The organism is Streptomyces sp. NPDC048560, assembly GCF_040650955.1.
Classification (GTDB): Bacteria; Actinomycetota; Actinomycetes; order Streptomycetales; family Streptomycetaceae; genus Streptomyces.
This window is the reverse complement of sequence record NZ_JBEZIJ010000013.1, coordinates 145,777-259,722: the sequence shown is the minus strand read 5'-3', so window position 1 is coordinate 259,722 and position 113,946 is coordinate 145,777. Positions and strand designations below refer to the sequence as shown.

The window sequence follows — 113,946 nt, the reverse complement described above, 5'->3', positions numbered from 1 at the left end:
CGACCGTGGGGTGAGGAGCCGACGCAGTGCCGTCGGTGTGTGGCCGACGTATTGGCGCACGGTCCGGCAGAGGTGGGCCTGGTCGGCGAAGCCCAGGTCGGCGGCCAGGACGGCGAGGCTGTTCTCGCCCGCCTCCAGACGGTCGAGGGCCCGGCCGACACGGACCCGGTTGCGGTAGCGGGTGAGCGAGATTCCCAGCTCGCGGGTGAAGGAACGGCTCAGGCGGTAAGGCGAGACACCGAGGAGCTCCGCGAGCGGCAGAAGTCCCTTTGACGCGGGGTGGGCCTCGCCGATCGCGTGCCGGGCCGCTGCGAGGAGCACCGCGTCCTCCCGGCCGGGTCCGACGCCGGCCGGTACGGATCCGTCGACGGCCTGGCCGACGGTGGCGGAGAGAAGTCTCAGCAGGTCCTCGGTCACCGCGTGGTCCACGTCGCCGGTACGGGCGGAGGCGAGGACGCGGCGGTGGGCCAGGTCGAGGCGGGCGTCCACGTAGACGCTCTGCCGGGCCGGGCGCGCGTCCTCACCCGCCACGGCCCTCCACAGGGCGGGCGTCAGACTGATCGACGTGCACTCGTCGCCCCCGGCGGCAGGGTGAGCGAAACGCTCCTCCTCGCCCGGGATGCCGAGATAGGCCATCGTCGGGTCGACCTCGGCCAGGGTGCCGGCGGCCCGCCTGCGGAACCGGCCGCGGCGCACCAGCACCACTCGGTAGTCCTCGCGCACCTCCTCCTGTGACCAGCGGGAGTGGTCGTCCCGGCAGCTCACGGCGGTGACGCGGAAGTCCGGCCGGGTGGCGAGGACGGTCGAGGTCAGCACTCTTGAAACGCTACGCCGGGGGTCTGACATCGGCCCGCCGCAAGAATGTTCAAGACCGGGACCGGGCGCGCGGCGCAAGCTGAGCGAAGTCGGATGTCATCCCGTACCGACATCGAGGAGCCGCCCCCGCCATGCCCGCTGCCGCGCAGATCGACACCGTCGTCTTTCCTGATCTCGGGGGGCTTCCGTTCCGCCTCGGCCACTGTGGCACCGGCGGCTGACCGATCACCTGACAGGAGAAGATCACATGGCTTACATCCGCAAGGAATTCATGATCGACAACTCTCCGGAGAACGTCTGGAATGCCCTGCGCGAGGTCGGAGACGTGCACCGGCGTCTGGTGCCGGGCTTCGTCACGGACACCCGCATGGAGGGCGACACCAGGATCGTGACCTTCGCCAACGGTGTCGTCGTGCACGAGCTGATCGTCGACATCGACGAGGCGGCCCGCAGAGTGGCGTACGCGGTGGTCGGCGGCTCGATGGCGCCGAGGCACCACCATGCCTCGATGGAGGTCCTCGCCGGGTCCGGAGGGCGCAGCCGGTTCGTCTGGACGATCGACGTGACGCCCGACGAACTCGCCGGCCCCATCGACGAGATGGCCGAGCAGGGCGCGGGCGTCATGCGGGAGACGCTGAAGGCCACCCCGGTCCCGACGGGCAGGTAGGGATCCGGACCGGCCGCCTCCGCGGCGGGGGCTCTTCGGTGCGGGATCTGGTGGCGGACCCCTTGAACTGGTCCGGAGAGCGAGGAACCCCCAGGTCGTTGACCTGGGGGTTCATCCAACGAACGGCATTCGGCCGCGATGTTCGGCGCGATGCGGTTCGCTCAGTCTTCTCGCCGCGCCGCCGCCTCCTGCAAGTACGCGGAGATCATGGCGAGGTCGTTGGCGATGTCCAGCACGCCGCTGACATCGGTCGTCGGGGTGGAGGCGCCGTTGACGCCCGCGAAGAAGACGTCGAAGCGGCCGTCGCCCTTGTCCAGGTAGCCGGCGATCGTGATGGCGCCGACGGCCAGGCGGTCGTTGAGCGCGTCCAGCCCGACGGCGGCCCCCGTCTTGGCGAACACCTTCCCGCGCGCCGGGCAGTCGGTGCAGTTGTCGGTCAGCAGCCCGTCGACGCCGAGGATGGGCAGCGCGTTGCGGAAGACCTCCGCCTCGGGAGTGTGATGCCAGTACGTCAGCATCTGGACCACGGCCTCGGGCGTGGTCCGGTCGACGGGGTTGCCGCCGCGACCGTCCAGGAGCTGGACCTGCTTGCGGTCGACGCCCGCGTGGTCCAGGAAGTCCGCCAGCACCGGGAAGCCGTCCATGCAGTCCTGGCTGCCCTTCGCGACGGCCATCAGGCAGATCGCGAGGTTGGCGCCCAGGTTGTGGCTGACCTTGAAGATGAGCTTGGCGTACTGGGTGTACGGCGGCGAGGTGTACTGGGCGACGCGCTGCCGGCCCTCGTACGACTCCGGGAGCCGGCCGACCGGGTTGGCACCGGTCGGCTTCGCCGTCACCTCCACCCCGGCCCGCCCCAGCGCCTCGATCAGAGCGGTGCGTCCGAAGGCCGCCGGATCGGCGATGGGTGACACCTTCAGAGCCGGTGCGGAGTCGGCGGCGATGGTGCCGGACAGCTTGATCCGGGTGCCGTCGGCGGAGGTCGTCACCTCGATGTCGGTCGGCCCGCCCGCCGCCACGGTCCGCACGGCCGACGTGACGCGGTACGGGGCCACCTTCGGTCGCCAGTCCAGTCGCGCGGGTGCGCCGGGGCGGGCGCCGGGGGTGGTCAGCAGGTCGATGAGATTGTCGTTGATGATCAGTGGGGTCGGTACGGGGACGAACACCGGCTCGGGCTCGAAGAGCCGGTCGTCGACGACCACGTTCCCCTCGACGCGGGTGATGCCGGAGTTCCGTACCTGCCGCGCGATCCGGTTGATCCCGGCGAGCGGGTTCTGCGGTGTGAGCGTGGCGCCGGGGAAGTCGTTGGCGTACGTGTGGTCGAGGTCCGTGTAGTCGACCGTGCCGTCGGCGCGGGTCCTGCCGCCCATGGTCAGGTCGCCCTGCGCGACGAGGTCGAGATCGCCGGCCAGCGTGCTTCCGCGGCGCTCACCGACCGCGTAGACCGGCGTCCTGAAGCGGTGGTCGCCGCCCAGGGTCTTCCACGCCCCGGACGTGCCGAACAGCTTGGCGACCGACCCGGGGATGAAGAGCTTCTCTGCGAACCGGCTGTGGACGACCCGTCCGCTGTCCGGGTCCTGCTGGAGCAGGCCCCACTGGGCGTTGGGGTAGTCCGGCTTCCGCATGATCTCCGTGATCCGCGGATCGAGCCGGTCGGAACCGCCGTCGTCGGGCGGCGAAGCCGCCTCGGCCGCCACACCCGACGTCAGGGCCGTGAGCAGCAGGGCGCAGCAACCGGCGACAACGCGGCGCCGAAAAGATCCAGAACTCTCTCCTCGCACCGCGGCACGCACCGTTCGTCTCGGTCGTCTCGGCAGTTTCCTGTCCATGGGGTCAGGTATGGACCCCGACGTGCGCCGGACTCGGGCGGCACGAACGGTAGTCACCCGAACGGCACGGCACATTCGTCGCAATGCGCAGCGAACGCCCGGTCAGGCCGGCCTGGGGCAGCGGCCGCAACCGAACTCGGCCCGCGATGCTGCCCGCCACCCTTCTCGCGCCCCCCGCTCCCTCAGGCCGGTCAGCGAGCCGGGCGGCGGCCCTGTGCCCCTCGTCTGTCTCGGAATCCCGCTGTTTGTCGCCGGCACCCTGTGGGTTCGTCCTTGATCGGTAACAGGGGGAGCCTGCGCGGGCGTTCGTATGTCTTCATGAGGGCAGGGCATCGGGGTGACGGCAACAAGGGGCGGGCGGACATGGCGAAGCACAAGGGGAGCAGACGGCACGGCCGGCTTCTCGCGGCAGGACTCGGGGTCACGGCGCTGGCCGCTGCCGCCTCCGTGTGGACCGCGCAGGCCGACACGGCCGGAGTGCGGCAGCCGAAGGCGCGCGTCTCGGCACCCGACGTCCGGCCGGTCGCGGCGGACATCGCGCACGCCTCGGACCGGGGCCCCCGGGGCGTCAACATCACCATCGACGACGGCCCGGACCCGGCCTGGACGCCGCAGGTGCTGCAACTGCTGAAGGACAGCGGTGTGAAGGCCACGTTCTGCATGGTGGGCACGCAGGCCCAGGCGTACCCGGACCTGGTCAAGGCGGTCGTGGCGGACGGGCACCGGCTGTGCAACCACACCGTCTCTCACGACACCACCATGGACACCAAGTCCGAGGCCTACCAGTCCCAGCAGATCCTCGATGCCGAACGCATGATCATCAAGGCGTCCGGCGGCGTCCGGTCGCAGTACTACCGCGCTCCGGGCGGTGCCTTCACCCCGTACAGCCGACAGCTCGCCGCTTCCCGGGGCATGCGACCGCTGGGCTGGAACGTCGACACCAAGGACTTCGAACACCCCGGCGTGGACGCCATGGTCGCCACCGTCAAGAGGGAGATCACCAACGGGCCGACCGTCCTCTTCCACGACGCGGGAGGAGACCGCTCCGAGACGGTGACCGCCCTGCGCGAGATCCTGCCCTGGCTGAAGCAGCAGGGCTACTCCTTCGGCTTCCCCGTACGGTGAGCAGGGCTCCCGCGCCGGCGTGACGTACCCCCGGCCTGCGAACCGTCAGGCCGATGCCCCGCTGTCGACGACCAGGTCGGTACCGACCACCGCGCCGGCCATGGGCGAGGCGAGGTAGAGCACCGCGGCCGCCACCTCTTCGGCCTCCGCGACCCGGCCGAGTGGGTTCTCCGACTTCACCCGCTCGGCACGGTCGGCCTCGGTCTCGCCGGGCCGCAGCGACATGGGCGCGGCGGAGGCTCCGGGGCTGACGGCGTTGATGCGAATGCCCTGGTGGATGTGGTCGAGAGCGGCGGCGCGGGTGAGCGCGGAGACCGCTGCCTTCGAGGTGATGTACGCGGCCGCGTTCGGGATGCGCATGTGTGCGCCGAGGTTGGAGGAGATGTTGACGATGACCCCGCCGCCGTTCTCCTTCATGTGTGCGATCTCGTGCTTCATGGCCAGCCAGACGCCGGTGACATTGGTCCGCAGCACCGCGTCCCAGTCCTCCTCGCTCACCTCTCCGACGGGGACGGTGCCGCGGAGTATCCCGGCGTTGTTGACCGCGATGTCGAGCCCGCCGAAGCGGGTGGCCCCCTCGCGAACGAGGTCCCGGAGCCGGCCGGAGTCCGTGACGTCGACGGTGATGGCGGCAGCCGTGCCACCGGCCGCCTCGATGAGGCCGACCGTCTCCTCCAGGGTGGCCGCGGTGCGACCCGCTGCGATCACGGACGCGTCCTCGGCGGCGAAGGCGAGCGCGATCGCGCGGCCGAGACCGGAGCCCGCACCCGTGACGAGCACGGTCTTGCCAGTGAAGCGGTTCATCGTTCGGTAACTCCTCTGAGTGGTGGATCAGTCGGTGCGATGGTTCAGGAAGGCTGCGACGGCAAGTGCGGCCCCGGTCGCGGCCAGGGACAGTGCGTCGCCGCCGAGCGTGAGCAGGAGGGCGAACAGGACGGTCGGGCCGAGCTCCATCGCGCTGTTCAGCACACCGCCCGCGAGCCCGGTCTCCTGCGGCGGTACGCCTTCGGTGGCGAGCACGGCGGCTCCGCCGAAGGAGGCCGCGGCGCCGGCCGACAGCAGCACGAGGCCCGGCAGCACCCCGTACGCGTACGGAGTGTGTGCGTGGAGTCCGGTGGAGGCGAGGAGGGCGAGCCCGGCCGCGCCGGTGCCGAGCCCGGCGGTCGTGACGGCGCCGGCCCCGTACCGGAAGACGAGGGGCCCGGCCGCCCGGCCCGAGGCGATCAGCGCGATGGCGAACGGCACGAATGCGGCCGAGGTCTGCAGCGGTGACCAGTCGCGGGTCTGCTGGAGGTGGAGTGAGAGGACCACGGAGGTCATCGCCGTCCCGCAGGCGCTCAGCGCGATGGCCGTGAGGGCGAGGGCTCGCCGCCGGTCGAGCAGGAAGCGGGGCGGCAGCAGCGGGTCGCGGGCGTGGTGCTCGGCGTACAGGAACGCGGCAAGCAGTACGGTCCCGCCGAGCAGTGGCACGAGCACACCGGCCGACGACCAGGGCCGGACGTCGGTCACGACGAGCCCGTAACTGGCCAAGGTGATCCCGGTGGTGGCGAGCAGCGCACCGGGCAGGTCGAGAGTCCGGCCCCGGTCAGGAACGGTGCGCGGCAGCAGCCGGGGCGCGAGGGCCAGGGCGGTGACCGCGACGACGAGGGGTACGACGAAGGTCCAACGCCACGACAGCCACGACAGGATGACACCGGAGAGCAGATTGCCGGCGGTCGCGCCGAGTACGGAGAGCCCGCCCCAGGTGGCCATCGCCCTGCCGTACGCGCTGGGGGAGCGGAAGACGATGCGCAGCACCGCCATGGCAGCGGGCGCCACCAGGGCTGCGCCCGCGCCCTGTGCGAGGCGTGCCGCGAGCAGTGCCCCGATGCCGGGAGCGAACGGGGCGGCGGCCGATGCGGCGGCGAGGAGAATGAGGCCGGCGGCGAGAGTACGCCGCCCGCCGTAGCGGTCGGCGAGCCGGCCACCGAAGAGCAGCAGACCGGCGAAGGTCAGTCCGTACGAGGCGCTGAGCAGGATCAAGTCGGGCCGCTGCAAGTCGAATTCACGGCCGATGAGAGGCAGCGGTACGGCGATCGCGGACAGCGTGAAGATCAGCGTGGTCTGGACGCTTCCGAGAAGGACGAAGGCGTATCGGTGCTGCACGTCGAGGACGTGGGTGGCTCTCCCGGCGGTCATACCCCTCCTCATATTTGATCGATCGGTCCAGTATTTGGCCATGCGCGGGAGGCTCGGTGAGCTCGGTGGGTTCAGTGGGTTCAGTGGGTTCGGCGTGGTGACTCAGTCCAGCAGGGTCAGCGCCTGCTCGGCCGCATCCCGTACCCGGGCGGGATCGCTTGACGCCTTGCCGACGATCCGTATGCCCTGCAGCAGGACGAGCAGCAAGTGGGCCAGCGCACGCGGATCGCGATCCTCGGGCAGCTCGCCCTGGGCCCGGGCCCGTACGAGCGCGGACCGCAGCAGCGTCTCGAAGTGCTCCCAACTGACCTCGACCCGACGGGCCGCAGCGGGGTCGTGCGGGGCCAGTTCAGCCGCCGTGTTGGTGATGAGGCAGCCATTCAGCCTGCCGTCGGGGGAGGCCGCTTCCGAGGCGAAGCGGCGTACCGTCGCCCGCACGGCGGGCAGCGCGGGTCCCGGTTGGGACAGCTCGGTGAGGAGCAGCGGATCGCGCTCCTCCGAGTACCGGTCCACGGCCTTCAGGTACAGCTCGTGCTTGTTGCCGAAGGTGGCGTAGATGCTGGCGCGACCGATGCCGAGGTGCTCGACGAGGTCGGCGATCGACGTCGCTTCGTAGCCCCGCCGCCAGAACAGCTCAAGGGCCGACTGCAGCGCGGCGTCCGGATCGAATTCCTTGGTCCTGGCCACATCGGCGACCATAGGCCAATGTGGAACGATCGGTCAATAAACTCTCGGCGAAGAGGAGTTGTGGTGCTCACCGCGGTACGTGGTGCACGTTCCTACGAGAAGCAGGCGCCTCTGGCACAGGCGACTCGGGTCAGCCCCTCAAGAGAGCGGCGGCTTCACGTCGTACTCCGGCGGCGGGGTGTTTCGGCTTCGACGGGAGGCTGTTCGGCAAGGGTGGTCCTACGCGTCAGCACCTTGCCCTGGGTGGCGGCGAGGGCCGCTCCGACGAGCAGGACCACTGCGCCCGTCCCCTGCAGCAGACCGAAGGACTCGCCGAGGAGCAGGGTGGGGCACAGGGTGTTGACCACGGGGACGGTGAACATCATCAGAGAGGCGTCGGCCGGTCCCACCGTGCCGACCCCGCGGTAATAGAGGAGGTTCGCGATGGCTGCGGCACCGACGGCGAGGTACACGGTGTTCAGCCACACCAGCGTGCGCAGCACGCGCAGCGCTGGATCCGTACTGGTCGAGTCGGCGGGTTCGAGGACGGTGGTGTCCACCGGGACCAGGGGCATGCCCATCACGGTTGCGTCCGTGTGGGGGAGAGGGCCGGATGCGAGCATGCGTGTCCAGCCGAGCACCAGGGGGGCGGTCGCTGGCTCCTCGTCCTCGTCCGACAACGGGACTTCATAGGCGACTAGTTCGTGTGGCGCCACGGTGTCTGCGGCCCCGGTCACGACCCGGACCGCATCTCGCACCGGCAGCACACCGCGCAGGAAGGTCCCCCCGGCAAGAGGCACCGCTGTGTAGTCGAGGAGGAAACGCGTGATGTACGCCTGTTGCTCGACCGTTTCCCCGCCGGGGTCGTTCACTCGTTGATCCAGTCCGGGCACCTGTTCATGCCCTTGCAGTAGGCCGTGATGACACCGATGTTCTTGCCCCTGCCCGCGTCGTACTCACCATCGGCCGTACGGCGGGCGTACTGCACGATGACCACGATTTCGACCAGCTTGGTCTGGTTGCGAGCGACCCGGTAGTACTCGAGTCTGCCTCCGTTCTTCTTGTCGACCCTCCCGGCCAGGGCTGCGTCGACCACCCGGCACTTCTTGATGTTGTGCTTGCCGGAGAAGTGCTTCCAGCCGAGATCGGCGTTGCCATAACGCGTAGGGATCACCCGTCCCTCAGGGTCGGTCTCCTCACACTTCACGCTCTTGTTCCAGTGCGGCGCCGCTGACACCTCGCCCACGAGGGCGGCTGCGAGGCATCTGACCTGCGTGAACGTGCGGCGATGACCTCGTCCTGGCTGCTTCGTCCGGCCCTGTGGTGACCGCTGTTTACCGCCGCTACTGGCACGTTGTGCCACGGTCCTCCACGGGAGGGAAGGCGCTGCTGCTGCTTCTGGACACCACGACCGGAGACCTGGCGGGCAGGGTGTCGAATTCCGAGAGCATGGACGCGGTTCGCGTTCTCGCGGCGAGCCTTGCGCTGTCCCGGGATCGCTGAAGGAGCGTTGAGCGGCTGGCAGTGCACGAGGAACCGCTGAGGGACGGCTGGTGCGGTGGTGACGCGCAGGGTGCAGCCCTGGCCGCGCCGTACGGTCACGCCCTGGTCGAGCGCGGTCCGCCAGGCATCGTCCAGCTCTGCGACGCAGAGGAAGTCGGCGACCTTGCCCGGCATGTCGAGGACGACCGGCAGCTCCGGGGCCGGAGTGGCCGGGTCGGCGGCCGACCAGTCCGATGCCGCGGGTGCGGCCCGCGATGCGGGGCCGGCGATCAAGGTGGAGGGGATGTCGGCGTGCGTGGCGAAGCAGGTCTCAAGACCAGTCAGGAATCGAGAAGCCCCGGCCGCGGCACAGCCCCTAGCGTGATGGTCATGGCAACCACCGCTTCCACCGCAGCCGTTACGTCCCTCGCGTCCGTCACCCTTGAGGTGGCCGACCTCGAGGCCGCTCGCCGCTTCTACAGCGCCTTCGGCGTAGACACGTACGTAAACCTGCGGGCGTCCGAGGCGCACTCCACCGGATTCCGCGGCTTCACCCTGGCGCTCACGGTGTCCCGTCCGGCCACCGTCGACGGCTTCTTCGGCGCCGCCGTAGACGCCGGCGCCACCGTCCTGAAGCCCGCCGCGAAGTCCCTGTGGGGCTACAGCGGCGTCGTCCAGGCCCCGGACGGGACGATCTGGAAGATCGCGACCTCGGAGAAGAAGGACACCGGCCCCGACACCCGCGAGATCGACGAGGTCGTCCTGCTGATTGGCGTCGAGGCCGTGAAGGCCACCAAGCAGTTCTACGTCGGCCGGGGCCTGACCGTGGCCAAGAGCTTCGGCGGCAAGTACGCCGAGTTCGCCGCCGGTCAGGCCGGCCCCGTCAAGCTGGCGCTGTACAAGCGCCGAGCCCTGGCCAAGGACCTCGGCGTTCCCGTCGACGGCACCGGCTCGCACCGCATCGTCCTCGGCAGCACCGCCGACGCTTTCACCGACCTGGACGGGTTCGCCTGGGAGGCCGCCGCGTAGCGCGTCCCCACGTCGCCCTGACCCCCGGTCTGTCATACCGGTTGACCGGCGAACACGCCGATGAGCCAGCCGGGCCCTGGCCCGGATGTCCGGTACGTATGCATCTACAGCGCAAGGAGTAAGACATGAAAGCGCACGTCAGCTCGATCCTTCTTGGTGTCCGGGACATGGACCGGGCCAAGCGGTTCTATACAGAGGGGCTCGGCTGGAAGATCCAGAGCGACTTCGGCGTCTCGGTGTTCTTCGCATCGGACGGCGCATCGCCGTCGGTTTCTACAGCCGCGAGGGCCTGGCCGACCAGGTGGGCACGGACCAGGAAGGCAGCGGCTTCAGCGGACTGGTTCTGACCTACGTCGTCCGCAGTGAGACGCGGGTCGACGAGATCATGGCGGAGGCCCGGCAGGCCGGGGCTACGGTCCTCAAGCCGGCCGGCGCTCTGCCGTGGGGTGGGTACGGCGGCACCTTCGCCGACCCGGATGGCTACATCTGGAGCCTCGGCTACAGCGACCAAGGAACCGACCAGCCCTACGCCGAGTAGCCGGGATCTCTTGCCTTACCGCCGTCCAGGGCGGCGTGGCGCGTGCCGCAGCCCTCCAGGACATGGCAATGGTCCCGGTGTGGGGAAGTGGAGGCGGGTACCCGGAGCCGGTGGGTCGGATCCGTGGTGAGCCGGCAGAACAACAGGAGAAACGTCATGAAGTTTCGGGCACATGTCGAGCCACCTGAGCCCATGCGGGGCCTGGAAGTTCCGCCCGAGGTGGTAGCGGCGCTCGGCGGGGGCGCGCGGCCGCCAGTGACGATCACGGTCAACGGGCATTGCTGGAAGAGCCGGGTCGCCCTCCTGCGTGGCCGCCACCTGCTCGGCCTCAGCAACGCCAACCGGCAGGCCGCCGGTGTCGAGATCGGCGAAGAGGTCGAGGTCGAGCTGGAGCTCGACACCGAGCCGCGCGTCGTCGTCGAGCCTGCGGACTTCGCTCATGCTCTGGATGACGACCCGGCCATCCGCGCCGCGTACGACAACCTTGCCTACAGCCGCAAGCGCGAGCATGTGCGCGCCATCGAGAGTGCGAAGAAGCCCGAGACCCGCCAACGGCGCATCGAGAAGGCCATCGCCACCCTGCGGGGCTGACCCCCGAAAGTAAGGACTCCGGCCGCACCGCAATCGCCGTGCGGAGGCCGGACCCTGCCCAATCCCCCTGAAGGGACAAGCATGTCGAAGCGACTCATGACCGGTCTGTACTGGTTCCTGGCCTTTGAGTTCGCGCTGGGCGCCGTGACCAAGTACTGGCCGGGCGACACGGTATTCAGCTCGGCGTACTCCGTGAAGTTCACTGAGTGGGGATACCCGTCCTGGATGCGCTTCGTGGTCGGGGCCCTAGAAGGTGCGGCCGCCGTCCTGCTGGTGATCCCCGATAGGCGAACACGCTTCCTGGGCGCCAAGACGCTGATGTTCGTGCTCACCGGCGCGGTCACCACCCACATCGTCAACCATGACCCGGCGGTGGAGAGCTGGGCCGCGCCGACCCACCTCGTCATCATGGGCATCCTCGCGCTGGCCAACTGGCCCGCCGACTGGCGAGACCTCCTGCGGGTTCCTGCCGCGCCGACAGCCCGAACACCACGGCCATCCAACGAACGGCCATCCAACGAAATGACAAGGGTGCAGCACCTTGGAGGGAATCCCTGACCTACACCGACCCGCGGCGGCCGCGCCGCTCTGCTGGACCCGGGCGCCGATTGGTCCGGAGGTGGAGCAAGACGCTGAGGGAGGGCCACAACGACGAAGGCCCAGGTCTCTGACCTGGGCTTCTCTCAAGAGCGGGTGACGAGAATCGAACTCGCGCTCTGAGCTTGGGAATCACCCTGCACTGCGGCATCAACATGCCACCTGACCTGCGGGAACAGGCTGATGCTGCCAGAGTCCGAGTGCCGTCTCGGTACCTGTGCTGACCGCTCTTTACCGCTGCTACTGGCACGTTATGGCACGGTCACGTCGGTGCGGCCCGCGGGGTTGTCGCCTGACGGGTTACGTAGGAATCAGGCTCCGTACCGGCTACGTAGATCCCCGGTGATCTGCGACATGAGCGCAGTCGAGTCCTGTGGTGCCATGTCCGAGACCGGAAGCTCCATCGGGGGGTCACAAGCGGCCAGTCCGGTCTCCTTGTCCACTATCGCCGAGAGAGCGAAGACCTTGCCGGCGACGGCGCCGGACAGTCGGAGCTACACAAGGGCGACGAAGTTCGCTGCTGTGCCGATGAGTACGCCGACGAGCAGCGTGATGGGCCCCCGGTACATTCCCCAAAAGGACTGCTTGGAACCCGCGAGGTACCCCCGCAGGCCATCCAGCTGATCCCACAGGGATCGCCGCGTAGACGTGAGATCTTCCTGGAATTCCGTCTTCAGGCGAGTGCGGAGCCTTTCGTCCCGTTGATCGAGTTTCGTGGGCAGGGACTGCCTCCACGCCTCAAGTTCCTGCACTCGGAGTTCAAGAGATCTTGCTTCGCTTGTATGGACGTGTGAATCGAAGGCTTCGACTGCAGCGCCAGTGTCCGAACTGTAGACCCTGAGTGGCCGGGAGAGAAACTCATCGAGACGTCGTTGAACTCGCCTGATATCGAAAATCGTCAGCGCGATGCCACCCGCTTCGAGGGCCGCTGACACAGCGTAGAGAATCCTGACAGTACAAGACATGTCGGGATGGTACTGCAGGTGTGCCGAGTGGAGTTCTTTGTGGGGGTGTCAGTTTGCCCTCTGAGAGGAGCGCGCTTTGCCCCTCGACCTCCGCTGACCATGCGCACCTCCTGATCCTGGCCTCTAGCTGGTTCGGGACACGCTCCCCCGATAGCTACGTGCGTCGCCTATCAGAGGTCTGGCCAGTCAAAACCTGGCTAGCCATTTTGGTGAAAATTTCTCTTCCGATGAATACGTCATTCATCTTCTCTCCGGCCAGGTCAACGTCGCGCTGCGACGGAGTTTCTAGCCGTAGTCTCCTAACTATGCTCTCGGTAGCGTCAGCGTAGCCCCAGAGTTTCCACTTCACCTTTTCGGCCTGTTCAGCTACAGAGTGTGGGCCGAGCATGATGATGCGATTAAGAGGGTGCTGCACAGCGTCGACCAGGTTATGGGCCTGGTCGATTTCGATGCTCGACGCCGCCTCTGATCTATTTCCCGCGAAGTCGGGAGAGGATATCTGGGCTAGAACCTCATCGAATTTGATGGAGCACTTGTAGATTGCATCATTGGCGACTTCGCACGTGGTCAGGTACTCGACGTAAGCTTGTTCCCTTTGGGTGCGTAGCCACTGAGAATGCGCGATCTCGCCTTGATCTCTTACTTGCCGCCGTCCCGCCCGGTATGCGATTACAGCACCCGCAAGCGTGACGCTCGCAGCGATCCCGGCTGCGAGGATCGTAGCCAACTGTCCGTCCATGGATGGATGTTCCCCTACCAGGCGACGTCACCGCAGCCCCCAACTCCCATCCTGTCTGCCGTCGACCTACACGTATGTGGGGCGGGCGCGGTGCCGGGCGTTCAGGGCAGTGCTGCCTCGATGCTCATCCTGGGGAAAGCGTCGTCCACCATCGAGGGGACGAGCGGGAGGCGATGGCTGCGGTAGAGGGGGCTCGTGTAGACCCGCCGGATGTATGCAACGTAGCGATGGGCCGCGAACTGGCATTGGCCCGCCGTCAAACTCTCTGCCCGTCGCTTCGCTGGTGCATGGGGGATCGCCAGGCTCAGACGGATGACCTCGACCTACCGTCTTCGGGTCGCCGGCGGCCCCTCGGTGAATCGGCGATGTCGGAAGGCTACCCAGCGTCTCCTGTCGGAGCATTAATGTGGACAAACACGCGCGGCGGAAGGACGAGGCATGCCGGAAGTGCCCGCAAGGAATGAAGAGTCGGCGTTGGCGGAGGCTCTAAAGCAGGCCGAGGTCGGCGATGCGGTCGCATCCGAGCTTGAAAAGTGGCAGCAAGCGAACGACACGCGGATCGTCTTCGATCGATGGCTCACGCCTGGCAAGAGCAGCGCGGTACTGGCGGCAGTGGCACTGACCGGCCCGTTTTTTAACGGCAAGGTCGTCATGAAGGTGTGCCCTCAGGGCACAGCCACCGGACGGGAGCCCGGTCGGCATGCCCGTGCGATCGAGGACGCCCCCGAGGGGTTCGCCGATCGCCATCTGGTGAAGCAGCCCGTTGGGCCCGTCAGCGTCCCGGGTGGTGTCAAGGTGATGTTCCAAGAGATCGCCGGCGGTAACATCCGTGACGTCCGACCGCTATCGGCCACCTTGCGCGGTCGTGATCTGCCGGAACTCGTCGGTGTCGTGGCGCGCTCGGTGCTCAGCGACTGGAACCCCAGGCCCTCAGGCATCCGGCGCATGACCCCGCGGGATTTCATCCTGGAGCATGTGGGCACCCGGATGGACAAGGACGGCCCGGTCGCGAAGCTGGCCGCGCAGCTGGCCTACGAGCCCGTGGACAAGGACGTGCCGCTCTGGGTCACCTTCGCAAACGGCGGGGTTGTACCGAACATGGTCGCCTGGCTGGACCGCGTCGTCTGGGACGGGCTGGACAGCGACCACGTGCTCGCGATCCTCGGCAGGGCCCATGGTGACCTTCACGCTGACAATATTCTGCTGCCGATGTCGCCAGTCGTGGACGCCACTGCGTACCGACTGATCGATCTCTCCGGATACCAGGCAGACGCACCGCTCTCCCGAGACCTCACCCATCTGACGCTGGCTCTCATTCTCCGGGAGTTGCCAGAGCTGACTGAGCGCCAACGCAGAGTCCTGGCTGAATTTCTGGTTGATCCCGAGGCGGACAGCGATGCCGTGCTCCACGTCGTGGGGCTGGGCAACCTCTCAAACGACATCGCCGAGGCCGGTGAGGCGTATGCGAAACAACTGTCGATGCCGGATGACTGGCAGGACCAGTACCTCCTGTCGCTGGCAGGGAACGCGCTGCTCTTTGCGACCCGAGAGGCGACGGTCGGGTCTCAGGAGCGGGCGTGGTGCTACCAATTGGCCTGCAGCGCCCTGGGCCGGTTCTTTTTCCTGCGTGGTCTTCATGCGCCCACGGCGTCGGCTCCTCGCTGCGGCCTCCTGCGAGCCATTGAGGCTGTTCCGGAGGTCTCGGGCGCGGTCGACCGCCTTGTCGAGGGCTGCGATCGCTGGAGTGCCCGCCGTACGACTGTGGCCATCATCGACTCGGCCGCCTTCGGGGAGGAAGACCTCCAGAAGTTCGCGGGGCTCGGCTGGAATCTAGTCGTAGAGCTCAACCTGGACACTGATGTCGACGGCGGCTGGAAGGCGGCTGCCTCTGCGGGCGGGGGCCGGATCCACCGGCTCCAACTGCGTGACCAAGAAATGATGTTCGGCCGCAACAGCACGAACTGGATCGCGGCTGCGGGGATCCGCGGGGCAGATCCGGTCTCCCCGACCACGGCCCTGCGCCGCTGGCGCTCGATGTATCTGCCGTTCGTACGGGAGTCAATCGAAGCAGTCAACCGTCACTCAGGGCGGCCGGCCACGGTCGTCTGCTTCGGCCAAGGCGGCAGCGCTGAAAGGGCACTGGTCGAGTCCTGCATCGACGTCTTCGAAGACCGGGCGAGGATTCTCTCGATCTCGGCCACCGGCGAGGGAAGCCTTGCCGAGTACGATGCCGAACTGCTCGCGTGCGAACCCGCCGACCTACTACGCGCGTTGCCTAAGCTCTCGTCGGTTGAGGTGCAGAACCGCAGACCTAGGGTGCCCGCCGAGAAGGGCTTCATGGAGGTCCCCGGCGGGTTGCTGTCGCGCTTCGAGGACACGGCGGTACTGCTGCACTCTGAGGTCGGGGTGGAGTCGGAGGCAGGCGAGTATGAGGTAGGCGCCTTCTACCGGGGCCGTCCCATCTCGTGGTTTGAGCTTGACCTTCACATGGACCTGCCACGGGCGATCACCGAGGACTTCACCGGCCAGGTGCGCACCGCTCTGGAGCAGCGCGACACCCTGCGGGTGATGCTCGCCCACAGCCCTGGCGCCGGGGGCACGACCATAGCCCGCCGGGTGTCCTGGACTCTCAAAGACGAGTTCCCCACGGTCGTGGCCCATGGCAGCCAGGACGAGGCAGTCCTCTCTCAGCTGGTATCCGACCTGTCGTCTGAGACTGGCAGCCCTGTCCTTCTCCTGCTTGAGCTCGTATCCGAGTCCTCCCAGCAGAGGCTGTACGAGCTACTGCGGGCGAGCAGCGTGCCGGCCGTAATGCTGATCACCACGCGTCGGAGTTCCGCCGGCGTCGGTACCGTCCAGACCTCGCCCCAGCGCAGCCTGCGGGTTGGGGCGATGAAGAGAAACGACCGGTTCGAGATGGCCCGGCACTTCACCGATCTAGTGCCGGACCGGGAGGAATCTCTGTTCGAGCTGGTTGCCGAGGAGTCAGATCACAGCGTTCCGTTCTTCTTCGCTTTGACCGCATTCAACAAGGAGTTCGAGGGGCTGCCCGGGTACGTCGCGCCGTTCCTCGACCAGGTGTCGGATGTCGACCGGGAGATCTGCACGTTGTTGGCCCTGGCCCACCGCTTCAGTGGTGTGGCAGTGCCCTCCGACCTGTTCACGGATCTGCTCGGGTTGGCACCGGCCGACGATGTGGATCTGCGTCTGCACGTCGACGATCGCGTGCTGCCACTCCTAATCGAGGAGAGTGACGGCATGTGGCGGCTATCGCACAGTCTGATCGCCGAGGAGGTGCTGCGGCAGCTGGTGGCCTCGCCCGGAGCGGCCACGGGGCCGGAGGACTGGAAGGCAGCGCTGCCAGGCTGGTGTGAAACGCTCATCGCCCAAGCTGGCCGGGTGTTCCAGAACCGTCTCCCGGATGATTTGAAGATCCTGCTTGACCGCCTCTTCATTATGAGGGATGCCCGGGAACCGGTGGAGTTCCAGCGGACTGGCGCCTACACGGAGCTGCTCCAGCAGATGACCGTGCCCGGGCGCAAGCAGGTAATTCACGCCCTGGTGCAGGCATTCCCGAAGGAATCGCACTACTGGGGCCATTACGGACGCCTGTTGTCCTATGACTCCAGGGACTTCCAAGGGGCCTTGAACGCGGTTGACAAGGCTATCTCGCTGGCCCCAAGCGACCCACTGCTGCATCACATGCGGGGCATGGTCTTTCGGAACGAGATCAGGTCCGTGATTGAGAACCGGACCCATTCCCAAGATGACATCAGAATCCGGGAGGGTCGGATCCTCGAGCTCGTGGAGTCCGCTCGAGTCTCCTTCGGCAAGGCCACGGAGTTGGACGACTCCAGCGAGTACGGCCACATCGCCTTGGCCCAAATGTGTATCAGGGTAATCGAGTTTGGGTTCTCACAGTCCGGCGTATCCACCTACTCGGAGTTCCTTGTCCGGCAGAGCGCCGGCGCTTACCGGGGGCTGCTGGAGGAAGCCGAGAACGCACTCGACGCGGTGCTTGAGATCCGCGGCTCGGACCGTCTGTCTTACCGGGCGGAGGAAACGGAAGCCGAACTGCAGAAACTTTATGACAACTACCAGGCGTTGCTGCAGGGTTGGCGGAATCTTCTCTCCCGCGCCGACGCGTTTAAGGCGCCGGTGCGGCGCCGACTGGCCCGTGCATACCGGCAGCGCAACGGGTCGTGGAGCAAGGCACCGGCGCCCGACGTGAGTCAGGCGGTCGAGCTACTTAATGCGAATCTCATGGACAACCCGCGCGACTTCACGAGTCTGCGCGAGTGGCTGCAGGCAGCGCGGTTCTTGCCGGCGTCCCTGGACCGCGCGGCTGATTACGTGACTACGTGGGCACGGACGGAGTCCACCCGTGACGCCCTGTTCTACGACTATGTGCTCGCATGCCTACGCGTTCTGGAAGGACAAGACTCGGCTATCGAGGAGTATCGCGCGAAGTTGAACCGGTGCCGGGATCGGGCCACTGGCTTTGCAAACCGTCACTCGACGGCTTACGAGTGGCTAGGGGACGGACGGGAACTGGGCCGCTTGGTCTCCCACCAAGACCTCAAGCAGTGGAACCGCCGAGAGGGAGAACTACCGCCCGCCCATCTGACTCGCCTCCGAGGTCGTGTTTCCCAGATCAGGAGCCGAGCCTCAGGGACCATCGACTTTGGTCGAAGCATCCAGGCATTCACGGTTCCAAGTCGGGCCGGATTGGTCCGTGGTGTGCATGAAAACTGGCCAGTTACCGCACTGATTGCCTTCCGCTACGACGGCCCCGAGGCGTGGGCGGTCGAACTCGGTACGCCCTGACCTGGACGGCACCGCCGGGTCGGCATGGCTCGCCCAAGGTCGATGCGTTTTCGAGCCCAGTGAGAGTGCCGCTGCCAGCGCCAGGCTCAGTTGATCGCCATTTCCCGGGGGGTGCTACGGGCAGGGCCGTTGAGGAGTTGGCTGGCTTCACTGAGCGCCTTAAAGGCGTGTGGAGGCGCTCGGTCTGACGCACCGACGCGAAGGAACTCCTCGAGCGCTGCAGCTGGTGGACTGCTGGTGTCACAGCAGTGTGCCCACTAAGTTCTGGGGTCGCTAGCTACTGAGCGCTGCGGAGTCCTCCCCCGGTCCGTACAGCGGCGCGTTGCTGGAAGGCGATCACCTTGCCTTGAGGCCTTGGCTTTGTGGGGTCGCTTCCGCGAGCCTGCGTAGGTGGTTTCGGTGCGATTGAACGCAGCACGGTCGCTTGAATTGCTAGTTGTTCAGATGCGGGAAGGTAGGGCTTGTCGCCGTACAGGCGTTCTAGCAAACTCCATAGAAGCAGGGGAGCTTCCTGGCCAACCGACACGGGCTCCTCCTTGCGCCAGCCGCGCTGAGTTAGCTGCACGTACAGTGATCGTTTGCGGCTTTCCCCGATGTTGCCTACGGAAGCGCCGCGAAGAATCAACGCCTGGATCGACACGCCCCACACTTGCTTTCGCCGGGCAAACCCCTCCAGGGTCAGACGGTCGGTGATCTCCTCTCGCGCCCTTTCGTACGGAACGAGGAAGGCCCCCGCGAAGCGGTTCGCTTCGCCTTCGGGATCTTCCGCGCGTGGCCGGAACGTGTGCAAGACGAGGTGTCCCAGCTCGTGAGCCAGTGTGAAGCGGTCCCGATCTCCTTGCATGCCAGGGAAGTAGGCGATCAGTGCTGTCTCGCCGATTCCTGCCCAGTAGGAGACGCCGAAGTGCTTGTTGGTGGGGCTGACCGAGTCTCCCGTGGGATCTGGGAGCACGATGGGGGCAACGGCCACACCAGCTCGCTCAAGTGCGCGCGTCATATGGGGGATCGGCTTGTCCGGAGCTAGCCGAAGAGCCACCCGAGTCTGTGCTGCCAGATCCTCGATGTCATCCGCGGTCAACTCAGCCGTGGTGGCAAATGGAAGTGGTGGCGCGGGGTAGCTGGCTTGGCTGGTGATCTCTTCTGTTACGCGGAAGCTTTCACCGTAAAACGCGCTGATTCGGCGAGTGACTGTCCGGCTGGCAGTCGCCATCTTGCGAAAGCGCAGCGAGTCCAAGGGGACGGACGAAGGCTGGGCGTGGAAGAAGCTCATTGGGGTATCCGTGGCCTCCGCGATCACCCGTAGCCGGTCCTCGGCCGGCTCCCGCGCACCCGTCTCCACCTGGGAGATCCAGCTTTGGCTGATGTTAGTCAGTCGGTGGAGATCAGCTCCCGTTAGCCCGAGGAGGGCGCGGAGTGTTCGCAGCCGCTCACCCGGAGAAGCCTCCAGTGCCGTCGGCATCGTTCGTCTCCTCTTCCGGAAGTTCGAGTTCTAGACCTTCATCTTGCGGCTCGAAGTGAAGGTCGTGCAGGTCGGACGCGCTAGCGAGGAGGGGGAAGTCAAGATCGACTCGCTGCTCCTTACCGAACCGCCACGTGCCGATCGTCCGCACCACTCGGAACAACGGTGCATCCTCAGCATCGACACGCCAGAGGATAAGCAGGTCGTTGTCTTCCGGTCCCACCAGGGTCGGCTGTCCGAATCTCTGCAGGGGGCGGTTCTGGTAGAAGGCTCGCCGCTGACGGTTAGGTCCAGGCGCCGGAACGTGATCGTCGCGGAAGCCGTGGAGTAGCCGCGTCCTGTACTCGTTGTTGGTGAGCCATAGCTCGCCGTTCCTGCGGTGATTGCCGCTGAGCCTCCAATCGCCGAGCGTGTCTGACTGCGACCCGAGACGCTGGTGGACGTGGGCGCGGGCCATGTGGGTTCGCATCCAGCCATAGGCGGGACCGCTCATCTCGGGGACTTGACTGCGCTGACGTTGGACGGCCCAGGCGAAGGCGTCGTGCAGCGGTTCACAGAGCTGCGCGGTGGCAGCGCGGATGTGCTCTACCTCATCCTTAATCACAGCCGTGAAAATATCACGGGAAAAGTTAAGGGTGTAGGGGTTCGTGCTTGCCGAGTCGCGCAGGAGGAGGAGAGTGCCGTATTTATCCTTTTGAAGACCTTTTTGTGCTGTCCTATGAGGCGAGGGCTGCAGGGTCAGTTCGTGACTCGGTTTGCTCGCTCGCGGAGTTCTTGGGCCTCAGGTAGCCCGCTGTATCGCCGTAGGCGAACGTGCATGTCCTGGAGGGCGGCCTGGACCTTGATCGAGCGGATGCCGTCGGCGCAGTCGAGGAACTCGCGCCAGGTTGCCATGGCGCCGTCGACGTCGCCTTGGCGTAGGCGTACGCCGCCGAGGTCGGCGAGGACGATGGCGCGGGTGCGGCGGCGGTCGAGGCCGTGGATGTCGAGGGCGAGGTGGAGGTGCTCTTCGGCGGCGTCGAGGTCGCCGAGGCGGGAGAGGATCATGCCGGATTCGTGGGCCCAGCGGCCTGGGGAGTAGTGGGCGGCCCAGGAATCGCTGCCTGCGGTGGGTGGTCTGCTGATGGCGGTCTCGGACATGGCGAGGTGTTTGGTCGCCATGCGGCGGTCGTCGTCCTGGGCGGCGGCGTTGGCCAGGGTGGCTTCGTAGTACGCGACGGCTCGCGGGTTGTCCAGGTGGCGGCCGTACTCCACGCAGGCTTCGCCGAGCTGGACGGCCTCGGCTCGGTATCCCAGGTCGACGCACTGGACGGCGAGCCCTCGCAGGGCGGTGGCGGACAGTTCCGCGTCGCCGGCCTCGGCGGCCAGGCGGAAGGAGTGGGCGTAGTAGCCCTGGGCGAGTCCGCGTAGTTCGGGGGTGTCGCCTTCGTCCTGGGCCATCCAGCCGGCGAGGTGGACGAGCTGGGAGGTCGCGGCGAACAGCTCGCGCCCGGTGGCTTCGGTGAAGCGGCCTTCCAACCAGGGAGCGACGTCCTGGGTCAGGTAGCGGACTGCCAGATGGCGCGCGTGGCCGCCGCCGAGTTCGGACGCGGAGTCGCCGAGGGCCTTCACCATGTGGCGCACCGCTGCGACTTCGCCCTTGCCGACGCGGGCGGTCCCGGGAGATGCGGTCGTGGTGCGGCGGGTGATGCTGTCCATGTCGGGCAGGCCGAGGGCGGACAGGGCGTATCCGCTGGAGGCGAGAATGAAATTCCGGCGGTCCACGTCGTTCCTTCCCAGCTGTAGGACTGAAGCCACGGTATCGGCGTGGAGTGCCACCGGCGCGATCTCCGGAAGGTTGATCGCTTCCGGGTCCAGTCCCAACACCTGGGCGATGTAGGGCCACCAGTGGTCCGGGGTCCGCTCCCCCTCGATCCAGCGCCGGGCGTGCTGGCGCTGCAGACGGCGAGGGTCGCCGCTCTCTGCCAGACCGAGCGCGCGTGCCAACTCCGAAGGTCCCCAGCCCCGTTCATGGCACGCGTGCTTGATCAGCTCGGCGACAGCCGGGTTCTTCGGCACCCCGTCACCCTCCCCACCTGGATTACGCGGGATTACGCAGGACTACATCCTGGGCCCTGCCCCGGGAGCTCGGATCGTCGTTGACTGAACATCACCCCTTGGATCTCCGATTGGCTCGAACAGGCCCTGCTCAGGGCCTGTTGGTGCCTGCCCGGACGCGCGAAAGGCATACCGGTGACGACGACCGACCACGACCTCCGTACCCACACGACCCCGCCCTCGGCGGTGGTCGAGACGACGCAGTATCCGGCGGCCGAAAGGGTGGCCGGGCCTGACCGCCGGCAGACGACCCCGATCGTCCGCGGCCTCGCCCTCCTGGACAAGGACCCCCGCTACGACCGCCGGACCGGGCACGCGGCCCTGCCGATCGAGGTGTCGTTCCTCGACGGCACGAAGACCACCGCGATGCTCGAACTGGCCCCGGGCAGAGTCCTCCTGTTGAGCGCCCAGCTTGAGCGGGCTGTCGCCCTGCGCGCGAAGGCCCAGGAAGCAGCGGCCACGTGAGCCGGCCCGCGTTATCCGATCCGCTCGGAACCGCCCTGACCTGGGTGTGGGCGTTCGGCACGGCCGCAGGACTCGCCATGGTGGGCCTGCTCGCGCAGGGCGAGTCCTCGGCTGATCGGGACTTTCTGACACATCCCTCGCTCAATGTCGACGACCCCGGCCCGGACGACCCCGCCGGATAGACCACTGCGGCCCCGCCATGCCCTCCCTGCTCTGCACCACCTGCGAAGGGAAGCCGATGATCAGCCAGCTCAGCAGTGAAACGCAGCCCCTGCCCGTGTCGGTCGCGTTCAGCGGTCCGGACAATACCGGGAAGACCAAACAGATCGGAATCCTCGCCCGCCGCATGGGCTCCGCCGCCACCTCCGCGGGCCCTCTCGACCACTACGACCCGCGCTGGGCTGCGATCAAAGCTGAGGGCATGGGCCGCTGGTGGTTCGAGACCGGCCCGGTTGAGGAGGTCGCCGATGTCCTCGCCCACTCCTACCTGGAGCGCTCCCGGCAACGGTTCAATGCGCCGGTGCGGTTCCTGGACCGGGGAATCCCGATGCTGGAGGCATCCCTCGCGGCCACCGTCGCCGTACGGGAGAACCTGAATACCCGGCAGGCCACCGACCGCGCTCGCTCCCTCGTGGCGTCGTACGAGTCCGATCTCCGGGCGGCGGAAGACGGTGAACGCGCACTTCTGCTTCTCCACTGCGACGACGTCGAGGAAGGTACCCGCCGGAGCCTGTCCCACGAGGCCACCGTCACGGACATCTACGCGGATTACCAACGGCGTCTCCACGAGCAGATCAACCGACTCGTCGCGGACGACCGGTTCGCCGCGGTTATCCGGATCGGCGACCGGCCGACCATCACTATCCAGGACGAGGTCCGCCGGCTCCTGGCCCCACTGCACCCCGCCATTCCGAGCAGGGCGATGGGGGGCGTGCACGTCGTCGCACTGGGAGGGATGTCGGAGAGCGGCAAGAGCATGGCCGGTGAGTACTTACGGACCCATCACGGGCACGCCCGCCTCAAGATCGGCTATCTGATCGAGGACGCCGCGGACCGGGCGGGCATCGCAGACCCGTACCGGCTGGCCCCGGTCGTCCAGACCGAGCTGATCGTGGACGGCCTGGACCGGTACTGCGAGGCTCACCACTTCCTCGACTCCGTCAGCGTCGAGTCGCTGCACGACTTCGACTCGGCGGTTGAGCTCGCCAGGATGCTCGGCCCTCAGCTCACCATCACCTACCTGGACACCTCCTCGGCAATCCGCGCGCAGCGCGGCACCGCCGGTGCCCAGGACGTCGCCGACCGCGACCTCGTCAAGAGCGCCCGTGGTGCCGACAAAATCGCCTCCATCGCCCAGGAGGTCATCCGCAACGATGGACCGCGTCTGCAACTGGAGCGCCGACTGGATCACCTGGCGCTGACCCACCGGTGGCCCTCGCACCAACCGAGCACCATGCCGGTCAACGCCCTGGGCCTGCCGGTGCACCTGGAGTCCTACCTTTCTGAACTCCTCGATCGCTTGACCACCGCACCGCAGCCGCTGATCGATCTGCTGGCCGTCACGGGCAGTGGCGCCCGGGGCAAGTACCAGCACGGCTGGAGCGACCTCGATGTGTTCGTTGTCGCCGAGGCCGAGTCCCTGGACGGGATGCGCCGTGTCCTGGCCAACCTGGAAGCCGAACTCGGAGGCGTCAAACTCGGACTGACCGTACTGACCCGTGCCGAGTGCCGGACCGGCGCCGTCACCTCCAGACTCCTGCACGTCCTCGCGCTCATCGGCAGCGGCGGCCTCGTCCCCCTGTGGTGCGCTCCCGGCCTCGCCCTGCCCGCCCCGGACGCAGCCACCGACATCGACGTGAGCCTGCGCGACGGGATCCAGGCCGCCGTCGAGATCCGCCGCCAGCTCCTCAAGGGCGCGCCCGACCTCCGTGACCTCTACAAGGTCACCGCGCTCCTGGCGAAGATCCAGCTGCGGTTCGGCGGGATCGAGTGCCCCTCCGACGGCGACGCCCTTCGAGTACTCGTCGAAGCGAGGCACCACGACACGAGCATGGTCTCGGCGGCCCGCACCGAGCACGCTGCCGCAACGGAACTGGCCCTGGTCATTTTGCGGAGCTGGCTGGCCACCCTCCCGGGGAAGGCGACGTGAGCGTGAGGGGCAGGTCGAGAGAGGCGGCGGGGACGATCACCTTCCACAAGGAAGTCACGACCCGGGAGGCGGCCGAACGTGAAGCCAGGGGCTGGGCGCAGCTTGTCTCCCGGATACAGGTTCCGGCCCTGCGGGGACGTCCGGCGTTGCCGGGTCGCCATCTGCTCGCGTACGAGGACGTCTTCGCCAGCGGACGATGCGAGCTGCTGCTCGGCGACGTGATCGCCCTGGCCGACCGCGACCCAGGCATGCTGCCGCGCCTGGTCTGCCTCGTGGATGGTGTTTGCCACGACCTGCGGATGGCGGCCGAGGAGACCGGGAAGGTGGTCCCGATGGCCGAGTGCGTGCCGGACCTCTACCTCGACCGGATCCGGCCTGGCGGACGGCTCGACCGCTGGTTCCTGCGACGGGGCCTGCCGATCACCCTGCCTTACGCCGATGTGACCCTGACTGTCCAGGAGCTGGCCAGCTACTCGGTCACCGCCAACGGCCGACCGCTCACTCTGAACGTCGCCGCTGTCATCGATAGTGCGCGCCACGCTCTGAGCCCTGACCGGCGGCGGCTATCCGGGCTGACGCAGGGGGACCCCACCGAGCCCAACATCGCCGACCCGCTGTGCTGGCTCGACTTCGAGTTCGCCGGCCGCAACACCACCGCGGGCGAAGCCGCGAACCTGCTCTGGTACCTCATGGCCCTGGGCGGTTGGCTCGTCCCCCGCTATCAGCCCGACGTGTACGCCCGCACCCTGCGCCTGGCCCTGCCCTCTCACGCCGGCCCTCGCGTCGACCATCTGGAACTGCGCGCCGCCACCCGGCACATCGACATCAGGTACTCCTGGAACACCGGCGCCGGCCGTCACGCTGCCCTCGCGGGAGCGCTTCACAGCCTCTGCGGCCAGGCCGGCGGCATCGGCATGGAGGAGCTCCGTGCCTTCCTTGCCCTGCGCATCCTCGGCGTCATTCCGGCCGCCCGGCTGACCGGCGAGGACCTGCTGCTCGTCCTGATCAAGCTTGCCGAGAGCCAGGACCCCGGAACCGACCTCGACGCCTTCTTCTTCACCGCACCGGCCCTTCATTCCGACCCCGGCGAACGGAGCCTCGATGTCCCTGCCCCTGCTTGAGACCCACCTCCAGGCCCGGCCGCTGCAAGGCCGGACCGCCCTTGTCACCGGGGGCGCCACCGGCATCGGCGCCGAGATCGGCCGCGCCCTCGCCATCTCAGGAGCCACTGTCGCCATCAACCACCTCGGTCAGGAGCGGGAGGCCCGGGCACTCCTCGCCACCTTCGACCGCGGCGGCAGTCCTGGCGTGGCCATCGACGCCGACCTGACCGACCCTGACGCCGTGCAGACGATGATCGACCAGGTCCGTGCCGAGGCCGGCCCGATCGACATCCTGGTGAACAATGCCGGGGCCTACCCCCGTGTTCCGTGGCGGGACACCGACGAGGTTGCCTGGGCGTACTCCCTCGACGTGAACCTCACCGCCCACTACCGCGCCTGCCACGCGGTGACTCCCGGCATGGTCGAACGGCGCTGGGGCCGCATCGTGAACATCGGCAGCGTCAACGCCCGCGTCGGCCGGACCAACCTCGTCGCCTACAGCACCGCGAAGGCAGGGCTGCTCGGCCTCACCCGTTCCCTCGCACGCGAGCTTGGCCCGTACGGGGTCTGCGTCAACACGGTCTTGCCCGGCGCCATCCAGGTCGAGGCCGAGACCGCGATCCCCGCCCGTCATCGCGCCCGCCCGGAGGACCAGATCAACCGCCAGTGCGTACCCCGCCGCGGAAGGCCCGAAGACGTCGCGGCGCTCGTGGCGTTCCTCGTAGGGCCCTCCGCGTCGTTCATCACTGGGCAATCCGTCCACGTCGATGGCGGCTGGCTGCTGCACTGAGACCGTCCACAAGCAAGGAGACAAAGCCGAATGATCGAACGAGTCCGCGCCGTTCTCGTCACCGAGAACGACACGATGCTGGTCATCCGCCGCACCAAGCCCGGCCTTCCCGCGTACTGGGTGCTTCCCGGCGGCGGCGTCGAAGCCGACGACGAGTCCAGGGAGGCCGCCCTCCACCGGGAGATCCACGAGGAGATCGCAGGTAAGGCCGACATCGTCCGCCTCCTGCACACGATGGAGTCCGACGACGAGCGTCAGCTCTTCTACCTGACCCGCATCGCGACCTGGTCCTTCGAAGACCGCACCGGGCCCGAGTTCAGCGCCGAAGGCCGGGGCGAATACGTGTTGGAGGAGGTCCCACTGACCGTCGAAGGGATCGGCGCCATCGATCTCAAGCCCGAAGAGATCGCCCACGTCCTCCGAGGCGCCATCGGTGACGGAACCCTCTCAGGCACTACTACGGCCTGACCTGCGGAACGTGGGCATGCCGCTGGGACCAGCGCTGAAGTGCGCTGATCCCAGCGGCTTTTGCCGTGTCAGACCCGCGTGGTCAGACGGCCAGTGAGGGCGCGTGCATGCGGGCTGAGCCCGTCGAGGATTTCCTGGGCGTAGGGAGTGTTCGGGTGGGCTCCGAGTTTCTGGACCCCAGTCCAGTTCTTCGCGAGCTGTTCAAGGGCCTGCTGGGTGCGGTTGATGATCTCTTGCCGCTGAGCGAGGAACTGCTCGGCGCTCTGGTGGGCCTGGTGCCAGGTGATGCTTCCCCGCTCGGCACGCTGGCCCAGGGGTGGCGTGGTGTCGCCATCGGCGAGACAGATGGCGTCGGCATCCCGCACACGCTGGCGAAGCTGTTCTTCCTCGCGTCGCGCGTCGAGTGCCGTGGTGGCCTCGTCGAGGGTGAGGAGTCCCTCGACTACCTGGTCAGCGAGATCAGGGGCGTGCTGGCTCAGGTAGTTGTGCTTGGCCTGCATGGCGGCGGCGTGGGCTTTGATTTCGCGGACGGTGCGGTATGCGGCGTCGAGATGGAGCTTGCCGGTGCGGACCAGTTCTGCGAGGTCGGGGGCGTGCTTGAGGACCGTGGCGGCATTGGAGAGGCGGGTGAGACTGACGGCGTGGAGCTTGGCGTGGTCCCGCAGGGAGTGTTCCGAAATTGAACGGGCCATTTCGGTGATCATGGCCTTCTGGCCTTTGCTCATGTGTCGGCGTCGCAGGTTGCTGGCGAGGATCAGCTGCACTGGGTCGGTGCCGGTGTAGGTGGTGAAGAGGGGCTCGACGCCGGCGATCTCGCAGGCGGCGAGACGGTTACGGCCATCGAGGAGGACGCCGTCGGCGTCACGGACGATTGGCGTGTGCTGGCCTTCGGTCTTGATGGACTCGGCGAGATCGTGCAGTTCGTCCTCGCGGAGCATGGGGAAGATGTCGGCGGCGGGGTGGGGCTTCAGAGCGGGCTCCAGGTCGGGTGGACGGGGTGGGGGTCAGCGGGTGCGGCGCTGGTGGGTGGGGCGGATGGTTCGGGCCGGGGCCGATAGGTCGGTTGGGGCGGTAGCGGTGTACTGAGGGAGGTCGGCGAGGCGGTTCAGGCGCCAGGTGAGGACCTCGCCGATGTTGGTGGCCGTGTCCAGTTCCCTGTGCCGAGCCGCCTGAGAGAGCAAGGTGACGGTGTCGTGGCCTGCTGATTTCGTGGCGGCGAGTGTGGCGGCGAGGGCGGGCCATGCGGGATCGGTAAGGATCTGCTCGGCCAGGTCCGGGAGGGCTTGGCGGACGACTGCGGCCTGCCGTTCCTGCAGGGGCAGGGCGAGATGGCAGCCACGCCGGTGGATCACGGCGATCGGCTGGAATGCGGCTGCCTGATAGGCGGTGCGGAGGTGTTCGGCTGCCCGACGGGCGGCCTCGGCCTGTTGGTTGTGGTGGTGGGTGTGGTGCCAGTGGCGGGCGGCGATGACGGCCAGGAGAAGGGCGTCGAGAAGGATCGCGAGGGCAGCTCCGTCCTTGGGGGCGGGTTCGCGCAGGATCGCCTTGATGGCGCTTCTGGTGGTACGGGCTTGCTGGTGGTGGGCGCGGATGCTGGATCGGCCGGCGCGTTCGAACGCGCCGGCTGCCTGCATGAGCTGTGGGCGCAGAGCGGCGGGTGCGATCAGGGGGAGTGCGTCGAGGGTTTCGGCGAGGGCCGCGATGTGCGCCTGTCCGGTCTCGACCTCGCTGTGCGTGAGGAGATCGGGTACGCGGTCGGTGGCCTGGGCGAGCCTTCGCCAGGCGTCGGGTTCGGAGGGGACAGTGGACGCGGCTTCTGCCGATGCCAGACGTTCGCTGATCTTGGGGTAGGAGAGGTCGGGGGCGAGGGTGGAGCCGGAGAACCAGACGGGATGACCGTCCTTGTTGGTGTCGCCTTCGAGGGCGATCTTGTACCCGCGGATGTCGCCCGAGGGGAAGCGCTGGATTTCGACGAGCACTCCGGAGTTGTCGAGGAGGGCGAAGAACTCCTGCGGTGTGGTGGCTGCGGAGAGGGCGGTGCGGGCGGTGATCCGCAGGCGCTCGCGGGCGGTCCGGGGCCGGCCGGTGCGCTGGGCTTTCTCCTGCTCGGCGCGGGTGGGGCGCTTCGCGGCCGTGCGGTCGCCACGGACGACCTGATGGAGGCCGTATTCCTTCTCCAGAGCTGTGAGTTCGCGATCTGCGGTGAGGTAGTCGTTCCAGTGGCGTGCGGTGCGCAGGTCGCCTCGGACCTTGGTGGCGGCGATGTGGATGTGGTCGGGGGCATGGCGGACGGCGACCCATCGGCAGCCGTCCGGGTCGTCTGTTGGCGCTATGCCGGTGGCGGCGGCGACACGGCGGGCGATGTCTCCCCATGCGGCGTCGTCGAGAATGCGGTCGCCGGGCGCTGTACGGATGGAGCAGTGCCACACGTGTTGCTTCGGGGCTCGGCCAAGTCGCTTGGCCTGTTGGACGCGTAGGTCGAGGTCGGCAACGAGAAGGTTCCTGGTAGCTGAGATGTCGTCGGTGCGGCCGGGGTCGGGGGCGAAGCCGTCCCAGGAGGCGACCAGGTGAGGGTCGGTGTGTTCGTTGGCCCGTCCGGGGCCGTAGAGGTAGCGGATGAGGCCGGCGGTGCTCTTGCCGCTGCTGATCTTCGCGATCACCGCGACCCCTTTGTGGCGGCGGCCTGGTTGGTGGCCGTCGCGATGTGGCGGACGGTGGTGCCGACTGTGCCGAGGAAGCGTTCCGTACGGTCGAGGAGCGCGGTGTCGCCATGGTGCGGGAGGCCGCCGGAGTTGAGCTTCTTGGCGATCTGGTTGACGTTGTAGCCGATCTTGGCGACCTCACCTCGGAGCGCGGCGAGTTCGTCGATGTAGTCGTCGAGCTGGGTTCGTTGACCGGGCAGTGTGAGGTCTCCGTGGACATGGGCCATGACGACGGCGCCGACGTAGTGGGCGGCTGCGATGTTCAGAGACCGGGCCTCGGCGAGGATGTCTGCCTTCTCCTCTGTGCTGTAGCGGACGTCGACGCGCTCTTTGCGCTGGGTCTCTTTGCGCTGACGGCGACGCGCGACTCGGTGCAGGGCGGCGGCTTCGGCGGCACGCCGCGGTGCGGCGATGCGAGTGGTAGTGCCGACGGGGTTGTTCTCGTCGGGCACCCCCTGGTGCCCGACGTCCTCCGCCCCCCCGGGGCGGAGGCACCTGCGTTGGACCGGCCCTTGGACGGTCCAACGCCATACCTTGCTCCGCCTGGTGCTGGGGTGGTGGGTATGGGCTTGGAGGGCAGGCGGAGTTCGTTCTGCTGATCAGAGATGGGGGTGCTCCTGTCGGCTCTGGTGGGAGGTGGTGGGGCCACCGTGAGGTGGGCCGTGGGATGTGGCCGTCCCCGCATGGGGACTGTGCGGGGACGGCCAGCGAGGAAGGAGGGATCGTTCAGGCGGTGTGGCCGTCGGCGATGGTCGACTCGGCGTGGACGATGGCCATGGCCTGGACCAGCCGGTCCTTACCGACCGGGTGGCCCGCGTCCCGGACCGCGTCTTCGAACTTCTTGCGCTGGATCCGGCCGCCACGCCCTCGCGGAACGTTGCGTCCGATGGCTACGAGTTGGTCGACGCTGGCGCCTGGACGCCGACCTCTTGGTTTGGTCGCTGCCGTGGGCACATCTCGTGTCGCGCCTGGGCCTTCCGCCCTGTCGAGGCCGTTGGCCTGTGACGTGGTCGGTTGGGGCGCTGGCTCTTCCGGCCGGTGAATCGGCGGTTCGTGCTGCGCCTGGTGGTGGCGGGTGACGACGTAGAAGTGCACGGCGCCGGCGAGGGCAAGGGGGGAAATGGCGGAAAGGACTCCGACGGTCACGTCGTCCAGGTGAAGTCCGGTGGGGCGGATCTGCTGGTTGAGGCGAATGGCGTGCAGGGCGTTGGCCCAGATGCTCGTGCCGGTGGCGAGGCCGACCAGCGCCCACACGTACATACGGGCCCTCCATGGCGCGGTGCGCAGAAGGAGGAGGGCGCCGATGCCGATGGCGATGAAGCCGTCGATCACGAGGGGGAAGGCGTACGTGAGCGGGCCGGGGATGTGGGTAGCGACGGCCATCTGGCGCAGGGCGGCGTACGAGAGGGCGAAGGCGGTGACGCCGAGGAGGGCGATGCCCAGACGGATGGCGCTGACCCCGATGGAGTTGGGGGACGCTATGGCGGGTGCGGACAATCGGGTGTGCTCCAAGTGATGGTGGGGGCAGCCGCGGCGGGCAGGGCGTGACGGCTGCGGAGGTGGGGACTCGTTGCGACTCGTCGCGTGCCTGGTCAGGGCAGGTACGGGTGCGGCGGTGATGTCGAGTCGACTCGTTGCGGGCCGGTGACTCGTAACCGCGCTGACCTGCGCCGCGACGAGTCGCGACGGGTTGTGCCGGGTCAGGCGCTGGTGTCGGGGCCCGGCTGTGGCTCGGGGCAGTAGCGGGCCCAGGAGTCTGCGAACTGCAGGCGGGTGAAACCCTTCGCCTGGGCATCGCCGTGGAAGCGGTGGTTGGCAGAGCTGATGCCGTAGCCCTTGAGCAGGATCTGCAGGCCGCGAGAGGTGAGGCCCTTGGCGGTGTACTCCGGCCAGGGTGTCTCGTCGTCCTTGTTCAGGAAGTCGAGGATGCGGCTGGTGCGGATCACCGGCGGATTTCCCTCGGTGGCGAAGGCCCGGCGGATGTCGGCCAGGAGCCGGATGCTCAGGCCGCTGCTGTCCTGGTCCTGCTCGGCCTCGCGACGTGTCATCGCCAGGCAGGCGGCGCGGGCGAGTGCGGGCCATTGGCCGCCCGCGAGGTCGGCGATGGCGACCAGCGGTTCCCAGGTATCCGCGGCCCGGTCCTCGACCGGCATGGGTGGCGTCAATTCCATCGCCTCGGCGTGGAGGGGCGTCAGCCAGGCTGCGAGGCGGTCGCGCAGGGCATTCAGTACGGGGATGTCGCGGGCGCTGCGGAATTCCGCCACGTTCTCGCCGGGCCTGCGGCGGCGCATCCGGATCACGATCGAACGGTCCATGATCGTGTCGGGCAGGTCGCCGATGCCGGCGAGGGCCGCCATGGCAAAGGTGGGGAACTTCGAGACCTCGTGGTTGGGGCCGGAGACCCGCAGGGTGGGCCGATTGCGCTGGTGGCCCGCGTTCAGGAGACCGCGCATCTCCTCGTTCTTTTCCGCCACCTTCGCGGAGCCGAAGAGAGTATCCGCCTCGTCGACGAGGAGGGTGGGCGGAGTGTCGGTGATCGACCGGAAGATCGCAGCGGCGGAGGCGTTGACCGTCACCAGCGGGTCGTGGACCGTCTCGGTGATCACGTCCAGCAGCCTCGACTTGCCGCACCGCTTCGCCGGGCCGACCACGGCCAGGCGCGGAGCGTGCTGCCACGCAGTCTGCAGATGGGTGGCGGCTACCCACAGGGTCACCGCCGTGAGGGCCTCTTCATCGGGGAGGACGACGTACCGCCGGAGCTGCGCTCGCAGGCTGGCCAGCACCTCCTCGCCTTCGGAGGTGGGAGTGGGGTCGGGAGCGGCAGCCGGGCGTTCCGCCGGTGCTTGTCCCGAGTCGGGACAGCCGGGTATGGCGACGCGCGGCCATACGGCGGACGGGGCGGGGAGGGATGGCGAGTTCGGGGTGGCTTCGTCCATACTGGGTGGAGAGCTCCTCAATCTGCAGGCCATATGGGACGGCAATCCCGGCCTAGCAGCTAGTCGTTCAGGGATGGGCGGCGTGGAGGTTTGCGCCTGAGCCCCTCGGTGTTTGGTCACCGGGGGGCTTTTTGCATGTCATGCCAAGGCGATGCCTGGCACATGCGATCGCAGGGATCGGGCATGATCACTACTATGCACTACGCATAGCGATTATGCAAGACGCAGAAGATGGTGTATCGTTTTCACTGTCGCTGCGGCTTGCAGCTACATGCTGCGAACGGAAGGAGGGGATGGTGAACGAAGACCATGACGGCGAGGAGCTCGAAGGCGTGCTGCTCAAGGGCGAGGACAACGCCGCCAAGCGGATCAAGGTCGAGCGAGACAAACGCGGCTGGAGCACTACCACGCTCTCCGAGCGCCTCAACGAAGCCGGCTACGAGATGAACCCGTCCGCTGTCTGGCGCATCGAGAACGGCAAGCGCCGCATCAACCTCGACGAGGCCATCGGTTTCGCCGACGCTTTCGGTGTCTCGCTGGCCAACTTCGTCGGCCCACCGGCCCTCGCCGCCGCAGGTCAGGCGATGGAGATGATCGACACCGTGGTGGCCGCCAACCTGGCGGCCCAGCGCGCCCAGCACGCATACGTGAAGGCGACAGACGCGCTCACCGCCTACCTCGCGGAGCACCCGGACATCCGCGACGAGGCCGACGTCGTGGTCAGTAACGCCATCGCCGAGAACGCCATGAAGATCAACCAGGAAGAGTTCGGGCTGCCCACCGGCCCGTAACTGCCTTCCGCCGCTGGCCTGGGCCCGCAAACCCCCAGACCGCGCCAGCACCACACCACGCCGCACCCATCCCAGAACGAACCGGCCCGGCCGGGGTTGCCGCCCCACATGCCTGGCCAGACGAGGACTCTGCTTGCGCCACACCGCGATACCCCACGCCTCCGCACAGCCTCGCGAAGCGAAGGAGGTGAACCAGAGCGACCGACTTCTCACAGTCGAAGAAGCCGCCGAACGACTCGGTACCGGCGTGCGCTTCATCCGGCGTCTCATCTCCGAGCGCCGCATTCGTTACGTCAAGCTCGGCAAACACGTCCGCATCGCCGACACCGTCCTGTCCGCCTACGTAGCGGAACGGACCGTCGAGCCCATGCGCACCGGTCGGTCGGGCTACGGGACGGCCGCCTGATGCCTCCTGCTCGTAAGCGAGTTCCCCGCCGCAGCTTCGGCGCGATCCGGAAGCTGCCCTCTGGGCGCTACCAAGCCCGCTATCCCGGAACCGACGGGCTGCTGCGCGCAGCCCCGCAGACGTACGAGACCAAGCGTGACGCCGAAGTGTTCCTTGCGCAGATCCAGGCCGATCAGTCACGCGGCGACTGGATCGACCCGACGGCCGGGGAGGTGCAATTCGCCGAGTACGCCAGGCGCTGGATCGACGAGCGCGGCATCGCGCCCACCACCGAGGAGTTGTACCGGAGGCTGCTCCGCCTCCACTTGGAGCCGACGTTCGGCAGCCAGTCCGTCAACATCATCAGCCCTGCCAAGGTCAGGACTTGGCGTGCGGAACGGCGCAGGGCGACGGGCGCCACCACGGCCGCAAAGTCGTACCGGCTACTCAAAGCCATCATGCAGACAGCGGTCGAGGACGAGCTGATCCGGCGCAACCCCTGCTCCATCCGCGGGGCGGGTCGCGAGAACGCGGACGAGCGGCCCGTGGCGACTATCGATGAGGTCTTCGCGCTCGCCGAGGCCATCGGCATCCGCTGGCGGCTCATGGTGCTCCTGGGAGCCTTCGCCTCCATGCGCCCGGAGGAACTGGCCGAACTGCGCCGCACCGACATCGACCTCGACACCGGCGCCGTTCGAGTGCGGCGGGCGGCCCCGGAGCTGAACACCGGCCGCCGGGTGATCGGCGACCCCAAATCACGAGCGGGCAAACGGGAGATCATGCTGCCGGGCTTCGTACTCCTCGACGTCCGCCGGCACCTGGAGTGGTTCGCCCAACCTGGACCCGACGGCCTCGTGTTCATAGGGGAGAAGGGTGCTGCCCTGCGCGGCACCACCTTCGGCCGCAAATGGCGCAAGGCGCGAGACGCGGTCGGCATGTCGACGGATTTCCGCTTCTACGACCTGCGCCACACCGGCAATACCCTCGCCGCCGACACCGGAGCCAAACTCAAGGACCTCATGGTTCGCGCAGGCCAGTCGTCCGAGCGGGCGCAGCTGATCTACCAGCACTCCACCAAGGCGCACCAGCGCAAGCTTGCCGACGCCATCGACGCCGACGTCCGCAAGCAGCGTGCGGTGGTTCGGGGCCTGGGCGCCGCTTCTGCCCAAAGGCTTCCGGCTCCGCCCGCAGGTTCTGGTGGAGCTGCGCGAGCGAGGTAACAGGGCCAGGTGGAGGTCCAGAACAGACCTCCACCTGCTGCCCCCTGAGCTTGCTAAAAGGGAGGCTCAGAAGCGGTGTCGGCCTGCGAGGGTTCCGCTGCCTCGATCAGCTTGTTGGTGAGCTCGATGGTGGCGAGGTACCACCAGAAGATCCAGTCGAGGAAGGCGTCGTCGTACTTGGCGAGCTGGTCTGCGCGTCGGTGGCGCAGGTCGAATCTGTTGGCGATCTCGAACAAGGCCCCATCGTCTGGTTTCCCGAGGTCCTCGCGGATCAGAGCGCGGCGTTCCTCCAGGATGCCGACGGCGGCAACGATGGCCGACCGCTTGCTCTCCAGAGATGCGTCGCGGGCGCGGAAGAGTGCGATGGCGTGCCGGACGCGGGCGCTGACGGCAGGAGGGCTGTCGTTGAGGACGCGGTGCACCAGCTGGCGGCGCGCGTCGTCGGTCACGGCGACCAGCCGGCCCAGGTCTTCCCCTTCAGCGGCGAGCTCGTACTCGGCTCCGGCTTCGCGCAGCAGTTCGTTGATCTTCGCGCGGTAGAGGATTCGCGCAGGTCCGTTGTGGAATTCCGAGTGGTGCCAGCCGCACCCGCCGTAGGAGTGGAAGCTCCGTAGCCGGGGACGGCTGACAAGATCGTGGAAGACCTCAATCAGACCGTAGAAGGTGTCCGTGTCCCAGGTCGTCGGGGCCAAGGGCCACAAGTTCGGGAAGCCCAAGCGTCGTTCGATCAGCGCAGAGGCGTCGGGCAGGTCGTCCGGCCCGTCGACGCACTCCTCGCCGAACTGCTCGACCAGGTAGCCGTTGCCCGCGAAATCGGCAACGATCCGTGCGAAGTCACGGCGGGCGTCTCGTGCGGTGCTCCCGTCAGCAGACAGGCCGCGTCCCTGTCGCTGAGGCCAGTATGGCCGGGGCGCGAGCGCGGGCCGGATCTCCGAAGCGCGACTGATGAGCTCCGAGAACCAGTCCTCTCGGGTTCCCGTCCTGGACCGGCTTTCCTGCGTGGTCCCCCAGGGGTCACGGAAAGTCTGGACCTCTCGGAAGTCCGTCACGGCTGTTGATCCGACCAGCGCCTCGGTCATGAGCCACTCCGCGCGGTCCTCCCACGGAGAGGTCGGTGTCCTCAGGACGCGTTCCCCTTCCGACACGAACAGCGATGTCGGCCACACCAGCTCGTAGTTTCTCAGGTCCACGATCACGGCGCCATCATCACCCATTCGCACGCATAGTGGAGCGCGCTTCAGAGCATGCTTCGTGCCTGTCGGCCTCTGCCGGGCTCGTGTCGACTTCGCGGCCTGGGGCGTGATCCTTAAGTTCGCGAAGCCGAGCTAGATCAATCTCACCCCAGGTCCGCCATTCCCGATGAAGCGCGGTCTGGATCGGCCTCTGCCCTGACGTCGCATGAGGTCTCTTATGGCACGTGAATGGCACGCCAGCCCGCAGAGGTCTAGACAACGACGAAGCCCCAGGTCTCTGACCTGGGGCTTCGTGGAAGAGCGGGTGACGAGAATCGAACTCGCGCTCTGAGCTTGGGAAGCTCATGTTCTACCATTAAACTACACCCGCGAAGCGCGCCGATGATCGGCAGTGCATCGCCGCACACTCTACCTCATGGCAGGCCCCCGGCGTATGCGCCGCGGGGTCTTCGTGGTGTTGGGGCGGGGGGTGTGGTGGTGTGGACGCGGGTGTGGTGATGGGGAGTTGAAGGCGTAGCGTGGTGGTCGGAGTGCCGCCTGGAGTGGCGTCCTGTTCATCCCCTAATGTGGCTTTCTCGTCGAAGGCTTGGTTGGGGAAGGGGCTTGATGGAGTCGATGGAGCGCACCGTCGTCCGTTGTGCCGAAGGGCACGTTTTTGCTACCTCGTCGTTCCCGATGCAGCAGCTCGGGTCCGGCCGGATCGGTCCCGGGCGGCTCATCCGCTGTCCGCGCTGTGCCCGGTTGAGGCAGGCGGTTCCTGTGGTGTTCCAGCAGCGGTGAGGCGGGCGTAGGGCAGCGGTGGCGGCGCTCGGGGGTGTCCGGGCGTGGTCGCGGGGCCCGTGGTGACGTGGCAGGCAGGCGCGCGAGGGCGGTCCGGTTGGGGCGGGCTCGCGCGTTCTGCGTATCCTCGGGACGTGCTTCTCTCAGATAAGGACATCCGGGCCGAGATCGACGCCGGACGGGTGCGTATTGACCCGTTCGACACGTCGATGGTGCAGCCCTCGAGCATCGATGTGCGGCTCGACCGCTACTTCCGGGTGTTCGAGAACCACCGCTATCCGCATATCGACCCTGCCGTGGAGCAGGCAGACCTGACCCGCATGGTCGAGCCGGAGGGGGACGAGGCGTTCATCCTCCACCCCGGTGAGTTCGTGCTCGCCTCCACGTACGAGGTCATCTCGCTGCCCGACGATCTCGCGTCGCGGCTGGAGGGAAAGAGTTCGCTGGGCCGGCTCGGACTGGTCACGCACTCGACGGCCGGGTTCATCGATCCCGGGTTCTCCGGTCACGTGACGCTGGAGCTGTCCAACGTCGCGACCCTGCCGATCAAGCTCTGGCCGGGGATGAAGATCGGGCAGCTGTGCATGTTCAAGCTCAGCTCGCCGTCCGAGTTCCCCTACGGTTCCGAGCGGTACGGATCCCGGTACCAGGGGCAGCGCGGGCCGACGGCCTCGCGTTCGTTCATGAACTTCCATCGGACGCAGGTGTGATGCCGGATGAGCGGTGACGTGCGGGAGAACCTGACGTACGAGGGTTTCGGGCTGGCCGTGCGCGAGCTCGCCCAGGCCGTGGCCGACGACGGGTACGAGCCCGACGTGGTGCTCAGCATCGCGCGCGGCGGCGTCTTCGTCGCGGGCGGACTGGCGTACGCGCTGGACTGCAAGAACATCCACCTGGTGAACGTGGAGTTCTACACCGGGGTGGGCACCACCCTGGAGATGCCGGTCATGCTGGCACCCGTCCCCAACGCGATCGACTTCTCGCGCAAGAAGGTCCTCATCGCGGACGACGTCGCGGACACCGGCAAGACGCTGAAGCTGGTGCGGGACTTCTGCATCGATCACGTCGCCGAGGTGCGCAGCGCGGTCATCTACGAGAAGTCGCACTCGCTCGTGAAGTGCGAGTACGTGTGGAAGAAGACCGATCAGTGGATCAACTTCCCGTGGAGCGTGGAGAAGCCCGTCGTGCGCCGCGAGGGACAGGTCCTCGACTCGTAGGTCGCCCGTCCGGCCGTTGGTCGTCCGTCCGGCCCGACGAGGACGGTGGCGGACATCGAGGAAGGGCCCCCGGCTTGTGCCGGGGGCCCTTCCGTTGTCCGTCGTTCTGTCTGTCCGCTGTTCCGGCGTCCGCTGTTAGGTCCGGCGTCCGTGCGGAGGCGGTCAGATCGTCCCGAGCTTGATGATCGACAGCAGGGCGATCAGCTGGATCGCGGACGCGCCCAGCGCCTTCGGCCACGGCAGGTCGTGCGACTTGCTCACCATCGACGTGAACAGCGCGCCGGCGGCCAGCCAGGTGATCCAGCCCAGTACCTGGACGAGGGAGTTCTCGCCGCCCAGGAAGACCGCGAAGAGCAGGCGCGGGGCGTCCGTGATCGACATGATCAGCATCGAGAAGCCCACGGTCGGCTGCCAGGAGCCGGTGCCGCCGAGCTGGCGGGCCAGGGTGTGGGTGACCGCGCCGAGGACCAGGCCGCCGATGACGAAACCGATGCCGGTGACGACGACGTACGGCACCGCGGTGGAGATCGTCGCGTTGATCGCCTCGTCGCGGGCCTGGTCGAAGCCGAAGAGCGCGAGCAGCCCGTAGAGGAACGTGATGACGAGCGCGGGGCCCCAGACCGGGTAGTCGCGCATCTGCCAGAACGTCGGGCCCGGGCGCATCACGATGCCCTTCAGCAGCTCCTTCCAGCGCAGGCGCGGGCCCGCGGGCTGGGCGGGTGCCTGGCCGGAGTGGTACGTGCCGCCGTCGTTGTACGGGTCCTCACCGACGCTGAACATCTGCGTGTGACCCGGGGTGTTGGCGTACGGGTCCTGGGGCGGGGCCTGGTGATACGGGTCGCCGAAGTACTCCGGCTCCTCGTGTCTGCCCGCGCTCCGGCCGCCCTGATGCCCGCCCTGGTGCCCGGTTGTGCGAGGCCCGCCCTGATGCCCGCCGCCGTTGTACGGCGGTGCGCCGGTGCCTCCTGCCGGGGGCCACGACTGCTGGCCGTACGGCGGAGGCGGTGCCTGCGTGCCGTACGGCTGCTGCTGCGGGTGTTGTTGCGGGGTGCGGTTGTTGTCCCGGCCGCGTCCGATCCTGAATCCAGCCACGAATCGAACGTACCTGGTCCGCGTGTGTGTGGTGGGGGAGCGGGGGGAACCGGCCCGCCTTTGCGGCCGAGCTGTGACATCCACTAGGGGACACCCTCAGGGACGGGCCAGGGGCGGCTCAGGGCAGGAACAGTGCCGTGCTGAAGGTGAGGCGCGGCCGGTCGGGGGTCGTGGACGGGTACAGGGCGACCAGGTCCGTCTCCTCGCCGCGGTACGTGCGGACGACGGTGTCGGGCTTCTTGTCGCCGTCGAAGTCGGCGTACCGGAGCAGCGACGTCTCCGTGGAGCCCGAACCGTCGCGGACCGGGGCCGTCGGGATGCCGTGTGCCGGGGCCTTGACGCGGTACGCGCCCCCGGGGCGGGCCGGGCCGTTGGCCGAGCCGAGCAGCAGGGTCGCCCTGGCGGGCACGCCCGGCAGGAGCGGCTTGGCGGAGTGGACGAGGTCGTCGTAACCGTCGCCGTTCGTGTCGGCGCGGGTCTCGGGAGCGGCGAGGTACGCGCCGCCGCCCGGGAGGGACGCTGCGGCACGAGGGGCCCCCGCGCGGGTGAACGGGCCGCGGAGATAGCTGATCCGGCCCTCGCTCGCCGTGACGGCGAGGTCGGTGCGGCCGTCGCCGTCGAAGTCGCCGCAGACCGGGTGGTCGGGCCACTCGTTGCCGAACCGCGCCTTGTCGGGGATGCGGAGGGTGACGGCCTTGCCTTCGAGACCGCCGGGGGAGCCGAAGAGGACCTGAAGCGGTACGGGCGGGCGGCCGATGCCGTTGTACGGGGGGTCCGTGCCCACCACCAGGTCGGTGAAGCCGTCGGCGTCGAGGTCGCAGGCCGCCTCGGCGTCGAACGCGATGGGGAGCGTGTCGCCGACCTTGGCCGCGTGGGTCCGCGCGCTCAGCAGCTGACGCGCCGCCGGGTCGAGGCCGCCGACGGCGGATCCGTAGACGATCCCGATGCCCGCGTCGTCGCCGTGGCTGTCCTCCGGGGCCTTCACCAGGTCGTCGATGACGAGGTCGCGGTGCCCGTCGCCGTTGAAGTCGTCGGCTGTGCGGCTGCCCTTGCCGCGCGGGACCGGGACGCGGGGGACGTCGCCGCCGCCGGCGAGTGCCCTGGGCGGGGCGTCGCCGTTCTTGGCCGAGTTGGCCGTGGGTGCGGGGGAGGGGGCGTTGGCGGACGAGGGGCCGCCGCAGGCGGTGAGGAGGAGCAGACAGGCCGTGCCGGCGGCGAGTGCGGCGGTGGCGGTGGACCTGCCCGTGGACCTCGCGGTGGGCCTGCTGGTGGCCTCTGCCGTGGGTCTCGACAGGGCCGGTGTGATGCGTGTCCGCACGGGAGGTCCCTCATCCGTCGTGGTGCGAGGCGGTGCGTCGTGATGCGTGGAGGCGGGGCGGTCCGACGCGTTCGAAAGGTGATCGGCCCACATGATGCTCCAGATGTTCCGTCGCGTACATGTCCGGGATCACAGTCCGGGCCGCCGCACGGGAACGCGCCTCGTCACGCGCGGAGAGCGGAGGTCGCCCTCGGAGCCCGCGCCGGCAGCCTCCGGCCGGACGGGGCCGATCGCACTGCGCGTGGCGCCGTCGGTCCGCGCTGCGCGCAGGGCCGGCCCCGCACTGAGCGCGGCGCCGTCGGATCTCACCGGCCGCATACAGAAGCGGCCGGTCCTGCCCCCGAGGCAGGTCCGGCCGCTTCCGTTCGTACGACAGACAGTGGGTACGACGCCTGAGTTACTTCACCGGTTCCGGCTCCGGGGAGTCGGCCGTCTCGGGCTCGCCCGCCGGGTCCGCCGGGGTCTTCACGGACTCCAGCAGCAGCTGCGAGACGTCGACCACCTGGATCGACTCCTTGGCCTGGCCGTCGTTCTTCTTGCCGTTGACCGAGTCGGTCAGCATGACGAGGCAGAACGGGCAGGCGGTGGAGACGATGTCCGGGTTGAGGGAGAGGGCTTCGTCGACGCGCTCGTTGTTGATGCGCTTGCCGATCCGCTCCTCCATCCACATCCGGGCACCACCGGCGCCGCAGCAGAAGCCGCGCTCCTTGTGGCGGTGCATCTCCTCGTTCCGCAGACCCGGGACGCTCGCGATGATCTCGCGCGGCGGCGTGTAGACCTTGTTGTGACGGCCCAGGTAGCACGGGTCGTGGTACGTGATCAGGCCCTCGACCGGAGTCACGGGGATCAGCTTGCCCTCGTCCACCAGGTGCTGGAGCAGCTGCGTGTGGTGGATGACCTCGTACTCGCCGCCGAGCTGCGGGTACTCGTTGGCGATGGTGTTGAAGCAGTGCGGACAGGTGGCGACGATCTTCTTGGACGCCTTCGGCTTCTTCGTCGACTCGTCTTCGTCGTCCTCGCCGAACGCCATGTTCAGCATCGCCACGTTCTCCTGGCCGAGCTGCTGGAACAGCGGCTCGTTGCCCAGGCGGCGGGGGGAGTCACCCGTGCACTTCTCGTCGCCGCCCATGATCGCGAACTTGACGCCCGCGATGTGGAGCAGCTCGGCGAAGGCCTTCGTGGTCTTCTTCGCGCGGTCCTCGAGGGCGCCGGCGCAGCCGACCCAGTACAGGTAGTCGACCTCGGAGAGGTCCTCGACGTCCTTGCCGACGATCGGGACCTCGAAGTCGACCTCCTTGGTCCACTCGACGCGCTGCTTCTTGGCGAGCCCCCAGGGGTTGCCCTTCTTCTCCAGGTTCTTGAGCATCGTGCCCGCCTCGGACGGGAACGCGGACTCGATCATCACCTGGTAGCGGCGCATGTCGACGATGTGGTCGATGTGCTCGATGTCGACCGGGCACTGCTCGACGCAGGCGCCGCAGCTGGTGCAGGACCACAGGACGTCCGGGTCGATGACGCCGTTCTCCTCGGCGGTGCCGATGAGGGGGCGCTCGGCCTCGGCGAGCGCCGAGGCGGGGACGTCCTTGAGCTGCTCGGGGGTGGCCTTCTCGTTGCCCTCCATGTCCTTGCCGCCGCCTGCGAGCAGGTACGGGGCCTTGGCGTGCGCGTGGTCGCGCAGCGACATGATGAGGAGCTTCGGGGAGAGCGGCTTGCCGGTGTTCCAGGCGGGGCACTGCGACTGGCAGCGGCCGCACTCGGTGCACGTGGAGAAGTCGAGGATGCCCTTCCAGGAGAACTGCTCGACCTGGGAGACACCGAAGACGTCGTCCTCGCCCGGGTCCTCGAAGTCGATCACCTTGCCGCCCGAGGTCATCGGCTGCAGCGGGCCCAGTGCGACGGAACCGTCGGCGTTCCGCTTGAACCAGATGTTCGGGAAGCCGAGGAAGCGGTGCCAGGCCACACCCATGTTGGTGTTGAGCGAGACCGTGATCATCCAGGTGAAGGACGTGACGATCTTGAGCGCCGCGACGAAGTAGGTGATCTGCTGCAGCGTGCCGAGGCTGAGACCGTCGAACGCGGCGACCAGCGGGTACGAGGCGAAGAAGCCGGGCTCCCAGCTGGTCACGTGGTGCTGGGCGCCCTCCAGGCCGCGCAGCGTCATGATGCAGAGGCCGACGATGAGGATGACGGCCTCGACGAAGTACGCCTGGCCCGTCTTGGAGCCCGCGAAGCGGGACTTGCGGCCCGCCTTGCCGGGCCGGTTCAGCTGACGGATCGCGATCAGGGTCACGATGCCCAGGACCGTCATCAGACCGAGGAACTCGGTGAAGATCTCGTACGGCAGCCAGTCGCCGATGTACGGGATCAGCCAGTCGGCCTGGAAGAGCTGGCCGAAGGCGTTGACGATGGTGAGCAGCAGCGAGAAGAAGCCCACCGCCACGAACCAGTGCGCGAAGCCGACGATGCCCCAGCGGTTCATACGGGTGTGGCCGAGGAACTCCTTGACCAGCGTGATGGTGCGCTGTGTGGGGTCACCCGTGCGGGTGCCCGCGGGTACGGGCTGACCGAGTCGCACGAAGCGGTAGATCTGCGCGATGGCGCGGCCGAAAAGCGCGACGGCCACCACCGTGATGACCAGCGACACGATGATCGCGGCGAGTTGCATTTGGGGGCTCCTCGGGCCTGCGAGGGGTTGGGGTACACCAATGATTACGGATTACTAAGCAGTAACTTAATGAGTCTGTGACGACACTATCCACTTATTCCGCCACGCTGTAGCCGGGCAGGCGGTGATCTGCGTCGCTCAGGTAGCCCTTGCCCGCGCGGGGCCGCCGGTGCGGGAGCGCGCGCAGGGCCGCGTGCAGGATCGCGCGCAGCGGCAGACGTACCGCTTCCGCCAGAATCGCCAGGTCAAGTCCTACCCAGTGATGCTCGGCGTAGTGCTGGTCGAGCAGGGCGGGCTCGTCCCACGGCATCCCGGAGCGGGCCCGTACCTGCGCGAGCCCCGTGAGGCCCGGCCGCAGCTCCTGACGCCAGCGCCTCGCCCCCGGCCCCGCCGTCCTGGGATCGCCAGGCGCCAGGGGTGCGGGACCGACGAGCGAGAGCTCCCCCCGTACGACGTGGGGCAGCCGGGACAGCAGGTCGAGGCGCCAGCGGCGGGTGCGCAGCGAGCGCAGCTCGAAGATCCGGCCGTCGAGCCCGGTGCGCTGTTCGCGCAGCAGTACGCCGCCGGCCGGACGTCGTACGGCGAGCGCGAGGGCGCCCACGGCGAGCGCCGGGGAGGCGAGGGCCAGGAGGGCCGCGCCGAGCAGGAGGTCGACGAGCCGTTTGGCCGTCAGCCTGCCTGCCGCGCGCCCGGCCGTGTGCGTGATGCCACGCCCCGCGGTGCGGGAGAGGGCCGCCGCTCTCGTCGCCGCGGACGTCGCGGACGACGTGGCGGTCCGTGAGGGGGTGTGGCCCCTGGTTCTTACCGCGGTCCGCTTCGGGTTCTGCATCGCACCTGCCCGGGATCGATGGCGTGCCGGTTTTGACCGGCTCACGGCATTTTGTGACAGAACGATCCCATGGTGCGATGGTGGGGCGGGGTGTGCGGCGCGCTGGAGGGGGCGGATGTCGTCCGGTGGGGCGCGTGTTGCGCGGCGATGCGCTGAGGCTTTCGCAAGAAGATCGCAGGTCAGCCTAGTAAAGAGCATGTTAGTTGAGTCAGGTTGACTCAGGTCCTTTGACTCCGGGGCGGGTGTCGTGCATCCTTGAGTCAGATCCACTCAAGTATTTAGTTGGAGGAATTGAAATGGCACGTGCGGTCGGCATCGACCTGGGCACGACTAACTCCGTCGTGAGCGTTCTGGAAGGCGGCGAGCCCACCGTCATCACCAACGCCGAAGGCGCCAGGACCACGCCGTCCGTCGTCGCCTTCGCGAAGAACGGTGAGGTGCTCGTCGGCGAGGTCGCCAAGCGCCAGGCGGTCACGAACGTCGACAGGACCATCCGCTCCGTCAAGCGCCACATGGGCACTGACTGGAAGATCGACCTGGACGGCAAGAGCTTCAACCCGCAGCAGATGAGCGCCTTCATCCTGCAGAAGCTGAAGCGTGACGCGGAGTCCTACCTCGGCGAGAAGGTGGCCGACGCGGTCATCACCGTCCCGGCGTACTTCAACGACTCCGAGCGTCAGGCGACCAAGGAGGCCGGTGAGATCGCGGGCCTCAACGTCCTGCGTATCGTCAACGAGCCGACCGCCGCCGCGCTGGCGTACGGGCTCGACAAGGACGACCAGACGATCCTCGTCTTCGACCTCGGTGGCGGCACCTTCGACGTGTCCCTCCTGGAGATCGGCGACGGCGTCGTCGAGGTGAAGGCCACCAACGGTGACAACCACCTCGGTGGTGACGACTGGGACCAGCGCGTCATGGACTACCTGGTCAAGCAGTTCGCCAACGGTCACGGCGTGGACCTGTCCAAGGACAAGATGGCTCTCCAGCGTCTCCGCGAGGCCGCGGAGAAGGCGAAGATCGAGCTGTCCTCCTCCACGGAGACCACGATCAACCTGCCCTACATCACGGCGTCGGCCGAGGGCCCGCTTCACCTGGACGAGAAGCTCACGCGCGCTCAGTTCCAGCAGCTCACCGCGGACCTCCTGGACCGCTGCAAGAGCCCGTTCCACAACGTCATCAAGGACGCCGGCATCCAGCTGTCCGAGATCGACCACGTCGTTCTCGTCGGTGGCTCGACCCGTATGCCGGCCGTCGCCGAGCTCGTCAAGGAGCTCACCGGTGGCCAGGAGGCCAACAAGGGCGTGAACCCGGACGAGGTCGTCGCCATCGGCGCCTCGCTCCAGGCCGGTGTCCTGAAGGGCGAGGTCAAGGACGTCCTGCTCCTCGACGTCACCCCGCTGTCGCTTGGTATCGAAACCAAGGGCGGCATCATGACGAAGCTCATCGAGCGCAACACGACCATCCCGACCAAGCGCTCCGAGATCTTCACGACGGCCGAGGACAACCAGCCGTCCGTGCAGATCCAGGTCTACCAGGGCGAGCGCGAGATCGCGGCGTACAACAAGAAGCTCGGGATGTTCGAGCTCACCGGCCTGCCGCCGGCCCCGCGTGGCGTGCCGCAGATCGAGGTCGCGTTCGACATCGACGCCAACGGCATCATGCACGTCGCCGCCAAGGACCTCGGCACCGGCAAGGAGCAGAAGATGACCGTCACCGGTGGCTCCTCGCTGCCGAAGGACGAGGTCAACCGGATGCGCGAAGAGGCCGAGCAGTACGCGGACGAGGACCACCGCCGTCGCGAGGCCGCCGAGTCCCGTAACCAGGGCGAGCAGCTCGTCTACCAGACGGAGAAGTTCCTCAAGGACAACGAGGACAAGGTTCCGGCCGACGTCAAGACGGAGGTCGAGGAGTCCCTCACCGAGCTGAAGGAAAAGCTCAAGGGCGAGGACACCGCCGAGATCCGTACCGCCACCGAGAAGGTCGCGGCCGTCTCCCAGAAGCTCGGCCAGGCGATGTACGCCAACGCCCAGGCCGAGGGTGCGACGCCGGGTGCGGACGCTTCGGGCGCCGGTCAGGCCCAGGCCGACGGTGACGATGTCGTCGACGCCGAGATCGTCGACGACGAGAAGGACTCCAAGGGCGGTGCGGTGTGACCGAGGAGACTCCGGGCTTCGAGGAGAAGCCTGACGTCCCCTCCGACACCACCCCTGACGGAGCTGAGCCGAAGGACGCCACCCCCTCTCCCGAGGAGGAGGCGTCCCCGGCCGGGGACTCGGCACAGACAGCCGGTCTGACAGCACAGCTGGACCAGGTCCGTATGGCGCTCAGCGAGCGTACGGCCGACCTCCAGCGGCTCCAGGCCGAATACCAGAACTACCGTCGCCGCGTCGAGCGGGACCGGGTCACGGTCAAGGAGATCGCAGTCGCGGGTCTCCTGTCCGAGCTCCTGCCCGTGCTCGACGACGTCGGCCGCGCGCGGGAACACGGCGAGCTGGTCGGCGGCTTCAAGTCGGTGGCCGAATCGCTGGAAACGGTCGTGGCGAAGCTTGGCCTCCAGCAGTTCGGCAAGGAGGGCGAGCCCTTCGACCCGACGATCCACGAGGCCCTGATGCACTCGTACGCGCCGGATGTCACCGAGGACACCTGCGTGGCGATCCTGCAGCCGGGGTACCGAATCGGCGACCGCACCATCCGCCCCGCGCGGGTGGCCGTAGCCGAGCCGCAGCCCGGTGCCACGCCGGCGGCGAAGGAAGAGAAGACAGACGACGAGGAGAGCGGTGGCACGGAGGAGGTCTGACATTCAGTCCGACCACCTCGGTGCACACCGACCGGCCAGGAGCCCGGCCTCAGGGCCGGCTCCTCGGCCGATCGTCCGGAAGGAGGGACGTCGATGAGCACGAAGGACTTCGTCGAGAAGGACTACTACAAGGTTCTCGGCGTCCCCAAGGACGCCACCGACGCCGAGGTCAAGAAGGCGTACCGGAAGCTCGCCCGCGAGTTCCACCCGGACGCCAACAAGGGTGACGCCAAGGCGGAGGAGCGCTTCAAGGAGATCTCCGAGGCGAACGACATCCTCGGCGACAGCAAGAAGCGCAAGGAGTACGACGAAGCCCGCGCGCTCTTCGGCAACGGAGGCTACCGGGCGGGTCCCGGTGGCGCGGGAGGCAACTTCAACTTCGACCTGGGTGACCTCTTCGGGGGAGCCCAGGGCGGCGGCCACCCCGGCGGCGCCGGTGGGTTCGGCGGCGGCGGCGGAGGCCTGGGAGACGTCTTCGGCGGCCTCTTCAACCGCGGTGGTGCGGGCACCCGTGTGCAGCCCCGGCGCGGCCAGGACATCGAGTCCGAGGTGACACTCAGCTTCACCGAGGCGGTCGACGGGGCCACGGTCCCGCTGCGGATGTCCAGCCAGGCTCCCTGCAAGGCGTGTTCGGGCACCGGTGACAAGAACGGCACCCCGAGGGTCTGCCCGACCTGCGTCGGCACCGGACAGGTGTCGCGCGGCAGCGGCGGCGGCTTCTCGCTCACCGACCCCTGCGTGGACTGCAAGGGCCGCGGCCTCATCGCCGAGGACCCCTGTGAGGTCTGCAAGGGCAGCGGGCGGGCGAAGTCGGCACGCACCATGCAGGTCAGGATCCCCGCGGGTGTCCTGGACGGTCAGCGCATCCGGCTGCGCGGCAAGGGCAGCCAGGGTGAGCGCGGCGGACCGGCGGGCGACCTGTACGTCGTCGTCCACGTCGACGCCCACCCCGTCTTCGGCCGCAAGGGCGACAACCTCACGGTCACCGTGCCGATCGCCTTCACCGAGGCGGCGCTCGGCGGCGAGGTGAGGGTCCCGACCCTCGGCGGCCCCCCGGTCACCCTGAAGCTTCCGGCCGGCACCCCCAACGGGCGTACGATGCGCGCCCGCGGCAAGGGCGCCGTCCGCAAGGACGGCACCCGCGGCGACCTGCTGGTCACCGTGGAGGTGGCAGTGCCCAAGGACCTCGCACCCGAGGCCCGTGAGGCACTGGACGCATACCGGAAGGCGACCGCGGAGGAGGACCCGCGGGCGGAGCTGTTCCAGGCTGCGAAGGGAGCTTGAGATGGACGGCCGTCGACGTAATCCGTACCAGCTGACCGACGAATCACCGGTGTACGTGATCTCGATCGCGGCCCAGCTCTCGGGCCTGCACCCGCAGACGCTGCGCCAGTACGACCGCCTCGGCCTGGTCTCCCCGGACCGCACCGCGGGGCGCGGCAGGCGCTACTCGGCCCGCGACATCGAACTGCTCCGCACGGTGCAGCAGTTGTCGCAGGACGAGGGCATCAACCTGGCCGGCATCAAGCGCATCATCGAACTGGAGAACCAGGTCGCCGCGCTCCAGCAGCGCGTCGCCGAACTCTCGGCGGCGGTCGACGGCGCGGCGGTGGCCATGCAGCAGCGCGAGGCCCAGGTCCACGCCTCGTACCGCCGCGACCTGGTCCCGTACCAGGACGTCCAGCAGGCGAGCGCGCTGGTCGTGTGGCGCCCGAAGCCCAAGCGGGCCACGGACTAGCGGCGTTGCCCCCCAGGAGGCCCGTCACCCGGCTCGTTCCGGGTGGCGGGCCTCCTGCGTGCGCGTGCCCGTCCCGGCCTCCGGCGGCGGGCGGGTGACGCCGCGCCGCGGGCGGTCAGGAATCCTGGTCCAGAATCCCCGACCGGGCGATCAGGTAGCCGAGTTGCGCGCGGCTGGTGCTGCCCAGAGCGGCGGAGAGTTTGGCGACGTGCGAGCGGCAGGTGCGGACGTTCATGCCGAGGCGGCGGGCGATGGAGTCGTCGACGTGCCCCTCCACGAGGAGTTGGGCGATGGAGCGCTGCACGCCGCTGATGCCTCGGGGGGTCGGGTCGTACTTGACCTCCTCGAGGAGCGGTGCGGCCCGGTTCCAGAGTTGTTCGAAGACCTTGACGAGATACTCGACAAGGCCGGGGTGACGTAGCTCCAGGGCGACTTGGCGGTCGTCCTGGGCGGGAATGAAGGCGACGGTCCGGTCGAACACGATGAGCCGCTCGATGAGCTCCTCAAGGGTTCGTATCTCCACGTTCACATCCGCCATGCGTTCCGCGTAGGCGAGCGTGCCGGGGCTGTACCGGACGGTGTGCTGGTACAGGGTGCGGATGCTGACCCCCCGGTCCACCACGGACAGTCCACGCTCCAGCGCCTCGCTGAGGCGGTCCTCGCTGCGCCCGCCGCCGGGCTGGATGGTGAGGACCTCGGTGCGGCACTCCGCGGTGGCGAGATCGAGGGCCGCGTTGATCCGGTTGACGCCTTCCAGCACGGTGATGGCGTGCGTGGTCGGCGGGTCCTGGGCGCTGATGTCCATGAACGGCCCGAACGCCTCCGACAGTTCGACCGAGTGCCGGCGACGCTGCTGGATCTCGCGTTCTATGGGGTGCAGATGCTGCGCCAGGGCGGCCGACGGCGGGACGGGCCGGAGCCAGTCGGCGTCGTCCGGATCCGGGTGCAGCAGGGCGAAATCCATCAGGCAGGGCGCCGGTTCCACCTCGGTGCGAGCGATGCGCCCGGAACGCAGCGCACTGGCGTAGAGGCGCCTTCCCGCTTCGCACAATTCGGTGATCCCATGAGGATGCGTCTGCTTTGCGGTGCTTGTAGCCATTTATCCACCCCCCAGGTTCCTGAACATGCAGGAACATGATGCATCGACTCAGTGGTGTTCGCGTGCCCAGGTGGGACATCGTCTTAGGTGCGGGGGAGAAGAATCCACAAGTGAGGACGAAGCCGACTATGTACAAGCGAATGCTTCGCTCGGCGCTTGCCGCCTCGTTCGTTGCGGCCCTGGGCTTTGGACTGCTGAGCGGTGGCGACATTGCGTGGGGCAGCCAGGCGGGATCTGCACCGGGGGACATTGCCTGGAGCATCGAGGCAGCTGTACCCGGTGACATCGCCTGGTCCACGCCCGGTGACATCGCCTGGTCCGTCCCGGCCCGCGCAGTCGCATGACCACCCCGCCGGACGACCGCACCTTCCGGCGCGAGATGGCCACGGCCTATCGCTCCGGGTGGCACTTCATCGATCTGCTCACGGCACTCCCCCGTCGTGGCGACTCGTTGATGGTCACCCTGTTCGGTGAGCCGATCGTCGTCGTGCTGGAAGAGGGCGAGGACGTCCGCGCCTATCGCTGCCTTCGTCGGCCCCGAGGGGCTCCGCAACCGGTCCGCTGTGCCGTGAGGTACGGCATGATATTCGTCAATCTCGATCAGCGTGATCATGAGCTGTTCGAATCTGAAGCCATCTCCGCCACCCCCCGCAGTGCCTGAACGACCCCCGTCGTTCCATATCGTTCAGGCGCTTCCCCCACACAGCGGCGCCATCGTGACCTGAACACGATGGCGCCGTTGTGCTGCCCCGGGGCGGCCGGGCCGCCGGCTGAGGCCGTGCCCTTTCAGCCCGTGGCGGTTCAGGCCCGCCCGAGAGCCCGGTCCAGGGCGATCTCGATGACGACCCTCTCCGGGTTGTGCCTCGGCGTGCGCTCGTAGCGCTCCGCGTAACGGCGTACCGCGTCGTCGACGACCTCCTGCTCCGTGCGGATCGTCGCGACGCCCTCCAGCGTCGCCCAGCGCGCCTTCTGCATCTGGCAGACCGCCACCCGTGCCGTCCCCGGCGCCGCGGCCAGGACGTTGGCGACCTTGCGGCTGCCCTTGCCGGTGATGACACGGGCGAGCCCGGCCTCAGGGTCGTACGTCACGCCGACCGGCACCACGTGCGGGGTGCCGTCGGGGCGGAGCGTCGTCAGCGTGCAGACGTGGCGCTCGCGCCAGAAGGCGAGGTACTCGGGGCTGGGATTGCGTACATCGTGCATGGCGCCAAGCCTAGATCGTGTCGTCCCCGGGAATCGGGGCGTCCCTGTGCGGTGGTGGGGGCGCGTGGCGGGCGGTTCACCCCGAACGGACCCCGGCGGTGGTCCCGTTTTCGGCTTGAGCGGAGTACGCTCAACTTTATTAACGACCCACACGGCATACCGCCCATCGCACGGAGGAGAGAGCGCACGTGGACGCCGAGCTGACCAACAAGAGCCGGGACGCACTCAACGCGGCCACCAGCCGGGCCGTGAAGGACGGGCACCCCGATCTCACTCCCGGGCACCTCCTGCTCGCGCTGCTCGCGGGCGAGGACAACGAGAACGTCATCGACCTGCTGGCGGCCGTCGAAGCCGACCAGGCGACCGTACGTGCCGAGACCGAACGGCTTCTCGGCGCGCTGCCCAGCGTCACCGGTTCCACCGTCGCGCCCCCGCAGCCCGACCGCGAGCTCCTGGCCGTCGTCGCCGACGCCGCGCAGCGCGCGAAGGAGCTCGGCGACGAGTACCTCTCGACCGAGCACCTCCTGATCGGCATCGCGGCGAAGGGCGGCCGCGCCGGTGAGATCCTCACTCGGCAGGGTGCCGGCGCGAAGAAGCTGCTGGACGCTTTCGAGAAGAGCAGGGGAGGACGACGGGTGACCACACCCGACCCGGAGGGTCAGTACAAGGCCCTGGAGAAGTTCGGTACGGATTTCACGGCCGCGGCCAGGGCGGGCAAGCTCGACCCCGTCATCGGCCGGGACCAGGAGATCCGCCGCGTCGTCCAGGTGCTGTCGCGGCGCACGAAGAACAACCCCGTGCTCATCGGCGAGCCCGGCGTGGGCAAGACGGCCGTCGTCGAAGGGCTCGCCCAGCGCATCGTCAAGGGTGACGTTCCCGAGAGCCTCAAGAACAAGCGGCTCGTCTCGCTCGACCTCGGTGCGATGGTCGCGGGCGCCAAGTACCGCGGCGAGTTCGAGGAACGCCTGAAGACCGTCCTCTCCGAGATCAAGGAGAGCGACGGCCAGATCATCACCTTCATCGACGAGCTCCACACCGTGGTCGGAGCCGGCGCCGGCGGGGACTCCGCGATGGACGCGGGCAACATGCTCAAGCCGATGCTCGCCCGCGGTGAGCTGCGCATGGTGGGCGCCACCACCCTCGACGAGTACCGCGAGCGCATCGAGAAGGACCCCGCCCTGGAACGCCGCTTCCAGCAGGTCCTGGTCGCCGAGCCCTCCGTCGAGGACACCATCGCGATCCTGCGCGGGCTCAAGGGCCGGTACGAGGCGCACCACAAGGTCTCCATCGCGGACTCGGCGCTCGTCGCCGCCGCTGCGCTGTCCGACCGCTACATCACCTCCCGCTTCCTTCCCGACAAGGCCATCGACCTGGTCGACGAGGCGGCTTCGCGGCTCCGCATGGAGATCGACTCCTCGCCGCTGGAGATCGACGAGCTCCAGCGTGCCGTCGACCGGCTGCGGATGGAGGAGCTGGCCCTCAAGAACGAGACCGACCCGGCGTCCAGGCAGCGCCTGGAGAAGCTCCGCCGCGACCTCGCCGACAAGGAGGAGGAGCTGCGCGGCCTGACCGCCCGCTGGGAGAAGGAGAAGGAAGGCCTCAACCGCGTCGGTGAACTGAAGGAACGCCTCGACGACCTGCGCGGGCAGGCCGAGCGCGCCCAGCGCGACGGGGACTTCGACACCGCGTCCAAGCTGCTCTACGGGGAGATCCCGGGCCTGGAGCGGGAGCTGGCCGAGGCGGACGAGGCGGAGCAGGAAGCCGCCAAGGACACCATGGTCAAGGACCAGGTCGGCCCGGACGACATCGCGGACGTCGTCGGCGCCTGGACCGGCATCCCCGCCGGGCGGCTCCTGGAGGGCGAGACGCAGAAGCTGCTGCGCATGGAGGGGGAGCTCGGCAAGCGGCTGATCGGGCAGAGCCGGGCCGTGCAGGCGGTGTCGGACGCGGTACGCCGTACGCGCGCCGGAATCGCCGACCCTGACCGTCCCACCGGCTCGTTCCTGTTCCTCGGGCCGACCGGTGTCGGCAAGACCGAGCTGGCCAAGGCGCTCGCGGACTTCCTGTTCGACGACGAGCGGGCCATGGTCCGCATGGACATGAGCGAGTACGGCGAGAAGCACAGCGTCGCGCGGCTCGTCGGCGCCCCTCCCGGGTACGTCGGGTACGAGGAGGGCGGCCAGCTCACGGAGGCGGTCCGCCGCCGCCCGTACAGCGTCGTCCTGCTGGACGAGGTCGAGAAGGCCCACCCCGAGGTCTTCGACATCCTGCTCCAGGTACTCGACGACGGCCGGCTCACCGACGGTCAGGGCCGCACGGTCGACTTCCGCAACGCGATCCTGATCCTGACGTCCAACCTCGGCAGCCAGTTCCTCGTCGACCCCCTGATCGCTCCCGAGGTGAAGGAGCAGCAGGTTCTGGACGTGGTGCGCGCCTCGTTCAAGCCGGAGTTCCTCAACCGGCTCGACGACCTCGTGGTGTTCTCCGCCCTGTCGGGCGACGAGCTCTCGCACATCGCCGCGCTCCAGATCGGCCGCCTGGCCAAGCGCCTCGCCGACCGCAGGCTCACCCTCGACGTCACGCCGGAGGCCCTGGCCTGGCTGGCCGAGGAAGGCAACGACCCGGCGTACGGGGCACGGCCGCTGCGCCGTCTCATCCAGACGGCGATCGGCGACCGGCTCGCCAAGGAGATCCTCGCGGGCGAGATCACCGACGGCGACACGGTGCGGGTGGACCGGGCAGGGGACGGGCTGGTCGTGGGCCCGGCGCCCGCGGGCAAGACCCTGTAGGCCGCGCAACGGGCACCGTGTCCCCGGCCGGGGTTCCACTCCCGGCCGGGGACACGCGTTTATGCCGACCCTGTTGTATTAATGCGTGCCCTGTGCATCCATCGCCCTTGCCGCTGTTCACCGGCGCCCGCGAATTTAAGCCGAAAATTCCTGCCGCATGGCCGAATGGAAGACGCCCGGTGTTACCTGGACCGGTATTTGTACCGGCCGGGTACATAAGCGTCGACTGTAGTCGTGTACCGGCCGACGTCGGCCAGCCGCACGGGATTCGACCGGTCGAGGCGGTGCGTGGCGCGCAATAACGGGACACTCCGGACGCTATTCCGCGGACTGCCGGGACGGTGTGGAGGTGAATTCTGCACCGGTAAGGTACGCGCATGACGGAACGGATACCTGATGACATAAGCCCGGGGGCGAAGGATTGCAAAAGCGACAATCTCATTCGCCTCGGCGAATTTCGCGCTCTATGGGCGGCTTATGCTCAGTCGGTCCTCGGTGACCAGCTCGCACGCGTCGCCCTGTCGCTCCTGGTCTTCGAACGTACGGAGTCGGCCGGCTGGACAGCGGCCACCTACGCACTGACCACATTGCCCGCCCTGCTGTCCGGGGTGCTCCTGTCCGGCCTGGCCGACCGCTTCCCCCGTCGCACGGTCATGATCGGGTGCGACCTGGTGCGCGCGGTCCTGATCGGGCTCATGGCCCTGCCCGGAACACCCCTGCCGCTGCTGGCCGGCCTGCTGGTCCTGGCGCAGCTGGCCGAGGCGCCCTTCGGTGCCGCGCAGGGGGCCCTGCTGCCGAGCGTCCTCGGCGACAAGAAGTACGAACGTGGTCAGCGGACCATGCTGATCACCTACCAGGCCGGCCAGCTGATCGGCTTCGCCGGCGGCGGGATCGTCGTCGTGTGGCTCGGCAGTCACGTCTCCCTCGGGCTGAACGCCCTGTCGTTCCTGATCTCCGCCGCGCTGATCCGCCTCGGCGTGAAGGCGCGGCCCGTCGCGAACGCCGAGGCGCGGCAGAAGCGGCTGCACACCCAGGTGCGCAGCGCCGCCGCGCTGATCTGGTCGGACCCCAGGCTGCGGTCGCTGATGGCCCTGGGCTGGCTCGCGGGCTTCATCGTGCTGCCGGAGGGCCTGGCCGCCCCCTTCGCCCAGGAAGCCGGCGGGGGCGCCGCGTCCGTCGGCATCCTGCTCGCCGCGCATCCGGCGGGCATGGTCCTGGGTGCCGCCCTCCTGGGCCGGCCCCAGGTGGGGGACGAGCGGCGCCGCCGCCTTCTCGGCCCGCTGGCGGTCGGCGCGAACGCCCCCCTGATCCTGTACTGGGCGGGACCCGGGGTGGGGACCGCCGCGCTGCTGCTGATGGTCTCGGGCGTGTTCTCCGCCTACCAGATCACCGCCGGAGCCACGTTCGTCCTGCTCACCCCCGCGGATCAGCGCGGCCAGGTGCTGGGGCTGGCCAGGTCGGGGCTCACCGCCATGCAGGGCATCGGAGTCGCGTCGGGCGGCGTCGCCACGGAGTTGGCCGGTTCGTCGGCCGACACCATCGGAGGTGCCGGGCTCCTCGGTACGGCCTGTGCCGTCCTGGCCGCTGTCGCCTGGTCGAAGGCCCGGGGGAGAGGCACGGGAACGATTCCCCTCAGGGCGTAGGACCAATGGCCGTCGATCGCGGTTAGGGTCGAAGGCAAAGTCAGGCAACCACGTGCGATCCACAGGAGTAACCGGCGATGTCTATCGACCCGTCCTCGATTCCCAACTTCGGGGGACAGCCCGATCCGCAGGCCTCTGCACCCGCTGGCCCCGTCGTCCCTGACCAGGACCTCGTCAAGCAGCTGCTCGAGCAGATGGAGCTGAAGTTCGTCGTCGACGACGAGGGCGACCTCGCCGCGCCGTGGGAGGAATTCCGCACGTACTTCATGTTCCGCGGTGAGGACGAGCAGCAGGTCTTCTCGGTGCGTACGTTCTACGACCGCCCGCACGCCATCGACCAGCGTCCCGTGCTCCTCGACGCGATCGACGACTGGAACCGCCGCACCCTGTGGCCGAAGGTCTACACGCACGCCCACGAGGCCGAGGAGGGCGCCGAGGCGTCCGTCCGGCTGATCGGTGAGGCGCAGATGCTCATCGGCACGGGCGTCAGCCTGGAGCACTTCGTCTCCTCGACGGTCAGCTGGGTCCGCGCCTCGATCGAGTTCGACAAGTGGCTCGTGGAGCGTCTCGGGCTGGAGTCCGCCGAGGGCAAGCCGGACGACACCGAGTCGCCGGAAGCCTGATCACGACGCCCGGCCCGGCTCGGGGCGGTGACCGAGAGGCCGCCGCCCCGGGCCGGACCGCTGTCCGGGGCCGGTTTCAGCGCGTGAGTGCCTTCAGGCGGCCTACCGCGTCGGTGAGGACCTCGACGCGCTTGCAGAACGCGAAGCGCACGAAGGGCGCCCCCTGCTCCCGGTGGTCGTAGAAGACGGCGTTCGGGATGGCGACGACCCCGCAGCGTTCGGGCAGGGCGCGGCAGAAGGCGAAGCCGTCGTCTCCGGCGCTGAGCGGGCGGATGTCGGTGGTGACGAAGTACGTCGCGGACGGGCGGTAGACCCCGAAGCCCGCTTCGGCGAGTCCGTCGCTGAGCAGGTCGCGCTTGGTGCGCAGGTCGGCGCGCAGCGCGTCGAAGTACGTACGGGGCAGGCGCAGCGCCTCGGCGACCGCGTACTGGAGCGGCCCCGCGGACACGTACGTGAGGTACTGCTTCGCCGAGCGGACCGCCGTGACCAGCTCCGGGCTCGCGGTGATCCAGCCGACCTTCCAGCCCGTGTACGAGAACGTCTTCCCCGCGCTGCTGATGCTGACCGTGCGCTCGCGCATTCCGGGGAACGAGGCGAGCGGCAGGTGTTCGCCCTCGAAGACGAGGTGCTCGTAGACCTCGTCGGTGATGACGAGGAGGTCGCGTTCGCAGGCGAGGGCGGCGACGGCGGCCAGCTCCTCGCGCGTGAGGACGGTACCCGTGGGGTTGTGCGGCGTGTTGAGGAGGATGAGGCGGGTGCGGGGTGTGACGGCCGCACGGAGTTCGTCGAGGTCGAGCCGGTACGCGCCGTCGTGCGGGCGCAGGGTGACGGGGACGCGGGTGCCGCCCGCCATGGCGATGCAGGCGGCGTACGAGTCGTAGTACGGCTCCAGGGCGATGACCTCGTCGCCGGGCTCCACCAGGGCGAGCAGGGAGGCCGCGATGGCCTCGGTGGCGCCCGCCGTGACGAGGACCTCCGTGTCGGGGTCGTACACCAGCCCGTGGAAGCGCTGCTGGTGCTCGGTGATCGCGGTACGCAGTTCCGGGATGCCAGGACCCGGCGGGTACTGGTTGCCGAGTCCGGCGCGCAGGGCACGGACCGCCGCCTCCCGGATCTCCTCGGGGCCGTCGGTGTCGGGGAAGCCCTGGCCGAGGTTGATCGAGCCCGTCCGGGCGGCCAGCGCGGACATCTCCGCGAAGATGGTCGTGCCGAACTCGGTGAGGCGGCGGTTGAGCAGCGGTCGTCCCTGTGTCATGGCCGCCATCCTGCACCGAAGCCGCCCCGCACCGAAGGGTCCCGGGGCGAAGCTCTGGAGTTGCTCAAGTCTGCTTTGGCTCCGGGAAGCGGTGGGAATCCCCCTGGCACAACGGGGAGCGGGTGACCTCGCTTCGGGGGATGGAAGGGTGTTGAGGTCCGTGGAGACATTCATAGGGGTACTGGTGGGGATCGCCGTCGTGTCGGCGGTCGGCGGCCTGGTCGTCGGGGCGGTCCGCAGGCGCAGGCCCGTGCCCGGGGGAAAGGTGTCCGGGCGCCGCCGGGCCGCCGGCCTCGGTGGGGGGAGCGGAAGCGGCGGCGGTGCGTCGTGCGGCAGCGGCTCCTCCTCCTGCGGGGGCTCGTCGTGCGGAGGCGGTTGCGGGGGAGGCAGCTGACACCGGGAAGCCGGTCCGTCGGCGGGCGCTTCGCGAGTGAGGTGTCCGGTGGGTGAACTCCCGCCGGACACCTTTTCGTTGAGCCACGCGGAGAGAACGGGTTGAACAGTTGAACCGTGCTGCCCCCTGGGGGATGGAAACCACGTCAAGTTGGGCAAAAACGCTGTGAGTGCGGCGTACTTCGTGATTCCCTCCTTCCAGAGAACATTCAGCCCTCGGACCCCAGTTGGACCTGATCGGGCGTCTCCCTCCCCCACGCGCACCTCCAGGGGGCGCCCCCTGTCCATGTGTCCACGTGTGTTTGCGGAGCCGAACCATGCTCACGACCCTTCAGACCTCCTATTCCGACACCCGCGCCGCCGACCTCGCCTGGGCGCTCGGACGGGAGCCCCTGCCCGCCCTCGCCGTGCTCGACCTCCAGTTCGAAGAGGTGAAGCTGCAGTTGAGGCTGCTCGGCGCCTCCCATCAGGTCCTCCTGGAGGAGGAGCGCGGCACCTGTTCGGAGACGGTTGCCTGTATCCCCGGAAGCAGTACCCCGTTGCCCCTCGGCGTCGCCAAGCGGTTCGGGGACTGGGAGTACGAGTTCGCGGCGCGCGTCGAGACGCTCGGTGAAGGCGCGTTCGCGGGCCGCGCACAGGAGCTGCTCGCCCTCGTCGCCGATCATCCGCACGGACTGGCCGGGACGTTCCCCGGCAGCCCGCACGCCTTCACGGCGCTGCTGGCGCAGCGGACGGATGGCCAGGTGCGGTGGCGCACCTGGCACGCGTACCCGCAGGAGGGGCAGCTGGTGGTGACGCGCACCCGGGTGGGGGTGCGGGTCCCCGCCCCGGCACTGTGACCCCCCGGCGCCGTGACCTCGCGACCCCGGGGCCCGCGACCGGCGCTCCGGCCGGCGCTCCGGTCGACGGGGCCCGTGCGCGGGGGCGTCTCCATGCCTCACTTACACCCGTGTGGGTGACAAGCGGCGACTGGTTCGTCACGTAGCGTTCGTTTCATGATCGACCAGCAGGTGCCGCTGCGAGGGGACGCGGCGCGGCTTCCCGTACGGCCGAGGACCGGACGGTTCCTCGTGCTCGCCGCTGTCTTCATCTGCGCCGCCTGCGGTCTGGTGTACGAGCTGGAGCTGGTCGCGCTCGCCTCGTACCTGATCGGCGACTCGGTCACTCAGGCCTCCGTCGTGCTCTCCGTGATGGTGTTCGCCATGGGCATCGGATCGCTCCTCGCGAAACGTTTGCGCAACCGTCCGGCGGTCGGGTTCGGGCTCATCGAGGCGGCCCTCGCGCTCGTCGGAGGTTCGTCCGCGCTCGTGCTGTACGCCTCGTTCGCCTGGCTCGGGGAGTCGCGGTACGCCCTGGTCGGGTTCTCGCTGACGATCGGCGTGCTGATCGGCGCGGAGATTCCCCTGCTGATGACGCTGATCCAGCGCGTCGACCGCCAGGACGCGGGCGGCGCCGTCGCCGACCTCTTCGCCGCCGACTACGTGGGGGCGCTCGTCGGCGGGCTCGCCTTCCCGTTCCTGCTGCTGCCCATGTACGGCCAGCTCACCGGCGCGCTGTTCACCGGAGCGGTGAACGCGGCGGCCGGCGGGGCGCTGGTGCTCTGGCTGTTCCGGAGGGATCTGAGCTCGCGGGCGCGGTGGCTGCTGGTCCTCGCCAACGTCACGGTGATCGCGCTGCTGGCCACCGCCACCGTGCTGGTCGACGACTTCGAGCGCGCCGCCCGGCGCGCGGTCTACGGGGACCGGGTGCGGGTCGCCGTCCAGACCGAGGTGCAGGAGGTCGTCCTCACCGGGGAGGGACGGGAGTCCCTGGACCTCTATCTGGACGGGCGGCTGCGGGTCAGCGCACGCGACGAGCACCGCTTCCACGAGGCGCTGGTGCACCCGGCGATGCGCGGCCGGCACGGCCGGGTGCTGATCCTGGGCGGCGGCGACGGCCTGGCCGCCCGTGAGGTCCTGCGTTACGAGGGTGTGCGGGCCGTCACGGTCGTCGAGCTGGATCCCGCGGTCACCCGACTGGCCCGGACGGACCCCGCGCTCTCCGCGCTGAACGGCCACGCGTACGAGGACCCCCGGCTGAGGACCGTCGGAGGGGACGCGTTCGACTGGCTGCGAGCGGCGCGGGGCTCGTACGACGTCGTCGTGTCGGATCTGCCCGACCCGGGGATCACGGCGAGCACGAAGCTGTACTCGGCGGAGTTCTACGGGCTGGTGGGCGAGGCCATCGCGCCGGGCGGGCGGCTGGTGGTGCACGCGGGGCCCGTGGGCGTGAGGCCGCGGTCCTTCTGGACGGCCGAGGCCTCCGTACGGGCGGGCGGCCTGGCGACGCGTCCGTACCGGGTCTCCGGCAGGCTCTCCGGATTCGCGGCCGGCCCCGACCGGGTCACGGACCGGGCCCGGGAACCGCGCGACTGGGGCTTCGTCCTGGCCTCGCGGCGGACCGTGCCGCCCCTCGCCCTGGATCCGGGGGCTCCGGAACTGCGGTCGTTGGGGGAGGGCGAACTACGGAAGGCGAGCATGGCCGCGGAGCGCGTACGGATGCGCGGACAGGCGCCGTCGACCCTGGTGCACCCGCGGTACTGGGAGGAACCGTGACGGTCCTGTGCGGGGCCGGAGGCGCGGACAGATGGAAGCGGGGAAGCGCTGACGTGGTGGCCGGGTCTGAGTAGGCTCGGTTTCCATGGAGCATGAGGTGTTCGTTCCGGTTCCGGTCCTGTCCCTGCGGCGGACGCTGGGCGATGCTGCCCGGGTGGCGCGCTGTGTGCCGGGACTACAGCAGGACGCCGACGCGTCGGCGGGCCCGCTGTCCGGCCGTCTGAAGATCAGGGTCGGCGGTCACACGATCACCTACCGGGGTGTGCTGAAACTCGCCGGCCGGGACGGTGACACCTTCGCCGTGGCCGGGGAGGGTACCGAGGCCCGTGGCGCGGGATCGGCGCATGTGGCGCTGACGCTGACGCTCACGGAGACGGACGGCGGCACGACGATTGAGTACGCGGGCACGGCGGGCGGGGAGGGACGCGTCGCGGGCCTGGACCACTCGGTGGCACTGGCGGCGGCCCACCGGCTGCTGGACCGCTTCACGCAGCAGCTGGTGACGGAGTCACTGGCGGCCGCGCCGGGCGAGGCGTCCGCCGGGTCGGTCGGGGTCGTGCCCGCGGAGCCGGCTGGGGACGTGCCCGCGGATTCGCGGGAAGAGGCCGTTGCCGACGGGGCCGACGAGGAGGACGCCGCCGACCGGACCGAAGCAGCAGTCGAGCTCGACCCGGCAGCCGACGAGGTCGCGGTGGAGGAGGCCGAGGCCGACGCGGTCGCGGCGGGGGAGGCCGTTGACGACGAGGAGTCGTGCGACGGGCCCGCGCCCGGGGACGCGAAGGGATCCGTGTACGACGCGCCCGTGCCGCCGCCCTCGCTCGACCCCCTCGCCGAAGTCGAGTTCACCGTGCCGGACGGACCTCCCGCCGAGGCCGCGCACGCGAGGCGCACCATGATCGGGCGCAGCACCGAGGAGGTCGACCACGCCCCGCCGCGCGGCCGGTACGCGCCCGTGCCCTCGCCCGACGCGGACGGGGCCGCGACGACTCTCCGCTGGATCGCCCCCGCGGCCGCCCTCGCGCTCGCCTCGGCGGTGGTTGTGGGGCGTGCGCTGCGGCGCCGGAGGTAGCGGCACACGTAGTGTCGTGGGGTGAGCAGAGCTGCGAAGAACGTCCGGATGACCGTCGGCGACGCCGAGTTGACCGTTGACCCCGCCCATGGCTGCCGGATCAGCAGCCTGCGGATCGGTGACACCGAACTGCTGCGCCAGGGGGAGAAGTACGGCTGCTTCCCGATGGTGCCGTGGTGCGGACGTACCGAGAGCGGGCAGTTCCGCAGTGGCGGCATCCTGCACAGCCTGCCGCTGAACGCCCCGCCGCACGCCATCCACGGCACCGGGCGCGACACCTCCTGGAAGGTGGCCCGGGAGGGCGAGGCCGAAGCCGCCTTCTACTACGACCTCGCCGAGCCGTGGCCGTACCCGGGCCGGGTCACGCAGACCTTCGAGCTCACCGAGGACTCGCTGACGCTCCGCATGGGCGTCGAGGCGCACGTGGACTCCTTCCCGGCGCAGGCGGGCTGGCACCCGTGGTTCCTCCGCACCATCGGAGGCCAGGACGTCCGGATCGACTTCGACGCCGCATGGCAGGAGGAGCGCGGCGAGAACCATCTGCCGACCGGCCGCCGGATCGACCCGCTCCCCGGGCCGTGGGACGACTGCTTCGGAATGCCCGACGGCGTCGACGTGAAGCTCACCTGGCCGGAGCAGCTGGAGCTGACGGTGAAGAGCCGGGACGAGTGGGTCGTCGTCTACGACGAACAGGACGAGGCGGTGTGTGTCGAGCCGCAGTCCGGCCCGCCGAACGGGCTGAACACCACGCCCCGGCTGGTGACACCGATCGAGCCGCTGGAGATCGCGACGACCTGGAGCTGGGTGCGGCTCTGACCGGCGACGGCAGCGCTTACCCTCGTTGACATGACTGACGTACGCGCTGAGCTGCTCCAGCAGATCAAGGACAAGGCCGTGGTGCACGGCAAGGTGACCCTCTCCTCGGGTCTGGAAGCCGACTGGTACATCGACCTGCGCCGGATCACGCTGGACGGCAAGGCCGCGCCGATGGTCGGCCAGGTGATGCTGGATGCCACCGCCGATCTGGACTACGACTGCGTCGGCGGTCTGACGCTGGGTGCCGACCCGGTGGCCACGTCGATGCTGCACGCCTCCGCGGCGCGCGGGAAGAGCCTGGACGCCTTCGTCGTCCGCAAGGCGCAGAAGGCGCACGGTATGCAGCGCCGGATCGAGGGCACGGACGTGAAGGGCCGCCGCTGCCTGGTCGTCGAGGACACCTCGACGACCGGTGGTTCGCCGCTGACCGCGGTCGAGGCGGTGCGCGAGGCAGGGGGCGAGGTCGTCGCCGTTGCCGTGATCGTGGAGCGGGGGGCCGCTCCGGCCGTCGCGGAAGCCGGTCTGCCGTACGTCCACGTGTACTCCGTGGCGGACCTCGACCTGGCCTGACCTGCGCATTCGAACAAGGGTGGCCCGTTTCACGTGAAACGGGCCGCCCTTGCGTATGCCTGAGGGAGGAGGCCGGGTGGAGCCGCGGCGAGAGTCTGGGAAGATGGGGGCGACGATGACGTCGCCCCCAGGTCAGGGACCAGCACTGCACACCCGCACATCCCAAGGAGCGGACAGATGCCCATCGCAACCCCCGAGGTCTACGCCGAGATGCTCGACCGGGCGAAGGCAGGCAAGTTCGCCTACCCGGCGATCAATGTGACGTCGACCCAGACCCTGCACGCTGCCCTCCGCGGTTTCGCGGAGGCAGAGAGCGACGGCATCATCCAGATCTCCACCGGTGGGGCGGAGTTCCTGGGCGGCCAGCACAACAAGGACATGGTCACGGGCGCTGTCGCCCTGGCCGAGTTCGCGCACATCGTCGCCGCCAAGTACGACGTCACCGTCGCGCTGCACACGGACCACTGCCCCAAGGACAAGCTGGACACGTACGTGCGTCCGCTGATCGAGGTCTCCGCGGAGCGCGTCGCCAAGGGTCTGAACCCGCTGTTCCAGTCCCACATGTGGGACGGCTCGGCCGAGACCCTCGCCGACAACCTGTCCATCGCGCAGGAACTGCTCGCCAAGGCCGCCGCCGCCAAGATCATCCTTGAGGTCGAGATCACCCCGACCGGTGGCGAGGAGGACGGCGTCACGCACGAGATCAACGACGAGCTGTACACCACCGTCGACGACGCGCTGCGTACCGCCGAGGCGCTCGGCCTGGGCGAGAAGGGCCGCTACCTGCTGGCCGCGTCCTTCGGCAACGTCCACGGCGTCTACAAGCCCGGCAACGTCGTGCTCCGTCCCGAGCTGCTCAAGGACCTGCAGGCGGGCGTCGGCGCCAAGTACGGCCAGACGTCGCCGTTCGACTTCGTCTTCCACGGTGGTTCCGGTTCCACCGCGGAGGAGATCGCCACCGCGCTGGAGAACGGCGTCGTGAAGATGAACCTCGACACCGACACCCAGTACGCGTTCACCCGTCCGGTCGCGGACCACATGTTCCGCAACTACGACGGCGTCCTGAAGGTCGACGGCGAGGTCGGCAACAAGTCGAAGTACGACCCCCGCACCTGGGGCAAGCTGGCCGAGGCGGGCATGGCCACGCGTGTCGCCGAGGCGTGTGCGAACCTGCGCTCCACGGGCACGAAGCTGAAGTAGTCGGCAGACTGTTTGTCGTGGTGGGCCCGGTACCCCTTGGGGTGCCGGGCCCATTGCATGTCCGAGTCGTATGTCCGAGTCGTATGTCCGAGCGATGTGAGGTAACTGCTGTGAGTGCGTCCTACGACTTCGACACCGTCGTCGACCGTCGGGGCACCTGGTGCGTCCAGTGGGACGGGGTCGCCGACCGGTTCGGTGTGGACGGGCTGCTGCCGTTCACCATCTCCGACATGGACTTCGAGACCGCGCCGGAGGTGCTGGCCGCGCTGCGGGCCCGGCTCGACCACGGGGTGTTCGGCTACACCGACTGGCAGCAGGACGACTTCCGGTCGGCCGTCGCGCACTGGTACGAGACCCGGTACGGCACTCGGCTCGACACCGGGCGGCTGGTCTACGGGCCGTCCGTGCTCAGCCAGCTCTCGCAGCTGCTCCAGATGTGGACGCGGGCCGGGGACGGGGTGGTCGTCCACACCCCCACGTACGACGGTTTCCGCAAGGGGGTCACCGGGCTCGGACGTGAGCTCCGGGGTGTGCCGGTCGGCGACGTGCAGGCGCTGGAGCGGGAGCTGGCGCGGGCCGACGCGAAGGTGCTCGTGCTGTGTTCGCCGCACAACCCGACGGGGCGGGTGTGGACGGAGGCCGAGCTGACGGAGATGGCCGCGCTGGCCGGGCGGTACGGGGTGGCGGTGGTCAGCGACGAGATACACGCGGATTTCGTGCACGACGGGTACGGGCACGTTCCGTGGACGCGGGTCGGGGGTGACGGCCGTTGGGCGGTCATCACGTCCGCGTCGAAGGCGTTCAACTTCCCGGCGCTGACGGGTTCGTACGGGGTCATCGGCCGGACGGCGGACCGGGCCGAGTTCCTGCGGCGCATGCAGACGGCCGAGGGCCTCGCCTCGCCGGCGGTGCTGTCGCTGACCGCGCACATCGCCGCGTACCGGGAGGGCGCGGGGTGGCTGGACTCGGTCCGTGCGTACGTGGCGGGGAACCTGGCGCTGGTGGCGGAACGGCTCAACGGCGCCTACCCGGAACTGGGGTGGGAGCCGCCGCAGGCGGGGTACCTGGCGTGGATCGACCTGCGGCCGCTTGGTGTGGACGACGAGGCGTTGCAGCGCGTGCTGATCGAGCGGGAGAAGGTCGCGATCATGCCGGGGGCGGTGTACGGGGCGCCGGGGTTCCTGCGGCTGAACGTGGGGTGCCCGCGGAGCAAGGTGGAGGCGGGGGTGGAGGCGCTGATCCGGGCGGTGGGGGTGGGCCGGTAGAGGGGCCGGTGGTGGCCGGGGTGCGCCCGCGGCGGGGCGGTCTCCCGCCGGGGCGGAGTGGCCGGGGGGACCGGTAGCGGTGATGCTGGCCGCATGGGTCATGGGCAGCGCGGCGACGGCGACGGCGGCGGCATCCGGGTCGCCTCGCCCGTCGGGCGGTGGGTCGTGTTCACCACCGTCCTCGGGTCGACGATGGCCATGCTCGACTCCACCGTCATCAACGTCGCCCTCCCCCGCATCGGCGAAGACCTCGACACCGATCTCGCCGCCCTGCAGTGGACCGTCAACGCCTACATGCTCACGCTCGCCGGCCTGATCCTCCTCGGCGGGGCGCTCGGGGACCGGTACGGGCGGCGGCGGGTCTTCGTCATCGGGGTCGTGTGGTTCGCCGCCGCCTCGCTGCTCTGCGGGATCGCGCCGAACGCGGGCGTACTCATCGCCGCCCGCGCCCTGCAAGGCGTCGGCGGAGCTCTGCTCACCCCCGGGTCGCTCGCGCTCATCCAGGCGAGCTTCCACCCGGACGACCGGGCCCGCGCCGTCGGGCTCTGGTCGGGGCTCGGCGGGGTGGGGGCCGCCATCGGGCCGTTCGTGGGGGGCTGGCTCGTCGACGGGCCCGGCTGGCGCTGGGTGTTCCTGCTCAACCTGCCGCTCGCGGCCCTGTGTGTCCCCGTCGCGCTGCGCCACGTACCGGAGTCCCGCGACCCGCGGGCGCACGGCAGTTTCGATGTCCTCGGGGCCGCGCTCGGGGCGCTGGCGCTGGGCGGCGTGACGTTCGCGCTGATCGAGGCGCCGGGGCAGGGCGCCTCCCCGTCGGTGATCGGCGCGGCGGTGGGCGGCGTGCTGCTCGGTGTGGCGTTCGTACGGGTCGAGGCGCGGCGCGCCAACCCCATGCTGCCGCTGTCGATCTTCGCGTCCCGGCTGTTCACCGCCGTCAACGTCGTCACGCTCTGCGTGTACGCGGCCCTCGGCGGCTTCTTCTTCCTCTCCGCGATCCAGCTCCAGGTCGTCGCCGGATACTCGGCGCTCGGCGCGGGCGCGGCACTGCTGCCGACGACGGTGCTGATGCTGCTGTTCTCCGCGTCGGCGGGTGATCTCGGCCGGCGGATCGGGCCCCGGATCCCGCTCACGGCGGGCCCCCTGCTGGCCGCCGCAGGGATGCTGCTGATGCTGCGCGTGGGGCCGGGGGCAGGCGTCTCCTCGTACGTCACCGACGTCCTGCCCGCCGTCCTCGTGCTCGGGGTCGGCCTCGTGATCCTCGTGGCACCGCTCACCGCGACCGTCCTGGCGGCCGTGGACGCCGAGCGGGCCGGGCTCGCCAGTGGCATCAACAACGCGGCGGCGCGGGCCGCCGGGCTCCTCGCCGTGGCGGCGCTGCCGCTGCTCGCCGGGATGGGCCCGGAGGCGTACCGCGACGCCGGGCAGTTCGCCGAGACCTTCCGGCGGGCGATGCCGATGTGCGCGGGCGCGCTGGTACTGGGCGCGGTGATCGCCTGGGCGACGGTGCGGACCCCGCCGAAGGCGGCCAGGCCCGCGTGCGCCGTGCACTGCGGGGCCGTGGCTCCGCCCCTGGAGCCCGTACGCGGCGCGCGGGACGTGTCGGAGCGGGAAGCGGGCTGATGCCCCGCGGGCCCGTCCCACCAGGCACACTTGGACCCATGTCCATCCACGAGAACCTGCTCGGGGGCCCCTCCCCGACCCACCTGCCCGACGACCCCGAGCCGCGCGAGCTGCTCGCCAACGGCGCGGCGCCCGCCGACGTCGCAGCGAAGTACCCCACCTCCTCGCTGGCCTGGGCGCAGCTCGCCGACGAGGCGTACGAGGGCGGCCGGGTCATCGAGTCGTACGCCTACGCCCGAACCGGCTACCACCGGGGCCTCGACGCCCTGCGCCGCGCAGGCTGGAAGGGCCACGGCCCCGTCCCGTTCGAGCACGAGCCGAACCGCGGCTTCCTGCGCGCGCTGCACGCCCTGGCCCGCGCCGCCGGGGACATCGGTGAGAAGGACGAGTACGAGCGCTGCTCGACGTTCCTGCGCGACTCCTCGCAGACCGCGGCCGACACCCTGGGCTGACACGCCCCGCGCCGTACCGGGCCCCGTGGACGTGTGCCGTCCGCGGGGTCCTGCCGTATGAGCTGCCTCCCGGACGACGGCGCCCCCGGCCTCGGCTTAGGATGTGCGGGCAGGGGACCGGAGCTCCACTTCCTCACGGAAGGGGCGGACCGCTACCCGGAAGCTCGTGTCGAGGAGACAGCAATGTCGACGAATCACCCCGACCCCGAAGCCACCGGTGCGGCCACCCCGCACCTCGACTTCGCGGGAACGACTCCGTACGAGGACTATGTCCAGGCGGATGTCCTGACCCACCTCCAGCACCTTCGCTCGGACGACCCCGGCGAGATGGTCTTCCTGGTCACCACCCAGGTCATGGAGCTGTGGTTCACGGTCATCGTCCATGAGTGGGAGACCGCGGCGCACGCCCTGCGCGAGGACCGCATACCGGTGGCGCGCGACGCGCTCAAGCGGTCCGTGCGGGAGCTGGAGGCGCTGAACGCCTCCTGGACCCCGCTGGCGGGGCTCACGCCCGCCCAGTTCAACTCCTACCGCGGCGCGCTCGGCGAAGGCTCCGGATTCCAGTCGGCGATGTACCGGCGGATGGAGTTCCTGCTCGGGGACAAGTCCGCCTCCATGCTGGTCCCGCACCGGGGCGCGCCCCGGGTGTACGCCGAGCTGGAGAAGGCGCTCCAGGAGCCCAGCCTGTACGACGAGGTGCTGGCCCTGCTCGCGCGGCGCGGGCACGCGGTGCCGCAGTCGGTGCTCGGCCGGGACCTGTCCAAGAAGTACGAGCCGTCGCCCGAGGTCGAGGCGGTCTGGGCGCGGATCTACGCCAACCCCGACCAGCACGACGAGCTGGTACGCCTCGGTGAGGCGCTGACCGACGTCGGCGAGCTGGTCTGGCGCTGGCGCAACGACCACCTGGTCGCCACCCGCCGCGCGATGGGCTCGAAGACCGGAACCGGCGGTTCGGCCGGTGTCGCCTGGCTGGAGAAGCGGGCCACGAAGAGCGTCTTCCCCGAGCTGTGGACGGCCCGCAGCCATGTCTGAGCCCTCCACGGACGTGACTTTCGACGGCACGGCTCTCCCCGGCGCGACGTTCGGCGACGCGACTCTCGCCGGCAGGGCGGCGGCGCTCGACGCCGCCGACGAGCTGGCCGGGCTGCGCGAGCTGTTCACCCTCGACGACACCGTGTACCTCGACGGGAACTCGCTGGGCGCGCTGCCCCGCCACGTGCCCGCGCGGCTCCAGGAGGTCGTCACCCGTGAGTGGGGCGAGCTGCGCATCCGGTCCTGGGACGAGAGCGGCTGGTGGACGGCGCCCGAGCGGATCGGCGACCGTATCGCCCCGCTCGTCGGTGCCGCCGCCGGCCAGATCGTGGTGGGTGACTCGACCAGCGTGAACGTCTTCAAGGCCGTCGTCGCCGCGAGCCGCCTCGCGGCGGACGGACGCGACGAGATCCTGGTCGACGCGTCGACGTTTCCCACGGACGGGTACATCGCCGAGTCCGCCGCCCGGATGACCGGCCACCGGATCGTCCCGGTGGCGCCCGCCGACGTACCGGCCGCGCTCGGCCCCCGTACGGCGGTCGTCCTGCTCAACCACGTCGACTACCGCACGGGCAGGCTCCACGATCTGCCCGGGCTCACCGCCGCCGTGCACGCGGCGGGCGGCCTCGCTGTCTGGGACCTGTGCCACAGCGCGGGCGCCCTGCCCGTCGGCCTGGACGAACACGGCGTGGACCTGGCGATCGGCTGCACGTACAAGTACCTGAACGGCGGCCCCGGTTCGCCCGCCTACCTGTACGTCGCCGAGCGGCACCAGGCTGCCTTCGACTCCCCGCTCCCCGGCTGGACGTCCCACGCGGACCCGTTCGCGATGACGCCCGGATACGCCCCCGCCGAGGGTTCGGTACGGGGCCGGGTCGGCACCCCCGACATCCTGTCCATGCTGGCGCTCGAAGCGTCGCTGGAGGTGTGGGACGGGGTGGAGGTGTCCGCCGTACGGGCGAAGTCTCTCGCGCTGACGGACTTCTTCCTGGAGTGCGTCGCGGCGTACGTGCCGGAGGGCCGGGTCACCTCGGTCACCCCGGCCGCGCACGCGGAACGCGGCAGCCAGGTCGCGCTGCGGTGCGAGGACGCCGAGCCGGTGATGAGCGCGCTCATCGAGCGGGGCGTCGTCGGGGATCTGCGGCGTCCGGACGTGCTGCGGTTCGGCTTCACACCGTTGTACGTGGGCTTCGCGGACGCGGAGCGCGCGGCGCGGATCCTCGCGGACGTGCTGGCAGGGTAGTCGCCGGTGGTCCGGATGCCGCTTTGTCCTCAAACGCCGGACGGGCCCGATCGGGCCCGTCCGGTGGTCGTGAGTGACCTGCGCAGTGCTGATAACGTCCCCGCAGGTCAGGACAGTTGGGCACAGGTGTAGGACGGTTGGAGCAGCATGTCGGATTCTGCCGCGCGTGATCGTGATGCCGCCGAGGAGGAGTCGGCGTTCGCCCATCCGGTGATCGCCCCCGACCGGTCTGCGGCCTACGGCAGCCATCCCGATCAGGTGATCGATTTCTACGCCCCTCGGGACGGCAGAACCGGGGCGCCCCTCGTCGTCCTGCTGCACGGCGGGGCATGGCGTGCTCCGTACGACCGCCACCATGTCTCGCCGCTCGCCGACTTCCTGGCCCGGCGCGGTTTCGCCGTGGCCAACGTCGAGTACCGGCGGGGTGGAGAGATCCCGCAGCAGCGCGGTGAGACACCGGCCGCGGGACGCTGGCCCGAGACCTTCGACGACGTCGCCGCCGCGATGGACGCGATGCCGTCACTGGCCGGGCGCGAGCTGCCCCAGGCCGACGTACGGCGGATCGTGGTCACCGGGCACTCCGCGGGCGGCCAGCTGGCGCTGTGGGCCGCCGCCCGGCACGTACTGCCCGAGGGGTCCCCGTGGCGGCTCCCCGCGCCGCCGCCACTGCGGGGCGTCGTCGCGCTCGCGCCCATCGCCGACTTCGCCACCGCGGCCGAGCTGGACGTCTGCTCCGGCGCGGTCCATCAACTCCTGGGCGGTGAGGGGGACTTCGCGGAGCGGAGCGGCTTTGCCGACCCGGCTGCCCTGCTGCCGACCGGCATCGCGACGGCCGTGGTGCAGGGGCTCGGCGATCTGACCGTGCCCCCGGCGGTGTCGGAGGCGTTCGTCGACGCGGCGGCGAAGGCGGGGGAGATGGTGGGGCTCACGCTCCTGGAGGGTGTCGGGCACTTCCCGCTCATCGACCCGTCGGCCGACGCGTGCGCGGTGGTCGCGGAGGAGCTCGCACAGCTCGCCTGGTGAGCCAGGGCGCGCGCGGTTCGTGGGGGCCTTGCGGGCGGTCGCGCGGCCCCGGGTAGTCCTTGCGACGGACGCCGCAGAATCCGTATCACTGCTGACGACCTCGCTCGCGGGGCCGCCTACCGTGAGAGGCGTGACCGAGACCAAGACCAGAAGCCCGGAGTTCCGGCTGGCCGCAGACGCGATAGGCGGCCTGCGGCAGGACCTCCTCCACGATGTGCTCGCCTACCGCCCGCTGGACCCGCTGGGCACCGGCGGGCCGGTGATCCGCAGGCTGCCGCAGCGCTTGCGGGCCCGTGCCGTCTGGTTCCCGCACGCCACGGTCGGCGCGCTGACCCTCCTCACGGTGATGGTCGGTCTCGTGGCCGCGGACTCCGAGGGCGTCTTCGGGATCTCGGCCGTCGTCTCCGGAGTGCTGCCCGCCGTGCCGCTGCTGATGAGCCTGTTCAGGCCCGTCGGCGCGTTCTGGGCATCGGTGGTGCTGACCCCGTTGGCCGCGGTCGCGGGCAACGGGGACTGGCCGTGGGGGCCGAGCATGTTCCTCTGCCACCTGGGCGTCCTCGTCGTCGTCGCGGCGCGCACCCGGCCCCGTACGGCCGCGTGGATGTGGACCATCACGCTGCTGCTCGGAAGCTTCCTGGACAAGTTCAGCGGGTCCTACTACTCCTCCACCACCGGGGGCATGGCCGTCACCTCCGCGTTCGCCCTGCTCGTCGTGACCGTGGTGCAGGTGCGGCGGGAGGCCCAGCGCGAGGTGACCGTGCAGCGCACGGTCACCGCGGTCGAACGTGACCGGCGCACACTCCTGGAGGAGCGCACGACCATCGCCCGTGAACTCCACGACGTCGTCGCCCACCACATGTCGGTCGTCGCGATCCAGGCCGAGGCCGCCCCGTACCGGGTGGAGAACCCGCCGCCCGAGCTGGAGCAGGCCTTCCTCACCATCCGGGAGAACGCCGTCGCCGCCCTCACCGAGCTGCGCCGGGTCCTCGGAGTCGTACGCGCCGAGGACTACGAGGCCCCGGACGCCCCGCAGCCCACACTCGCCGAACTGGACCGCCTGCTGGCCAACGTGGGGGAGGCGGGTCTGCGGACGGAGAAGACGGTCACAGGCGCCGTACGCGAGCTGCCGCAGGGCGTCGAGCTGTCGGCGTACCGGATCATCCAGGAGGCCCTGAGCAACACCCTGCGCCACGCGCCGGGCGCCACCGCGAAGGTGGAGATCGGCTACGTACTGGGCGGGCTCGGGCTGCGCGTCGTCAACGGACCGCCCACCGGTCTCGTCAAGCCGTCACCCGGGGCCGGGCACGGCATCACCGGGATGCGCGAACGCGTGGCCATGCTGGACGGTGAGATCACGGCGGAGACGACGGCCGACGGCGGGTACGAGATCGCCGCGTTCATCCCCGTGCGGACCGTCCGCGAGGAAAGCGACGCGCCGGCCGGGGGCACCGTGCAGGGCGGGGCCTCATGAGCGCCATCAGAGTGCTGATCGTCGACGACCAGATGATGGTCCGCGAGGGCTTCTCCGTCCTGCTCAACGCGATGCCCGGCATCGAGGTCGTGGGCGAGGCCGTCGACGGACGCCAGGCCGTCGCACAGGTCGCCGCCCTGCGCCCCGACGTCGTGCTGATGGACATCCGGATGCCCGAGCTCAACGGCATCGATGCGACCCGCGAGATCGTCGCCGCCGACGCGGACGCCAAGGTCCTCGTCCTGACCACCTTCGACCTCGACGAGTACGTGTACCAGGCGCTGCGCGCGGGTGCCTCCGGCTTCCTGCTGAAGGACGCCTCCGCCCGCCAACTGGCCGAGGGGGTAAGGGTGGTGGCATCCGGAGAAGCGCTGCTGGCCCCGGCCGTCACCCGGCGGCTGATCACGGAGTTCTCGAAGCTCTCCGAGGCGCCGCGCCCGCCCGCGCTCGCCCGGATCGGGGATCTCACGGAGCGGGAGACGGAAGTGCTCGTGCTCATCGCGCAGGGACTGTCGAACGCGGAGATCGCCTCGCGCCTGGTGGTCGCCGAGTCCACCATCAAGACGCACGTGAGCCGCATCCTGGTGAAACTGGGGCTGCGCGACCGGACGCAGGCAGCGGTGTTCGCGTACGAGGCACGGCTGGTCACACCCGGCTAGGGGCTGTGTGGCCCGGCGTCACTTCCGCCGTGTCGTGTGGGGCAGGGAGAAGGAGGCCGGGCGTGCCTCGCCGGCCGACGCGCCGGCCGGAGCGTCGGGGTTGATCAGCGAGACGATCAGCGGTGTACTGCCGACCGGACCCGACGGCCCGGCGCGCAACCGGTAGCGCTCGGTGCGCACCGCGTCGCGTGCGAGCGGGGTGCCGCCCCCGTAGAGGTGGTGCGGCATGACGTCGTTGGCGATACGCAGCTCCGCGCCGCGCCACACGCCCGCTCCGGCGTCCCAGCGTTCCAGTGCGAAGCCGTCGGACGGCGGCCGTTCGTTCGCCGGTGTTCCGTCGATCAGGATCTCCATCTGGAAGGCGAGCCGCAGATGGGCGTAACCCTGGGTGTTGCCGTTGCGCAGGGTGACGGTGAATTCCTGGGCGGCCCCGCCGCGGACCAGGTCGATGCGGCCGGTCCTGGTGGCGACCGTCATCCGCAGCCACGTGGGCTGCGGCGCGGACGATACCGGGGCAGCGGGTGGCCGGCTGGTCGGCGGGACCGACGGGCTGCTGGGCGGCGCGGTGGGGGCGGACGGGGAGGCGGAGGGCGTCGCGGAGGTGGCGCTCGCCGACGGCGGGGTGGAGGACGGCGTGGACGGTGAGGCGGATACCTCCGCGACCGTCGTCGTGTCCGCCGACCCGGCCCGGTCGGCACACCCGGTGAGCACAGCTGCGACCAGCGTCGCCGACGCACCCACGACACACATTCTCGAGCCCCGCATGGCCACCCTTGCGTGATCGTTCCGGCAGGGCACTCAACGTATCCACGCGAGCCTGTCGACTGAAGCGCTGCCGCATAACGCTTCGGGTCCCGAACCGGGGCCCCGGCCGCCGGTAGCGTCAGGGCATGTATGTGTCCTTCGACCCCTGGTCGCCCGCGTTCGTCGCCGATCCGTACCCCGCCTACACCGCGCTGCGTGCCGCGGGCCGGGCGCACTACTTCGAGCCGACCCGGCAGTGGCTGATCCCGCACTACTCCGATGTGTCCGGGCTGCTGCGTGACCGGCGGCTCGGGCGGACGTATCTGCACCGCTTCAGTCATGAGGAGTTCGGGCTCACGCCGCCGCCGGCCGCGCACGAGCCGTTCCACACGCTGAACGAGCAGGGGCTGCTCGACCTGGAGGCCCCCGACCACACGCGTATCCGGCGCCTGGTCTCCAAGGCGTTCACCCCGCGTACGGTCGAACGCCTCGTGCCGACGGTGGAGCGGCTGGCGGCGGAACTGGTCGACGCGTTCGTCGCCTCGGGCGGCGGCGATCTGCTGGCGGCGGTCGCCGAGCCGCTGCCGGTCGCGGTGATCGCCGAGATGCTGGGCGTGCCGGAGGCCGACCGTGCGCTGTTGCGGCCGTGGTCCTCGGCGATCTGCGGGATGTTCGAACTGAATCCGCCGGAGGAGACGGCCCGCGAGGCGGTCCGGGCCTCGGTCGACTTCTCCGCCTACCTGCGCGGGCTGATCGCGGAGCGGCGGGCGGACCCCGGTACGGATCTGATCTCCGCGCTCATCGCCGCCCACGACGAGGGGGAGCGCCTCAGCGAGCAGGAGATGATCTCCACCTGTGTGCTGCTGCTGAACGCGGGGCACGAGGCGACGGTCAACACGACCGTCAACGGCTGGTGGACGCTTTTCCGGCATCCGGAGCAGCTGGCGGCCCTGCGCGGGAACCACGCGCTGCTGCCGACGGCCGTGGAGGAACTGCTCCGGTACGACACCCCGTTGCAGATGTTCGAGCGCTGGGTGCTCGACGACATCGAGATCGCCGGAACGGTGATTCCGCGCGGCTCGGAGGTCGCGCTGCTCTTCGGTTCGGCGAACCGGGATCCGGAGCGGTTCGCCGCACCGGACACGCTGGATCTCTCCCGGCAGGACAACCCGCACATCACGTTCGGAGCGGGCATCCACTACTGCCTGGGGGCCCCGCTGGCCCGTATCGAACTGGCCTCCTCATTCGGTGAGTTGCTCCGCAAGGCGCCGGGAATGCGGCTGCTCGCGGAGCCGGAGTGGCATCCGGGCTATGTGATCCGGGGGCTGAAGGAGCTGAACGTTGAGCTCTGAGGACGGGGTGTGGCGGTCGGCGCCGCCCGTGCACCCGTAGAAGTCGCCCTTTCACGGGCCGTACGAGACCACGAAGCCGGTCTCCCCGGTCTCGATCTCCGAGGATCGAACCGGGGCCGGACGGGACCGGCCGGTCCGCCAGGCTCCGCACCACCGTGAGGGCCATCACCTTCCGCGCCCGCCGCCCGCGCAGGGGCCTCGCCCGGATCAGCTCCTTGCCTCCGGCCGGCGCCGGAACACCCCGTACGAGGGTCGCCGCACCGCCACGGCGTGCCGGACGGTCCGCCGGTCCTGTGCTGCCGCCGGCCGGTCGAGCGCGCTCAGGACCCCCGGGGCGGGAGGAGGACCGTGCCGCCGGCTCGGTCACGGTCCGGTCCCGCGGGATCGGATCAGCTCGCCTCCGCAGGGAGTATCAGCGACCACGCTCCCGCCCGCACCGTCCACGTCCGGGTGCGCACCGGCCCGGTGACGTGTATGTCGGCCCGGTAGCGGAAGTCGGCGCCGGAGACCGTCACCTCCTTGGCCTCACGGGTCTCCGTCCGGCCGGCCCTCGTGTGGATCACCACGTCGACCAGGCCGCCGTCGCCCTGCGCGGTCACCGAGACGCCCTCGACCGGGCGGTCCAGGTCGTTCAGCATGACGCCGTCCGCCTCCACGCGCAGCCGGTACGTCCGGGGCGGCGCGTGGGCGGTGGCCGGAGCCGGACGGACCAGGGAGGCCACCAGGGAGCGGCAGGTGTCCCAGACCGCCGTCACGCCCGTGTGCGGCGTGTCGTCGGACGGCGGCAGGGCGGGGATGCGCAGCCTGCCGAGGACCACGCCGTCGCTGTCGTCGACCAGGAGGTCCATTCGGCGGACCGTACCGTCCAGAGCCGAGCGGGCCGCGGCCACCGCGCCCCGGGGCACGCCGAGGGCGTGGGCGAGTTCCAGCATGGGCGCCGCGCCGACCGGGATCAGGGCCAGAGCCCCGCCGGACAGCTCGCGCTCCCGGTGGAGATGGGCGACCGCGCGCAGCAGCGCCCGGTCGTCGCCGACGACCACCGGCCGTCGGCTGCCCCGGCGCGACAGGGCCCTGAGGAACTCCCCGGGGGTGTCCGGAAGGCAGATCTTGGCGTGTGAGCCGGCGCTCAGCACGTCCTTCGCGATGCGGACGGACTCACCGTCGGTCCGGCGGGCAACCGGGTCGATGAGTACGAGAAGCTGGTGGTCGCCGTCGCCGGGGGGCTCTGCAGCCGACACCTCGGTCCTTCCTCGGGTAGCATCTTGGTGCAAGAGCCCCTTGCGCTATTGCGCCAGGGGCTTCGTCTATTCCGGGGCACCCGGTTCGACGGCTCAGGCTTTGTCGCACACTGTCGTGCGGCAGGTACACCTTTACGTACGCCCCCTGACCTTGGACATGCCCCGCCCGGAAGGGGTGTACGCCTGTGCCCGCACTTGTGCTGCTCGGTGCTCAGTGGGGTGACGAGGGCAAGGGGAAGGCCACCGACCTCCTCGGTGGATCCGTGGACTATGTGGTGCGCTATCAGGGCGGCAACAATGCCGGCCACACGGTCGTCGTGGGCGACCAGAAGTACGCACTGCATCTCCTCCCGTCCGGAATCCTGTCGCCGGGGTGTACCCCGGTGATCGGTAACGGAGTCGTGGTCGACCCGGCGGTGCTGTTCTCCGAGCTGAACGGGCTGAACGAGCGAGGCGTCGACACGTCCAAGCTTCTGATCAGCGGTAACGCTCATTTGATCACTCCGTACAACGTCACGGTCGACAAGGTGACGGAACGCTTCCTCGGATCCCGCAAGATCGGTACCACCGGTCGCGGTATCGGACCGACGTATGCGGACAAGATCAACCGCGTCGGCATCCGGGTCCAGGACCTCTACGACGAGTCGATCCTCGTCCAGAAGGTCGAAGCGGCCCTCGACTTCAAGAACCAGATCCTCGCCAAGCTGTACAACCGGCGCGCGATCGAATCCGCCAAGATCGTCGAGGAGCTGCTCACCTACGCGGACCGGCTGAAGCCGTACGTCTCGGACACGACGCTGATCCTGAACAACGCCATCGACGAGGGCAAGGTCGTCCTCTTCGAGGGTGGCCAGGGCACGCTGCTCGACGTCGACCACGGCACGTACCCCTTCGTCACCTCGTCGAACCCGACCGCGGGCGGCGCCTGCACCGGATCCGGCGTGGGCCCGACGAAGATCAGCCGGGTCATCGGCATCCTCAAGGCGTACACCACGCGTGTCGGCGCGGGTCCGTTCCCGACGGAACTGCTCGACGAGGACGGCGAGGCGCTGCGCCGCATCGGCGGCGAGCGCGGTGTCACCACCGGCCGTGACCGTCGCTGCGGCTGGTTCGACGCCCCGATCGCGCGGTACGCGACCCGGGTCAACGGTCTCACCGACTTCTTCCTCACGAAGCTGGACGTGCTGACCGGCTGGGAGCAGATCCCGGTGTGCGTGGCGTACGAGATCGACGGCAAGCGCGTCGAGGAGCTCCCGTACAACCAGACCGACTTCCACCACGCGAAGCCGATCTACGAGATGCTGCCGGGCTGGTCCGAGGACATCACGAAGGCGAAGACCTTCGACGACCTGCCGAAGAACGCGCAGGACTACGTGAAGGCGCTCGAAGAGATGTCGGGCGCCCCGATCTCGGCGATCGGTGTCGGCCCCGGCCGCACCGAGACCATCGAGATCAACTCTTTCCTCTAGACCGGGGAATCCGAAGAGCGGGAGGGCCGGGACGCCGCGTGCGTCCCGGCCCTCCCGCGTTCCCGGGCGCCCCCGCGTGCCTCAGTCCTCGCCGCAGATCCGCAGGCCCTTCGGGGTCGCGCACGGCAGGTGCCCGTGGGTCCTGATGATGTCCTGGCCGCTGCCCCGGCTGAGGTAGCCGAGGAAGCTGGACGCCAGCGAGTCCGCGGGCGGCTGGCCGTAGCTGTAGGCGTACTCGATCTCGCGGTAGGGGTAGGTGCTGTCGCCGATCGTGTCGACGGACGGGGAGGTGCCGTCGATCGCCAGGTGGTGCAGCCCCCTCAGCTCGGTCCCGGCCCGCAGTTCGCTGTAGCCGATGGCTCCGGGGAGCCTGGCCACGGTGGACAGGACCTGTTCGGTGCTGTCGAGTTCGCACCGGGTGACCACGGCGTGCGGGTCGTCCTTGGTGGCGCAGTCCCGGGAGGACTGGGCGGGTTCGTTGCGGTCGAGTACGCGCCGCTGGAAGACCTCGCGGGTGCCGGAGTTGGCGTCCCTGCTGACCAGCAGGACCTTCAGGTCGGGGCCGCCGAGGGTCTTCCAGTTGCGGATGTCGCCCCGGTAGATCTTCCGGATGTCCTCCAGCGAGAGGTCGCGCACCGGCACCCGGTCGTTGACGACGAGGGAGAAGAGCGAGACCGCGACGCGGTTCTCGCGCAGCTGCGGGTAGCCCTCCGTCTTCGGGCCGTCGGAGAGGGCGACGAGCGCGGGGGAGCCGGACGTGGCCCTGGCGCCCTGCTCGGCGAGCCGCCGTATGCCGGCGGTGGAGCCGTGCGCGTCCACATCGATGGTCGAGCCCTCGCACTCCTTCTCGTACTTCTCCGCCAGTTCCCGTACGACGGGGGCGAAGGCGGTGGAGCCGGTGACCGTCAGCTCGCCCGTGGCGCAGCCGATCGGGGGCGGGCTGTCGTCCCGCACCAGGATGATCGAGGCGAGCGTGACCACGCAGACGGTCAGGGCCACGGTGATCAGCCGGGCGGCCCGCCCGAACAGGGGCGGCTTCTCGTCGGGGCGGGCGGCCTTGTTCGGGGCCACCACGCCGTCCCGGATGCCGCCGGTGACCGTGATGGGGTTGCCCACGGTCCCACCGGTGAGCAGGACGAGCAGTTTGAAGTGCTCGTTGCGGTTGAGGGGGACACGGGGGAGCCGGATCAGGGCCCCGCTGTGCCGCATCCCGCCCGCCGGGGTGAAGTGCTCCATCAGATGGTCGGCGTTCGGTCCCTGGGTGACCGCTATCCCGCGGACCGTCCGCCCGGTGAACTCGACCGTCAGACCGTGCAGTTCACGTCCCGTGTAGTCGTCGTCGGCGATGGACTGCGAGCCGTCGTTCTCCACGCGCAGCAGGACGAGCGTGGCGTCGGCCATGCCCGGCGTCTCGTCGAAGAGCCCGAGCCGCACGTTGGCCCGCCCCTGACTGACGTCGCTGCCGATGGGGGTGTCCATCTGAACCCGGTAGCCGACGCGTTTGCGCCGGGGTACGCGGCGCTCGTACCAGAGCACTCCGACGGAGGCCAGCACACCCAGTACGGCGGTGAGTACGGCTACGACGTTCTCGGCACTGAACCACTCCACGGTTTCCCCGCACTCCCCCGAGCGCCGCCCCAGGTGCTTCCCGAGCGCTGCCCAGGAGCTCCCTGGACGCTCCCGGGCGCCCTTCCCGGGCACTCCTGAGCGCTCCCCCGACGCGCACGGGCGTGTGCTCGGCGCGACCATCAGTTCGCGCCACCGTACGTGTGGCGCAAAGGAGTTGGAGTACGCGTACGGTCCCGTCGACTGACGTTCGCCGGCTGTTCGCCCACACCGCCAACCTTGGTCTAGACCTTGACAGGTACAGACCATTCCGCTTGAGTGACGGTCACCCCCCATGGCGGCGCACGGGCATCCCTGCGTCGCGCCGAAGGAGTGATCACCTTGATCAGACGCATGCTGAGTCTGCTGACCGCGCTGGGCGCGGTCGTCGCGACGATCGTCATCCTCCCCGCCACCACGGCCGCGGCGGCGACCTGCGCCCCGGCCTGGAACGCCTCGTCCGTGTACACCGGAGGCGGCACCGCCTCCTACAACGGGCACAACTGGTCCGCGAAGTGGTGGACCCAGAACGAGACCCCGGGCATCGCCCAGGTCTGGGCCGACAGCGGCACCTGCGGCACCGGCGGCGGTACGGACCCCAACCCCTCCGGCTTCGTCGTCAGCGAGTCGCAGTTCAACCAGATGTTCCCGAGCCGGAACTCGTTCTACACGTACAGCGGACTGACGGCCGCGCTGAGCGCCTACCCGGCGTTCGCCACCACCGGCAGCGACACGGTCAAGCGCCAGGAGGCGGCGGCGTTCCTCGCCAACGTCAGCCACGAGACCGGTGGCCTGGTGCACATCGTGGAGCAGAACACGGCCAACTACCCGCACTACTGCGACACGAGCCAGTCCTACGGCTGCCCGGCCGGCCAGGCCGCGTACTACGGCCGCGGCCCCATCCAGCTCAGCTGGAACTTCAACTACAAGGCGGCCGGCGACGCCCTCGGGATCGACCTGCTCCGCAACCCGTACCTGGTGCAGCAGAACGCTTCCGTGGCCTGGAAGACCGGTCTCTGGTACTGGAACACCCAGAACGGCCCCGGCACCATGACGGCCCACAACGCCATGGTCAACGGTGCCGGGTTCGGTCAGACGATCCGCTCCATCAACGGCAGCCTGGAGTGCAACGGCGGCAACCCCGCCCAGGTCCAGAGCCGCATCGACAAGTACCGGGCCTTCACTCAGATCCTGGGCACCACCCCCGGCTCGAACCTGAGCTGCTGACCGAGGGCTCCGTATGGGTGGGGGGTGTGACCGGCTGCGACCGGGCACACCCCCCGCTTCCGTCCCGGCAGGGCCGGGGCGTGGGAACACCTCGGCCCTGCCGGCCGTCAGGCCCGGGAGCTGAAGGTCCCCGGCCAGGCGCGGGCTACACCAGCGGCGGTTTCACGGACATCAGCAGGTGTTGGTGCGTGGTCCCCGGGGCCGCCGGATCGCCCGTGATCATCGCGCGCTGCCCGGGCCCCAGCAGGTGCAGCCGGACCACCGGCTCCTCGAAGGAGGTCAGCGCGTCCAGCAGGTACGACGGGTTGAACGCGACCGTCATCCCCTCGGTGCCCTCCAGCGTGGCCGGAAGCAACTGCGAGGCGACGTCGTCCTCGTATCCCGCCTGGAGCAGCACCGTGCCGTCGGCGGCCGAGAAGGTCAGCTGGATCGGACTGTCGCCGTCCGCCACCACGGAGACCCGCTTGACTGCCTCCACCAGGGCCGTCCGGTCCAGCACCGCGAGCGCCGGGTCCGGCATCGCGAACAGCTTGTCGTGGCGCGGCAGCCGTCCGTCCAGGAGCCGTACGGTCGTCCGCATCCCGGCGTGCTCGAAACCGGCCGATCCCGAGTCCAGCGCGACGCTGACCAGTCCCGAGCGGCCCAGTGAGCGGGCGATCTCGGTCAACCGGCGGGCCGACACCACCACATCGGCGGTGGCGTCCGGATCCGCCGCCTTCCAGGGCAGCGTGCGGACCGCGAAGCGGTAACGGTCGGTGGCCGCCAGCGTCATGGTCGTGCCGTCGAGGCCCAGCCGGATGCCCGTGAGCGTGGGAAGGGTGTCGTCCCGCCCCGCGGCGACCGTCACATGGGCGACCGCCGCCGCGAACTCCGCGGCGTCCACAGCTCCGCGGACCTCCGGCAGCGTGGGCAGGGCCGGGTAGTCGTCGAGAGGCAGCACCGAGAGCCCGAAGCGGGCGCCGTCCCCCGTGACCGTGAAGCGTGAGCCCTCCACCGCGCACTCCACGGCGCCTTCGGGCAGGACCTTGCAGATGTCGAGCAGCCTGCGTCCCATGACGAGCACCCGGCCTGGCCGCAGCGTCTCGGCGTCCACATCGATCCGGGCCGACGCCTCGAAGTCGAGGCCGGAGATGCGGAGCCGGCCGTCCTCCGCCGCGAGGAGCAGGCCGCCGAGGACGGGCACGGGCGACCGGGTGGGCAGCACGCGGGCCGCCCAGGCGACGGCGTCGGTCAGCTCGCCGCGTTCAATGCGGAACTCCATGGCGGGGTCTCTCCTCATCGGTCACCGGAGTGCCGACGCTAGGGGACACCACTGACAATTCCCCTGCTGCCCGCCGGACATGAGCCGACGAGGGCCGATGGGGCCCTCGTGCCGACGAGAGCCGACGAGAGCCGACGAGAGCCGACGACAGCGACCACCCCCGTGGGCCGATGCCGTCGTGCTCTCCCCGGTTTCCCGGAATGCCCGGCTTCCCCCGAAGGCCGGGACACCCGGACTCTAGGGGGCCCGGTGGCGCACGGGGAGCTTCACTTCGCACTCCCTGGGGCTCACGGGGTAACAGTTCGCACACCCGGACCGATACGCTTCGCTCCGATTTCAGTGGGTCGGACGGAGGTCAGGGTGCACGCGCCGGAACGCGCCGAGGACGTACTGCGGATGCACCGCCTGGCCCGCGCCGGCGGCACGGCGGAGCTGCTGCGGTGGCTCGCCCAGCGCGCAGGCGGCTGGGCCGGTCTGCTCGACTCCGAGGGCACCGTCCTCCACGCCGCCACGGCCCCGCAGTCGGGAGTGCTCCCCGAGGCGCTCCAGGAGGCCGCCGCGCTGGCGGCCGAGGGTGTCGTCGTGCTGAAGGGCCGGGGCGTCAGCGCGTACTCCTTCGACAAGGACGCGTATACCGGGCTGCTGTTCCCCCTCGACGGCACGGCCGGCGTCCCGGTCCCCGTCCTCGCCGTCCTCGCGCCCCGTCCCCTGCCCGCAGGGCTGTCCACGCTGCTGGCCGACGCGATGATGCCCCTGGCGCTGTGCTGGGAGTCCGAGACCGTCGAACGCAAGCGGCGCCGCGTCGACCTCGCCGAGTCCCGGGGCCGCGAGGCGGTCCTGCACCTGCTGATGACCGGCCAGTTGTCGATCGCGCACCAGGTGGCCGGCGCACTCCGGCCGAGGCTTCCCGACCCGGTGCGGGTGTGCGTCGTGGAGTGCTCGGGCAGGAGCCGCGACGCGGTGGCGCGGGTCTGCACGGACGTCTCCGGAGGCGGGTCGTGGATCGTACGGTGCCCCGTCTACGCCCGTCATCTGATCCTTGTGATGCCCGCCGGGGAGAGGGCGGACAGCACTCCTCTCGATCTGGCCGTCTCCGCCCTCGTGGACGACTGCGTCATCGGCATCAGTGAGGAGATGCCGCTCTCCGACACAGCGACCGGCTACCGGCAGGCGTTCCACGCACTCGCCGTGGCCCGCGGACTCCCGAGCAGGCACTCGCGGTTCGGTCTCTCCCCGGAACCGGCCCTCGTCGTGGGCGGCGCGGGAATTCGGTGGGCCGACACCCTGCTGGGCCCTCTGCTGGCGTACCGCCCGAGGCGTTCCCAGGACCCCGGAAGCCAGGAACTGGCGGCGACCCTCGGCTCCTGGCTGGCGTTCGCGTCCGGAGCGACCGAGCACCTGAAGATCCACCGCAACACGCTGACCGCCCGGCTGCGGCTCATCGGCGAACTGCTCGGCCTGGACCTGGACCGGCTCGCCGGCCAGGCAGCGCTCGATCTCGCGCTCCGCGTACGCGCGACCCCCGCCCGCCCTCGCGCGACACCCGCAGCCGCCACGGACCTCGACGGGCTGCTGTCCGCTCCCGCACTCCAGGCCTGGGCGGCGGAGCAGGTACGGGCCCTGGCCCCGGCCGGTGACACGGCGGAGGCGACCCTGCGCACCTGGCTCGCGTGCGAGGGCCGCCTCGGTCCCACGGCGGAGGAGCTGGGTATCTCCGTGCCGGGTGCGCGCAAACGGCTCACCCGGCTCGAAGCCGTACTCCAGCGCTCACTGCTCCGGAGCCCGAGCGCCCGCTACGACCTGTGGCTGGCGTTCCGGGCCGTGGATCTCACTACCTCGTGAAGATGAAGTACTTCCAGCTGCCGTGCGTGGTGCTGTTCACGCTGTCGCCCGACGACCCGTTCACGTACGAGGCGCGTACGCGCATCTTGTAGCCGGTGTCGTGGGTGCCGTCGAGCCTGACCGAGGTCCGGCCGCCGGTGGACAGGGCGAAGTACTGCTGGCCCACGTCGTACCAGGTGCCCTGGTAGTAGAGCTCCAGGGACAGCTTGTGCGCGCGGCCCTTGTAGTAGCTCATCGCCGTGTTGAAGACCGGGTCGGTGGTCTTGTGGAAGTACGCGTACGAGCGCGTGCCGATCTTCGCGTTCTTGTACTCCTTGGTGACGGAGGTCGACACCTTCACCCGGGCGTACGCCGTCGACTTCACGGCCCTCGGCGCGTAGCGCGAGTCACCCCGGAACACGGCGGTGACGGCCGTGTCCCGCTTCATGTCGACGAGGACCGACAGGTTGCCCTTGGAGTTGACCGTGCCCTTGCGGACGAGCTTCTTCGGCTTGTCGGCACCGAACGGGTCCACCCACAGCTCGACCACACGGTTCTTGTACGTCGTGCCGAGGTGCGCCGTGAACGTGACGTCCGTGCCGTACGCGTAGACCGACTTGTTCCGGTTCAGCGTCAGGCCGGGCTTGGCCCGGGAGACGGTGACGGAGTCGTATCCGGAGGAAGCGGAGTGCGTGGCGTCGCCGGCGTACGCCACCTTGTACGTCACCTTGCCGCCGGAGGGCGGGGAGTTGGTGAACGAGAAGGTGCCGTTCGCGTTCAGGGCCACCGAGCTCGGCGCGGTGCCGTTCGGCGACTCCATGTCGACGCGGGTCACCGCGATCCGGGCGCCGGCCGGGAACGGGGTGTTCGACGCGACCTTGCCGGTGACGGTGAGCCGCTGGGCGCGGGGCGCCGTCGCCGGAGCGTTAACCGTGACGGTGGTGGCCGACTTGGTGGGGTCGGACAGCACACGCAGTGAGCGCACGCCCTCGCTGTTCTCGGATACCGCGAACAGCCGGCTGTTGTCGGGGGCCCAGGCCAGAGCGTTGGGCACCAGGGTGTCGGCACCGCTGTGCGTCCCCGTGTTGGGGAAGTCGTACTGCCGCAGCGGGGCCTTGGTGACACCTGCCTTGAAGACGTGGACGTCCTGCTCGTACCAGGACGAGGTGCCGGCGGCGACCGTGCCGTCGGGCGCGATGGTCAGAGCGTTCGGATACGAGGTCGTGGGATACCGGCCGACCTCGGAGAGGTCCGTGGTGGAGTAGACCGGCTGGTAGGAGGGCCAGCCGCTCGCGGTCACGAGCTGCTTGCCGTCCGGGCTGATGTCGAAGTCGGACAGGCCGCCGCCCCCGCCGTCCGGGTTCGCCTTGGACGTACGCAGAGTCGCCTTGCCGTCCGCCACGTCGTACACGGCGAGGGTGGTCGGGCTGTGCCCGCTCTCCCCGACTGCCAGCACGCCGGGTGTCGCCGGGTCCGAGGCGAGCCGTGCGTCGCTGCTCCAGCTCTCACCGGGAGCCTGCGCGAGCGCGACGACGGGCTCGGCGCCCGACAGGTCGATCCAGCCGATGTTTCCGGAGTATCCGAACCACAACTTGCCGTCGGCGAAAGCCAGATGGCGCGGATCCTGGGCGTCACCCAGGTCATGGCTGACGGTCTCGGTGGGCGCCTGCGTGTTCACTGCGACGATCGTGCCGAGTCCGGCGACCGCCGCGTACACCTGGCTGGAGTCGGTCGAGATCTCCAGCCCGGTCACGCCGGGCAGGTCGGTGAGCTTCGCCACGATGTTGCCCGCGTAGTCGGTCACAAGGAGCGTGCCGCTCTTCGGGTCACTGATGAAGACCCGCTGGTGGACGCCGTCCACGACCACGTCGCCGACGGAAGCGGCGGGAAGGATTCTGCTGCTGTCGGCGGCGGCCGGATTGGCCGCACCGCCGACCAGGACTACTGAACTGAAGAGGACCGCGAGCGCTGTCGCCGTCGAAATTCTGCGCGTACGCACAGTGTCTGCTACCCCCACGGTATGCGGGCCGCGTGGCACCCGGAGATGAGAGAGGGGAGCGGCCCGGATCGCAGGGTATGGCATGACACCGACAGGTGGCGCGGAATATCCGGCGCGGCTGGAATATGCGGCGGGAACAGGCGGCCGACGGCGTACGGGCGGTGTCCCGTCGCCCCGTCAGCCGCCGGCCGTCACTGCTGGAGGCCGCCGCCCAGCAGCGTGCCGCTGACCGCGGGGAGGCGCAGGTGGCCGGTTCCGAAGGCCACCGACGACGAGTACACGGGCTGGTTCGTGCCGCCAGGCAGCACCCATACGCCACCCGCGTCGTTCTCCCAGGCCGCGCCGACGGCGATCTCGGGCCTGCCGTCCCGGTTGAGGTCCCCGGCGGTCGCGGTGGAGCCGAACTGGTCGTCGGCCTCCGCTCCGCCCGGCACGCCGGCGGTGTTCTGCGTGAAACCGTACGCACCGGCGCCCAACTGACCTGTACGGCGCCCTGGTACGACGGTGACGGCTCCGGCGGCGGACTTGGCGCCGATCGCCTCACCCGGCGCGCCGATCACGATGTCGCCCACGCCGTCCCTGTTTTCGCGGCGGCGACATCCATTCAGCGGCCAGTACGGCCACGCGTCTGTGACGAGGCGCTGTTCGGGGTCCGGGCTCAGTATCCCCAGCCGGCGTAGATGGTGACGTTCTCGCCGTTGTCCCTGGCTCCGACACACACGTCACGCCAGTCGAGCAGCCAGCCGCTGGAGCGGCAGCTCTCCTTCTGGAGGCCCAGTTCGCGGATGATCTCCGGGCGGGACAGGCCGGCCTCACCGGTGACCGTCGCGGTGCGCCAGCAGCCGCCGGAACCGCAGCTGGTGCCTTCGTCGACCATCGTGATGCCCGGCGGCAACGGGGGGAGGGCCTTGGACGACGGGGCGTCCGAGCCCTCGCTGATCATCAGCGCGTACAGGAGACCGACCACGAGGGTGAGGGCGAACTGCGTTCCCAGGAAGCCGATGGCTCCGTTGCGGCGGGGGATCCATTCCGGGGGAGGGGAGTTCTCGTGCCGTCCTTCCAGTCCCGCGCCGCAGGCGATGAGGAGGGGTGCGAGAGCCGTGAACACGAGATGGGCGTCGGGCCGGGGGGCGTCGGTCCAGCCCTGCTGGACGCTGATCAGCAGGGCGGCTCCGGCGAGCAGCGCGCCGCCGATCGCGAAGCCGACGGGGCGGGTGCGGGCGATCGTCATCCAGACGACGGCGGGCGCGACGGCGAAGAGTATCCCCAGGATGGTCAGCATGTACGGGGGGACGTGCGGCTCCGAGCGCCCGGTTCCGCATGGCCGGGGCACACCTCAGGAGCGTCCGGGCTTCGCTGACGAAACGTTCAGCCAGAACCGGCCGGCCCGATCACACCCGTGCCCCGTGCCCCGTGCCCCGTCACCCCGTGCCCCGGTCGGCTCCGCCGCCCCCGCCCACCGCGTCCACCGCCCCGGACAGCCGCTCCAGCACCCGTACGGTCTCCGCGAACCCCTCCGCCCCCAACTCCTTCGCAAGCCGCGCCGCGAACTCCGCGTGACCCGGTCCGATCCGGGACATCGCGGCCCGCCCCTCCTCCGTCGGACGGAGGAGCTTCGCCCGGCGGTGGGCCGGGTTCGGTACGTACTCCGCCAGTCCCTTCCCCACGAGCAGATCCGCGATCCGCTGGACGCTCTGCCGCGTGATGCCCATCGCCCGTGCGATCCCGGACACCGGCAACGGCTCGCCCACCACCGCCCCGAGCACCTGCCACCACGCCGCCGTGAGCCCGGCGGGCCGGGCCAGTTCCTCCGACACGGCGAGGAACTGGCCGTTCAGCCGGAACACCCCCAGCGCGGTCCGGCTCAGCCGGTCCTGGTCCTCGGAGCCGCTCATCCCGCCAGCACCTCGTACGCGCTGGCGTCGGAGTCGTGGAACAGCCGGTACCAGGCATCCAGCTTCTTCGCGTCGTACACGCCCAGCAGTCCGAACACCTCGCGGGCGAGTGCCACCGGTTCGGTCGGTCCGGCCGTGACGAGGCGGCCGTCCGTCACCGCGTCCGCCTCCACGTACCGAGCGCCACCCGCGTACCCCGTCCCCGCCAGGTAGAAGGAGACGGCGCTCGTGTGGGCCCGGTCGTCGAGCAGCCCTTCGCGCGCGAGCCCGGCGGTGGCCCCGCAGATCGCCGCGACCGGCACCTCCGCGTCGAGGAAGGTGCGGGCAGCGCGGGCGAAGGGGGCCAGCTCGTCCCCGGTGTCCCAGAGGCTCGCCCCGGTCAGGACGAGCAGCGCGCTGTCCTCGGGCCGCAGTTCGTCCAGCGCCAGATCGGGCTGGACGCGCATCCCGCCCATGGTGGTGACCGGTGCGGTCGTGAGTCCGACGGTCCGCACGGTGTAGCCGTTCTGCGTGAGATGGGCCGTGGTGTGGCCGGTCTCCCAGTCGGCGAAGGTGTCGTAGACGGCCAGGTGAACGGTTTTGCGGGTCATGGCGACCTCCAGAACGCGAAACGCGGAACCTTCGTTGCATCGACTATGACAGCAGGCTGTCATGAAGACAGCGTGCTGTCAATTGGAGGGCGGGGCCTGGACCCGACACCCTGCCGAACCGAACGTCACACTCCATACAACGTGGCCATGGAGCACGCCCCTACCAGCACCTACGCTCACGGCATGACCCCTCATGCCCCGTATGTCGACTCCGCAGCGGGAGCGGCCGTGAAGGCCGCCGACCGCGCCCACGTGTTCCATTCCTGGTCCGCCCAGGGCCTGATCGACCCGCTCGCCGTCGCCGGCGCCGAGGGGGCGTACTTCTGGGACTACGACGGCAACCGCTACCTCGACTTCACCAGCGGCCTCGTCTACACCAACATCGGCTACCAGCACCCGACCGTCGTGGCCGCGATCCAGGAGCAGGCGGGCAAGCTCGTCACCTTCGCCCCCGCCTTCGCGATCGAGGCTCGCTCCGAGGCCGCACGCCTCATCGCCGAGCGCACCCCGGGCGACCTGGACAAGATCTTCTTCACCAACGGCGGCGCCGAGGCCGTCGAGAACGCGGTCCGTATGGCCCGGCTGCACACCGGTCGTACGAAGGTGCTCTCCGCCTACCGCTCGTACCACGGCGCGACCTCCACCGCGATCAACCTCACCGGTGACCCGCGCCGCTGGCCGTCCGACAACGGCTCGGCGGGCGTCGTCCGTTTCTGGGCGCCGTTCCTCTACCGCTCGCCGTTCTACGCCGAGACGGAGGCCGAGGAGTGCGCGCGGGCGCTCCAGCACCTGGAGGACACCCTCGCGTTCGAGGGCCCCTCCACGATCGCGGCGATCATCCTGGAGACGATCCCCGGCACTGCGGGCATCATGACGCCGCCGCCCGGCTACCTCGCGGGCGTCCGCGCGCTCTGCGACCGGTACGGGATCGTGTTCGTCCTCGACGAGGTCATGGCCGGTTTCGGTCGTACGGGCAAGTGGTTCGCCGCCGACCACTACGACGTCGTGCCCGACCTGATGACCTTCGCGAAGGGCGTCAACTCGGGTTACGTGCCGCTCGGCGGGGTCGCGATCAACGCCGAGATCGCCGCGACGTTCGAGACCCGCCCCTACCCGGGCGGACTCACGTACTCCGGCCACCCGCTGGCCTGCGCAGCCGCCGTCGCCACGATCAAGGTGATGGAGGACGAGAAGGTCATCGAGAACGCCGCCCACATCGGCGAGAACGTCCTCGGCCCCGGCCTGCGCGAGCTGGCCGAGCGCCACCCCTCCGTCGGCGAGGTCCGTGGCCTGGGCGCGTTCTGGGCGCTGGACCTGGTCCGCAACAAGGAGACCCGCGAACCGCTGGTGCCGTACAACGCCTCGGGCGCGGACAACGCCCCGATGGCCGCCTTCGGCGCGGCGGCGAAGAAGCACGGCCTGTGGCCCTTCATCAACATGAACCGCACCCACGCCGTCCCCGCCTGCAACGTGACCGAGGCGGAGGCCAAGGAGGGCCTCGCGGCCCTGGACGCGGCGCTGTCGGTCGCCGACGAGCACACCGCGTAAGGAGTCCCCTCCCCTTTTCGGTTCCCCTCCTCCGGGGGCGTCCCGTGCCTGGCGGCCTCCCTCCGGCTGCCGCTCCGGCTTCCCTGCCCGGATGCGGGCCGGCGCGCCTGGCTTATGGTGACCGGAACCGAAAAGGGGAAGGGGCGCCATGGGGGCGAGCGGAGGCGTGACCCGCAATACGCTGCGGCAGCAGATCGCGGACGCGCTGCGTGACGAGGTGCTGTCCGGGCGTCTGCAGCCGGGCCGGGAGTTCACCGTCAAGCAGATCGCGGAGCAGTACGGCGTCTCGGCGACCCCGGTGCGCGAGGCGCTGTTCGACCTCTCCGCGCAGGGCCTCCTCGAATCGGACCAGCACCGCGGTTTCCATGTGCGCGAATTCAGCGTGGCCGACTACCGGTCGATGGTGGAGGCCCGCGCGCTCGTGATCGACGGGGTGTTCCGTGGCCTCTTCGCGGGTGAGGAGCCGGCGCGAGCCCGCCTCGCCCCGTACCGCGACGCGCTCGTCTCCGTACGCCGCCGGGCCGAGGAAGCCGCCCGGGCGGCCCGCTGCGGCGACCTCGACATCCTGATCGGCTACGACCTGCGCTTCTGGCGCGAGCTCGGTGCGATCGTCGACAACACGTACATCACCGATTTCCTGCACCGCCTGCGCGTCCAGGCGTGGGTGTTCGCCGTGCCGTATCTGCGCGGGGACGCCGACGTGCGGGACTGGCTGTGGAACGGCCACCAGGAGCTGGTCGAGGCGATCATCGAGGTGGACGAGGACGCCGTACGCGCGGTGCTCGACGCGTACAAGGAGCACGGCCTGAAATGGGCCGACAGGCTCGCGAACGGAAACCCGGCGCACCCGGGCCGCGGCGCGGGGACGGCCGGCCCCGCGGAATAGGTCGGGAGGTGCCCTGTGCGGGACGTTCCGTCCGCATTACGCTGTCCCGACCATCGCACGAACCCGTTGGAGAGCGAGCATTCGTGGCCTGTGACCTGTGGCTGGTCCCCCTAGTCGACGTGCTGTGCCACAGCCCCGACAACCCCTTCGCAGAAGAGATCGCCATCTACGACAAGGCGCTGGGTGAAGCGGGTCTGCCGCCCGTCCCCGTCTACGCCTACATGCCGGGCCTCACGGGTGACGTCGCCCCGGTCGCGGGGTTCGACTACGACGCGCTGCACTTCCTGCGCCGCGCCTACATGCTCCAGCTGAGCGGCCTCGCGGTGACTCCCGTCGACGAACTGGGCGGGGACTACGAGCAGTTGCTGGAGATGTTCGAGCAGGGCGCGCAGCACTCACATCTGGTCTGGCACTACGACCACGCGGGGGCGTACGTCCCGGTGGACTTCGCCGCCCCGCTCTCGAACGACGAACTGCTGGAGGGCGGCGGTCCGTTGGGCTCCTCGCACGGCCTGCTGCGTGAGCTGGAGCTCGTGGCCCCGTCGATCGGTATCGACCCGGCGAACCCGCCGACCGCCCCGCTCCCCCCGATCGGCCCGACGACACTGGAGGAACCGGCCGGCCCGATCCTCCACGACGACAGCCCGTTCGCCCGCGAGCGTCACGTATGGCTGGGGCTGCACGCGGCGGCCACGAGAAGCCTGGCCCAGGGCTCAATGATCATCTTCAGCTGACCGAAGGGCGCACGGCCGAGCCCCCTCCGCCCGGCCCTCACTCCTACGGCCCGTCGAACCTCTCCAGGTCCCGCCCGGCCCCACTCCTACGATCCGCCGAGCCACTCCCGTCCCGTCCGGCGTTCGAGGACGGAACCGTCAACGTGCCGGGCGGCGCCCTGCGAACCCGGCCGGGCGCGTCCGGCCCGTCCGGCGTTCGAGGACGAGGGGCGGCGGCTCCTGGGAGGCAACCCCGCCCGGCCCACCCCCGCCCTACTCCGGTGGCCGCTGCCGAGGCATGTTCGGCCGCCCCACGGTCGGCAGGGCGAACCGTCCCACCACACCCCCCGGCTCGGCCCGCCCGCTCCCGCCCCCGGACACCATCGACTGCATCCCCATCGGCGCGGGCCCGGCCCGGAACTCCACCATCCAGTCCGCCGTCTCCGACCGCACCAGTTCCGTGACGTCCTCCGAGAACCGCCGCAGCACCCCGAGACACCGCTCCGCCGCCTCGCTCGCCGTGCCCTCGGCAGGCCCCAGCACCTCCCGTACGCACTCCGACGCCCAGTCGAACTGGAGCACCTGAAGCCGCCGCTGCACCGCCTGCGCCGTCGCGAGGTTCCTTATCCAGCCCGAGGTCAGCCCGAAGTACCGGTCGCAGGCCATGCACGCCGCACCCAGCAGCAGCGAGAGATAGCCCCACCCCGCCGCCCCGTCCAGCGCGCCCGTCAGATCGAGCAGCGGCAGGGCCGCACCCGAGACGACACCCGCCGCCGTGCCCAGTCGCAGCGCCCTCGCCGCCCGCCGCTTACGGAGGCGGTCCTGGAAATACCAGTCCGCGGTGCGCAGGGCACCGTCCTCCACCCACCGGTAGAGCTCGTCGAGACGTTCGGCCGGCTCGCCCCAGTCCCCGAGGGGGAAGGGACGGCTCGTGAGGTCCGTGGGCGCCCGCACTCCCCGGGGCGGACCGGATGGACGGGACGGACCGGAGCGCTCAGTTCCGGTTTCTCCACCGGTTCCCTCGCCGGACTCCTTGCGGGGCGGCCCCTCGGGCTGCATCTCCGGCTGACTCACCGGGGCACTCCTCTGCACTCTGCGTAGGAACGACGTGGGTTCTCTGGCTGACTCCGGGTAACTCTGCGTTACCACTGATGCGCGTGGGTGTACTGATACGCGTCCCTTCCTACCGCCGAATGGTGGGCCATGGAGTCAAAATCGAGGGATCCCTGCGTGTACACGGCCTGTGATCAGGTATAGGAGGGTGAGCACCGCGTCCCAAATCTCACCCGAAAGAGTTGGTCCCCGGTGAGTGGGGCGCGCCGACCGGTGACCACGTAGGCTCGGCATACCGAAACATTTGTCGTCGAAATGCCAGGAGTGACCGTGATTCCCGGTGGTGGTCAGCCGAACATGCAGCAGCTGCTCCAGCAGGCCCAGAAGATGCAGCAGGACCTGGCCGAGGCCCAGGAGGAACTGGCCAGGACCGAGGTCGACGGACAGGCGGGCGGAGGCCTGGTGAAGGCCACGGTGACCGGTTCCGGTGAGCTCCGCGCCCTGGTGATCGACCCCAAGGCCGTGGATCCGGAGGACACCGAGACGCTCGCCGACCTCGTCGTCGCGGCGGTCCAGGCGGCGAACGAGAACGCGCAGGCGCTCCAGCAGCAGAAGCTGGGCCCGCTCGCCCAGGGCCTCGGCGGCGGCATCCCGGGTCTTCCCTTCTGACCCGGTCCCACACCTGGTCATACGCAGACCTACAGATACCCAGGCGTACCAACTACGGTACGAGCAGAGCAGCACAGCACCAGAGAGGCTTTCCGTGTACGAAGGCGTTGTTCAGGACCTCATCGACGAACTGGGCAGGCTGCCCGGCGTCGGTCCCAAGAGCGCGCAGCGGATCGCCTTTCACATCCTGCAGGCCGAGCCGACCGACGTACGGCGTCTCGCCCATGCGCTCCTTGAGGTCAAGGACAAGGTCCGGTTCTGCTCGGTGTGCGGCAACGTCGCCCAGCAGGAGCAGTGCAACATCTGCCGGGACACCCGCCGCGACCTGACCGTCATCTGCGTGGTCGAGGAGCCGAAGGACGTCGTCGCGATCGAGCGGACCCGCGAGTTCCGGGGCCGTTACCACGTACTCGGCGGCGCGATCAGCCCGATCGAGGGCGTCGGTCCCGACGACCTGCGGATCCGCGAGCTGCTGGCCCGGCTCGCGGACGGCTCCATCACGGAGCTGATCCTGGCGACGGACCCCAACCTGGAGGGCGAGGCCACCGCGACGTACCTGGCGCGGATGGTCAAGCCGATGGGCCTCAGGGTGACCCGGCTGGCCAGCGGCCTGCCCGTGGGCGGCGACCTCGAGTACGCCGACGAGGTCACCCTCGGCCGCGCGTTCGAAGGCAGGCGACTTCTGGATGTATGACGCCTGCGCTGTGCTTCTCCGGCCCCACTCACCGTTCGAGAACGCGCCTACGGGAGGTCGCCTCGATGTCTGACGCCACGCTGAACTCCGTCACTCAGGACCCGGACGACTTCGCCGTCCAGATCGCGGACCAGATCAAGACGTTCATCGTCGCGGTCACCGAGGTGTCCAAGGTCGAGGAGCCGGAGGAGGCTGTCCCCGTACTGCTGCTCCAGGTCTCGCAGCTGCTGCTCGCGGGAGGCAGGCTCGGCGCGTACGAGGACGTCCTGCCCGACGAGCGCTACGAGCCCGACCTCGGCCCCGAGCCGGACGCGGACGGCCTGCGGGAACGTTTCGCGGCGCTCCTGGAGCCGATCGACGTCTACTCCGAGGTCTTCGACCCGTACGAGCCCCGCAAGGCACCGGTCCCGCACCGCATCTCCGACGACCTGGCCGACCTGGTCACGGACCTCGGCCACGGACTCGCCCACTACGAGGCGGACCGCACGGCCGAGGCGCTGTGGTGGTGGCAGTTCTCGTACTTCTCCAACTGGGGCTCCACGGCCTCCGCGACCCTGCGCGCCCTCCAGTCCCTGGTCGCCCACATCCGCCTGAACCAGCCCCTTGAGGAACTGGACGGCCTGGACACCGACCAGGACCCGGGCGACGCGAACCTCGCCGAGGAAGCCGGCCGGGTCATGTTCCAGGAGATCGCGGGCCCCCTGGGCCTCCGCCCGGCCAAGTAGCGCGATCCGGGCCGGCCCGCGACCCCGTGCCATCGGCTCGCCGTGACCGACGCCGCGACGCGCCGGGCCTGTGGCCTCGGGCGGATCGACCTATCGTGGAGGTGTCCCGCGATTCCCGTGGGAGGGGGCCGACGTGGCCCTTTCTGGCTCCTGGCCGACGCGGGTGAGTGACCCCCATCGGTGTGGGCTGAGCCACAAACGGGCGTGGTTCGCGGATCGGCGGGCAGCAACCTCGTACGAGCAGACCGGGACGCCACGCCGGACCACCTGGTGGGCGGGACATCTCACCATCTGGTAAGGACGAGGCGATTCCGGCCTGCTCGTTAAACTGAGCCGACCGCACTATTGAATTGAGCGAGGAGCGCACGTGGGCCTTGTCGTGCAGAAGTACGGAGGCTCCTCCGTAGCCGATGCCGAGGGCATCAAGCGCGTCGCCAAGCGAGTCGTAGATGCCAAGAAGAACGGCAACCAGGTGGTTGTCGTGGTGTCAGCGATGGGCGACACGACGGACGAGTTGATCGATCTCGCCGAGCAGGTTTCCCCGATCCCTGCCGGGCGTGAGTTCGACATGCTGCTGACCGCGGGAGAGCGGATCTCCATGGCGCTGCTGGCCATGGCGATCAAAAACCTGGGCCACGAGGCCCAGTCGTTCACGGGCAGCCAGGCCGGCGTCATCACCGACTCGGTTCACAACAAAGCGCGGATCATCGACGTCACGCCGGGCCGGATCCGGACCGCGCTCGACGAGGGCAACATCGCGATCGTCGCCGGGTTCCAGGGCGTGTCCCAGGACAAGAAGGACATCACCACCCTGGGCCGAGGCGGATCCGACACCACCGCTGTCGCACTGGCGGCCGCGCTGGACGCCGAGGTCTGTGAGATCTACACCGATGTGGACGGTGTCTTCACCGCCGACCCCCGGGTCGTGAAGAAGGCCCGGAAGATCGACTGGATCTCTTCCGAGGACATGCTGGAGCTGGCCGCGTCCGGCTCCAAGGTGCTGCTGCACCGGTGCGTCGAGTACGCACGCCGCTACAACATCCCGATCCACGTCCGCTCGTCCTTCTCCGGACTGCGCGGCACCTGGGTCAGCAACGAGCCGCAAGGGGACCAGCAGGTGGAGCACGCGATCATCTCCGGAGTCGCCCACGACATCTCGGAGGCCAAGGTCACGGTCGTCGGCGTGCCCGACAAGCCGGGCGAGGCCGCCGCGATCTTCCGCACCATCGCGAACGCGGAAGTCAACATCGACATGGTGGTGCAGAACGTCTCCGCCGCGTCGACGGGTCTGACGGACATCTCCTTCACCCTCCCGAAGTCCGAGGGCCGCAAGGCCATCGACGCACTGGAGCGGCAGAAGGGCGCGATCGGCTTCGAGTCGCTGCGTTACGACGACCAGATCGCCAAGATCTCCCTGGTCGGCGCGGGCATGAAGACGAACCCGGGCGTCACGGCTGGCTTCTTCGAGGCCCTGTCGGACGCGGGAGTGAACATCGAGCTGATCTCGACATCCGAGATCCGCATCTCGGTGGTCACCCGCGCCGACGACGTCATCGAGGCCGTGCGCGCAGTGCACACCGCCTTCGGCCTCGACAGCGACTCCGACGAGGCAGTCGTCTACGGGGGCACCGGACGATGACGCACAGCCGCCCTTCGCTCGCGGTCGTCGGTGCGACCGGGGTGATCGGCGGCGTCATGCTCCAGATCCTTTCGCAGCACGCGGATGTCTGGGGCGACGTGAAGCTGATCTCCTCCCCGCGGTCGGCCGGCCGGAAGCTGGTCGTCCGCGGCGAGGAGACAGAGGTCCTCGCGCTCGACGAGGACGTGTTCGACGGTGTCGACGTGGCCCTCTTCCTGGTGCCGGACGAGGTGTCCGCCCGGTGGGGGCCCGTCGCCGCGTCCAAGGGCGCCGTGGTCATCGACGACTCCGCGGCCTTCCGCATGGACGACGACGTGCCCCTGGTCGTCCCCGAGATCAACCCCCATGCCGCCCGGCTCCGGCCGCGCGGCATCGTCGCGTCCCCGCACTGCACCACGCTGTCGCTGATCGTCGCGGTCGGTGCGCTGCACGCCGAGTTCGGTCTCCAGGAACTGATCGTCTCCTCCTACCAGGCGGTCAGCGGCGCGGGCCGCGAAGGTGTCGCCGCGCTCCGCGAGGAGCTGTCCCTGGTGGCCGGTACGGAGCTGGGCACACATCCCGGAGACGTACGACGCGCCCTCGGCGAGGGTGACGCGAGCCCGTTCGCCGCTCCCGTAGCGCTCAACGTCGTGCCGTGGGCGGGGGCCGATGCCGGCAACGGCTGGTCGTCCGAGGAGATCGCCATCCGCGAGGAGTGCCGGAAGGTCCTTGACCTGCCGAACCTGCGGGTCGCCGCGACCTGCGTCTACGTCCCCGTCGTCGCGACGCACTCGATGTCCGTCCACGCGCGCTTCGAGAACGAGGTCGCCGTCGACCGGGCCCACGAGATCCTGGCGACCGCCCCCGGAGTGGTGCTGTTCGACAGTCCGGCGGCCGGTGACTTCCCCACCCCGTCCGATGTAGTGGGCACGGATCCGACCTGGGTCGGCCGTGTGAGGCAGTCGATGGACGATCCGCGAGCACTCCAAATGTTCATTTGCGGCGATAACCTCCGAAAAGGCGCAGCTCTCAATGTTGCCCAGATCGCCGAGTCGGTGGCCGCCGAATTTCCGCGGACCTGATCGTCGGGGTTTTGTAGGATCTGTGCGTTCCTTGTGAGCAATTAGCAGGTCTGAACCTCTTGAGCTGGGACATTGCCGTATCCGACGATGATCTCCTGGCTTTTTGCAACCGCGGGTCGGGCGGCTGCGTCTATGCCGTCACTCATGCGTGGCGGGGCGCATGTATGGGGCATTCGGGGAAGAGCAGGTACGTATGAGGGCATGTCGCACAGCGCCAAACGCGATGGCGCACGCGTACAACCCTGACGGGGGGAAGCGTGTCCAACAGGCGTGGCAGAGGTTCTCGACATCACAGTGGTGGGCCCGTTGCGAGGCGCTTCCCTGCGTCCGCTCCGGAGGCCCCGCGCACCCGGCGGTATGCCGGTGATCGCGCCCATGCCGGCTGCGCGCTCCACCCGGCTGCCCTCGCAGCGCGGGGGTGCTGAGGAGACGGTGGCCGCAGGGACCACGGTCGACCACCTTACGGAGACCTACCGCGCCCACTACCGTTCGCTGCTCGGCCTCGCCGCCCTGCTGCTGGACGACACGGCGTCGTGCGAGGACGTGGTGCAGGAGGCGTTCATCCGCGTGCACTCCGCGCGTAACCGGGTCCGCGACCCGGAGAAGACGCTCGCGTACCTCCGGCAGACGGTGGTCAACCTCTCCCGCTCCGCACTGCGTCGCCGCATCCTCGGTCTGAAGCTGCTCTCCAAGCCCATGCCCGACATGGCGAGCGCGGAGGAGGGGGCGTACGACCAGCTGGAGCGGGACGCGCTGATCAAGGCGATGAAAGGGCTGCAGCGACGCCAGCGCGAGGTGCTGGTGCTCCGCTACTTCGCGGACATGACGGAGGCCCAGGTCGCGGAGACCCTCGGCATATCGCTCGGCTCGGTCAAGGCATACGGTTCCCGAGGCATCGCGGCGCTGCGCGTCGTGATGGAGGCACAGGCATGAGCGGCCCCGAGCACAGGCGTGATAACGACCGGACTGGAAACGGAATTGTGAACCACGGGTCGGACAACACACCGGACTCCCCATCGGATGCTTCGGCGGACGGTACCGGGGCGCGGGACCAGGCCCAGGATCAGTCATCGGCCCAGGAGCCGGAGCTCGAACCGGAACGGGAACTGGAGCGGGACGTGGCGCCGCAGCCGGAACCGGATCCGCACAGCGTGCAGGCCCTGGGCGCGGCTGACGGCGACAGTTCCGTGGCCGGTGACAGCTCAGCGGCCGACGGCGATCCTCCGGCCGAAGGCGCGTCCGCGGCGGGCGACGGCTCCGCGGCGGGCGACGGCTCCGCGGCGGGCGACGGCTCCGCGGCGGGCAACGGCTCCGCGGCGGGCGACGGCTCCGCAGCCGAGGACAGCTCAGCGGCCGACATCAGCGTGCTGACCAGCCTGTTCGGGCGGAAGCCGGTGAGCGGCCCCGACGCCGGTGCCGGCACGGAAACCGATCGCGACGACGACGCCGCGGACCTGCACACGGGACTCGGCAGCGGCCTCGACACCGGCCTCGACGAGCTCGCTCTTCGCCGCATGTTCCAGGGAGCGGTACAGGACCTCGAACCCTCCAGCGGCACCCTCGACCACCTTCATCGCGCCGTGCCCGCCCGCCGCGCACGCCGGCGGCAGGCCGTCGTCGGAGTCGCCGCGGCAGCCCTGCTGATCGGTACCGCCGTCCCCGCGTTCGTGCACGTCGCCCGGTCGAACGGCGACACCGGCGTCAACTCCGCCATCGCAGGTCACGGTGAGCAGGCCCAGGGCGGCAGCGGCGAGGAACCGGGCGAGGAGCCCGGCGACGACAAGGAGCCGGGACCGGCCGACGAGGTGACCGACGGCGGCGAGGGCGAACCGGAGGTCTCCGAGTCCCCCTCCGCGGACGGCGGAGACGTACCCGACCCCCAGGGCAACGGCGGCGTCGCCGACACCCCGCGCTCCGAAGCGCCCCCGGTGGGCAGCTGCGGACCGGACCAGCTCGCCGTGCTCTCGGCCGAGTCGGGCCCCCCGGGCCCGGACGGAACGGTGTACGGCACGTTCCGGATCTCCAACAAGTCCGAGGCGGACTGCTCGGTGAGCGGCGACGGCTCGGTGGGCGTGCAGGCCATGGGCGCGGCCGACCCGCTCAGGATCCAGGTCGTCCGGTACGCGGCGGGTGACCCGCCGTCCGGGCTGCCCGATCCCTCGCTGGAGCCCGGCACGGTGCTGCTGAAGCCGGCCATGGCGTACGAGGTGCGGTTCGCCTGGGTGCCGTCCGACACCTGCCCGGCGACCGTGCCACCGCCCAGCCCCACACCCACGGACGGTGCCGGCGGCACCACGGGCGAAGGGATGACCGCGGCGGGCCCGGAGGCGCAGTTCGCCAGCGAGGACGGCGGGGTCCAGGACGGCAGCATCGCGGTGACGCACACCTCGGAGGCCGGAGGCCCGTCCGTGCAGACGACGATCTCCAACGCCTGTGCGGGCACGGTCTATCGCACGGGAGCGCTCGCCGCTTCCTAGGGACAGCGGCCGGCAGCGGTCCGTCGGCGGCGGTCCCTCCGACAGTGGCCCTGCGTCTGGCCTTGCGACTGTCGCCCTGCGACATGGCCCTCGCGGCGGTGGCAGGGCAGTGATGTGACCAAGGGGACGGCCCGCGTGCGGGCCGTCCCCTTGTCGTCGTCCTCGTCCGGTCCTGAGCCGGTACGGCTCAGTCGGCGTCGGCCGCGAGGCCCAGTTCCACGTCGCGCGCGGCCTCCGCCTCACGCCGCATGAGCCGGAACCACATGAAGAGCACGAAGCCGCCGAAGACGAACCACTCGCCCGTGTAGCCGAGGTTCTGGAACGCCTTCAGGTCCAGCCCGCTGCCTGCGGGCGCCTCGGCGGGCACCGGCTTCAGCGCGCTCTTCGCCGAGCCGCCCGAGCCGGCCGTAACGCCCGACTCCAGCTCCGGCTTCTGGAGCGTGACCCAGGCGTCGTACACGTCGTAGGGCACGAGGTTCACCAGCGACGCGGCGCTGATCATGCCGAGCTGGCCCTCGGGCAGCCCGCCCTCGGAGTGGGCGCCGTCGGTGCCCGCTGTCTCGGACGCCTGGAGATCGCCGGTCACCGTGACCTCACCGGGCGGTGCGGCGGGCACCTCGGTGCTGCCCGCGTTGCCGGGCAGCCAGCCGCGTACGACCGGGAGGGCCTTGCCGCCGTCGGTGCGGAGCATGTTGAGGACGTAGAAGCCGTTGCGGTCGTCCAGCTCGCGGCCGGGGACGAGGAACTGCTCGCCGTACGTCCCGGTGGCGGTCGCGGGCCTGCCCGACGTCACCTTGTCCACCGGCAGCAGGGAGTCCAGGGGTTCGGCGGCCCGCGTACCCGGATCGGGCCGCTTCTCGGCCTCCTCGTGCGACTGCACGCGGTCCTCGAAGCGGCCGAGCTGCCAGGTGCCCATGAACACGCAGAACGGGATGGCCAGCACGACGAAGAGGTTGATCCCCCACCATCGCGGGGTCAGCAGGAACCGGTACACCCCTCCACGGTACGGTCCCCGCTCCACGGGCCGGGCGCGGGGGCCCTCGATCACCCGTGGCGCGAGTCCTCCGCTCCGGCCTCGCTCGGCTGACGGACCGGCTTCACCCCCGCCCGAGGTGCCGGAGCGCGAAGTCCAGTTCCAGACGCACCTGCTTGATCCGCTCCTCCACGACGAGGGAGCCGTGCCCCGCGTCGTACCGGTACACCTCGTGCACCGCGTCGCGGGCCTTGAGGCGGTCCACGTAGTTCTCCACCTGACGGATGGGGCAGCGCGGGTCGTTGACGCCCGCCGAGATGTAGACCGGGGCGCGCACCGCGTCGACGTAGGTGAGTGGGGACGATGCCTCGAAGCGCTCGGGCACCTCCTCCGGTGTGCCGCCCAGCAGCGTCCTGTCCATCGCCTTCAGGGCCTCCATCTCGTCGTGGTAGGCCGTGACGTAGTCGGCGACCGGCACGGCGGCCAGACCGAGGGCCCAGGCGTCCGGCTGGGTGCCGAGGCCGAGCAGGGTCAGATAGCCGCCCCAGGAGCCGCCCGCCAGGACCAGCTGGACCGGGTCGGCGAGACCCGACTTGACCGCCCAGTCACGGACGGCCGCGATGTCCTCCAGCTCGATCAGGCCGACCCGGTGCTTGAGCGCGTCCGTCCAGGCGCGGCCGTACCCGGTGGAGCCGCGGTAGTTGACCCGGACGACCGCGAAACCGTGGTCCACCCAGGCGGCCGGGCCGGACGCGAAGGCGTCGCTGTCGTGCCAGGTCGGGCCGCCGTGGATCTCGAAGACCGTCGGGAACGGGCCGTCCCCGGTGGCGGGACGCTGGACCAGGGCGTGGATACGGCCGCCGGGACCCTCCACCCACGCGTCCTCGACGGGCACCGACGCCGGGGCCTTCGGACCCGGCGGGTCCAGGACCACCGCGCCGGTCGTGGACCGGACGACGGGCGGCAGAGCGGCCGAGGACCAGAGGTACTCCACGGTGCCGTCGGGGCGGGCCGTCGCGCCCGACACCGTGCCGGCCGGGGTCGCCACCCGTACCGGCTCCTTCGCGCCCGGCTCGTACCGCCACAGCTCGCTGCGGGCCTCGAAGCTGTGCTCGACGAGCAGCGCGGAACCGTCCGGATACCACTCGGCGCCCACATCACCCGGGAGATCGATCGGCAGGTCCGTCTCCGTCCCGGCGACCGGGTCCCAGATCATCGGCTCCCAGCGGCCCCTGCGCTGGTGCCCGACGAGGAGACGCGTGTCCCCGGCCACCGGGGCGAAGCCCAGGACGGCGAGGCCGAGCTCCTTGGTGCCGCCCTCGGTGTCGTCGAGCTCCGCGACGGTGGAACCGTCCGGCCGCACCACCCGGAGCGCGGAGTGCATCGCGTCGCCGTGCTCCGTGTGCTCAAGGGCGATCAGCGTGCCGTCGTGGGAGAGGTCCCCCACCCCGGCGGACTCCCGGTGCCGGTAGATCTCCACGGGGGCCTCGGAGGGACGTACGACGTGGACCGTCGTGCCCTCCTCGTCGGTGGACCGGCCGATCACCGCCGTACCGTCCCGGCCGATGGCGAGGCCGGCCGGGTAGGAGGCGTCGAGCCCGGGGGCGGCCGGCTCGTCGTCCCCCTGGGCGCCGTCGAAGGGCTGCCGCATCCACACGCCGAACTCGTCACCGTCGGTGTCGCTGAACCACCAGATGTCGGAACCGTCGGGCGTCAGCACCCCGTCGGTCGTTCCGTTGGGCCGGTCGGTCACCTGGCGCTGCCGCCCACCGGCCCGGTCCCAGGCGTAGAGCTCGTAGGTCCCGGTGGCGTTGGAGACGAACAGTGAGCGGTCAGGTGCGTCCTCGGCCCAGTCGGGCAGGGACACGCGGGGCGCGCGGAAACGCTGCTCCCACTCCGGCGCGGACGAGGCGTTCTGTGTGTCGCTCATGCCACCATCCAACCCGATCGGGCGCCACGGCCGGGTGGCCTGTGGATAACTGTTCGCGTGGCTCCCGGCCCGTGGGTAGCTTTCGGTCATGCATTCACCGACTCCGGACGACTGGCACGACGCCAACCGCGCACGGTGGGACGAGCGCGTGGCGATACACGCGGCGAGCGACTTCTACGACCTCGACGCGTTCCGCGCGGGGAAGGACGCGCTGCGGGACTTCGAGCTCGTGGAGGTCGGGGACGTCACCGGCAAGTCCCTGCTGCACCTCCAGTGCCACATGGGGCTCGACACGCTCAGCTGGGCCCGGCACGGCGCCACCCCCGTCGTCGGCCTGGACTTCTCCGAGCCCGCCGTGGAGACCGCCCGGGGGCTCGCCCGCTCGCTCGGCCTCGGCCCGGAGCGCGCGGCCTTCGTGGCCGCCGACGTGTACGACGCGGCGGAGGCCGTCCCCGATTCCTCGTACGACATCGTCTACACGGGCCTCGGCGCGCTGAACTGGCTGCCCGACATCGAGCGCTGGGCGGAGACCGCCGCCTCGCTGGTCGCGCCCGGCGGGTTCCTGTACCTCGCCGAGTTCCACCCCCTGACCGACGCGCTGGACGACGCGACGGGCTCCCGGGTGACGTACGACTACTTCAGCCGCGAGGCGTGGGTGGACGAGTCCCCCGGTACGTACACCGACGTGAACGCCCCGACCATCAACAACCGCAGCGTGGAGTGGCAGCATCCACTGGGCGAGGTCGTCTCAGCGCTCGCCTCGGCCGGACTGCGGATCGAGCTGCTGCACGAGCACGACGCCTCGCTCTTCGCGCGCTTCGGCACGCTGGCGCCGCAGGGCGACGGCTACTACCGCTTCCCGGCGGACCGGCCCCGCATCCCGCTGATGTACTCGATCAAGGCGTCCCGCCCACTCCCGTAGGAACCGACGGGGTCCGTGCACGCGGAAGCCCGCCGGAGCAGGGCTCCGGCGGGCCTCCATGTCCGTTACGCGGCCGAGCGGAAGGCCGGCAGATAGCCGCCCGCCTGCCCCGTGGCCTTGGGGTGGTAGGAGTTGTAGACCGGGATCGACACGCTGTGGAGCCAGGCGTCGCCGGAGCACAGCTCGTGTCCGGTGAACTCGTCCACCACGCTGGAGAAGGTGAATCCGGCGTCGGCGGCCCGCTTGGCGGTGACACCGTTCAGGATGTCCGACGCCCTGTTGATCGCCCCGCGCTCGGTCTCGGTGAGCCCGGCGATGCAGCTGCCGGAGAGCTTGTAGAAGCGCGGGTACCCCAGCACCACCACACGGGCCTGCGGTGCCCGCGAACGGATCCCGCTGTAGAGCGAGTCGAGGCGGGCCGGCAGTACGTTCTCCATCTGCGAGATCGCCGCGTTCACGCTGTTGACGCAGGTGGCCTCGCTCGACAGGACGCAGTCCGTCATGACGCTCGCGAACCCGACGTCGTTGCCGCCCGCGGTCACGCTGACGAGGGTCGTGGACGAACTCAGCGCTCCAAGCTGCCCGCCGGCGACCGAAGCCGTCGTCGCCCCCGAGCAGGCGACGAAGGCGAACGACGAGGGCGCGTTCGCCGACGCCCAGAGATAGGGATACGCGTTGGTGCTGCGTCGGCAGTCACCGCTGTCGGAGAGGTAGTTGCCGGCGCCGACTCCCGAGGAGTAGGAGTCGCCGAGAGCGACGTAACCACCGGCGGCCGCGGAGGCCGGAGTCGCGGCGCCCAGGGCGGCGACCGCGGCGAGGGCAAGCGTGGTGACGGATGCCCAGATTCTTCGTACTGACATGGCTGCCAGCCCTTCGAAGGGTGGGGGGTGGGTGGGGGATTCGGTGGGGCGCCCCAGTTTCTAGCAGCTCCCGGTACCCGCCGGTAATGCCCGCGCAAGAAGTCGTCTGATATGCCCGAATGATCGTTCGGTACCCGTAGCTCCGCGCGTAGATAAACCTAGAAGTGCCCATGAAAACAAGGCAGTTGGGGTGACGCAGGATGTAAATCGTTTGAACACGCACAGGGGCGGCCGTACCGTTCCCCGCCGGACGGACACCATGAAGGAGGCCCGCGTGAAGGGCACGAAGATGCACCCCGACGAGGTCGACACAGACGTCGCGCTGGTCGGCCGGATGGTCGCTGCGCAGTTCCCGCAGTGGGCGCATCTGCCCGTCCTGGAGGTCCGCTCCGCGGGCACGGACAACGTCATGTACCGGCTGGGCGAGGACATGGCCGTACGCCTGCCGCGCGTCCCCCGCGCGGCGGGACAGGTCGCCAAGGAGCAGCGCTGGCTGCCCCGTCTCGCCCCGCACCTCCCGCTGGCCGTGCCCGTCCCGCTCGGACTGGGCGAACCGGGCGAGGAATACGGGCTTCCGTGGTCCGTCTACGGGTGGCTGGAGGGCGAGAACCTCTACGACTCACCCCTCACGGGCGCCGGTGAGGAGCACGCGGCCGTACAACTGGGCCGGTTCGTCGCCGCGTTGCGTACCGTCGACGCGACCGGTGGGCCGGCGGGCTTCCGCGGCGGACCGGTGAGCAGCCGCGATGCGGACGTCCGTGCCGCGATCCGCCACCTGGGCGCGGACGGCACGGTGGACGCGGACCTGGCGACGGCGGCCTGGGAATCGGCGCTCCGGCTCCCGCAGTGGGAGGGCGGGCCGGTCTGGCTCCACGGGGATCTCCTGCCCGGCAACCTGCTTGCCCGGGGCGGGCGTCTCACGGCCGTCATCGACTTCGGCGGACTGGGCACCGGCGACCCCGCATGCGACACCATGTCCGCCTGGGCCGTTCTGTCCGCCGGCTCCCGCGGCCTGTTCCGCGAGGCCGTCGAGGTGGACGACGCGACCTGGGCCCGGGGGCGGAGCTGGGCGCTGGTCTTCGGCCTCACGGCGTACTCCTACTACCGGGTCACGAACCCCGTGCTCGCGGCCGTCGCCCTGCGGTCGACGGGCGAGGCTCTGGACGACTTCCGGCGCGAGGGCTGACGCCGGACCCGGCCCGCGTTTCGGGCCGGCCGGGTCCCGGCGTACGGAACGCGTCAAGAGCGTCCCCGGACTCGTACAGGACCCGTTAACGGCGGCGGTATGCCCCCTGGGAGGGCGTTTCCTCGGACTGTCCGAACATCCGAGAATCCGTTCTTCACTCAGGAGCTCACGATGGCCGATATGGCCTTCGTCGTCACCACGATCGCGGTCTTCGCGCTGGTGGCCGTCATCGCCAGAGGGGTGGCGAAGCTGTGACCGCCGAGAACCTGGTCGGCCTCGTCGTGGCCGCCGCCCTGCTGGGCTACCTCGTGCTGGCGCTCATCAAGCCGGAGAGGTTCTGACCGGCATGAGTCCTGTCCTCTCCGGAGTGCTCCAGCTCCTCGCCCTGATCGTCGCGCTGGGGCTCGTGTACCGCCCGCTCGGCGATCACATGGCCCGTACCTACTCCACCGACCGCCACCTGCGCGTCGAGAAGTGGATCTACAAGGCCATCGGGGCCGACCCCGCCAGGGAAATGCGCTGGCCCGCCTACCTGCGCGGCGTCCTCGCCTTCTCCGTGGTGAGTGTCCTCTTCCTCTACTTGGCGCAGCGCGTGCAGGGCTCCCTGCCCGGCTCGCTCGGCTTCTCCTCGATCGACCCGGACCAGGCTTTCAACACGGCGGCCTCGTTCGTGTCGAACACCAACTGGCAGTCCTACTACGGCGAACAGGCCATGGGCCATGTCGTGCAGACCGGCGGTCTCGCGGTGCAGAACTTCGTGTCCGCCGCCGTCGGCATGGCCGTGGCCGTGGCTCTCGTCCGGGGCTTCGCGCGCGCCGGCACCGGGGAGCTCGGCAACTTCTGGGCCGACCTGGTGCGCGGCACCGTACGCATCCTGCTGCCGCTCTCCGTGATCGGCGCGCTCGTACTGGTCGCGTGCGGGGCCATCCAGAACTTCTCCGGGATCCATGAGGTCGGCCAGTTCATGGGCGGCAGCCGGCAGTGGAACGGCGGCGCGGTCGCCTCGCAGGAGGCCATCAAGGAGCTGGGCACGAACGGCGGCGGTTACTTCAACGCCAACTCCGCCCATCCCTTCGAGAACCCCACCCCCCTCTCGAACCTCTTCGAGATCTTCCTGATCCTCGTCATCCCGTTCGCGCTGACCCGCACGTTCGGCAGGATGGTCGGCAGTGTCAGGCAGGGATACGCCGTCCTCGCCACGATGGCGGGCATCTGGATCTGCTTCGTCCTGCTCATGATGTGGACCGAATTCGCGCACCACGGAACGGCGTTCGAGATCGCCGGCGGCGCGATGGAGGGCAAGGAGACCCGCTTCGGCATCAGCGGATCCGCGCTCTTCTCCGTCTCGACCACGCTCACGTCGACGGGTGCGGTCAACTCCTTCCACTCCTCCAACACCGGGCTCGGCGGCGGCATCAACCTGCTGGGGATGCAGCTCGGCGAGATCGCGCCGGGCGGTGCCGGCTCCGGGCTGTACGGAATGCTGATCATGGCCGTCATCGCGGTGTTCGTCGCCGGTCTGATGGTCGGCCGCACCCCCGAGTACCTGGGCAGGAAGATCGGCACACGGCAGATCAAGTTCGCCGCCTGCTACATCCTCATCACCCCGGCCCTGGCCCTCGGCTTCACCGCCGCGGCGCTGACCCTGGACACCCCGGTCCACTCGATGGCCAACTCCGGTGCGCACGGCTTCTCCGAGATCCTGTACGCGTACACCTCGGGCGCCAACAACAACGGATCGGCCTTCGCCGGGCTGAACGCGGACACGCAGTGGTTCAACAGCACGATCGGCATCGCGATGCTGCTGGGCCGGTTCCTGCCGATGGTGTTCGTCCTCGCGCTCGCCGGCTCGCTGGCCGAGCAGACCCCCGTACCCGAGACGGCCGGCACGCTGCGCACGCAGAAGCCCCTGTTCGCGGGCCTCCTGGCCGGCACGATCCTGATCGTCACCGGTCTGACCTACTTCCCGGCGCTCGCGCTGGGACCGCTCGCCGAAGGACTCGCGTCATGAGCACCGGTACGCCGACCGCCACCCCCGCCAAGGCCCCGCACGACGACGCTCCCAGCCGTGTCGAACCCGGCAACGGGGCGGTCTCCGCAGGGCTGTTCGACCCGGGGATGCTCATCAGGGCGGTCCCGGACGCGCTGCGCAAGTTCGACCCGAGGGTGATGATCAAGTCGCCGGTGATGTTCGTGGTGCTGATCGGATCCGTACTCACCACAGTCTTCGCGCTCAAGGACCCGGGCGACTGGTTCGGCTGGGCGATCACCGCCTGGCTGTGGCTGACCACCCTCTTCGCCAATCTCGCCGAGGCCGTGGCCGAGGGCCGGGGCAAGGCGCAGGCCGACACGCTCCGCAGGGCGAAGACGGAGACGGTCGCCCGCAGGCTCACCGGTGGCGACGAGGAGCGCGTGCGCGGCACGGAGCTGCGCATCGGTGATCTCGTGGTCTGCGAGCCGGGTGACGTCATCCCCGGCGACGGTGACGTCGTCGAAGGCGTCGCCTCGGTCGACGAGTCGGCGATCACGGGTGAATCGGCCCCGGTCATACGGGAGTCGGGCGGCGACCGCAGCGCCGTCACCGGCGGTACGAAGGTGCTGTCCGACCGGATCGTCGTCAAGATCACCACGAAGCCCGGCGAGACCTTCATCGACCGAATGATCAGCCTGGTCGAGGGCGCGGACCGCCAGAAGACGCCGAACGAGACCGCGCTCAACATCCTGCTCGCGTCCCTCACGATCGTCTTCCTGCTGGCGGTCGTCACGCTCCAGCCGTTCGCCACGTACGCGGGCGCCGAACAGCCGGTGATCGTGCTGACGGCGCTCCTGGTCTGCCTCATCCCCACCACCATCGGCGCGCTGCTCTCGGCCATCGGCATCGCGGGCATGGACCGGCTGGTCCAGCGCAACGTCCTGGCGATGTCCGGGCGGGCCGTCGAGGCCGCGGGTGACGTCTCCACGCTCCTCCTCGACAAGACGGGGACGATCACTCTGGGCAACCGCCAGGCGTCGGAGTTCATACCGGTCAGGGGTGCGGCACGGGCCGAACTCGCCGAGGCCGCCCAGCTCTCCTCACTGGCCGACGAGACCCCCGAGGGCCGCTCGGTCGTGGTCCTCGCGAAGGAGTCGTACGGCCTGCGGGAACGTCACCGCGGCGAACTGGCGCATGCCGACTGGATCGGGTTCACGGCCCAGACCCGTATGTCCGGTGTGGACGTCGAAGGCCGCAAGATCCGTAAGGGCGCGGCGGGTTCGGTCGTCGCGTGGGTGAGGGAGCGCGGCGGCCGTGTCCCCGACGACACGCAGGCGCTCACGGACCGCGTATCCCAGGCCGGCGGCACACCGCTGCTGGTGGCCGTCGAGGACGGCGGGGGAGCCCGCGTGCTGGGGGTCGTCCACCTCAAGGACGTGGTGAAGGAAGGGATGCGGGAGCGGTTCGACGAGCTGCGCCGCATGGGCATCCGGACCGTGATGATCACGGGTGACAACCCGCTGACCGCGAAGGCGATCGCCCAGGAGGCCGGGGTCGACGACTTCCTCGCCGAGGCGACGCCCGAGGACAAGATGGCCCTCATCAAGCGGGAGCAGGCGGGCGGCAAGCTGGTCGCGATGACGGGCGACGGTACGAACGACGCCCCCGCCCTCGCCCAGGCGGACGTCGGGGTGGCGATGAACACCGGCACCTCGGCCGCCAAGGAGGCCGGGAACATGGTGGACCTGGACTCCGACCCCACCAAACTCATCGAGATCGTCGAGATCGGCAAGCAACTGCTGATCACCCGGGGCGCGCTGACGACTTTCTCGATCGCCAACGACGTCGCGAAGTACTTCGCGATCATTCCGGCGATGTTCGCGGTCGTTCATCCGGGCCTGGACAAGCTCAACATCATGGCGCTGTCCTCGCCCGAGTCCGCGATCCTGTCCGCCGTCGTCTTCAACGCGCTGGTCATCATCGCGCTCGTGCCGCTGGCCCTGAGGGGTGTCCGGTACAGGCCCGCGAGCGCGGACAGGATGCTCCGCCGCAACCTCGGCGTCTACGGACTGGGCGGCCTGGTGGCCCCGTTCATCGGAATCAAGCTCATCGACCTGCTCATCTCGACGCTTCCCGGGCTGCGTTGACATGCATCCCGTCTGCGTTGAACTGCTTCCCGCCTGCGTCGAACCGCGAAAGTGCTGACCTGCCATGAACAGCTCCCTGAAGAACACCGCCCGGACGCTCGGCGCGGGACTGCGCGCCCTGCTCGTCCTCACCGTGATCTGCGGCGTCATCTACCCCCTCGCGGTCACAGGCGTCGCCCAGACTCTCTTCCACGAGAAGGCGAACGGCTCCGAGATCACCTCCGACGGCCGGGTGGCCGGCTCCTCACTCATCGGGCAGCGCTACGACCTGCCTCCGAAGAGTGGTGAGGAGACAGCGGCCCCGGACCCGAAATGGTTCCAGCCGCGCCCGTCCAACGGCCTGGGAAGCAACGGCGTGAACTCCCGGTACGACCTGATCCTCTCCGGGGCGACCAACCGGTCCGGCGACAACGCTGAACTGATCCGGTGGGTGAAGGACGCCAAGGCTGCCGTGATCAGGGACAACTCGACCCCCGGCCACCCGGTCAGCCCGTCGCAGGTCCCGCCCGACGCCGTCACCTCCTCCGGCTCGGGCCTGGACCCGCACATCTCCCCGGCGTACGCGAAACTCCAGGTCAATCGGGTTGCCGAGCGCAATCACCTGGACGCGGGGCGGGTTGCCGCGCTGGTCGACTCCCACACCGAGGACCGGCTCCTCGGGTTCATCGGGGAACCGCGCGTCAACGTGCTCCAGCTCAACATCGCCCTGAGGGACCTGACCTCATGAACTGCTGAGAGGCCGCCGGCGGCCCCGGGTGTGTCGGGGCCGCCTGCTCCCCGCCGCCTTACGCTTGGAGTACGACACCCACCAGCCGCCGCACCCACCGGAAACACTCCGCCGGGAGTTGACCGCCATGAGACAGCGCCATCACTTCCACACCGACCACGCGGGCCACTCGGTCTCGGTGACAGTCGAGACGGGCCACACCGTACGGGTGGAAGTACTCGTCGACGGCAAGGAGACCGGCTACGCGGCCACGCGGGGCGACCGCCCCGTCGTCGTACAGGTGGAGATCCCGACCGACCCGCCGGAGGCGGCCACGGTACGCGTGCGGCCGGGCCCCGGCGTCCCCCGGTGCCTCTTCGAGGCACCGGACGCCGAATCCCGGCCGATGTCACCGCGCGCGTACTGAGCCGGCTGGTCAGTTGTGGCCGAACTTCCGTTCCTTCTTGTGCGAGACGCTCTCCCCGATCGCACGTACGGTGTCGGACGTGGCGGCCTGCGCCGGCTTCTGCGCCTTGGTCTCCTCGGTGGCACTGCGCTCATGGCCACCGGTGCGAGCACCACGGTTCTGTCGGCTCTGTTTCTTGCTCACGGTCGCGCCTCCTGTCAGCGTTCCGGACGACGGGGCCCTTCCAGATTCGCAGGTGTGTACGAAGGTCGCATGTCAGGCATGAGCACGCCGCGGACACCGGCGTTCCGTGCGCGCGCATCGAGGAGCGGGTACACGCTGGGTTCGGCCATCAGCGGGCGCTCGGATGCTCAAGCTTGCGGTCATGGCAACACCCGAGCCCCTGAGGTGAGTTGTGTCCACGCGCAGGAGCGGACGGTCCGAATGAGAGCCGCCGGGAAACGTGCGTGCGCACGGGATCCCGGCCGTGCCACGATGACGCCGGAGAGCGAGGTCTCGTGGATGACTTGAGGCGGTTCGGCCTGGCAGTGGTCACGTGGGCGGCCGGCGGAGCTGAGGCGGCAGCGGCGGCCGCCGAGGCGCGGGAGCTGGCGGGCGGCGTGCGGACGATCGTGCTCGTCGAGGGGAGCAGCGACCAGGTCGCGCTCGAAGTGCTGGCCGCGCGCCACGGCCGCGACCTCGGCGCGGAGGGCGTCGCCGTAGTACCGCTGGGTGGCGCGACGAGCATCGGGCGCTTCCTGGACGTGTGCGGTCCACCCGGGCTCGGCCTGCCGCTGGCAGGCCTCTGCGACATCGGCGAGGAACGGCACTTCCGGCGCCACCTGGAACGGGTAGGACTCGGATCCGGTCTCACGCACGCCGGACTGGAGGCGCTCGGATTCCAGGTATGCGTCGCCGACCTGGAGGACGAGCTGATCCGCGCTCTAGGGGCGGAGGGCGTGCAGCAGGTGATCGAGGCCCAGGGCGAGACGCGCCCCTTCCGCACCTTCCAGGGCCAGCCGGCCCAGCGAGGCCGGCCCGTGGAACACCAGCTGCGACGCTTCATGGGCACCCACAGCGGCCGCAAGGCGCTCTACGCCCAGGCACTGATCACACACCTGGACATCGCCCGCGTCCCCCGCCCACTGGACCGCCTCCTCGCCCAGGTCTGACCGGACGACCGCGGAAACGAGTCAGGGCCCGACCCGCTTTCGCGGATCAGGCCCTGACTTTACGGCTGTCGGGGTGGCGGGATTTGAACCCACGACCTCTTCGTCCCGAACGAAGCGCGCTGCCAAGCTGCGCTACACCCCGATGTCACGCGGTCTCCCGGCGACATCGATTACTTTAGCCCACCCGCGGCCGGAGGCGAAATCCGGTTTCTGCGGGAGGGCGGGGGTCCCCAGGCCTCGGGGCGGACGCGGTCCAGGCCCACCAGCAGCGTCGCCAGGGCCGCGAAGAGGAGGCCCAGGGCCAGGGCATTCGTGAGGACGCCCGGGTAGTCGTAGGCGTCGACGTCGAGGAATGGGTACGGGTAGCGGGGCTCGCTGCCGGGGGAGAGGCGGGCTCCCCGGGTGAGGGCGAAGGCCAGGTACGCCACGGGGTGGAGCAGCCACAGCGGGATGAAGCGCAGGCGCAGGGTGCGCGGGGTGGTCAGCAGGAGCCAGTCCAGGGCCGCCGCCAGCGGGGTGACCGTGTGGAGGAGCTGATGGGAGACCGTGCGCAGGCCCGTGATCGCGTGACCCGGGGCGTCGGTCATGGAGAAGGCACCCGCGCTGTTCGCCAGGATCAGGTGGTGGACGAGGCCCGTGATCGCGATGAGGGCGAGGACTCCGCCCGCCAGCCAGGGGGAGAGGGGCGGGCCGCCCCTCCGGGCGCGGTGCGCCGACCAGGCGAAGGTGACGGCGACCAGGAGGTTCGCCTGGATCGCGAAGTGGCTCAGGATCTGGAGCGGTGGCCCGGTGCCCAGGTCGATCACCACACCCGTGACGGCCGCCAAGCACACCAGGGCACGGAAGGCGGCGGCGAAGGGCCTGGGGGACCGGTTCTCGTACGGGACCGGCTCCGCGGACCGTGGGCTGGGGAGCGGGACGGTCCGCGGCGAGGTCATGATCTTCACGGTAGGTGGGGCGGCCGGACCCCGCATTCGTCCGTACGCCGGCCGGGTCGTCGGTCACGGCCATGGTCGCGGTCGTGGCGTGGGTCTTCGCTCCGGGCGCGGTCGTGGCACCTGGGTGTCTGGGGTGCCGCGTCGGCAGCGCGGCCGGCGGCGCAATCGGCCTCCACGACGGGCGACGTGGAGGCCGCGGCCACGCCCCGCCGTCAGTCGCGGGGCGTCAGCGTCAGCAGCGTCGCCTCGGGCGGGCAGGCGAAGCGGACCGGGGTGTAGCGGTTGGTGCCGCAGCCGGCCGAGACGTGCAGGTAGGAGCGCTTGTCCGCGACCATGTGGGTGGAGAGGCCCTTGACCCGGTCCGTGTCCAGGTCGCAGTTGGTGACGAGTGCCCCGTAGAAGGGGATGCAGAGCTGGCCGCCGTGCGTGTGGCCCGCCAGGACGAGCGGGTAGCCCTCAGCCGTGAAGGCGTCGAGGCTGCGCAGGTACGGGGCGTGGACCACGCCGATGGAGAGGTCCGCACCCGTTTCGGGGCCGCCCGCGACCTCGGCGTAACGGTCGCGCTTGATGTGCGGGTCGTCGAGTCCGGTGAACGCGATCTCCAGGCCGTCGAGCTTCAGCCGTCCGCGCGTGTTGGACAGGCCCAGCCAGCCCGCTTCGTCGAACGCGTCCCTCATCGGCTCCCACGGGTTGTGGATGACGCCGACCGCGGGGGCGTTGCCGTTGAGGCCGTGGTTGCCCTGCATCTTCTCGAAGAGGTACCGGGCGGGGTTGCGCAGCTTGGGCCCGTAGTAGTCGTTCGAACCGAACACGTAGACCCCGGGGAGCTCCATCAGCGGACCGAGCGCGTCGAGCACCTCCGGTACGGCGTCCGGGTCCGAGAGGTTGTCGCCGGTGTTCACGACGAAGTCCGGGCGCAGACCCGCGAGCGACTGGAGCCAGGCCCGTTTCTTCCGCTGGCCGGACACCATGTGGATGTCGGACACCTGGAGCACGCGCAACGGGCGTGCCCCGTGCGGGAGTACGGGGACGGTGATCCGCCTCAGGCGGAACGAGCGGGCCTCGAACCCGGCAGCGTAAGCGAGGCCGGCGACGCCGACCGCAGCGCCGACAGCCGTGACTTTCAGGGGTACTCCGTAGCGTGCGCGCATGTGCCCATCGTCGCAGACACGGTGCCGCGACGGGAAAACGCGCAGGCGTCGGGTGCCCCGTACCTGTCACAATCGCCGCATGACCACGCTCAAGTCCAAGCTCAAGGAAGACCTCACCACGGCCATGAAGGCGCGCGACGAGCTGACCTCGTCGACGCTCCGTCTGACCCTCACCGCGATCACCAAGGAGGAGGTCAGCGGCAAGACCGCGCGCGAACTCTCCGACGACGAGGTGCAGAAGGTGATCGCCCGGGAGGCGAAGAAGCGCCGCGAGGCCGCCGAGGCGTTCGCCCAGGGCGGCCGGCAGGCACAGGCCGACCGGGAGAAGGCCGAGGGCGAGCTGCTCGACGCCTACCTGCCCAAGCAGCTTGACGACGAGGAGCTGGCGGCCATCGTCGCCGCCGCGGTCGAGGAGGCGAAGGCCGCCGGAGCCGAAGGGCCCCGCGCGATGGGCGCGGTCATGAAGATCGTGAACCCGAAGGTGGCGGGCCTCGCCGAGGGCGGCCGGGTGGCCGCGACGGTGAAGAAGCTCCTCGCGGGCTGAGGCGCCACGGCCGTTTCACGGCGAGGCAGAACGCAGTGGTGGGGGTCTCACAGTCAAGCTCCCTTGTGCACTTACACTCAACACCTGATTGCCAACCAGGCTGAGGGAACCTTTGGG

General features: G+C 69.7%; 105 protein-coding genes, 2 tRNA genes and 1 pseudogene (1 of these 108 only partly in view). 65 read left to right on the top strand and 43 right to left on the bottom strand.

Annotation, left to right across the window (positions count from 1 at the left end; genetic code table 11):
* A protein-coding gene (locus AB0C82_RS31215) for an AraC family transcriptional regulator (protein ID WP_362848558.1) crosses the window boundary here: on the bottom strand, nt 1–816 show its 5' portion. Its footprint begins 6 nt before the window's first position; the window shows 816 of its 822 coding nt (coding positions 1–816); the start codon lies at nt 814–816; the stop codon falls past the left edge of the window.
* A 247-nt stretch (nt 817–1,063) separates the two neighbouring features.
* On the opposite strand from AB0C82_RS31215, the gene AB0C82_RS31210 reads away from it, so the two are divergent.
* A complete protein-coding gene (locus AB0C82_RS31210) occupies nt 1,064–1,483 on the top strand; it encodes an SRPBCC family protein (protein ID WP_362848556.1) in 420 nt (139 codons plus the stop codon).
* Between the two features lie 161 nt (nt 1,484–1,644).
* On the opposite strand, the gene dacB is transcribed toward AB0C82_RS31210, so the two are convergent.
* Entirely contained in the window at nt 1,645–3,177 is a 1,533-nt protein-coding gene (gene dacB, locus AB0C82_RS31205) for a D-alanyl-D-alanine carboxypeptidase/D-alanyl-D-alanine-endopeptidase (protein ID WP_362848553.1), read from the bottom strand.
* A gap of 495 nt (nt 3,178–3,672) precedes the next feature.
* Here dacB and AB0C82_RS31200 point away from each other — a divergent pair, with 495 nt between their 5' ends.
* Entirely contained in the window at nt 3,673–4,434 is a 762-nt protein-coding gene (locus AB0C82_RS31200; RefSeq protein ID WP_362848550.1) for a polysaccharide deacetylase family protein, read from the top strand.
* A gap of 45 nt (nt 4,435–4,479) precedes the next feature.
* Here the strand turns inward: AB0C82_RS31200 and AB0C82_RS31195 are convergent, their stop codons facing one another.
* The 5 genes from AB0C82_RS31195 to AB0C82_RS31175 form a co-directional block, all read right to left on the bottom strand.
* A complete protein-coding gene (locus tag AB0C82_RS31195; RefSeq protein ID WP_362848547.1) occupies nt 4,480–5,238 on the bottom strand; it encodes an SDR family oxidoreductase in 759 nt (252 codons plus the stop codon).
* 27 nt (nt 5,239–5,265) lie between these two features.
* Nucleotides 5,266–6,612, bottom strand: coding sequence for an MFS transporter (locus tag AB0C82_RS31190; RefSeq protein ID WP_362848545.1), 1,347 nt, complete (start codon nt 6,610–6,612; stop codon nt 5,266–5,268).
* Between the two features lie 102 nt (nt 6,613–6,714).
* Nucleotides 6,715–7,299, bottom strand: coding sequence for a TetR family transcriptional regulator (locus tag AB0C82_RS31185; RefSeq protein WP_362848543.1), 585 nt, complete (start codon nt 7,297–7,299; stop codon nt 6,715–6,717).
* Between the two features lie 155 nt (nt 7,300–7,454).
* Nucleotides 7,455–8,150, bottom strand: coding sequence for a DMT family transporter (locus tag AB0C82_RS31180; protein ID WP_362848540.1), 696 nt, complete (start codon nt 8,148–8,150; stop codon nt 7,455–7,457).
* A complete protein-coding gene (locus AB0C82_RS31175) occupies nt 8,147–8,452 on the bottom strand; it encodes a hypothetical protein (RefSeq protein ID WP_362848537.1) in 306 nt (101 codons plus the stop codon). Before AB0C82_RS31175 ends, AB0C82_RS31180 begins: the two co-directional genes overlap by 4 nt.
* A 692-nt stretch (nt 8,453–9,144) precedes the next feature.
* On the opposite strand from AB0C82_RS31175, the gene AB0C82_RS31170 reads away from it, so the two are divergent.
* From AB0C82_RS31170 to AB0C82_RS31150, 5 genes are all read left to right on the top strand, one after another.
* Nucleotides 9,145–9,789, top strand: a complete 645-nt coding sequence (locus tag AB0C82_RS31170) for a glyoxalase (protein WP_362848604.1) — start codon at nt 9,145–9,147, stop codon at nt 9,787–9,789.
* Between the two features lie 125 nt (nt 9,790–9,914).
* On the top strand, nt 9,915–10,136 hold the full coding sequence (locus AB0C82_RS31165) for a VOC family protein (RefSeq protein ID WP_362848535.1): 222 nt from the start codon (nt 9,915–9,917) through the stop codon (nt 10,134–10,136).
* A complete protein-coding gene (locus tag AB0C82_RS31160; protein ID WP_362848533.1) occupies nt 10,091–10,327 on the top strand; it encodes a VOC family protein in 237 nt (78 codons plus the stop codon). The genes AB0C82_RS31165 and AB0C82_RS31160 overlap by 46 nt, the downstream gene beginning before the upstream one ends.
* Nucleotides 10,328–10,483: 156 nt before the next feature.
* Nucleotides 10,484–10,918, top strand: a complete 435-nt coding sequence (locus AB0C82_RS31155) for a YdeI/OmpD-associated family protein (RefSeq protein WP_362848530.1) — start codon at nt 10,484–10,486, stop codon at nt 10,916–10,918.
* An 81-nt stretch (nt 10,919–10,999) separates the two neighbouring features.
* Complete coding sequence (locus tag AB0C82_RS31150; protein WP_362848528.1) at nt 11,000–11,476, top strand: DoxX family protein; 477 nt, start codon at nt 11,000–11,002, stop codon at nt 11,474–11,476.
* Nucleotides 11,477–12,009: 533 nt separating this feature from the next.
* Here AB0C82_RS31150 and AB0C82_RS31145 read toward each other — a convergent pair.
* Entirely contained in the window at nt 12,010–12,480 is a 471-nt protein-coding gene (locus AB0C82_RS31145) for a hypothetical protein (RefSeq protein ID WP_362848525.1), read from the bottom strand.
* A gap of 154 nt (nt 12,481–12,634) precedes the next feature.
* Nucleotides 12,635–13,219 carry a hypothetical protein gene (locus tag AB0C82_RS31140; protein ID WP_362848522.1) on the bottom strand — a complete coding sequence of 195 codons (585 nt, stop codon included), beginning with the start codon at nt 13,217–13,219 and terminating at the stop codon, nt 12,635–12,637.
* Between the two features lie 438 nt (nt 13,220–13,657).
* Between AB0C82_RS31140 and AB0C82_RS31135 the strand changes: the two genes are divergently transcribed.
* Complete coding sequence (locus tag AB0C82_RS31135; RefSeq protein WP_362848519.1) at nt 13,658–18,046, top strand: hypothetical protein; 4,389 nt, start codon at nt 13,658–13,660, stop codon at nt 18,044–18,046.
* 277 nt (nt 18,047–18,323) lie between these two features.
* Here AB0C82_RS31135 and AB0C82_RS31130 read toward each other — a convergent pair whose 3' ends face one another.
* The 3 genes from AB0C82_RS31130 to AB0C82_RS31120 all read right to left on the bottom strand — a co-directional run bounded on the left by AB0C82_RS31130 (nt 18,324) and on the right by AB0C82_RS31120 (nt 21,563).
* Nucleotides 18,324–19,505 (bottom strand): XRE family transcriptional regulator, encoded by a 1,182-nt coding sequence (locus AB0C82_RS31130; RefSeq protein WP_362848516.1) that lies wholly within the window; start codon nt 19,503–19,505, stop codon nt 18,324–18,326.
* Nucleotides 19,474–20,109 (bottom strand): hypothetical protein, encoded by a 636-nt coding sequence (locus AB0C82_RS31125; RefSeq protein WP_362848513.1) that lies wholly within the window; start codon nt 20,107–20,109, stop codon nt 19,474–19,476. Before AB0C82_RS31125 ends, AB0C82_RS31130 begins: the two co-directional genes overlap by 32 nt.
* A gap of 134 nt (nt 20,110–20,243) precedes the next feature.
* Nucleotides 20,244–21,563, bottom strand: coding sequence for a tetratricopeptide repeat protein (locus AB0C82_RS31120; protein WP_362848510.1), 1,320 nt, complete (start codon nt 21,561–21,563; stop codon nt 20,244–20,246).
* A 174-nt stretch (nt 21,564–21,737) separates the two neighbouring features.
* Here AB0C82_RS31120 and AB0C82_RS31115 point away from each other — a divergent pair, with 174 nt between their 5' ends.
* From AB0C82_RS31115 to AB0C82_RS31090, 6 genes are read left to right on the top strand one after another with little or no spacing between them, the layout of a single operon-like run.
* Entirely contained in the window at nt 21,738–22,067 is a 330-nt protein-coding gene (locus AB0C82_RS31115) for a hypothetical protein (protein ID WP_362848507.1), read from the top strand.
* Nucleotides 22,064–22,249, top strand: coding sequence for a hypothetical protein (locus tag AB0C82_RS31110; protein ID WP_362848504.1), 186 nt, complete (start codon nt 22,064–22,066; stop codon nt 22,247–22,249). Before AB0C82_RS31115 ends, AB0C82_RS31110 begins: the two co-directional genes overlap by 4 nt.
* A 56-nt stretch (nt 22,250–22,305) precedes the next feature.
* A complete protein-coding gene (locus AB0C82_RS31105) occupies nt 22,306–24,216 on the top strand; it encodes a nucleotidyltransferase domain-containing protein (RefSeq protein WP_362848501.1) in 1,911 nt (636 codons plus the stop codon).
* Nucleotides 24,213–25,337: a hypothetical protein gene (locus tag AB0C82_RS31100; RefSeq protein WP_362848498.1), complete on the top strand. Its 1,125-nt coding sequence runs from the start codon at nt 24,213–24,215 to the stop codon at nt 25,335–25,337. The genes AB0C82_RS31105 and AB0C82_RS31100 overlap by 4 nt, the downstream gene beginning before the upstream one ends.
* Entirely contained in the window at nt 25,318–26,109 is a 792-nt protein-coding gene (gene fabG / locus AB0C82_RS31095) for a 3-oxoacyl-ACP reductase FabG (RefSeq protein WP_362848496.1), read from the top strand. The genes AB0C82_RS31100 and fabG overlap by 20 nt, the downstream gene beginning before the upstream one ends.
* Before the next feature lie 30 nt (nt 26,110–26,139).
* Nucleotides 26,140–26,577 (top strand): NUDIX domain-containing protein, encoded by a 438-nt coding sequence (locus tag AB0C82_RS31090; RefSeq protein WP_362848493.1) that lies wholly within the window; start codon nt 26,140–26,142, stop codon nt 26,575–26,577.
* A gap of 68 nt (nt 26,578–26,645) precedes the next feature.
* Here the strand turns inward: AB0C82_RS31090 and AB0C82_RS31085 are convergent, their stop codons facing one another.
* From AB0C82_RS31085 to AB0C82_RS31065, 5 genes and pseudogenes are all read right to left on the bottom strand, one after another.
* The gene (locus AB0C82_RS31085) at nt 26,646–27,515 is read right to left on the bottom strand and encodes a ParB/RepB/Spo0J family partition protein (protein WP_362848490.1); all 870 of its coding nucleotides are present in this window, start codon (nt 27,513–27,515) and stop codon (nt 26,646–26,648) included.
* A gap of 66 nt (nt 27,516–27,581) precedes the next feature.
* Entirely contained in the window at nt 27,582–29,237 is a 1,656-nt protein-coding gene (locus tag AB0C82_RS31080) for a mobilization protein (RefSeq protein WP_362848487.1), read from the bottom strand.
* Nucleotides 29,234–29,859: pseudogene (gene mobC / locus AB0C82_RS31075) on the bottom strand (plasmid mobilization relaxosome protein MobC). The gene AB0C82_RS31080 and the pseudogene mobC overlap by 4 nt, the downstream one beginning before the upstream one ends.
* Before the next feature lie 146 nt (nt 29,860–30,005).
* Nucleotides 30,006–30,776 (bottom strand): DUF2637 domain-containing protein, encoded by a 771-nt coding sequence (locus tag AB0C82_RS31070; RefSeq protein ID WP_362848484.1) that lies wholly within the window; start codon nt 30,774–30,776, stop codon nt 30,006–30,008.
* 203 nt (nt 30,777–30,979) lie between these two features.
* Entirely contained in the window at nt 30,980–32,215 is a 1,236-nt protein-coding gene (locus tag AB0C82_RS31065; RefSeq protein WP_362848482.1) for a DUF3631 domain-containing protein, read from the bottom strand.
* Between the two features lie 293 nt (nt 32,216–32,508).
* On the opposite strand from AB0C82_RS31065, the gene AB0C82_RS31060 reads away from it, so the two are divergent.
* The 3 genes from AB0C82_RS31060 (at nt 32,509) to AB0C82_RS31050 (ending at nt 34,611) form a co-directional block, all read left to right on the top strand.
* The gene (locus AB0C82_RS31060) at nt 32,509–33,006 is read left to right on the top strand and encodes a helix-turn-helix transcriptional regulator (protein WP_362848479.1); all 498 of its coding nucleotides are present in this window, start codon (nt 32,509–32,511) and stop codon (nt 33,004–33,006) included.
* A 187-nt stretch (nt 33,007–33,193) separates the two neighbouring features.
* Nucleotides 33,194–33,412: an excisionase family DNA-binding protein gene (locus tag AB0C82_RS31055; RefSeq protein WP_362848476.1), complete on the top strand. Its 219-nt coding sequence runs from the start codon at nt 33,194–33,196 to the stop codon at nt 33,410–33,412.
* Entirely contained in the window at nt 33,412–34,611 is a 1,200-nt protein-coding gene (locus AB0C82_RS31050; RefSeq protein WP_362848473.1) for a site-specific integrase, read from the top strand. The genes AB0C82_RS31055 and AB0C82_RS31050 overlap by 1 nt, the downstream gene beginning before the upstream one ends.
* Before the next feature lie 53 nt (nt 34,612–34,664).
* On the opposite strand, the gene AB0C82_RS31045 is transcribed toward AB0C82_RS31050, so the two are convergent.
* Together AB0C82_RS31045 and AB0C82_RS31040 are read right to left on the bottom strand one after the other, a co-directional pair.
* Nucleotides 34,665–35,825 carry a hypothetical protein gene (locus AB0C82_RS31045; protein ID WP_362848470.1) on the bottom strand — a complete coding sequence of 387 codons (1,161 nt, stop codon included), beginning with the start codon at nt 35,823–35,825 and terminating at the stop codon, nt 34,665–34,667.
* A 278-nt stretch (nt 35,826–36,103) separates the two neighbouring features.
* Nucleotides 36,104–36,174, bottom strand: a tRNA-Gly gene (locus AB0C82_RS31040).
* A gap of 544 nt (nt 36,175–36,718) precedes the next feature.
* On the opposite strand from AB0C82_RS31040, the gene dcd reads away from it, so the two are divergent.
* Both dcd and AB0C82_RS31030 read left to right on the top strand, forming a co-directional pair.
* Nucleotides 36,719–37,294, top strand: coding sequence for a dCTP deaminase (gene dcd / locus AB0C82_RS31035; RefSeq protein ID WP_362848467.1), 576 nt, complete (start codon nt 36,719–36,721; stop codon nt 37,292–37,294).
* 6 nt (nt 37,295–37,300) lie between these two features.
* Nucleotides 37,301–37,801: a phosphoribosyltransferase gene (locus AB0C82_RS31030; RefSeq protein ID WP_328911052.1), complete on the top strand. Its 501-nt coding sequence runs from the start codon at nt 37,301–37,303 to the stop codon at nt 37,799–37,801.
* A gap of 162 nt (nt 37,802–37,963) precedes the next feature.
* Here AB0C82_RS31030 and AB0C82_RS31025 read toward each other — a convergent pair whose 3' ends face one another.
* From AB0C82_RS31025 to AB0C82_RS31010, 4 genes are all read right to left on the bottom strand, one after another.
* Nucleotides 37,964–38,893, bottom strand: a complete 930-nt coding sequence (locus AB0C82_RS31025; protein ID WP_362848464.1) for a Yip1 family protein — start codon at nt 38,891–38,893, stop codon at nt 37,964–37,966.
* Nucleotides 38,894–39,011: 118 nt separating this feature from the next.
* The gene (locus AB0C82_RS31020) at nt 39,012–40,211 is read right to left on the bottom strand and encodes a VCBS repeat-containing protein (protein WP_362848461.1); all 1,200 of its coding nucleotides are present in this window, start codon (nt 40,209–40,211) and stop codon (nt 39,012–39,014) included.
* Nucleotides 40,212–40,608: 397 nt separating this feature from the next.
* Nucleotides 40,609–42,876 carry a (Fe-S)-binding protein gene (locus AB0C82_RS31015; RefSeq protein ID WP_362848458.1) on the bottom strand — a complete coding sequence of 756 codons (2,268 nt, stop codon included), beginning with the start codon at nt 42,874–42,876 and terminating at the stop codon, nt 40,609–40,611.
* Between the two features lie 94 nt (nt 42,877–42,970).
* Entirely contained in the window at nt 42,971–43,705 is a 735-nt protein-coding gene (locus AB0C82_RS31010) for a sugar transferase (RefSeq protein WP_362848455.1), read from the bottom strand.
* Nucleotides 43,706–44,001: 296 nt separating this feature from the next.
* Here AB0C82_RS31010 and dnaK point away from each other — a divergent pair, with 296 nt between their 5' ends.
* The 4 genes from dnaK to AB0C82_RS30990 all read left to right on the top strand — a co-directional run bounded on the left by dnaK (nt 44,002) and on the right by AB0C82_RS30990 (nt 48,240).
* The gene (gene dnaK / locus AB0C82_RS31005; protein ID WP_362848453.1) at nt 44,002–45,858 is read left to right on the top strand and encodes a molecular chaperone DnaK; all 1,857 of its coding nucleotides are present in this window, start codon (nt 44,002–44,004) and stop codon (nt 45,856–45,858) included.
* Nucleotides 45,855–46,502: a nucleotide exchange factor GrpE gene (grpE, locus tag AB0C82_RS31000; protein WP_362848450.1), complete on the top strand. Its 648-nt coding sequence runs from the start codon at nt 45,855–45,857 to the stop codon at nt 46,500–46,502. Before dnaK ends, grpE begins: the two co-directional genes overlap by 4 nt.
* Before the next feature lie 93 nt (nt 46,503–46,595).
* Nucleotides 46,596–47,786 (top strand): molecular chaperone DnaJ, encoded by a 1,191-nt coding sequence (gene dnaJ, locus AB0C82_RS30995; protein WP_362848447.1) that lies wholly within the window; start codon nt 46,596–46,598, stop codon nt 47,784–47,786.
* Nucleotide 47,787: 1 nt separating this feature from the next.
* On the top strand, nt 47,788–48,240 hold the full coding sequence (locus AB0C82_RS30990) for a helix-turn-helix domain-containing protein (RefSeq protein WP_328911044.1): 453 nt from the start codon (nt 47,788–47,790) through the stop codon (nt 48,238–48,240).
* 115 nt (nt 48,241–48,355) lie between these two features.
* On the opposite strand, the gene AB0C82_RS30985 is transcribed toward AB0C82_RS30990, so the two are convergent.
* Complete coding sequence (locus AB0C82_RS30985; RefSeq protein ID WP_362848444.1) at nt 48,356–49,339, bottom strand: helix-turn-helix transcriptional regulator; 984 nt, start codon at nt 49,337–49,339, stop codon at nt 48,356–48,358.
* A 340-nt stretch (nt 49,340–49,679) separates the two neighbouring features.
* Here AB0C82_RS30985 and AB0C82_RS30980 point away from each other — a divergent pair, with 340 nt between their 5' ends.
* Nucleotides 49,680–50,000, top strand: coding sequence for a (2Fe-2S)-binding protein (locus tag AB0C82_RS30980; protein ID WP_362848441.1), 321 nt, complete (start codon nt 49,680–49,682; stop codon nt 49,998–50,000).
* 140 nt (nt 50,001–50,140) lie between these two features.
* Here AB0C82_RS30980 and AB0C82_RS30975 read toward each other — a convergent pair whose 3' ends face one another.
* Nucleotides 50,141–50,542 carry a TIGR03618 family F420-dependent PPOX class oxidoreductase gene (locus AB0C82_RS30975; RefSeq protein WP_362848438.1) on the bottom strand — a complete coding sequence of 134 codons (402 nt, stop codon included), beginning with the start codon at nt 50,540–50,542 and terminating at the stop codon, nt 50,141–50,143.
* A 188-nt stretch (nt 50,543–50,730) separates the two neighbouring features.
* Between AB0C82_RS30975 and clpB the strand changes: the two genes are divergently transcribed.
* From clpB to AB0C82_RS30960, 3 genes are all read left to right on the top strand, one after another.
* Nucleotides 50,731–53,331 carry an ATP-dependent chaperone ClpB gene (gene clpB / locus AB0C82_RS30970; RefSeq protein ID WP_362848435.1) on the top strand — a complete coding sequence of 867 codons (2,601 nt, stop codon included), beginning with the start codon at nt 50,731–50,733 and terminating at the stop codon, nt 53,329–53,331.
* Nucleotides 53,332–53,708: 377 nt separating this feature from the next.
* Nucleotides 53,709–54,974, top strand: a complete 1,266-nt coding sequence (locus AB0C82_RS30965) for an MFS transporter (protein ID WP_362848433.1) — start codon at nt 53,709–53,711, stop codon at nt 54,972–54,974.
* A 77-nt stretch (nt 54,975–55,051) separates the two neighbouring features.
* A complete protein-coding gene (locus AB0C82_RS30960; RefSeq protein WP_362848431.1) occupies nt 55,052–55,597 on the top strand; it encodes a YbjN domain-containing protein in 546 nt (181 codons plus the stop codon).
* Nucleotides 55,598–55,673: 76 nt separating this feature from the next.
* Here the strand turns inward: AB0C82_RS30960 and AB0C82_RS30955 are convergent, their stop codons facing one another.
* Entirely contained in the window at nt 55,674–56,852 is a 1,179-nt protein-coding gene (locus tag AB0C82_RS30955; protein WP_362848428.1) for a pyridoxal phosphate-dependent aminotransferase, read from the bottom strand.
* Between the two features lie 710 nt (nt 56,853–57,562).
* On the opposite strand from AB0C82_RS30955, the gene AB0C82_RS30950 reads away from it, so the two are divergent.
* The 14 genes from AB0C82_RS30950 (at nt 57,563) to AB0C82_RS30885 (ending at nt 72,256) form a co-directional block, all read left to right on the top strand.
* Nucleotides 57,563–58,084, top strand: coding sequence for a DUF2617 family protein (locus AB0C82_RS30950; RefSeq protein ID WP_362848426.1), 522 nt, complete (start codon nt 57,563–57,565; stop codon nt 58,082–58,084).
* Nucleotides 58,085–58,240: 156 nt separating this feature from the next.
* Complete coding sequence (locus tag AB0C82_RS30945) at nt 58,241–59,839, top strand: polyamine aminopropyltransferase (protein WP_362848423.1); 1,599 nt, start codon at nt 58,241–58,243, stop codon at nt 59,837–59,839.
* Between the two features lie 85 nt (nt 59,840–59,924).
* Entirely contained in the window at nt 59,925–60,908 is a 984-nt protein-coding gene (locus AB0C82_RS30940; protein ID WP_362848420.1) for an SRPBCC domain-containing protein, read from the top strand.
* Between the two features lie 21 nt (nt 60,909–60,929).
* On the top strand, nt 60,930–61,724 hold the full coding sequence (locus AB0C82_RS30935) for an aldose 1-epimerase (protein ID WP_362848417.1): 795 nt from the start codon (nt 60,930–60,932) through the stop codon (nt 61,722–61,724).
* 30 nt (nt 61,725–61,754) lie between these two features.
* Complete coding sequence (gene pyrE / locus AB0C82_RS30930; RefSeq protein WP_362848414.1) at nt 61,755–62,294, top strand: orotate phosphoribosyltransferase; 540 nt, start codon at nt 61,755–61,757, stop codon at nt 62,292–62,294.
* Between the two features lie 177 nt (nt 62,295–62,471).
* Nucleotides 62,472–63,494: a class II fructose-bisphosphate aldolase gene (gene fbaA / locus AB0C82_RS30925; RefSeq protein ID WP_362848411.1), complete on the top strand. Its 1,023-nt coding sequence runs from the start codon at nt 62,472–62,474 to the stop codon at nt 63,492–63,494.
* 110 nt (nt 63,495–63,604) lie between these two features.
* Nucleotides 63,605–64,759 (top strand): MalY/PatB family protein, encoded by a 1,155-nt coding sequence (locus AB0C82_RS30920; protein WP_362848408.1) that lies wholly within the window; start codon nt 63,605–63,607, stop codon nt 64,757–64,759.
* Nucleotides 64,760–64,852: 93 nt separating this feature from the next.
* Nucleotides 64,853–66,376, top strand: a complete 1,524-nt coding sequence (locus AB0C82_RS30915; protein ID WP_362848405.1) for an MFS transporter — start codon at nt 64,853–64,855, stop codon at nt 66,374–66,376.
* 38 nt (nt 66,377–66,414) lie between these two features.
* On the top strand, nt 66,415–66,828 hold the full coding sequence (locus tag AB0C82_RS30910) for a DUF3151 domain-containing protein (protein WP_362848404.1): 414 nt from the start codon (nt 66,415–66,417) through the stop codon (nt 66,826–66,828).
* A gap of 183 nt (nt 66,829–67,011) precedes the next feature.
* Nucleotides 67,012–67,860, top strand: coding sequence for a tryptophan 2,3-dioxygenase family protein (locus AB0C82_RS30905; protein ID WP_362848401.1), 849 nt, complete (start codon nt 67,012–67,014; stop codon nt 67,858–67,860).
* Complete coding sequence (gene kynU / locus AB0C82_RS30900) at nt 67,853–69,103, top strand: kynureninase (protein ID WP_362848398.1); 1,251 nt, start codon at nt 67,853–67,855, stop codon at nt 69,101–69,103. Before AB0C82_RS30905 ends, kynU begins: the two co-directional genes overlap by 8 nt.
* A 147-nt stretch (nt 69,104–69,250) precedes the next feature.
* Nucleotides 69,251–70,126, top strand: a complete 876-nt coding sequence (locus tag AB0C82_RS30895; RefSeq protein WP_362848395.1) for an alpha/beta hydrolase — start codon at nt 69,251–69,253, stop codon at nt 70,124–70,126.
* Nucleotides 70,127–70,256: 130 nt separating this feature from the next.
* A complete protein-coding gene (locus AB0C82_RS30890; RefSeq protein ID WP_362848392.1) occupies nt 70,257–71,597 on the top strand; it encodes a histidine kinase in 1,341 nt (446 codons plus the stop codon).
* Nucleotides 71,594–72,256, top strand: coding sequence for a response regulator transcription factor (locus AB0C82_RS30885; RefSeq protein WP_362848389.1), 663 nt, complete (start codon nt 71,594–71,596; stop codon nt 72,254–72,256). Before AB0C82_RS30890 ends, AB0C82_RS30885 begins: the two co-directional genes overlap by 4 nt.
* Nucleotides 72,257–72,274: 18 nt before the next feature.
* Here AB0C82_RS30885 and AB0C82_RS30880 read toward each other — a convergent pair whose 3' ends face one another.
* Nucleotides 72,275–72,733 (bottom strand): hypothetical protein, encoded by a 459-nt coding sequence (locus AB0C82_RS30880; RefSeq protein ID WP_362848387.1) that lies wholly within the window; start codon nt 72,731–72,733, stop codon nt 72,275–72,277.
* On the opposite strand from AB0C82_RS30880, the gene AB0C82_RS30875 reads away from it, so the two are divergent.
* Nucleotides 72,720–73,037 carry a hypothetical protein gene (locus tag AB0C82_RS30875; protein WP_362848385.1) on the top strand — a complete coding sequence of 106 codons (318 nt, stop codon included), beginning with the start codon at nt 72,720–72,722 and terminating at the stop codon, nt 73,035–73,037. The genes AB0C82_RS30880 and AB0C82_RS30875 overlap by 14 nt on opposite strands.
* Nucleotides 73,038–73,146: 109 nt before the next feature.
* Complete coding sequence (locus AB0C82_RS30870) at nt 73,147–74,352, top strand: cytochrome P450 (protein WP_362848382.1); 1,206 nt, start codon at nt 73,147–73,149, stop codon at nt 74,350–74,352.
* Between the two features lie 389 nt (nt 74,353–74,741).
* Here AB0C82_RS30870 and AB0C82_RS30865 read toward each other — a convergent pair whose 3' ends face one another.
* Nucleotides 74,742–75,590 carry a diacylglycerol kinase gene (locus AB0C82_RS30865; RefSeq protein ID WP_362848379.1) on the bottom strand — a complete coding sequence of 283 codons (849 nt, stop codon included), beginning with the start codon at nt 75,588–75,590 and terminating at the stop codon, nt 74,742–74,744.
* A 185-nt stretch (nt 75,591–75,775) separates the two neighbouring features.
* Between AB0C82_RS30865 and AB0C82_RS30860 the strand changes: the two genes are divergently transcribed.
* On the top strand, nt 75,776–77,059 hold the full coding sequence (locus AB0C82_RS30860; RefSeq protein ID WP_362848377.1) for an adenylosuccinate synthase: 1,284 nt from the start codon (nt 75,776–75,778) through the stop codon (nt 77,057–77,059).
* Nucleotides 77,060–77,140: 81 nt separating this feature from the next.
* Here AB0C82_RS30860 and AB0C82_RS30855 read toward each other — a convergent pair whose 3' ends face one another.
* Nucleotides 77,141–78,667, bottom strand: a complete 1,527-nt coding sequence (locus AB0C82_RS30855; protein ID WP_362848374.1) for a substrate-binding domain-containing protein — start codon at nt 78,665–78,667, stop codon at nt 77,141–77,143.
* A gap of 339 nt (nt 78,668–79,006) precedes the next feature.
* On the opposite strand from AB0C82_RS30855, the gene AB0C82_RS30850 reads away from it, so the two are divergent.
* A complete protein-coding gene (locus AB0C82_RS30850; protein WP_362848372.1) occupies nt 79,007–79,891 on the top strand; it encodes a glycoside hydrolase family 19 protein in 885 nt (294 codons plus the stop codon).
* Nucleotides 79,892–80,036: 145 nt separating this feature from the next.
* Here AB0C82_RS30850 and dnaN read toward each other — a convergent pair whose 3' ends face one another.
* Entirely contained in the window at nt 80,037–81,152 is a 1,116-nt protein-coding gene (gene dnaN, locus AB0C82_RS30845) for a DNA polymerase III subunit beta (RefSeq protein ID WP_362848369.1), read from the bottom strand.
* A gap of 396 nt (nt 81,153–81,548) precedes the next feature.
* On the opposite strand from dnaN, the gene AB0C82_RS30840 reads away from it, so the two are divergent.
* Nucleotides 81,549–82,994 (top strand): helix-turn-helix domain-containing protein, encoded by a 1,446-nt coding sequence (locus AB0C82_RS30840; protein ID WP_362848601.1) that lies wholly within the window; start codon nt 81,549–81,551, stop codon nt 82,992–82,994.
* Here the strand turns inward: AB0C82_RS30840 and AB0C82_RS30835 are convergent.
* The 5 genes from AB0C82_RS30835 to AB0C82_RS30815 form a co-directional block, all read right to left on the bottom strand.
* Nucleotides 82,984–84,972, bottom strand: a complete 1,989-nt coding sequence (locus tag AB0C82_RS30835) for an Ig-like domain repeat protein (RefSeq protein WP_362848366.1) — start codon at nt 84,970–84,972, stop codon at nt 82,984–82,986. The genes AB0C82_RS30840 and AB0C82_RS30835 overlap by 11 nt on opposite strands.
* Before the next feature lie 191 nt (nt 84,973–85,163).
* Nucleotides 85,164–85,544, bottom strand: a complete 381-nt coding sequence (locus AB0C82_RS30830; protein ID WP_362848363.1) for an FG-GAP repeat protein — start codon at nt 85,542–85,544, stop codon at nt 85,164–85,166.
* A gap of 86 nt (nt 85,545–85,630) precedes the next feature.
* The gene (locus AB0C82_RS30825; RefSeq protein WP_362848360.1) at nt 85,631–86,254 is read right to left on the bottom strand and encodes a hypothetical protein; all 624 of its coding nucleotides are present in this window, start codon (nt 86,252–86,254) and stop codon (nt 85,631–85,633) included.
* A 139-nt stretch (nt 86,255–86,393) separates the two neighbouring features.
* Nucleotides 86,394–86,867 (bottom strand): MarR family transcriptional regulator, encoded by a 474-nt coding sequence (locus AB0C82_RS30820; protein ID WP_362848357.1) that lies wholly within the window; start codon nt 86,865–86,867, stop codon nt 86,394–86,396.
* On the bottom strand, nt 86,864–87,457 hold the full coding sequence (locus tag AB0C82_RS30815; protein WP_362848354.1) for a DJ-1/PfpI family protein: 594 nt from the start codon (nt 87,455–87,457) through the stop codon (nt 86,864–86,866). The genes AB0C82_RS30820 and AB0C82_RS30815 overlap by 4 nt, the downstream gene beginning before the upstream one ends.
* Before the next feature lie 183 nt (nt 87,458–87,640).
* On the opposite strand from AB0C82_RS30815, the gene AB0C82_RS30810 reads away from it, so the two are divergent.
* The 3 genes from AB0C82_RS30810 (at nt 87,641) to AB0C82_RS30800 (ending at nt 90,625) form a co-directional block, all read left to right on the top strand.
* The gene (locus tag AB0C82_RS30810) at nt 87,641–89,005 is read left to right on the top strand and encodes an aspartate aminotransferase family protein (protein ID WP_362848351.1); all 1,365 of its coding nucleotides are present in this window, start codon (nt 87,641–87,643) and stop codon (nt 89,003–89,005) included.
* Nucleotides 89,006–89,153: 148 nt separating this feature from the next.
* Nucleotides 89,154–89,891 (top strand): GntR family transcriptional regulator, encoded by a 738-nt coding sequence (locus AB0C82_RS30805; RefSeq protein WP_362848349.1) that lies wholly within the window; start codon nt 89,154–89,156, stop codon nt 89,889–89,891.
* 83 nt (nt 89,892–89,974) lie between these two features.
* Nucleotides 89,975–90,625, top strand: coding sequence for a hypothetical protein (locus tag AB0C82_RS30800; protein ID WP_362848346.1), 651 nt, complete (start codon nt 89,975–89,977; stop codon nt 90,623–90,625).
* A gap of 252 nt (nt 90,626–90,877) precedes the next feature.
* On the opposite strand, the gene AB0C82_RS30795 is transcribed toward AB0C82_RS30800, so the two are convergent.
* Entirely contained in the window at nt 90,878–91,678 is an 801-nt protein-coding gene (locus AB0C82_RS30795) for an SLATT domain-containing protein (protein WP_362848343.1), read from the bottom strand.
* Nucleotides 91,679–91,987: 309 nt separating this feature from the next.
* Between AB0C82_RS30795 and AB0C82_RS30790 the strand changes: the two genes are divergently transcribed.
* From AB0C82_RS30790 to AB0C82_RS30760, 7 genes are all read left to right on the top strand, one after another.
* Nucleotides 91,988–92,326 (top strand): YbaB/EbfC family nucleoid-associated protein, encoded by a 339-nt coding sequence (locus AB0C82_RS30790; RefSeq protein WP_362848598.1) that lies wholly within the window; start codon nt 91,988–91,990, stop codon nt 92,324–92,326.
* Nucleotides 92,327–92,420: 94 nt separating this feature from the next.
* On the top strand, nt 92,421–93,020 hold the full coding sequence (recR, locus tag AB0C82_RS30785) for a recombination mediator RecR (protein ID WP_328910986.1): 600 nt from the start codon (nt 92,421–92,423) through the stop codon (nt 93,018–93,020).
* A gap of 65 nt (nt 93,021–93,085) precedes the next feature.
* A complete protein-coding gene (locus AB0C82_RS30780; RefSeq protein WP_362848340.1) occupies nt 93,086–93,745 on the top strand; it encodes a DUF5063 domain-containing protein in 660 nt (219 codons plus the stop codon).
* Between the two features lie 367 nt (nt 93,746–94,112).
* Nucleotides 94,113–95,384 carry an aspartate kinase gene (locus AB0C82_RS30775; RefSeq protein WP_362848338.1) on the top strand — a complete coding sequence of 424 codons (1,272 nt, stop codon included), beginning with the start codon at nt 94,113–94,115 and terminating at the stop codon, nt 95,382–95,384.
* Nucleotides 95,381–96,445 carry an aspartate-semialdehyde dehydrogenase gene (locus AB0C82_RS30770; protein ID WP_362848335.1) on the top strand — a complete coding sequence of 355 codons (1,065 nt, stop codon included), beginning with the start codon at nt 95,381–95,383 and terminating at the stop codon, nt 96,443–96,445. The genes AB0C82_RS30775 and AB0C82_RS30770 overlap by 4 nt, the downstream gene beginning before the upstream one ends.
* A 357-nt stretch (nt 96,446–96,802) precedes the next feature.
* Nucleotides 96,803–97,378: a SigE family RNA polymerase sigma factor gene (locus AB0C82_RS30765; protein ID WP_362848596.1), complete on the top strand. Its 576-nt coding sequence runs from the start codon at nt 96,803–96,805 to the stop codon at nt 97,376–97,378.
* Between the two features lie 185 nt (nt 97,379–97,563).
* Nucleotides 97,564–98,922, top strand: coding sequence for a hypothetical protein (locus tag AB0C82_RS30760; protein WP_362848332.1), 1,359 nt, complete (start codon nt 97,564–97,566; stop codon nt 98,920–98,922).
* A 187-nt stretch (nt 98,923–99,109) separates the two neighbouring features.
* On the opposite strand, the gene AB0C82_RS30755 is transcribed toward AB0C82_RS30760, so the two are convergent.
* Both AB0C82_RS30755 and AB0C82_RS30750 read right to left on the bottom strand, forming a co-directional pair.
* Entirely contained in the window at nt 99,110–99,916 is an 807-nt protein-coding gene (locus AB0C82_RS30755) for an SURF1 family protein (protein ID WP_362848330.1), read from the bottom strand.
* Between the two features lie 103 nt (nt 99,917–100,019).
* Nucleotides 100,020–101,825 (bottom strand): prolyl oligopeptidase family serine peptidase, encoded by a 1,806-nt coding sequence (locus AB0C82_RS30750; protein WP_362848327.1) that lies wholly within the window; start codon nt 101,823–101,825, stop codon nt 100,020–100,022.
* Nucleotides 101,826–101,913: 88 nt separating this feature from the next.
* Here AB0C82_RS30750 and AB0C82_RS30745 point away from each other — a divergent pair, with 88 nt between their 5' ends.
* On the top strand, nt 101,914–102,747 hold the full coding sequence (locus AB0C82_RS30745) for a class I SAM-dependent methyltransferase (protein WP_362848324.1): 834 nt from the start codon (nt 101,914–101,916) through the stop codon (nt 102,745–102,747).
* Nucleotides 102,748–102,812: 65 nt separating this feature from the next.
* Here the strand turns inward: AB0C82_RS30745 and AB0C82_RS30740 are convergent, their stop codons facing one another.
* The gene (locus AB0C82_RS30740; protein WP_362848321.1) at nt 102,813–103,607 is read right to left on the bottom strand and encodes an SGNH/GDSL hydrolase family protein; all 795 of its coding nucleotides are present in this window, start codon (nt 103,605–103,607) and stop codon (nt 102,813–102,815) included.
* A gap of 274 nt (nt 103,608–103,881) precedes the next feature.
* On the opposite strand from AB0C82_RS30740, the gene AB0C82_RS30735 reads away from it, so the two are divergent.
* The 6 genes from AB0C82_RS30735 to AB0C82_RS30710 all read left to right on the top strand — a co-directional run bounded on the left by AB0C82_RS30735 (nt 103,882) and on the right by AB0C82_RS30710 (nt 110,045).
* On the top strand, nt 103,882–104,793 hold the full coding sequence (locus AB0C82_RS30735) for an aminoglycoside phosphotransferase family protein (protein ID WP_362848318.1): 912 nt from the start codon (nt 103,882–103,884) through the stop codon (nt 104,791–104,793).
* A gap of 251 nt (nt 104,794–105,044) precedes the next feature.
* The gene (kdpF, locus tag AB0C82_RS30730; RefSeq protein WP_362848315.1) at nt 105,045–105,134 is read left to right on the top strand and encodes a K(+)-transporting ATPase subunit F; all 90 of its coding nucleotides are present in this window, start codon (nt 105,045–105,047) and stop codon (nt 105,132–105,134) included.
* 5 nt (nt 105,135–105,139) lie between these two features.
* Nucleotides 105,140–106,804 (top strand): potassium-transporting ATPase subunit KdpA, encoded by a 1,665-nt coding sequence (kdpA, locus tag AB0C82_RS30725; RefSeq protein ID WP_362848313.1) that lies wholly within the window; start codon nt 105,140–105,142, stop codon nt 106,802–106,804.
* Nucleotides 106,801–108,912, top strand: a complete 2,112-nt coding sequence (gene kdpB, locus AB0C82_RS30720; RefSeq protein WP_362848310.1) for a potassium-transporting ATPase subunit KdpB — start codon at nt 106,801–106,803, stop codon at nt 108,910–108,912. The genes kdpA and kdpB overlap by 4 nt, the downstream gene beginning before the upstream one ends.
* A gap of 64 nt (nt 108,913–108,976) precedes the next feature.
* Nucleotides 108,977–109,639, top strand: coding sequence for a potassium-transporting ATPase subunit C (locus tag AB0C82_RS30715; protein ID WP_362848307.1), 663 nt, complete (start codon nt 108,977–108,979; stop codon nt 109,637–109,639).
* 127 nt (nt 109,640–109,766) lie between these two features.
* Nucleotides 109,767–110,045, top strand: coding sequence for a hypothetical protein (locus tag AB0C82_RS30710; protein WP_362848304.1), 279 nt, complete (start codon nt 109,767–109,769; stop codon nt 110,043–110,045).
* Between the two features lie 9 nt (nt 110,046–110,054).
* On the opposite strand, the gene AB0C82_RS30705 is transcribed toward AB0C82_RS30710, so the two are convergent.
* Entirely contained in the window at nt 110,055–110,228 is a 174-nt protein-coding gene (locus AB0C82_RS30705; protein WP_362848302.1) for a hypothetical protein, read from the bottom strand.
* Between the two features lie 314 nt (nt 110,229–110,542).
* Between AB0C82_RS30705 and AB0C82_RS30700 the strand changes: the two genes are divergently transcribed.
* On the top strand, nt 110,543–111,196 hold the full coding sequence (locus tag AB0C82_RS30700; protein ID WP_362848299.1) for a TOPRIM nucleotidyl transferase/hydrolase domain-containing protein: 654 nt from the start codon (nt 110,543–110,545) through the stop codon (nt 111,194–111,196).
* Between the two features lie 68 nt (nt 111,197–111,264).
* Here the strand turns inward: AB0C82_RS30700 and AB0C82_RS30695 are convergent.
* The 3 genes from AB0C82_RS30695 to AB0C82_RS30685 form a co-directional block, all read right to left on the bottom strand.
* Nucleotides 111,265–111,338 (bottom strand) — tRNA-Pro (locus tag AB0C82_RS30695).
* A gap of 28 nt (nt 111,339–111,366) precedes the next feature.
* Entirely contained in the window at nt 111,367–112,134 is a 768-nt protein-coding gene (locus AB0C82_RS30690; RefSeq protein ID WP_362848296.1) for a Pr6Pr family membrane protein, read from the bottom strand.
* Between the two features lie 212 nt (nt 112,135–112,346).
* Nucleotides 112,347–113,285 (bottom strand): metallophosphoesterase, encoded by a 939-nt coding sequence (locus AB0C82_RS30685; protein WP_362848293.1) that lies wholly within the window; start codon nt 113,283–113,285, stop codon nt 112,347–112,349.
* Nucleotides 113,286–113,364: 79 nt separating this feature from the next.
* On the opposite strand from AB0C82_RS30685, the gene AB0C82_RS30680 reads away from it, so the two are divergent.
* A complete protein-coding gene (locus AB0C82_RS30680) occupies nt 113,365–113,829 on the top strand; it encodes a GatB/YqeY domain-containing protein (protein WP_362848290.1) in 465 nt (154 codons plus the stop codon).
* The last annotated feature ends 117 nt before the right edge of the window (nt 113,830–113,946 follow it).

Coding starts and splice junctions, on each gene's coding strand:
- dnaN (WP_362848369.1), bottom strand. CDS start 81,152: ATGGAGTTCCGCATTGAACGCGGCGAGCTGACCGACGCCGTCGCCTGG.
- AB0C82_RS30915 (WP_362848405.1), top strand. CDS start 64,853: ATGGGTCATGGGCAGCGCGGCGACGGCGACGGCGGCGGCATCCGGGTC.
- AB0C82_RS31135 (WP_362848519.1), top strand. CDS start 13,658: ATGCCGGAAGTGCCCGCAAGGAATGAAGAGTCGGCGTTGGCGGAGGCT.
- AB0C82_RS30895 (WP_362848395.1), top strand. CDS start 69,251: ATGTCGGATTCTGCCGCGCGTGATCGTGATGCCGCCGAGGAGGAGTCG.
- pyrE (WP_362848414.1), top strand. CDS start 61,755: ATGACTGACGTACGCGCTGAGCTGCTCCAGCAGATCAAGGACAAGGCC.
- AB0C82_RS31060 (WP_362848479.1), top strand. CDS start 32,509: ATGGTGAACGAAGACCATGACGGCGAGGAGCTCGAAGGCGTGCTGCTC.
- AB0C82_RS30880 (WP_362848387.1), bottom strand. CDS start 72,733: ATGACGGTCGCCACCAGGACCGGCCGCATCGACCTGGTCCGCGGCGGG.
- AB0C82_RS31010 (WP_362848455.1), bottom strand. CDS start 43,705: ATGCAGAACCCGAAGCGGACCGCGGTAAGAACCAGGGGCCACACCCCC.
- AB0C82_RS30820 (WP_362848357.1), bottom strand. CDS start 86,867: ATGAGCGGCTCCGAGGACCAGGACCGGCTGAGCCGGACCGCGCTGGGG.
- fbaA (WP_362848411.1), top strand. CDS start 62,472: ATGCCCATCGCAACCCCCGAGGTCTACGCCGAGATGCTCGACCGGGCG.
- AB0C82_RS30690 (WP_362848296.1), bottom strand. CDS start 112,134: ATGACCTCGCCGCGGACCGTCCCGCTCCCCAGCCCACGGTCCGCGGAG.
- AB0C82_RS31090 (WP_362848493.1), top strand. CDS start 26,140: ATGATCGAACGAGTCCGCGCCGTTCTCGTCACCGAGAACGACACGATG.
- AB0C82_RS30950 (WP_362848426.1), top strand. CDS start 57,563: ATGCTCACGACCCTTCAGACCTCCTATTCCGACACCCGCGCCGCCGAC.
- kdpA (WP_362848313.1), top strand. CDS start 105,140: ATGAGTCCTGTCCTCTCCGGAGTGCTCCAGCTCCTCGCCCTGATCGTC.
- AB0C82_RS31170 (WP_362848604.1), top strand. CDS start 9,145: ATGGTCATGGCAACCACCGCTTCCACCGCAGCCGTTACGTCCCTCGCG.
- AB0C82_RS30985 (WP_362848444.1), bottom strand. CDS start 49,339: ATGGCTACAAGCACCGCAAAGCAGACGCATCCTCATGGGATCACCGAA.
- AB0C82_RS30980 (WP_362848441.1), top strand. CDS start 49,680: ATGACCACCCCGCCGGACGACCGCACCTTCCGGCGCGAGATGGCCACG.
- AB0C82_RS30740 (WP_362848321.1), bottom strand. CDS start 103,607: ATGTCAGTACGAAGAATCTGGGCATCCGTCACCACGCTTGCCCTCGCC.
- AB0C82_RS31140 (WP_362848522.1), bottom strand. CDS start 13,219: ATGGACGGACAGTTGGCTACGATCCTCGCAGCCGGGATCGCTGCGAGC.
- AB0C82_RS31200 (WP_362848550.1), top strand. CDS start 3,673: ATGGCGAAGCACAAGGGGAGCAGACGGCACGGCCGGCTTCTCGCGGCA.
- AB0C82_RS31065 (WP_362848482.1), bottom strand. CDS start 32,215: ATGGACGAAGCCACCCCGAACTCGCCATCCCTCCCCGCCCCGTCCGCC.
- AB0C82_RS30750 (WP_362848327.1), bottom strand. CDS start 101,825: ATGAGCGACACACAGAACGCCTCGTCCGCGCCGGAGTGGGAGCAGCGT.
- AB0C82_RS31050 (WP_362848473.1), top strand. CDS start 33,412: ATGCCTCCTGCTCGTAAGCGAGTTCCCCGCCGCAGCTTCGGCGCGATC.
- AB0C82_RS31165 (WP_362848535.1), top strand. CDS start 9,915: ATGAAAGCGCACGTCAGCTCGATCCTTCTTGGTGTCCGGGACATGGAC.
- AB0C82_RS30870 (WP_362848382.1), top strand. CDS start 73,147: ATGTATGTGTCCTTCGACCCCTGGTCGCCCGCGTTCGTCGCCGATCCG.
- dnaK (WP_362848453.1), top strand. CDS start 44,002: ATGGCACGTGCGGTCGGCATCGACCTGGGCACGACTAACTCCGTCGTG.
- AB0C82_RS31130 (WP_362848516.1), bottom strand. CDS start 19,505: ATGCCGACGGCACTGGAGGCTTCTCCGGGTGAGCGGCTGCGAACACTC.
- AB0C82_RS30910 (WP_362848404.1), top strand. CDS start 66,415: ATGTCCATCCACGAGAACCTGCTCGGGGGCCCCTCCCCGACCCACCTG.
- AB0C82_RS31155 (WP_362848530.1), top strand. CDS start 10,484: ATGAAGTTTCGGGCACATGTCGAGCCACCTGAGCCCATGCGGGGCCTG.
- AB0C82_RS30680 (WP_362848290.1), top strand. CDS start 113,365: ATGACCACGCTCAAGTCCAAGCTCAAGGAAGACCTCACCACGGCCATG.
- AB0C82_RS30955 (WP_362848428.1), bottom strand. CDS start 56,852: ATGACACAGGGACGACCGCTGCTCAACCGCCGCCTCACCGAGTTCGGC.
- AB0C82_RS31210 (WP_362848556.1), top strand. CDS start 1,064: ATGGCTTACATCCGCAAGGAATTCATGATCGACAACTCTCCGGAGAAC.
- AB0C82_RS31030 (WP_328911052.1), top strand. CDS start 37,301: ATGAGCGGTGACGTGCGGGAGAACCTGACGTACGAGGGTTTCGGGCTG.
- AB0C82_RS30770 (WP_362848335.1), top strand. CDS start 95,381: ATGACGCACAGCCGCCCTTCGCTCGCGGTCGTCGGTGCGACCGGGGTG.
- AB0C82_RS30765 (WP_362848596.1), top strand. CDS start 96,803: ATGCCGGTGATCGCGCCCATGCCGGCTGCGCGCTCCACCCGGCTGCCC.
- AB0C82_RS30975 (WP_362848438.1), bottom strand. CDS start 50,542: ATGCACGATGTACGCAATCCCAGCCCCGAGTACCTCGCCTTCTGGCGC.
- dnaJ (WP_362848447.1), top strand. CDS start 46,596: ATGAGCACGAAGGACTTCGTCGAGAAGGACTACTACAAGGTTCTCGGC.
- AB0C82_RS31145 (WP_362848525.1), bottom strand. CDS start 12,480: ATGTCTTGTACTGTCAGGATTCTCTACGCTGTGTCAGCGGCCCTCGAA.
- AB0C82_RS30965 (WP_362848433.1), top strand. CDS start 53,709: ATGACGGAACGGATACCTGATGACATAAGCCCGGGGGCGAAGGATTGC.
- AB0C82_RS31195 (WP_362848547.1), bottom strand. CDS start 5,238: ATGAACCGCTTCACTGGCAAGACCGTGCTCGTCACGGGTGCGGGCTCC.
- kynU (WP_362848398.1), top strand. CDS start 67,853: ATGTCTGAGCCCTCCACGGACGTGACTTTCGACGGCACGGCTCTCCCC.
- AB0C82_RS31150 (WP_362848528.1), top strand. CDS start 11,000: ATGTCGAAGCGACTCATGACCGGTCTGTACTGGTTCCTGGCCTTTGAG.
- fabG (WP_362848496.1), top strand. CDS start 25,318: ATGTCCCTGCCCCTGCTTGAGACCCACCTCCAGGCCCGGCCGCTGCAA.
- AB0C82_RS31015 (WP_362848458.1), bottom strand. CDS start 42,876: ATGCAACTCGCCGCGATCATCGTGTCGCTGGTCATCACGGTGGTGGCC.
- AB0C82_RS31045 (WP_362848470.1), bottom strand. CDS start 35,825: ATGGGTGATGATGGCGCCGTGATCGTGGACCTGAGAAACTACGAGCTG.
- kdpB (WP_362848310.1), top strand. CDS start 106,801: ATGAGCACCGGTACGCCGACCGCCACCCCCGCCAAGGCCCCGCACGAC.
- AB0C82_RS31190 (WP_362848545.1), bottom strand. CDS start 6,612: ATGACCGCCGGGAGAGCCACCCACGTCCTCGACGTGCAGCACCGATAC.
- AB0C82_RS30960 (WP_362848431.1), top strand. CDS start 55,052: ATGTCTATCGACCCGTCCTCGATTCCCAACTTCGGGGGACAGCCCGAT.
- AB0C82_RS30885 (WP_362848389.1), top strand. CDS start 71,594: ATGAGCGCCATCAGAGTGCTGATCGTCGACGACCAGATGATGGTCCGC.
- AB0C82_RS30990 (WP_328911044.1), top strand. CDS start 47,788: ATGGACGGCCGTCGACGTAATCCGTACCAGCTGACCGACGAATCACCG.
- AB0C82_RS30745 (WP_362848324.1), top strand. CDS start 101,914: ATGCATTCACCGACTCCGGACGACTGGCACGACGCCAACCGCGCACGG.
- AB0C82_RS30780 (WP_362848340.1), top strand. CDS start 93,086: ATGTCTGACGCCACGCTGAACTCCGTCACTCAGGACCCGGACGACTTC.
- AB0C82_RS31085 (WP_362848490.1), bottom strand. CDS start 27,515: ATGCTCCGCGAGGACGAACTGCACGATCTCGCCGAGTCCATCAAGACC.
- AB0C82_RS30940 (WP_362848420.1), top strand. CDS start 59,925: ATGGAGCATGAGGTGTTCGTTCCGGTTCCGGTCCTGTCCCTGCGGCGG.
- AB0C82_RS30810 (WP_362848351.1), top strand. CDS start 87,641: ATGACCCCTCATGCCCCGTATGTCGACTCCGCAGCGGGAGCGGCCGTG.
- AB0C82_RS30710 (WP_362848304.1), top strand. CDS start 109,767: ATGAGACAGCGCCATCACTTCCACACCGACCACGCGGGCCACTCGGTC.
- AB0C82_RS30805 (WP_362848349.1), top strand. CDS start 89,154: ATGGGGGCGAGCGGAGGCGTGACCCGCAATACGCTGCGGCAGCAGATC.
- AB0C82_RS30685 (WP_362848293.1), bottom strand. CDS start 113,285: ATGCGCGCACGCTACGGAGTACCCCTGAAAGTCACGGCTGTCGGCGCT.
- AB0C82_RS30840 (WP_362848601.1), top strand. CDS start 81,549: ATGCACCGCCTGGCCCGCGCCGGCGGCACGGCGGAGCTGCTGCGGTGG.
- AB0C82_RS30945 (WP_362848423.1), top strand. CDS start 58,241: ATGATCGACCAGCAGGTGCCGCTGCGAGGGGACGCGGCGCGGCTTCCC.
- AB0C82_RS31105 (WP_362848501.1), top strand. CDS start 22,306: ATGATCAGCCAGCTCAGCAGTGAAACGCAGCCCCTGCCCGTGTCGGTC.
- AB0C82_RS30815 (WP_362848354.1), bottom strand. CDS start 87,457: ATGACCCGCAAAACCGTTCACCTGGCCGTCTACGACACCTTCGCCGAC.
- AB0C82_RS30825 (WP_362848360.1), bottom strand. CDS start 86,254: ATGCTGACCATCCTGGGGATACTCTTCGCCGTCGCGCCCGCCGTCGTC.
- AB0C82_RS30905 (WP_362848401.1), top strand. CDS start 67,012: ATGTCGACGAATCACCCCGACCCCGAAGCCACCGGTGCGGCCACCCCG.
- AB0C82_RS30715 (WP_362848307.1), top strand. CDS start 108,977: ATGAACAGCTCCCTGAAGAACACCGCCCGGACGCTCGGCGCGGGACTG.